The sequence below is a fragment of the Paenibacillus alkalitolerans genome (genome assembly GCF_016482785.1).
GTDB lineage: Bacteria > Bacillota > Bacilli > Paenibacillales > YIM-B00363 > Paenibacillus_AE > Paenibacillus_AE alkalitolerans.
The window spans coordinates 1-88,248 of sequence record NZ_JAEMXM010000022.1; the positions used below are offsets into that span (position 1 = coordinate 1).

General features: G+C 44.3%; 103 protein-coding genes and 4 pseudogenes. 92 read left to right on the forward strand and 15 right to left on the reverse strand.

Annotation, left to right across the window (positions count from 1 at the left end; genetic code table 11):
* The first annotated feature begins 126 nt into the window (after positions 1-126).
* The 8 genes from JET16_RS23770 (at position 127) to JET16_RS23805 (ending at position 5,494) form a co-directional block, all read left to right on the forward strand.
* The gene (locus JET16_RS23770) at positions 127-597 is read left to right on the forward strand and encodes an arsenate reductase/protein-tyrosine-phosphatase family protein (RefSeq protein ID WP_199621234.1); all 471 of its coding nucleotides are present in this window, start codon (positions 127-129) and stop codon (positions 595-597) included.
* 239 nt (positions 598-836) lie between these two features.
* Positions 837-1,304 carry a UPF0158 family protein gene (locus JET16_RS23775; RefSeq protein ID WP_199621236.1) on the forward strand — a complete coding sequence of 156 codons (468 nt, stop codon included), beginning with the start codon at positions 837-839 and terminating at the stop codon, positions 1,302-1,304.
* A gap of 248 nt (positions 1,305-1,552) precedes the next feature.
* On the forward strand, positions 1,553-2,017 hold the full coding sequence (locus JET16_RS23780) for an NUDIX domain-containing protein (protein ID WP_199621238.1): 465 nt from the start codon (positions 1,553-1,555) through the stop codon (positions 2,015-2,017).
* 211 nt (positions 2,018-2,228) lie between these two features.
* Positions 2,229-2,687, forward strand: a complete 459-nt coding sequence (locus JET16_RS23785) for an NUDIX domain-containing protein (RefSeq protein WP_199621239.1) — start codon at positions 2,229-2,231, stop codon at positions 2,685-2,687.
* A gap of 354 nt (positions 2,688-3,041) precedes the next feature.
* Positions 3,042-3,596 (forward strand): nucleotidyltransferase family protein, encoded by a 555-nt coding sequence (locus JET16_RS23790; RefSeq protein ID WP_233532167.1) that lies wholly within the window; start codon positions 3,042-3,044, stop codon positions 3,594-3,596.
* 573 nt (positions 3,597-4,169) lie between these two features.
* On the forward strand, positions 4,170-4,715 hold the full coding sequence (locus JET16_RS23795; RefSeq protein WP_199621240.1) for a hypothetical protein: 546 nt from the start codon (positions 4,170-4,172) through the stop codon (positions 4,713-4,715).
* A 116-nt stretch (positions 4,716-4,831) separates the two neighbouring features.
* Positions 4,832-5,071 carry a DUF3977 family protein gene (locus JET16_RS23800; RefSeq protein ID WP_233532168.1) on the forward strand — a complete coding sequence of 80 codons (240 nt, stop codon included), beginning with the start codon at positions 4,832-4,834 and terminating at the stop codon, positions 5,069-5,071.
* A gap of 87 nt (positions 5,072-5,158) precedes the next feature.
* Positions 5,159-5,494: a low molecular weight protein tyrosine phosphatase family protein gene (locus tag JET16_RS23805; RefSeq protein ID WP_199621427.1), complete on the forward strand. Its 336-nt coding sequence runs from the start codon at positions 5,159-5,161 to the stop codon at positions 5,492-5,494.
* A gap of 169 nt (positions 5,495-5,663) precedes the next feature.
* Here JET16_RS23805 and rfbD read toward each other — a convergent pair whose 3' ends face one another.
* The 7 genes from rfbD to JET16_RS23840 all read right to left on the reverse strand — a co-directional run bounded on the left by rfbD (position 5,664) and on the right by JET16_RS23840 (position 11,334).
* Positions 5,664-6,551, reverse strand: coding sequence for a dTDP-4-dehydrorhamnose reductase (gene rfbD, locus JET16_RS23810; RefSeq protein ID WP_199621241.1), 888 nt, complete (start codon positions 6,549-6,551; stop codon positions 5,664-5,666).
* Complete coding sequence (rfbB, locus tag JET16_RS23815) at positions 6,548-7,570, reverse strand: dTDP-glucose 4,6-dehydratase (protein WP_199621242.1); 1,023 nt, start codon at positions 7,568-7,570, stop codon at positions 6,548-6,550. The genes rfbD and rfbB overlap by 4 nt, the downstream gene beginning before the upstream one ends.
* Positions 7,571-7,577: 7 nt before the next feature.
* The gene (rfbC, locus tag JET16_RS23820) at positions 7,578-8,135 is read right to left on the reverse strand and encodes a dTDP-4-dehydrorhamnose 3,5-epimerase (protein ID WP_199621245.1); all 558 of its coding nucleotides are present in this window, start codon (positions 8,133-8,135) and stop codon (positions 7,578-7,580) included.
* 61 nt (positions 8,136-8,196) lie between these two features.
* Positions 8,197-8,925, reverse strand: a complete 729-nt coding sequence (locus tag JET16_RS23825; protein ID WP_199621247.1) for a sugar phosphate nucleotidyltransferase — start codon at positions 8,923-8,925, stop codon at positions 8,197-8,199.
* A gap of 37 nt (positions 8,926-8,962) precedes the next feature.
* Positions 8,963-10,111, reverse strand: coding sequence for a nucleotide disphospho-sugar-binding domain-containing protein (locus JET16_RS23830; RefSeq protein WP_199621249.1), 1,149 nt, complete (start codon positions 10,109-10,111; stop codon positions 8,963-8,965).
* A 245-nt stretch (positions 10,112-10,356) separates the two neighbouring features.
* Positions 10,357-10,674: a hypothetical protein gene (locus JET16_RS23835; protein WP_199621251.1), complete on the reverse strand. Its 318-nt coding sequence runs from the start codon at positions 10,672-10,674 to the stop codon at positions 10,357-10,359.
* A 39-nt stretch (positions 10,675-10,713) separates the two neighbouring features.
* Positions 10,714-11,334: a TetR/AcrR family transcriptional regulator gene (locus tag JET16_RS23840; RefSeq protein WP_199621253.1), complete on the reverse strand. Its 621-nt coding sequence runs from the start codon at positions 11,332-11,334 to the stop codon at positions 10,714-10,716.
* Between the two features lie 155 nt (positions 11,335-11,489).
* Here JET16_RS23840 and JET16_RS23845 point away from each other — a divergent pair, with 155 nt between their 5' ends.
* From JET16_RS23845 to JET16_RS24005, 33 genes and pseudogenes are all read left to right on the forward strand, one after another.
* Positions 11,490-11,687, forward strand: a complete 198-nt coding sequence (locus tag JET16_RS23845; RefSeq protein ID WP_199621445.1) for a hypothetical protein — start codon at positions 11,490-11,492, stop codon at positions 11,685-11,687.
* A gap of 70 nt (positions 11,688-11,757) precedes the next feature.
* Positions 11,758-12,276 carry a hypothetical protein gene (locus tag JET16_RS23850; RefSeq protein WP_199621255.1) on the forward strand — a complete coding sequence of 173 codons (519 nt, stop codon included), beginning with the start codon at positions 11,758-11,760 and terminating at the stop codon, positions 12,274-12,276.
* Between the two features lie 37 nt (positions 12,277-12,313).
* Positions 12,314-12,540 (forward strand): annotated as a pseudogene (locus JET16_RS23855) (NUDIX domain-containing protein); the annotation flags it as partial.
* A gap of 629 nt (positions 12,541-13,169) precedes the next feature.
* Positions 13,170-16,307 carry a rhamnogalacturonan lyase family protein gene (locus JET16_RS23860; protein WP_199621256.1) on the forward strand — a complete coding sequence of 1,046 codons (3,138 nt, stop codon included), beginning with the start codon at positions 13,170-13,172 and terminating at the stop codon, positions 16,305-16,307.
* Between the two features lie 224 nt (positions 16,308-16,531).
* Positions 16,532-16,792 carry a hypothetical protein gene (locus JET16_RS23865; RefSeq protein WP_199621257.1) on the forward strand — a complete coding sequence of 87 codons (261 nt, stop codon included), beginning with the start codon at positions 16,532-16,534 and terminating at the stop codon, positions 16,790-16,792.
* A 206-nt stretch (positions 16,793-16,998) separates the two neighbouring features.
* Positions 16,999-17,598: a transglutaminase-like domain-containing protein gene (locus tag JET16_RS23870; protein ID WP_199621259.1), complete on the forward strand. Its 600-nt coding sequence runs from the start codon at positions 16,999-17,001 to the stop codon at positions 17,596-17,598.
* 142 nt (positions 17,599-17,740) lie between these two features.
* Positions 17,741-17,881: a hypothetical protein gene (locus JET16_RS23875; RefSeq protein WP_199621261.1), complete on the forward strand. Its 141-nt coding sequence runs from the start codon at positions 17,741-17,743 to the stop codon at positions 17,879-17,881.
* 127 nt (positions 17,882-18,008) lie between these two features.
* Positions 18,009-18,719 (forward strand): isoprenyl transferase, encoded by a 711-nt coding sequence (locus JET16_RS23880; RefSeq protein ID WP_199621263.1) that lies wholly within the window; start codon positions 18,009-18,011, stop codon positions 18,717-18,719.
* A gap of 85 nt (positions 18,720-18,804) precedes the next feature.
* Positions 18,805-19,593, forward strand: a complete 789-nt coding sequence (locus tag JET16_RS23885; protein WP_199621264.1) for a phosphorylase family protein — start codon at positions 18,805-18,807, stop codon at positions 19,591-19,593.
* 389 nt (positions 19,594-19,982) lie between these two features.
* Positions 19,983-20,789: a Cof-type HAD-IIB family hydrolase gene (locus JET16_RS23890; RefSeq protein ID WP_199621265.1), complete on the forward strand. Its 807-nt coding sequence runs from the start codon at positions 19,983-19,985 to the stop codon at positions 20,787-20,789.
* 75 nt (positions 20,790-20,864) lie between these two features.
* On the forward strand, positions 20,865-21,431 hold the full coding sequence (locus tag JET16_RS23895) for an AAA family ATPase (RefSeq protein WP_199621267.1): 567 nt from the start codon (positions 20,865-20,867) through the stop codon (positions 21,429-21,431).
* A complete protein-coding gene (locus JET16_RS23900) occupies positions 21,428-22,093 on the forward strand; it encodes an HAD family hydrolase (RefSeq protein WP_199621269.1) in 666 nt (221 codons plus the stop codon). The genes JET16_RS23895 and JET16_RS23900 overlap by 4 nt, the downstream gene beginning before the upstream one ends.
* Positions 22,094-22,276: 183 nt before the next feature.
* On the forward strand, positions 22,277-23,269 hold the full coding sequence (locus JET16_RS23905) for a bile acid:sodium symporter family protein (protein ID WP_233532176.1): 993 nt from the start codon (positions 22,277-22,279) through the stop codon (positions 23,267-23,269).
* A gap of 220 nt (positions 23,270-23,489) precedes the next feature.
* Positions 23,490-23,855, forward strand: coding sequence for a VOC family protein (locus JET16_RS23910; RefSeq protein WP_199621272.1), 366 nt, complete (start codon positions 23,490-23,492; stop codon positions 23,853-23,855).
* A gap of 10 nt (positions 23,856-23,865) precedes the next feature.
* A complete protein-coding gene (locus JET16_RS23915) occupies positions 23,866-24,336 on the forward strand; it encodes an NUDIX hydrolase (protein WP_199621275.1) in 471 nt (156 codons plus the stop codon).
* A gap of 201 nt (positions 24,337-24,537) precedes the next feature.
* Complete coding sequence (locus JET16_RS23920; RefSeq protein ID WP_199621277.1) at positions 24,538-25,425, forward strand: SMP-30/gluconolactonase/LRE family protein; 888 nt, start codon at positions 24,538-24,540, stop codon at positions 25,423-25,425.
* 3 nt (positions 25,426-25,428) lie between these two features.
* Positions 25,429-25,866 (forward strand): GNAT family N-acetyltransferase, encoded by a 438-nt coding sequence (locus JET16_RS23925; protein ID WP_199621280.1) that lies wholly within the window; start codon positions 25,429-25,431, stop codon positions 25,864-25,866.
* Between the two features lie 384 nt (positions 25,867-26,250).
* On the forward strand, positions 26,251-26,766 hold the full coding sequence (locus tag JET16_RS23930; RefSeq protein WP_199621282.1) for a GNAT family N-acetyltransferase: 516 nt from the start codon (positions 26,251-26,253) through the stop codon (positions 26,764-26,766).
* Between the two features lie 27 nt (positions 26,767-26,793).
* Positions 26,794-27,426, forward strand: coding sequence for a hypothetical protein (locus JET16_RS23935; protein ID WP_199621284.1), 633 nt, complete (start codon positions 26,794-26,796; stop codon positions 27,424-27,426).
* Positions 27,427-27,461: 35 nt separating this feature from the next.
* Positions 27,462-28,097: a LysE family translocator gene (locus JET16_RS23940; RefSeq protein ID WP_199621286.1), complete on the forward strand. Its 636-nt coding sequence runs from the start codon at positions 27,462-27,464 to the stop codon at positions 28,095-28,097.
* Positions 28,098-28,163: 66 nt separating this feature from the next.
* Complete coding sequence (locus JET16_RS23945) at positions 28,164-28,676, forward strand: nucleoside deaminase (protein ID WP_199621289.1); 513 nt, start codon at positions 28,164-28,166, stop codon at positions 28,674-28,676.
* Positions 28,677-28,706: 30 nt separating this feature from the next.
* On the forward strand, positions 28,707-29,132 hold the full coding sequence (locus tag JET16_RS23950; RefSeq protein ID WP_199621292.1) for an NUDIX hydrolase: 426 nt from the start codon (positions 28,707-28,709) through the stop codon (positions 29,130-29,132).
* 14 nt (positions 29,133-29,146) lie between these two features.
* A complete protein-coding gene (locus JET16_RS23955) occupies positions 29,147-30,199 on the forward strand; it encodes a serine hydrolase domain-containing protein (RefSeq protein ID WP_199621295.1) in 1,053 nt (350 codons plus the stop codon).
* A 24-nt stretch (positions 30,200-30,223) separates the two neighbouring features.
* Positions 30,224-30,889, forward strand: coding sequence for an HD domain-containing protein (locus JET16_RS23960; RefSeq protein WP_199621298.1), 666 nt, complete (start codon positions 30,224-30,226; stop codon positions 30,887-30,889).
* 95 nt (positions 30,890-30,984) lie between these two features.
* Positions 30,985-31,692, forward strand: coding sequence for a hypothetical protein (locus JET16_RS23965; protein WP_199621301.1), 708 nt, complete (start codon positions 30,985-30,987; stop codon positions 31,690-31,692).
* A 97-nt stretch (positions 31,693-31,789) separates the two neighbouring features.
* On the forward strand, positions 31,790-32,179 hold the full coding sequence (locus JET16_RS23970; RefSeq protein WP_199621303.1) for an NUDIX hydrolase: 390 nt from the start codon (positions 31,790-31,792) through the stop codon (positions 32,177-32,179).
* A 169-nt stretch (positions 32,180-32,348) separates the two neighbouring features.
* A pseudogene (locus JET16_RS23975) lies at positions 32,349-33,237 on the forward strand (PhzF family phenazine biosynthesis isomerase).
* A 70-nt stretch (positions 33,238-33,307) separates the two neighbouring features.
* Positions 33,308-33,859 (forward strand): HAD-IA family hydrolase, encoded by a 552-nt coding sequence (locus JET16_RS23980; protein WP_199621306.1) that lies wholly within the window; start codon positions 33,308-33,310, stop codon positions 33,857-33,859.
* A 266-nt stretch (positions 33,860-34,125) separates the two neighbouring features.
* Positions 34,126-34,401 carry a Type 1 glutamine amidotransferase-like domain-containing protein gene (locus JET16_RS30650; protein WP_199621429.1) on the forward strand — a complete coding sequence of 92 codons (276 nt, stop codon included), beginning with the start codon at positions 34,126-34,128 and terminating at the stop codon, positions 34,399-34,401.
* 48 nt (positions 34,402-34,449) lie between these two features.
* Positions 34,450-34,797: a DUF4260 domain-containing protein gene (locus JET16_RS23990; protein WP_199621309.1), complete on the forward strand. Its 348-nt coding sequence runs from the start codon at positions 34,450-34,452 to the stop codon at positions 34,795-34,797.
* Between the two features lie 17 nt (positions 34,798-34,814).
* Positions 34,815-35,342: a GNAT family N-acetyltransferase gene (locus JET16_RS23995; RefSeq protein WP_199621312.1), complete on the forward strand. Its 528-nt coding sequence runs from the start codon at positions 34,815-34,817 to the stop codon at positions 35,340-35,342.
* An 83-nt stretch (positions 35,343-35,425) separates the two neighbouring features.
* Positions 35,426-36,238, forward strand: coding sequence for a sugar phosphate isomerase/epimerase family protein (locus tag JET16_RS24000; RefSeq protein WP_233532179.1), 813 nt, complete (start codon positions 35,426-35,428; stop codon positions 36,236-36,238).
* Positions 36,239-36,266: 28 nt separating this feature from the next.
* Positions 36,267-36,827 (forward strand): 5' nucleotidase, NT5C type, encoded by a 561-nt coding sequence (locus JET16_RS24005; protein WP_199621430.1) that lies wholly within the window; start codon positions 36,267-36,269, stop codon positions 36,825-36,827.
* Positions 36,828-36,879: 52 nt separating this feature from the next.
* Here JET16_RS24005 and JET16_RS30655 read toward each other — a convergent pair.
* Positions 36,880-37,029 (reverse strand): annotated as a pseudogene (locus JET16_RS30655) (alpha/beta hydrolase); the annotation flags it as partial.
* Positions 37,030-37,805: 776 nt separating this feature from the next.
* Here JET16_RS30655 and JET16_RS24015 point away from each other — a divergent pair.
* The 33 genes and pseudogenes from JET16_RS24015 (at position 37,806) to JET16_RS24175 (ending at position 58,407) form a co-directional block, all read left to right on the forward strand.
* The gene (locus tag JET16_RS24015) at positions 37,806-38,498 is read left to right on the forward strand and encodes a phosphotransferase family protein (RefSeq protein WP_199621323.1); all 693 of its coding nucleotides are present in this window, start codon (positions 37,806-37,808) and stop codon (positions 38,496-38,498) included.
* A 20-nt stretch (positions 38,499-38,518) separates the two neighbouring features.
* Positions 38,519-38,941: a cupin domain-containing protein gene (locus JET16_RS24020; RefSeq protein ID WP_233532181.1), complete on the forward strand. Its 423-nt coding sequence runs from the start codon at positions 38,519-38,521 to the stop codon at positions 38,939-38,941.
* Positions 38,942-38,947: 6 nt separating this feature from the next.
* A complete protein-coding gene (locus tag JET16_RS24025; RefSeq protein WP_199621325.1) occupies positions 38,948-39,493 on the forward strand; it encodes a histidine phosphatase family protein in 546 nt (181 codons plus the stop codon).
* A gap of 84 nt (positions 39,494-39,577) precedes the next feature.
* The gene (locus JET16_RS24030; RefSeq protein ID WP_199621327.1) at positions 39,578-40,033 is read left to right on the forward strand and encodes a hypothetical protein; all 456 of its coding nucleotides are present in this window, start codon (positions 39,578-39,580) and stop codon (positions 40,031-40,033) included.
* A gap of 19 nt (positions 40,034-40,052) precedes the next feature.
* Positions 40,053-40,400 carry a nuclear transport factor 2 family protein gene (locus JET16_RS24035; RefSeq protein ID WP_199621329.1) on the forward strand — a complete coding sequence of 116 codons (348 nt, stop codon included), beginning with the start codon at positions 40,053-40,055 and terminating at the stop codon, positions 40,398-40,400.
* 46 nt (positions 40,401-40,446) lie between these two features.
* Positions 40,447-41,925, forward strand: coding sequence for an HAD-IIIA family hydrolase (locus JET16_RS30955; protein WP_199621331.1), 1,479 nt, complete (start codon positions 40,447-40,449; stop codon positions 41,923-41,925).
* Between the two features lie 47 nt (positions 41,926-41,972).
* Complete coding sequence (locus JET16_RS24045; protein ID WP_199621334.1) at positions 41,973-42,206, forward strand: hypothetical protein; 234 nt, start codon at positions 41,973-41,975, stop codon at positions 42,204-42,206.
* Between the two features lie 12 nt (positions 42,207-42,218).
* On the forward strand, positions 42,219-42,845 hold the full coding sequence (locus JET16_RS24050; protein ID WP_199621337.1) for a hypothetical protein: 627 nt from the start codon (positions 42,219-42,221) through the stop codon (positions 42,843-42,845).
* 3 nt (positions 42,846-42,848) lie between these two features.
* Positions 42,849-43,337 (forward strand): SRPBCC family protein, encoded by a 489-nt coding sequence (locus JET16_RS24055; protein ID WP_199621341.1) that lies wholly within the window; start codon positions 42,849-42,851, stop codon positions 43,335-43,337.
* Between the two features lie 31 nt (positions 43,338-43,368).
* A complete protein-coding gene (locus JET16_RS24060; protein ID WP_267908743.1) occupies positions 43,369-43,854 on the forward strand; it encodes an NUDIX domain-containing protein in 486 nt (161 codons plus the stop codon).
* A gap of 38 nt (positions 43,855-43,892) precedes the next feature.
* Positions 43,893-44,417 carry a DinB family protein gene (locus JET16_RS24065; RefSeq protein WP_199621343.1) on the forward strand — a complete coding sequence of 175 codons (525 nt, stop codon included), beginning with the start codon at positions 43,893-43,895 and terminating at the stop codon, positions 44,415-44,417.
* Complete coding sequence (locus tag JET16_RS24070) at positions 44,401-45,252, forward strand: GNAT family N-acetyltransferase (protein ID WP_199621344.1); 852 nt, start codon at positions 44,401-44,403, stop codon at positions 45,250-45,252. The genes JET16_RS24065 and JET16_RS24070 overlap by 17 nt, the downstream gene beginning before the upstream one ends.
* 97 nt (positions 45,253-45,349) lie before the next feature.
* Entirely contained in the window at positions 45,350-45,871 is a 522-nt protein-coding gene (locus JET16_RS24075) for a GNAT family N-acetyltransferase (protein WP_199621345.1), read from the forward strand.
* A gap of 101 nt (positions 45,872-45,972) precedes the next feature.
* Complete coding sequence (locus tag JET16_RS24080; protein ID WP_199621346.1) at positions 45,973-46,566, forward strand: hypothetical protein; 594 nt, start codon at positions 45,973-45,975, stop codon at positions 46,564-46,566.
* Between the two features lie 31 nt (positions 46,567-46,597).
* Positions 46,598-46,936, forward strand: coding sequence for an MmcQ/YjbR family DNA-binding protein (locus JET16_RS24085; protein ID WP_199621433.1), 339 nt, complete (start codon positions 46,598-46,600; stop codon positions 46,934-46,936).
* Position 46,937: 1 nt separating this feature from the next.
* Entirely contained in the window at positions 46,938-47,483 is a 546-nt protein-coding gene (locus JET16_RS24090) for a GrpB family protein (RefSeq protein WP_199621347.1), read from the forward strand.
* Positions 47,484-47,508: 25 nt separating this feature from the next.
* Positions 47,509-47,994 carry a DinB family protein gene (locus JET16_RS24095; RefSeq protein WP_199621350.1) on the forward strand — a complete coding sequence of 162 codons (486 nt, stop codon included), beginning with the start codon at positions 47,509-47,511 and terminating at the stop codon, positions 47,992-47,994.
* Positions 47,991-48,548: a histidine phosphatase family protein gene (locus tag JET16_RS24100; protein ID WP_199621353.1), complete on the forward strand. Its 558-nt coding sequence runs from the start codon at positions 47,991-47,993 to the stop codon at positions 48,546-48,548. Before JET16_RS24095 ends, JET16_RS24100 begins: the two co-directional genes overlap by 4 nt.
* Positions 48,549-48,599: 51 nt before the next feature.
* A complete protein-coding gene (locus JET16_RS24105) occupies positions 48,600-48,986 on the forward strand; it encodes a VOC family protein (protein ID WP_199621356.1) in 387 nt (128 codons plus the stop codon).
* 20 nt (positions 48,987-49,006) lie between these two features.
* Complete coding sequence (locus JET16_RS24110; RefSeq protein ID WP_199621358.1) at positions 49,007-49,897, forward strand: TIGR01777 family oxidoreductase; 891 nt, start codon at positions 49,007-49,009, stop codon at positions 49,895-49,897.
* A gap of 36 nt (positions 49,898-49,933) precedes the next feature.
* Positions 49,934-50,860, forward strand: a complete 927-nt coding sequence (locus JET16_RS24115; RefSeq protein WP_199621359.1) for a glycoside hydrolase family protein — start codon at positions 49,934-49,936, stop codon at positions 50,858-50,860.
* Positions 50,861-51,033: 173 nt separating this feature from the next.
* On the forward strand, positions 51,034-51,315 hold the full coding sequence (groES, locus tag JET16_RS24120; protein ID WP_199621360.1) for a co-chaperone GroES: 282 nt from the start codon (positions 51,034-51,036) through the stop codon (positions 51,313-51,315).
* Positions 51,316-51,335: 20 nt separating this feature from the next.
* Positions 51,336-52,958 carry a chaperonin GroEL gene (groL, locus tag JET16_RS24125; protein ID WP_199621361.1) on the forward strand — a complete coding sequence of 541 codons (1,623 nt, stop codon included), beginning with the start codon at positions 51,336-51,338 and terminating at the stop codon, positions 52,956-52,958.
* 28 nt (positions 52,959-52,986) lie between these two features.
* Entirely contained in the window at positions 52,987-53,484 is a 498-nt protein-coding gene (locus tag JET16_RS24130; RefSeq protein ID WP_199621362.1) for a hypothetical protein, read from the forward strand.
* A 252-nt stretch (positions 53,485-53,736) separates the two neighbouring features.
* Positions 53,737-54,279, forward strand: coding sequence for an NUDIX domain-containing protein (locus tag JET16_RS24135; RefSeq protein ID WP_199621363.1), 543 nt, complete (start codon positions 53,737-53,739; stop codon positions 54,277-54,279).
* A 14-nt stretch (positions 54,280-54,293) separates the two neighbouring features.
* Positions 54,294-54,407: pseudogene (locus JET16_RS30960) on the forward strand (ACT domain-containing protein); the annotation flags it as partial.
* A complete protein-coding gene (locus JET16_RS24140; RefSeq protein WP_407673185.1) occupies positions 54,390-54,647 on the forward strand; it encodes an ACT domain-containing protein in 258 nt (85 codons plus the stop codon). The pseudogene JET16_RS30960 and the gene JET16_RS24140, both read left to right, overlap by 18 nt.
* 4 nt (positions 54,648-54,651) lie before the next feature.
* On the forward strand, positions 54,652-55,125 hold the full coding sequence (locus JET16_RS24145) for a hypothetical protein (RefSeq protein ID WP_199621365.1): 474 nt from the start codon (positions 54,652-54,654) through the stop codon (positions 55,123-55,125).
* Positions 55,094-56,242 (forward strand): GNAT family N-acetyltransferase, encoded by a 1,149-nt coding sequence (locus JET16_RS30310; RefSeq protein ID WP_233532183.1) that lies wholly within the window; start codon positions 55,094-55,096, stop codon positions 56,240-56,242. Before JET16_RS24145 ends, JET16_RS30310 begins: the two co-directional genes overlap by 32 nt.
* A gap of 51 nt (positions 56,243-56,293) precedes the next feature.
* Positions 56,294-56,803, forward strand: a complete 510-nt coding sequence (locus JET16_RS24160) for a DUF5063 domain-containing protein (protein WP_199621367.1) — start codon at positions 56,294-56,296, stop codon at positions 56,801-56,803.
* 20 nt (positions 56,804-56,823) lie between these two features.
* Positions 56,824-57,240: a DUF6157 family protein gene (locus JET16_RS24165; RefSeq protein WP_199621370.1), complete on the forward strand. Its 417-nt coding sequence runs from the start codon at positions 56,824-56,826 to the stop codon at positions 57,238-57,240.
* A gap of 26 nt (positions 57,241-57,266) precedes the next feature.
* A complete protein-coding gene (locus tag JET16_RS24170) occupies positions 57,267-57,842 on the forward strand; it encodes a histidine phosphatase family protein (RefSeq protein WP_199621373.1) in 576 nt (191 codons plus the stop codon).
* A 94-nt stretch (positions 57,843-57,936) separates the two neighbouring features.
* Complete coding sequence (locus JET16_RS24175; RefSeq protein ID WP_233532185.1) at positions 57,937-58,407, forward strand: LysM peptidoglycan-binding domain-containing protein; 471 nt, start codon at positions 57,937-57,939, stop codon at positions 58,405-58,407.
* A 37-nt stretch (positions 58,408-58,444) separates the two neighbouring features.
* On the opposite strand, the gene JET16_RS24180 is transcribed toward JET16_RS24175, so the two are convergent.
* On the reverse strand, positions 58,445-58,798 hold the full coding sequence (locus tag JET16_RS24180; protein WP_199621379.1) for a winged helix-turn-helix transcriptional regulator: 354 nt from the start codon (positions 58,796-58,798) through the stop codon (positions 58,445-58,447).
* Between the two features lie 258 nt (positions 58,799-59,056).
* Here JET16_RS24180 and JET16_RS24185 point away from each other — a divergent pair, with 258 nt between their 5' ends.
* The gene (locus tag JET16_RS24185) at positions 59,057-59,962 is read left to right on the forward strand and encodes an aldo/keto reductase (RefSeq protein ID WP_199621382.1); all 906 of its coding nucleotides are present in this window, start codon (positions 59,057-59,059) and stop codon (positions 59,960-59,962) included.
* A gap of 199 nt (positions 59,963-60,161) precedes the next feature.
* Here the strand turns inward: JET16_RS24185 and JET16_RS24190 are convergent, their stop codons facing one another.
* Positions 60,162-61,079: an AraC family transcriptional regulator gene (locus tag JET16_RS24190; RefSeq protein ID WP_199621385.1), complete on the reverse strand. Its 918-nt coding sequence runs from the start codon at positions 61,077-61,079 to the stop codon at positions 60,162-60,164.
* Positions 61,080-61,213: 134 nt separating this feature from the next.
* Here JET16_RS24190 and JET16_RS24195 point away from each other — a divergent pair, with 134 nt between their 5' ends.
* Entirely contained in the window at positions 61,214-62,239 is a 1,026-nt protein-coding gene (locus JET16_RS24195) for a glycoside hydrolase family 88/105 protein (protein ID WP_199621388.1), read from the forward strand.
* A gap of 13 nt (positions 62,240-62,252) precedes the next feature.
* A complete protein-coding gene (locus JET16_RS24200) occupies positions 62,253-63,470 on the forward strand; it encodes a glycoside hydrolase family 130 protein (RefSeq protein WP_199621391.1) in 1,218 nt (405 codons plus the stop codon).
* A 128-nt stretch (positions 63,471-63,598) separates the two neighbouring features.
* On the opposite strand, the gene JET16_RS24205 is transcribed toward JET16_RS24200, so the two are convergent.
* Positions 63,599-63,808, reverse strand: coding sequence for a hypothetical protein (locus JET16_RS24205; protein ID WP_199621394.1), 210 nt, complete (start codon positions 63,806-63,808; stop codon positions 63,599-63,601).
* A 384-nt stretch (positions 63,809-64,192) separates the two neighbouring features.
* Between JET16_RS24205 and JET16_RS24210 the strand changes: the two genes are divergently transcribed.
* The 9 genes from JET16_RS24210 (at position 64,193) to JET16_RS24250 (ending at position 80,348) form a co-directional block, all read left to right on the forward strand.
* Positions 64,193-65,155 carry an ABC transporter permease gene (locus JET16_RS24210; RefSeq protein WP_233532187.1) on the forward strand — a complete coding sequence of 321 codons (963 nt, stop codon included), beginning with the start codon at positions 64,193-64,195 and terminating at the stop codon, positions 65,153-65,155.
* A 3-nt stretch (positions 65,156-65,158) separates the two neighbouring features.
* Positions 65,159-66,007 carry a carbohydrate ABC transporter permease gene (locus JET16_RS24215; protein ID WP_325176769.1) on the forward strand — a complete coding sequence of 283 codons (849 nt, stop codon included), beginning with the start codon at positions 65,159-65,161 and terminating at the stop codon, positions 66,005-66,007.
* Between the two features lie 68 nt (positions 66,008-66,075).
* Positions 66,076-67,689, forward strand: coding sequence for an extracellular solute-binding protein (locus JET16_RS24220; RefSeq protein WP_199621397.1), 1,614 nt, complete (start codon positions 66,076-66,078; stop codon positions 67,687-67,689).
* A 28-nt stretch (positions 67,690-67,717) separates the two neighbouring features.
* The gene (locus JET16_RS24225; RefSeq protein WP_199621400.1) at positions 67,718-70,051 is read left to right on the forward strand and encodes a helix-turn-helix domain-containing protein; all 2,334 of its coding nucleotides are present in this window, start codon (positions 67,718-67,720) and stop codon (positions 70,049-70,051) included.
* Between the two features lie 62 nt (positions 70,052-70,113).
* Positions 70,114-71,784, forward strand: coding sequence for a hypothetical protein (locus tag JET16_RS24230; protein ID WP_199621402.1), 1,671 nt, complete (start codon positions 70,114-70,116; stop codon positions 71,782-71,784).
* 48 nt (positions 71,785-71,832) lie between these two features.
* Entirely contained in the window at positions 71,833-76,014 is a 4,182-nt protein-coding gene (locus tag JET16_RS24235; RefSeq protein ID WP_199621404.1) for a carbohydrate-binding protein, read from the forward strand.
* Positions 76,015-76,119: 105 nt separating this feature from the next.
* A complete protein-coding gene (locus JET16_RS24240; RefSeq protein WP_199621405.1) occupies positions 76,120-76,332 on the forward strand; it encodes a response regulator transcription factor in 213 nt (70 codons plus the stop codon).
* A gap of 2,207 nt (positions 76,333-78,539) precedes the next feature.
* Positions 78,540-79,376, forward strand: a complete 837-nt coding sequence (locus JET16_RS31250; protein WP_456093985.1) for a carbohydrate-binding protein — start codon at positions 78,540-78,542, stop codon at positions 79,374-79,376.
* Between the two features lie 189 nt (positions 79,377-79,565).
* Complete coding sequence (locus JET16_RS24250; RefSeq protein WP_199621407.1) at positions 79,566-80,348, forward strand: CPBP family intramembrane glutamic endopeptidase; 783 nt, start codon at positions 79,566-79,568, stop codon at positions 80,346-80,348.
* Here JET16_RS24250 and JET16_RS24255 read toward each other — a convergent pair.
* Both JET16_RS24255 and JET16_RS24260 read right to left on the reverse strand, forming a co-directional pair.
* Complete coding sequence (locus JET16_RS24255; protein WP_199621408.1) at positions 80,345-81,433, reverse strand: AI-2E family transporter; 1,089 nt, start codon at positions 81,431-81,433, stop codon at positions 80,345-80,347. The two genes, JET16_RS24250 and JET16_RS24255, sit on opposite strands and share 4 nt — an antisense overlap.
* Positions 81,430-81,999, reverse strand: coding sequence for a C40 family peptidase (locus JET16_RS24260; protein WP_199621410.1), 570 nt, complete (start codon positions 81,997-81,999; stop codon positions 81,430-81,432). Before JET16_RS24260 ends, JET16_RS24255 begins: the two co-directional genes overlap by 4 nt.
* Positions 82,000-82,221: 222 nt before the next feature.
* Between JET16_RS24260 and JET16_RS24265 the strand changes: the two genes are divergently transcribed.
* Entirely contained in the window at positions 82,222-83,292 is a 1,071-nt protein-coding gene (locus tag JET16_RS24265; protein ID WP_199621411.1) for a YkvI family membrane protein, read from the forward strand.
* A gap of 27 nt (positions 83,293-83,319) precedes the next feature.
* On the opposite strand, the gene JET16_RS24270 is transcribed toward JET16_RS24265, so the two are convergent.
* Together JET16_RS24270 and JET16_RS24275 are read right to left on the reverse strand one after the other, a co-directional pair.
* Positions 83,320-84,723 carry an MFS transporter gene (locus JET16_RS24270; RefSeq protein ID WP_199621412.1) on the reverse strand — a complete coding sequence of 468 codons (1,404 nt, stop codon included), beginning with the start codon at positions 84,721-84,723 and terminating at the stop codon, positions 83,320-83,322.
* Positions 84,724-84,727: 4 nt separating this feature from the next.
* Positions 84,728-85,141 (reverse strand): MerR family transcriptional regulator, encoded by a 414-nt coding sequence (locus JET16_RS24275; RefSeq protein ID WP_199621413.1) that lies wholly within the window; start codon positions 85,139-85,141, stop codon positions 84,728-84,730.
* 232 nt (positions 85,142-85,373) lie between these two features.
* Here JET16_RS24275 and JET16_RS24280 point away from each other — a divergent pair, with 232 nt between their 5' ends.
* The 5 genes from JET16_RS24280 to JET16_RS24295 all read left to right on the forward strand — a co-directional run bounded on the left by JET16_RS24280 (position 85,374) and on the right by JET16_RS24295 (position 87,905).
* Positions 85,374-85,796 (forward strand): aminoglycoside phosphotransferase/kinase family protein, encoded by a 423-nt coding sequence (locus JET16_RS24280; protein ID WP_233532189.1) that lies wholly within the window; start codon positions 85,374-85,376, stop codon positions 85,794-85,796.
* On the forward strand, positions 85,754-85,945 hold the full coding sequence (locus JET16_RS30315) for a hypothetical protein (RefSeq protein ID WP_233532190.1): 192 nt from the start codon (positions 85,754-85,756) through the stop codon (positions 85,943-85,945). Before JET16_RS24280 ends, JET16_RS30315 begins: the two co-directional genes overlap by 43 nt.
* A 103-nt stretch (positions 85,946-86,048) precedes the next feature.
* Positions 86,049-86,864, forward strand: a complete 816-nt coding sequence (locus JET16_RS24285) for an AraC family transcriptional regulator (RefSeq protein ID WP_233532200.1) — start codon at positions 86,049-86,051, stop codon at positions 86,862-86,864.
* 163 nt (positions 86,865-87,027) lie between these two features.
* Positions 87,028-87,405 (forward strand): VOC family protein, encoded by a 378-nt coding sequence (locus JET16_RS24290; RefSeq protein ID WP_199621417.1) that lies wholly within the window; start codon positions 87,028-87,030, stop codon positions 87,403-87,405.
* A gap of 101 nt (positions 87,406-87,506) precedes the next feature.
* A complete protein-coding gene (locus tag JET16_RS24295) occupies positions 87,507-87,905 on the forward strand; it encodes a hypothetical protein (RefSeq protein WP_199621420.1) in 399 nt (132 codons plus the stop codon).
* Positions 87,906-88,248: the final 343 nt, after the last annotated feature.

The following is an 88,248-nucleotide window of genomic DNA, read 5'->3' on the forward strand; positions in this document are numbered from 1 at the left end:
CCCCTTGGTCCGCAAGAGGCATTTCGAAGAAGTCGATTCAGGGACAACCCTGCACAGACTAACTGCGCAAGAGCAGTCGCTCACTATGTTCGCTTATAATCAGAGATTTCGAAGGAGTGAAGATATTTGAGAATCCTTTTTGTTTGTACGGATAATTTTACACGGAGTATTACAGCCGAATTTTGTCTCAAGGACTATTTAAAAAAGAATCAGTTAAATGATATCTCTGTTACATCGGCTGGGATTCGAGCTAATAGTGATATAAGTAAATACTCAAAACTTCATTTCAAAATTCTTGAAGAGAAGGGTATAGATACTACCGACTGGACAAGGACCCCGTTCACGAAGAAATGTTTTGAGCAGTACGATCTGATCATTGGAATGAGTGAGTTACATAAAAACTTTATCAAAAAAGAATATAATCGGGATATACCGTTGTTCAATGAGATTTATAAGGGAGAAAATTCTCCAGTAAATATTGGAACTCCGGATAATGAGAATTTTGAACAACAAATGAGATCTTTAGTGCAATATTTCGATGATGCAATGCCTGAACTGATAAGGAATATTAGTAAGAAGTACAAGATCAATATGTGAAAGTTATTCAAAGTTCCTTCGTCTAACGATGTGTTCATGCTTCGGGGACAAGCCCCCTCGGTCCCGGAAGAAAAGTCGAAGAAGTGATTGCCGGGACACACCTGCACTGTCTAACCGCGTCGCGGCCGGTCACTACGTGACCTTAAGGCAGTGAGGCGTCGTGAACACGGAAACGTTATAAACAGAAGAGAGAAAAAATTATTAGTATCAAATTACATTGAAAAATTCAGGTGAAGATCATGAAAATTAAATTACAAGAAATAATTGATGGCATGGAAATGCAATTTGAAGGAACAAATACATATTTATGCCGGAGGACAGGAGAGGTTGTTTCAGTATCGGAAGATGATCTAAGAACTGCAGAAGAAATAGAGGAGGATGAAATTAAGAAATTAAAGGATTGGCAACAAGTTAATATGAGACTTACGATTGATGTAATTGAAAATTTTGAGGATTATGAAGAGTTGCCAACACGATTTGAAATTAATGAATATGAGATGATGGAGGATTTCAGTTACACAATTAAAGATAACAGAAAAATGGAAATATTATTGGATGCTATCCGGGGGAAAGGTGCCTTTAGAAGGTTCAAGGACAAAGTTAATGAATTAGGGATAACACAAGAGTGGTATCAATATCGTGACGAGTGTTACAAGCAGAAAGCAATCGAGTGGTGTAATGACAATGGTTTGGAATATGAAGAATAATGGAGAAGAACAAAAATATGTAAGTAACTCAGGTTGACGTCGTATAACACCGCATTCAACATCGGGGCTGTCGCCCCTCGGTCCGCAAGAGGCATGTTCGAGGAAGTGGATTCAGCGGACAACCCGCACTGGCTAAGATAGGAGCTATCTAAGCCGGTGCGGGTTCGTGAATGCGAGAGACGTTATAAGAAATCCCTGCAAAACCAAAATAAAAGCCAGAAAAATAAACTAAAGGAAAGGAATAAAGGATGGAAATAACCAGTTTTGGCCTATCAGAAGTAAATTACGACATTATTAAATATGTTGTCATGATTGCTGAGTATAAAGAAAATCTAGTGATAATAAAAAACAAGAACAAAGACTTATGGGAATTGCCCGGAGGAAAAAGAGAAGAAGGAGAACAATTACTAAAGGCAGCAAGTAGAGAGTTATATGAAGAAACGGGAGCAGTTAGTTTTGAATTAATTCCATACGGAATATATTTAATGAATGGAAGTTATGGAATGAATTTTTATGTGAACATAGATGAAATTGGAACATTACCAGATTCAGAAATTGAAGAGATAAAGTTTTGTAACACACTACCAGATCAACTGGCATATGGAGAAATATATTACAAAATGTATGATGAGTGGAATAAAATAATAGATAAGGGAAAATTAAAGAAATATAGAACCGAATATAGTGATTCTAAGAATACATATGAATTTTGAGGGTTAAGCATGAAGGCAGGGACATCTTATAACACCGCACTCACGCATCTGCCAGCTGCGCTGTCCTCGGTCCGCAAGGGGCATTTTCAAAGTAGTGGAATCAGCGGATAACCCTGCACCGACTAAGCGCATTTGCCCGGCCCTACGGGCTTTAAGTCGGTCGAGGGTTCGTGAATGCAAGAGACGACTACTGAAAAACAAAGGAGAAAAAATGAAACCTATCCGTAATTCTGCTAAAGCAATAATAATTCATGATGAAAAGATTCTTTTAACTAAAAATCAAGACCAATTTGGATATTTTTATTTATTTCCTGGAGGCGGTCAAGAGTTTGGTGAGGAATTAACGAATACACTATTTCGCGAGTGTATTGAAGAAATAGGTGCTGAAATAATTGTCCATGAGCTAATGTATGTAAGGGAATATATCGGAAAGAATCATGAATTTGCAGAATGGGATTCCGACGCCCATCAGGTTGAGTTTTATTATAAGTGTCAGTTGAAGGATATTAATATAGAATTATGGAATGGAATTAACCCGGACTCTAACCAAGTAGGAATAGAATGGGTTGATCTTAAGAGTATAGAACAAATAAGACTCTACCCAAAGACACTTGGAAACATCATAAAGAGCAAAGTTAAATCACGTGTATACCTCGGGGATACAAATTAATAAAACACTGTGATTGAATCTCGAAGATGTCAGCATCGTCGTAAAACACCACATTCACGCATCGGGTCAGCAACGCTGTCCCTCGGTCCGCAAGAGGCATTTCGGGGAGGCGGATTCAGCGGACAACCCCGCACCACCTAACCGCATCGCGGCCAGAAAGCCGGGAGACTAAGATAAGTGCTATCTAGGTCTCCAGGCTTCCTTTAAGGTGGTGGGGGATTCGTGAATGCAATCCGATGATGATAGCAGATTTAGTGTAAAAAGGATACTGAGAAGATAAACATGTGAAGAGAGTATCATATAACACCGCATTCCGGGTCATTCGGCAACCAGATCGAAAAAGAGGATAAAAAAATGATGCTTATGGAAAAACTTACCCAAATCATGCATACCCATAATAATCTGATGAGAGATCTTTATCTCGTTCGAGAGCTCGGTTTACCTGATTGGTGTATTGCAGCAGGATATGTTCGAAATTATGTTTGGGATTACTTACACTGCTATTCGAACTGCACTCCATTGAACGATGTTGATGTTCTTTATTATGACCCTTACGATCTAAGTGAAGACTCAGAAAAGAAATACGAAACCATTTTAAAGAATAATTTACAAGAATATAACTGGTCTTGCAAAAATCAAGCTAGGATGCATTTAAGAAATGATGATAAACCATATAAATCAGTAGCGGACGCTATGAAAAGATGGCCGGAAACTGCTACAGCTGTCGGAATAAGACTTGATAAGAATATGAATATTGAAATAATTGCACCGCATGGATTGAAAGATTTATTTAATTTGGTGATTAGAAGAAGTCCGCATTATAAGGATAGAGAGTACTTCTGCATAAGAGTACGAAGCAAGAAATGGCTTGAGACTTGGCCTCGATTACGGTTTATTGAGGATCAGTGATGAAGTGTTAGTTGATGTGAAGAGATTGTGGAAAGAAAAATAAAGGAAAAAACAACCACCCCGTAGAACTCTGTTTCTATATATTTCTACAGGGAGATGAAAATAATGCCTCACAGGCTTATAAAAATCGACTGCTTACTTTTCTGGCTTTGACCTTTAGTTTGCCGGTACAAGCAGAAACCAAATCGAATTGGCAACGACTGGGTAACTATTGGGTACGTGAATGGTAAGAAAATTGAGTTAGGCTCACCTAAGTCGTTGAAATTAAAAACGACAGATACTATTAAGTTGAAAGCTTACGCAGAAGAGCAGGACAAGATCCCAGATAAAAACACAAAGGAAATATCCGTTAAAGTTTGATCGATAAAGAAGTCAATAGATAAATCGCTCTCGGTTACTGTGAAGGATAACAGGGGAAGATATTCCGGTAATACAGCCGAATGGAAATTTACATTTAAAATTGAAAAAGAATAGCTCTTTGCCGCCAACTCCGGAGATTATGGAGTTGGCTTTTTATACACTAATCGAAACGGCTAATGCGCAAGCATAGCCGCTCCTTCGGAGGTGGATTACATGAAGCTTATTGATAAGTATTTACCTTACTGGGACTTTGCTAAAGTGAACAAGATTCGGTTGAATCATAAGGACATTCCCGATCTTTCAATGATGACTCAAGTGGATTTTGGGAAGTCGAGAATTTTTAGGGCCTTGTTCTTCTTACGCGGATTGCCGACTAAGAACATAAATATTGGTAACGCTTTGCTCGCAGGGTTTATTTTGTTAGAGCAGAATAATAAAGAAATTGTACTCGGACTAATTGCTCAACCTTTGAAACTTAAGGGAAACATTAGGAATGCAAACCCGGATGGGTTTATTCGGTTTGATGAATCTGACTACATAAAAGCGGCTTGGAATTTTCTTTTTGAAAAGGAGCAGGAAGATTTATATTTAACTACGGAAACGCGGATACATTGTACAAGCAGCAATGCCAAAAAGAAATTTTCGATATATTGGTCAATTATTGGCTTTTTTAGTGGAGTTATACGGAATGAAATGTTGAAAATCATAAAAAATGAACTGGGTAAAAGAAATTATGTGAGTAGGTCAGGAGGGCAATAACTTCTGGCCTTAAGTCGGTGGGACGTCGTGAACACGGAAACGTTACTCAAAATTGTCCTAGATTTAAAAAGGTAACAGGTGATAATATGCAAATTTACTTAATTGGAGATATCATTTTGAAGAAATATATTGAGATAGGGTTTGGAAATACGTGGTTTATTAGATCTGAACTTGAAGATGAAGATGGGACTGAAACAGAAGTTAAAGGATTTATAAATCCATTTGAATTGAAATCAATATATTTAAGGATCTGGATAGGGAAGAAAGTATTAATAATTGATTCAAGAGATGTTATAAAGATTTCAACAAAGGATAAAAAGAAAATAAAGATAATAGTTGGATTTTTTGGTTTGTAAGTCGAGAAAGCTCAGTTATTAATGCAAGATACATTATCTGGTATTATGGAAAAGCTAGCAAGAGGCTAGAGAACGAAGGTGAAACCAATCAAATTATTGTTCATATGTAGTAGGAATAAATGGAGAAGTTTAACTGCGGAAAAGATCTTCAGTGTTTTATCTAGTTATGAAGTTAGATCAGCAGGGACTGAAGAGGGTGCAAGGGTAAAAGTTACACAAGGGCACATTGGTTGGGCCGATGTGATATTTGTGATGGAAAAGAAGCATATGCGGAGACTGAGGGGTAAATATAACCATGAACTTCATAAAAAAAAAGTAATTTGTCTTGATATTCCTGATGATTATGGGTATATGGATGAGGACTTAATCGAGATATTAAAATCAAGAGTGTCAGAACAGATAGAAATACCAGAAGATTTTTGAATGTACACGGACAACGCTGCACCGGCTAAGAGATCAGTCTCGCAGAAGCGTTTTATAGAATAATTACTTTGTAAGTGATAAGACGATAATGATGGGGAAGAGATTGGTCTAAAAATGGATTTAGTTGAGCGGATGAGCGGGCTCCTGCCGGGAGCGTTCGCTCTGGTCGTCATGACCGGCATTCTTTCTCCATCCTCACATATTGTCGCAACGCCTCTCTCCAATGTGGGAGATCCGTTAATCCATTCACCCGGATTGCCATGCGATCCATTACGGAATACGCCGGACGCGGTGCCGGTCGTGGTATCTGACCGGTCGTGCAGGGATCAACCTGCACCTTCAAGCCGCTTTCCTCGAATATCGCTTTGGCAAACTCGTACCACGAACAAGATCCGGCATTGGAGGCGTGATAAATCCCGTAATAGTCGGTCCGAACAAGTTCAAGCAGGAATCGGGCCAGATCGAGCGTAGAAGTGGGTGATCCGACCTGATCGTGCACCACCTTCAGCCGCTCCCGCTCCGAGCCGAGTTTCAGCATCGTTTTCACAAAATTGTTTCCATGACGTCCATATAGCCACGAGGTTCGAACGATAAAGTAACGTTCGTGCAGCGTTTGAACCAATTGTTCGCCTGCCAGCTTCGATTTGCCGTAAACCGTTTGCGGATTTGGTCGGTCATATTCGCTGTAAGGCCGGGTGCCGCTCCCATCAAACACATAATCGGTGCTGACGTACGTAAGCTTGGCGCCGATTTCGCGAGCGGCAACTGCTACGTTGCGCGTACCGGCGGCATTAATCCGATACGCTTCATCGGGTTCCGATTCCGCACGGTCGACGGCAGTGTAAGCGGCACAGTGAATGACAGCGTCGGGACGGTGTTGGGCAAACACCCGCCTGCAATCGCCAAAAATTGTGATGTCCAGCGTGTCGCGTCCGAATCCGACAATATTCAGCGCCGCGTCCGCTTCGGCAGCATCCCCGGCGTTCCACAGCGTCAGCTCCTGGCCAAGCTGCCCGTTCGCCCCGGTAACGAGCACGGTGAAACACTTCCCACTCATTTATTCGCCTCCAATCGCTCCCTGTATTGCTTGACGAATTCATTCATGTGCTCGCCGGATAGCACCCGCTTCATCCATTCGCCGTTGTTCAAATACCACCGGATGGTGGCTTTGATACCGGTCTCGAACTCGTATTTCGGTGCCCATCCGAGTTCATGACGGATTTTGTCACCGTTGATGGCATAACGGCGGTCGTGACCCGGGCGATCCTTTACGAAGGCGATAAGCGAATCGGGCTTGCCGAGTTCTGCAAGGATTGTTCGGACGACGTCGAGATTGGTCCGCTCGTTTCGTCCCCCGACATTGTACACTTGACCGTTGCGTCCTTTGTGAATCACCAAGTCTATTGCGCTGCAGTGATCTTCGACATAAAGCCAATCCCGGACATGAAGCCCGTCGCCGTATACGGGAAGCGGTTTGTCGTTCAGGGCGTTATGAATCATGAGCGGAATCAATTTCTCCGGGAATTGAAACGGTCCGTAATTGTTGGAGCAGCGCGTGATATTGACGGGCATGCCAAACGTCTCATGGTATGCGCGGACGAGCAGATCGGCGCCCGCTTTGCTGGCCGAATAAGGACTGTTCGGAGCAAGCGGCGATTGTTCCGTGAACATTCCAATGTCCCCAAGCGTACCGTAAACTTCATCCGTCGAAACCTGTACGAACTTGGTGACGCCATATTGCACGGCCAAGTCGAGCAGCGTTTGGGTGCCGAGCACATTGGTTCTTACAAAAAGATCGGGCTGTAGAATACTGCGGTCCACATGAGACTCTGCCGCAAAGTTGACGATCACGTCGACGCCTTCACGAATAAGCGGCTCCATCGCCGCACGGTCCGCAATATCGGCTTTGACGAAACGGTAGTTTGGAAGGTTTTCGACGGCTCGCAAATTTTCAACGCTCCCGGCATAGGTCAAAGCATCGGCATTGAGGATTTTATATTCGGGATGATTTGTCAACATGAAGTGAACAAAGTTGCTGCCGATAAAGCCGGCCCCTCCGGTTACAAAAATTCTCATATCTCATTCACCCTTCGTACTCAAAATTCGATTCGGCCCCGGCCAAGTTCGGGTATGTGCCGTCTTTCCCGGACAGGACCGGCTTCGACACCGGCCAGTCGATGCCAAGCGCCGGATCGTTCCATGCAATGCCGCGTTCATGTTCCGGCGAATAATATTCGTCAACCTTATACTGCACTTCACAGTTGGGGACCAGTGTGCAGAAGCCGTGTGCAAATCCTTTCGGCACCAGTAGTTGTCGATGGTTGTCCGCCGATAAAATGAACCCCTGCCACCGGCCGTAAGCGGGCGACCCCCGGCGAATGTCAACGACTACATCGAAAATGGCGCCTCTTGTGCAGCGGACTAGCTTGGTTTGCGCTTTAGGCGAAAGCTGGTAGTGGAGTCCCCTCAGAACTCCGGCTTCCAAGGAGAGGGAATGGTTGTCTTGGACAAACCGGATACAAATTCCGTTCTCGTGAAACTTTCGTTCGTTGTAGCTTTCCGAGAAAAAGCCCCGGGGGTCAACGAACACAGCTGGTTCGATCAATTTGACCCCGGGCAAAAGTATTTCCGTTACAATCATGGCGTCGCGTCTCCTATTTCTACATATTTCAATTCCACATTTTCGGATTCACTGAAAAAAATTAGCACGAAATCATATAATCGCTTTCCCTGGCCCATTCATTCGCTCTCGCCAGCGACTCATGAGTGCCGGCATCCGTCCACCACCCTTGAAGCACATCGTAGGTTAATTCGTTAGCCTTGATATATTCGTTATTGACGTCTGTAATCTCCAGTTCGCCGCGACCGGATGGCTTCACTGTCTTCACAATGTCAAAGACCCGGCTGTCATACATGTATATCCCGGTTACCGCATACGTGCTTTTCGGAAGAGAGGGTTTTTCCTCAATGGAAACGATCCGATCGTTTTTCAATTCCGGAACACCATAGCGTTGCGGGTCCGGAACTTGTTTGATCAGAACTTTGGCACCGTGCGATTGTTCCTTAAACTTATCGATATAGGATCCAATCCGGTCGCTGAAGACGTTGTCGCCAAGTATGACAGTAAACAAGTCCGTGCCCACAAAGGTTTCAGCCAATGCGAGAGCTTGAGCAATTCCGCCTGCCTCTTCTTGTACCTTGTAGGTGAATTCCGCGTCAAATTCACGCCCGTTCCCCAAAAGATTTACGATAGCTCCCGTATGTTCTTTGCCCGTCACGATCAGAATTTCGCGTATGCCGGCTTGCAGCAGCTTATAAATCGGGTAATAGATCATCGGGTACTTTCCTACAGGCAGCACATGTTTATTTGAGATTTTTGTCAGCGGGTACAATCGGGAACCGGTTCCCCCGGCAAGAATTACCCCTTTCATCACTATCCGCCTCCTGTTTCGATTGAATTTTTCGGATTCAACTCCGGCCTGTCAATTCCGAAAGACGAGGAACGATGCTGGCAGGAGGGACCTGCTTCAGATTTTCCTCCTTGACATCTTGGGCTGCCCGGGTAAAGCCGGAATCCTCAAGCAACTGCTTCAGGCTGAATTTCACCGTCTCCACATCGGCTTGCCCGGGCAAATACGCAAGCCCGATCCCGCGCTGCTTAACGGCGTTCGCGTTTATGTGCTGGTCCGCTCCATGAGGCAGTACTAGCTGCGGAACGCCCGCCACGACGGCATTCATCGTCGTCCCCGCTCCTCCGTGATGGATAATGGCGGAGCAGGAGGGAATTAATGCGCTTAGAGGGACCCAACCGATAGTGCGAACATTTGACGGCAATGGCCCCAGCGCAGACGGATCTGACCCGCCAAGTGCCAAAATAACCTCTGCATCCAGGTGACGCACCGCCTCAATGATCCCGCTTATCCCTCCGATCCCCGCCAGATGGGGGAGTACCGTGCCAAGTGTGATGCAGATGCGTGGTCTCGAAGTCGGTTCCAGCAGCCAATCGGGGAGCAAGCCGCCTCCGTTATAAGGAACATAGCGGACGAACCATGCGGGCGGCCGGTCGGACTCACGCATACTGGGCGGGCATGTGTCAATGATCGCCGACGGGCGGACTAAATCTCCCGTCAAGCCAATCCGTTCGGACACCGGACGCATGGCCTCGTAAATCAGGTTCATGAAACCGGACATTTTGCCTAATGATAGAATGCCAAACCCATGGACCAGCGTTGGGACGGATAGAAGAGTAGCGGCGAGAGAGCCGGCGGCTTCGAATGGCGTTTGAACGATCACATCCGGCTTCCATGACCGGGCGATCTGAACGGTGCGATCAGCCGTATAATGGCTGATTTCCGCCATCCATTTGGAAGTAATCGCCAGGTTGGCGCTCGAGAAAGGATCTTGAAAGCTCTGTACGGCACTTTTTTGGATCGCTGCCATGATATCAACCTCTGGCGAAGCTTCTACGGTCGGCAATCCCGCCCGGCCGCTCGCTTCTACCGCCGGACCGGTCGTGACGACGAGTACCTCGTGCCCGGCGGCACGTGCCGCCCACGCAAGAGGGACAACAGGTAAAAAATGCCCGAGACCGGGAAAACTGGTGAACAGAATCTTCATCGTGATATGCCTCCTAAAAATATTGATCGTGCGAATACCAACAAAGACGTTCAGCGTATTCTTTACACTGCATTTGCCGCTTCAACCACCTCCTTTCCTGAACATCAAGTTGCCCCAAACCGAAATAACACAACTCCTTCTGCAGATCTAAGTAGAAAGAAAGGCATTATTCGTTTTGGGGCTGCAAAGTCTCATTAGCTTGATCGTAGGCGAAATTCCAAAGGCGTATCCCAAGCCGGGGCCTTTCAATGATGGATCGGCTTGAGAAGATGCTCAGTCGCCCTGCTCACCATCACCTCGCCCGTGAAAATGTCCGTGCACTCGACCCGGAACTCAGACAGGCTGTCCCGCACTCCCTCCGCTGCGGCTTCTGCCTGTCTGCACTGCTCCTCACATTCGAAAAGTGCGATCGTCATGATCGTCCCGTTACCCGTGTCGATCGCCTGGTAGCAGAGGAGACCGAGTTTCTCCTGGAGACGGTCGGCGAATTCTGTATCGACCCGATGCATCAGGTCGTCGATTGAACCAGCCGCCATTCGGTAGTGGCGAATACTTGCATACATCGTACTCTCTCCTTCATAAATAATTAAGTTTGATGATTCCTACAAAGCTTTCATATAAAGACGGACAATCGCTTTAACGTCTTCAGGATCGGGCTGTTGAGGCGGGCGATCGGTAACCAGAAGGCCATCAAGAAGAATATAAGTAAGCAGCGGTCCGACAAACATGCGCACGGCAGTATGGACGTCAACCACATTGATCAATCCGTTCATTTTCGCCTGCTCCAGAATGGCGGAAACGCTGTTCATAACCTGATCCGGAACGGTCGAGCGGAAAAGACTTCCCAGCTGGGGAAACCGGCTGGACTCCGCAATGATTACCCGTACCAGTGCCAGATAGTTGGATTGCATCAAGGCGGAGATGAATTGAAGCGCCAGATTGTTCAATACTTGCTGCAACTCTTCCCGACTGTTCAACGGATTATTTCCGATTGAAAATAAATTTTCGGTCAAGCTTTGAATCAATTGCTTTAAAACGTCAACCATAAGATCTTCTTTGCTTGGGTAGTAGCTGTATACGGTTTGTTTGGAAACCCCTGCTTCGGCTGTAATGGCATCCATGCTCGTAGCTGCAAATCCGTTGTGAAGGAATAAGCGTTCAGCCGCCGATCGGATCTGAGCCTGCTTTGCGCGTGCTCTGGATGAAAGTTCTTTTGGTTCCAAATCGCAACCTCCTATTGAAATAATCAAACTGAACTGTACAGTTTGATAATAGTGTTCACTGGTCATTTTTGTCAAGCGAAAATGTCGGAAAAAAAGGAATAAACAATGCCCCGTTGAAATTTAAATCTATATATTTCTACAGGGAGACGAAAATAATGCCTCAAAGGCTTATAAAACTCTTGCTGCTTACTTTTCTGGCTTTGACCAAAAACACAAAGGAAATTTCCGTTAAAGTTTCATCGATAAAGAAATCAATGGGTAAGTCACTCTCGGTTACTGTAAAAGAGAACAGGGGGAGATATTCCGGCAATACCGCCGAATGGAAATTTACTTTCAAAATTGAAAAGGAATAGGTGTTGCCGCCAACTCCGGGGATGATGGGGTTGGCTTTTTATACAATAATTGAAAGCGGAGGTGGATTGCGTGAAGCTAATTGATAAGTATTTGCCTAACTGGGACTTTGCTAAAGTGAACAAAATTCGGTTGAATCACAAGAACATTCCTGATCTTTCAATGATGAGTGAAGTGGATTTCGGTAACTCGAGAATGATAAGGACCCTGTTCTTCTTACGCGGATTGCCGACTAAGAACATAAATGTTGGTAATGCATTGCGCGTCGGTTTTATTTTGTTAGATCGGAATAAAAGCGAAATTGTACTCGGATTAATCGCTCAACCTTGGAAGCTTAAAGGAAACATCAGAAGTGCAAACCCGGATGAGTTCATTAGGTTTGATGAATCTGACTATATAAAAGCGGCCTGGAATTTCCTTATTGAGAAGGAGCAAGAAGATTTATATCTAACTACTGAAACGCGGATACATTGTACAAGCGGCAGTGCGAAAAGAAAGTTTGCGATTTATTGGATGATTATTAGTTATTTTAGTGGAGTTATTCGAAATGAAATGTTGAAAATCATTAAAAATGAACTGGATAAAAAATAATGAGTGGAGGTCGATTAATAAAAGCGAATTGTCAGAAATGTACGCAGTTACATACAAGATCTTCACAATGTGTATGATTCAAGACGGTGAGAAAGTTTTATTGGTTAATAGACCGGATAATCGCGGATTTCCAGGCTACCTTGCTCCCGGAGGAAAGGTCGAATTTTTCCCGGAAAGCATAGTTGACGCAGCGATTAGAGAAGTTAGAGAAGAAACCGGCTGCTTGTTAAAGATATTGTCTATAAAGCGGGTAAAGACGAGTATGCCGGCTCATTCGTGCGCTGACCCTATAACATAATCCGGGAAGTGATGCAGGTTTGAACTTTCAGATATCCCGTTTAACATGAAATGTATTATCAATGATTCCTTACGTTCATGTAATAACTCATTTAATTTCCGATAACAACGTATCCTGCTGTTCGCCAATAGCCTAATTCCTTCTGTACAATACGGGGATTTTGGCTATTTTACTCTAGTAAAAAAATTCGTTGACAGAGTTATTTCCTAGGCAACCGCATATATTCTCATTAATCGCCTTATTTCGACAGCCGTTCGGGGATTCAGTGACTGTTTACGGAAAAATGTGACCACAAATCAAAAAAGTCCAAAGAAGCAAAAATGTATAACTCTGTACTGGAAACTAGTTCAAAAATGTACAATAGACATTCTATTTTGTAAGAAGCTAGTATAAGAGATGACCGATCATTCAAACGAACCAAAGAGGACGTCTGATGGAGCGCAAAGCAGCAGGGAGGGGGAGATAGGACACAGCGGAGCTTGACCTCTGAGTTGCTCGTTTGATTTATTTTTTAGCAGCTTAGATACAACTCATGGCATCTTTTTTTTCCAAGGGAGATATTGTCGGTATGACAAAAGAAGGAGGAAGATAATAAATGAGTATTCGTGAAAAGACAAGGAAGTGTTTTATTATCCTAATCGCATTGCTTCTCTTATTATCGAATATTCCGACTGCTTTTGGTGAAGAATCAAACAACGTGGACGTTGACGCCTATGAAACGGTGGATTATACCGACTTCGGCGATGAGGGTGAAGTAGTCCCGGAATTTTGGGGATTCGTTCCATTCGCTTCCACGCTTGCCATTCATAGAGAAGAGATTGCTGGAAATACGACGCCTAAGCTGCAATACAACATCGTTGATCAGTCCGGAGGACGCATTGCAACGAAAGAATTATCTTCACCGGTCAAAGGATCAAAAGTTCGATTCGAATTTGATTGGTATCCCGGAAATGTGAACGATAAAGGAAACCATCAATATGAAAACGGCGGCGAAGTGAAATTTTTTGACAGCGCAAACAATTCGATATTTACATTGAATCATACGAACAGTGCAAATCTATCCTTTTATGCCGGGAAACAGGATCGTGCCGCAACAAATATTTCCGATCCGGAAGCCTGGTATCATGTACTGGTTATTTTTGACCTTGTTAACAACGAAGTAAAGTTAAGCCTTACGGATCAAAACGGCGCAGCGGAACAATATACTTCTTCGCTAAATGGCGTAGATTTCAACGGTTCTTTCAGTGCAATTAAGCTGGTAGGCGTGCGCACATCCGGCAATAACTTGACATGGACGACATACCTTGATAATTTCGGAATCTATCATGTGCCGCTGCCCGATAATGCCATCGTGAAAGTGGATCAACTGCCGTATCACAGAGTTTATGTAGGCGAAACATCGGAAGACATAGATTCGATTGGTTTGCCGGCAACCGTACCGGTTACACTTGCGGACGGCACAAATATCGATGTACCGATCAGCGAGTGGGTGGAAACAGGAGTCCAATGGAACCCCGGTCAATCCGGTGTTTATGAATTTAGGGGGACGATTGTCGAAACAGAAGGCATAGAGAACGTCTTCAACCGGTCAGCAACACTCTATGTATATAATCGTTTAAGCCCCGTTGATTTGCCGCAACAGGCAGAATGGCTTGACAGAGGAGTAATCGCACTGAAGTCGGAGGACGGCATATTTATCAGCTGGCGTTTGCTTGCAGATGAATACGATAAAGATGTGAAGTTTAACGTTTATCGTAATGGCCGGAAGTTAAACACCGATCCATTAACAGTAACTAATTATTCCGATCCGGAAGGTGTGCCTGGAGACACCTATACGGTGGAGACGCTTATCCGTGGAGTTGCCGCAGAAAACAATGAAGTAACGGCGGCATCCAAGGATTATCTTTCCATCCCGTTACAAAAACCTGAGGGCGGAACGACTGCCACAGGAGATTACACTTATAGTTCGAACGATGCGAGTGTGGGAGATTTAGACGGTGACGGCGAGTACGAACTGATTGTTTTGTGGAGACCGTCGAACGCCATGATGGCCTTGGAAGATGTGATTACTGGTCCGACCATCTTTGATGCTTATAAATTGGACGGCACACTGCTATGGCGCATCAATATGGGACCTAATCTGACTTCCGGACCTCAGTATCATCAATTTGTCGTAGGAGATATGGATAATGACGGCAAGTCGGAATTCTCCATTAAAACGGCGGATGGCACAACCGTATATGGAGCTACTGACGGTGTCTACGACAGCAGCAAAGTCATCAGCGTGATAGGGGATCCGGCAGCGGATTGGATCAATGACGGCGGCCATGTCTTCAGCGGACCGGAATATATTTCCGTATTCGACGGAGAGACGGGAGAAGTGATTGATACCATTGATTTTGCATTTCCTGTGGAGAAGGTAGAAGGAGATGGCGGGATCTCTTGGGGGGATAACTTCTATAACCGTTCGGACCGATTTCTTTCTGCGCTCGCTTACTTGGATGGGATTACTCCGAGCGCCGTCTATGGCAGAGGATATTATGCAAGAACAACCTTTGCGGCATACAGTTTAGTGGATGGCGAGCTCCAAGAATTATGGACGTTCGATACGGACGAAGCAGGCAGAGGGGAAGGTTTAGGCAACCATAACCTGGCCGTCGGCGATGTCGACAATGACGGTTTTGATGAAATCATAGCCGGCTCGCTGACTCTTGATCATGACGGAACTATTTTATATGCAATGGATGGAGAAATGGGACGCGTACAAGGCTCTCACGGCGATGCCCTCCATGTAGGGGCCTTCGACCCCGACCGGGAAGGACTCCATGTCTTTGGCGTACATGAAGCTACCTCAGTGGCATCAGTAGAATACCACGATGGCGCAACAGGGGAAACGCTGCAAGCGTTTTATGCTTATAAGGATGCAGGCAGAGGTGTAGCGGCGAATATCACATCTTCGCCTGGTTATGAGTTCTGGGGGACAGGCGGCACAACGGTTGAAACAGGCGGTGGCGTCTATAACGTACAAGGACATGTAGTAGCGGACAGTTTTAGGGAAATAGGCCTTCCCGTTAACTTTGTCACTTACTGGGACGGAGATTTATTGCACGAATTGCTGGATGGCACTTCCATTACAAAATATAACGAAACAACAGGCGAAGCGAGCGTGATCAGAAGCTTCGAAGGCGTTGTGAGTAATAACGGCACCAAGGCCAATCCGACGTTACAAGCAGATATTCTTGGCGACTGGCGTGAAGAAGCGATCTACCGCACGCCGGACGATTCGGAGCTCAGAATATACAGTACAACGATCCCTACTCCGTACAGGCTATATACTTTAATGCATGATCCTGTCTATAGAACAGGTATTGCATGGCAAAATACAACCTACAATCAGCCTCCGCATATCGGCTTCTACCTGGGTGAAGATATCAGAGACACCGTTCTTGCCGGAGAATTAGACGCAAAAAATATCGATTATACGCCAAATGTTAATGCAATGAAACATACGGTAAGTCTTGAATTGAATGGGCCGTTGCAAGCTATGTTGGCGAATGATCTGAATCAGGTGCGGCATCAGTTAGATATTGGAAGACCTGACCAAGCGGTGAAGCACATGCAACATTTTATTAAACACCTGAATAATAATGGACTTAAAGATCAGGTGGAAGATCAAGTAAAGGCTAATTTAACCGCCGACGCTCAAAAGCTAATTGATATATGGAATCGATAATTTCGAAATAAAGTTATTATTGGTGGGGTTAGACAGATCATTCTGTTTAACCCTATTATTATAGGTATGTTTGTATCATTGGACCGGAGGTGTGTTAATTAACCTATGAATATTACAGTGCATTCGTTAAAAGATAAACCCGAACTGAAAACCGGTGAAATTATGAAACATGTGTGGCCTCAGTTCATGACACCGAATGATTCTACTATGAAACACTGGGGGCAATGAGAAAGCTTTTTCCGGAATATCAGATTTGCATTTCCGGTCTTATCGATGATTTACCTGAAAGTTGGACCGAAACGTTAGTTCGGGGCGTAGATAAAGCAGGCCAAGATTCTGCAAACACCTTGGCTGCAGTAAATATTTCGATCCGTCCGGAATATCAAAAAATGGGTTTAAGCCGGAAGCTGTTGGAAGTGCTTCCGTTTTGGCGAAGCGGCAACATATATAACAGCGTTTCATTCTGCGGGGCTTACGCACCGTGATTTTCAGATGTATAATCGTGGAAGCAGAACAGACGCATTTTTTAAGGAAGTAATTGAATAGATTTCAATGATGTCCGAAGAATAAGGGAGGGATATATGGAGATTTCTTTAATCAAAATATTACAAGAACAAGGAAACTGCTACCTTTATGAAAAGATAGGTTACAAGAGAAAAGATAAGGGTGATTGTAGAATGGGGTATGACTTATGAAACAAGAAAAATCATTAGATGCTTATCTACAGGCATCTACATATATCGATTACAATAATGATCAAATACAAGACGTCATATTATCCTTTAAACAAGATACTGAAATTATGCGAATAAGAGCAGCATTTGAATATGTTCGTGATGAGATTAGTCATTCCATGGATATTAAAAATCCGGAAGTAACAAGAAAAGCTTCAGAGGTACTGGGAAAAAAGCATGGAATTTGTTACTCCAAGTCGCACTTGTTAGCTGCTTTATTGAGAGGAATGGGTGTCCCCTCGGGCATTTGTTATCAGCGATTAACACTATACGACAAACCGGAAGACGGGTACTGTATACATGCCTTAAATACCGTTTATCTTAGAGAACTGAAAAGATGGATTCGTTTAGATGGAAGAGGGAACAAGGAAGGGATAGATGCACAATTTTCCATTGAGGAAGAGAAATTAGCATTTCCCATCAGGGTAGACTACGGGGAAAGAGATATTTTAATCAATTTTTATGAACCTCATCCGGATATTATCAAGACATTAGAAACATATACGAATTCTATGGAGATGTGTGAGAGAGGATTGCCAGAAGATTTAGGCATGTGAGTTCGAAGCAGAACTAGGATAGCCATGGGGGCGTTCAAAACAACGGAGGCTCATTCTGTTGGTCATAAATCAGCAATAGGATTATAAGCGGAAGAAGCATAAGACGTTTGCGAATTAACTAAATCCGCTTAAGGAGGTGTGTATGAAAACCTATATTTACTTTGTGAGACATGCGATTTCTCCATTATCTCTGGAAAACGAACGGACAAGAGGATTATCTGAACAAGGAAGAAAAGACTCTGAGAGAGTCGCAGAGATTTTGAAAGATGAGGATTATAAATAAGGAAATAATTGTGACGGATGGCGTTTAGTTAACACTGAGGAACAAATTGTGATTCACGAAAGAATCCGCCAAACACTTATGAAACAAGACATTACCATAAGCGATCAAAACACGGGGGTTTTCATTGATGCTTTCTCAGAAAGAATTAGAACCTAATAGTTATCCTGGACATATTGCGATTATGATGGACGGGAATGGTCGCTGGGCAACGAAACGGGGTTTGCCGAGGACAGCCGGTCACTTAGCCGGAATGGAGACAATGCGCCGTATTATTCAATATAGTAATGAGCTGGGTATAAAACATCTTACTTTGTATGCGTTCTCATCAGAAAATTGGAAACGACCTCAACAAGAGGTTGATTACATATTAAGTTTGCCGAACAAATTTCTTGATACAAAGACGCAAAATGAATTAGATCGTAACAATGTGAAGATCAGCTTTATTGGAGATTTATCGAAGTTTTCCACTGAATTACTCCAAACTATCTCCAATATTGAAGAACGAACTAAGAACAATAATGGAATGACGGTAAACTTCGCATTAAACTACGGTGGAAAAACGGAAATTATCAATGCAGCGAAAAAACTTTTAACAGATGGGATAAATCCAGACCAAATAGATCAAGAGATTTTTGAGAATTATTTATATACTAAAGGCCAACCGACACCGGACCTTATCATTAGAACGAGCGGTGAACGACGACTAAGCAATTTCTTATTGTGGCAGTCTGCAAATGCTGAATTGTGGTTTACAGATACATTGTGGCCGGATTTTAGCAAAGAATTGTTGATAAAAGCCATTAATGATTTTAAGGAGCGTAAAACAAAGAAAACTTGAATGGTTTTCAGGGAGGGCGTCAGCATCTAAAGGAAGAGACGTTGTAAGAAATCTCAGCAAGATAAACAGCCACCTGGAGGCATTCATGAACAATTTGAACGACAGATACCTTACTCCCGAAACAGTTATGATTAATCGATTCAAAAGTTTTCCGAAACCGAGGTGGAAAGCAGCCATTTTATGTTTTCGTGATTATATTGGATGCGAAATAATTTCTAATTTCTTAAAGGCTACACCTATAAAAGGGTATAAAGTATTTTACGGAATCGACTCTAATGAAACTGAAAGTCAGGTGTTCGAGACGGAAGTTTCAGGACAGAAGATTGGCATAATCACTAGATTAAGTTGGGGCGGTCCACAAGCTGCAATTTTGGTTGAGGAACTTGCACAGTTGGGAGTTGAATATATTATTGGTTACGGCGCTGCCGGATCGATCGATAGAGAGATAAGAAAAGGTGATTTAGTTGTAGGGATTAACTCACTTGTTACCGATGGGACGAGCCGTATTTATTTTCCAAATAACAACGAAATTAATTGTAATGGAATTTTACTGAATATTACAAGAGTTGCATCCAGATCATTAGAATTAAACGTTAAGGAAGTAACTGTAGCGAACGTCGATGCCCTTTATCGGGAAACAAGGGAACTGGTATCTCGCTTTCAATCTGAAGGTGCACAAATTGTTAATTTAGAAACTTCAGCTTTATACGCATCAGCGGAAATATGTAAGGTAAATAGCATATGGCTAGGTTTTATTAGCGATAGTTTGGTAAGTGACAAATGGGATAGTTGGGATACGGATTCAAGGGAATTATCGTTTAACTTATCCAAAATATGTTTAAAGATAATTGGAAACTTGTTTGAAAAACGGTGAGGGCGGAGATCATCATTACATGAACCGAATAATAATTATCGGATCCGCCGGGTCGGGAAATCAACGCTGGATTTAAGAATGAAGAATGCAGATGTCATTATCTTCTTATGCCGAGGCTCCTATGTATTTATCGTGTAATAAAAAGAAGAATACAATACTATGGAAACAGGTTGATGAACTGATTTACAAAGCCATGATGAGCGGAAAAGTTGAAATGTAATCATGGCTAGCAACATTGTCATTCAAACCCAAATGAAAAAAGGTCACTTGATGTCGTCACCCTCAATAATGATGTAGAGTGAAGGGACAGGTGTGGTACACTAAAATTATGGAAATTTTCGGGATCGTGATGGCTGAAACCTTAGAATTAATACGATAGGGTGAACTCAATGAAGTATACAGCAATAGTTTTAGATCTTGATGGAACACTGCTTAACTCAGAAAAAAGGATATCCGACAGGAATTTCAATAGTGTGATCGCTTGTCATAAGCGTGGAATGCAAATAATCTTTGCTACTGCTCGTCCTCCAAGGACCGTTAATAGTTTTCTTCCGAAGGAATTATTAGATATCGGTTCTTTTGTTTATTACAATGGGGCTTTAATATCCAGTTATAATATTGGCATTAATATTCATGAGCCAATCGATTCAGTTATTTCTGCAGAAGTATTTGATCATTGTTTAAATTGCAACCCAGACATTGAGATAGGGATTGAAGTTCAGGATGAATGGTTCAGCTTGAAAGAGATTGATCATTCTATAGTCACAAAAGTCAGCGAGAATCCAATTATTAAAACTCTTGAGGAGATCAAAGGACTCGATGCTACAAAAATCCTAATAACCGGTAAAATAAATGTGGAAGAGCTTCGGGAAAAATTTGAATCACACCTAAATATTGTTGTTACCGATAACGGACAGCTGATACAAATCATGTCGAAGAGGGCTTCAAAAGAAATTGGTGTAACTAAATTACTAGATGGTTTTGGACTTCATCCTGAAGGGGTTATTGTTTTTGGTGATGACCATAATGATATTGGTTTGTTTAATACTTGCGGTTGGTCAGTTGCAATGGGAAATGCGATAAAAGAATTGAAAGATATTTCAAGTATCATTACCGAAAATAACGATAATGATGGGGTTGCTATAGAATTGGAGAGAATTATGAAGATATACGCCGCTTATTCGAGAAGATGGTAACTAGGTAATGCAGTAAAGTAATCGGGACGGGCTTCCGGTCCGCGTCCATATCTCATGAAGAATGGAGTTGAGTTGATGAAAAGATTAGTGATTATTACAGTCGGAAAAACCCATAGCGGGAAGACGACATTTGCTAAAGCTTTAGAACAACATCTGCACAGCTCAATTGTGATAGACCAAGACAACCATGCTGAATTCATCAACACCTATTACAGAACCTTACTGCCCAAACAAGGACCTAATACTATCAAGTACGCCATCACTCAAACAATTGTAGATTATGCCGTTAATCAGACTGATTTTCATATCATTCTTTGCAACGCAAATCGCAATCGCAAAATTCGTCTGAATTTACTCGAACATTTTCATAATAAAGGCTTTATTAGTATACTTGTCAATTTTGATATTCCGGATCATGTTCTTGAAGAGAGAGTCGATAATAGTCAGCGTAGCACAAATGTATTTAGGAATGCTTCTTCATTTAAGGAAGTACTTATTCGGCAACAAGCTGAGTCTCATTATGTTGATGTGACAGCACCGGTAGAAGGTGAAGCTGATCATCTCTTTGTAATCAACAACAATGACGAAGTTCAGCCCGTTGTTCAAAGTATCGTCAATATTGTTCAAGGAATCAAACCATGAAGAACCAAGCCGTTATATTTGATTTGGATAATACTTTGCTGGATCGTAAGAGTTCCTTACAAACCTTTGCTAATAAATTATTTGATAAATATATCGATAAGGGTTTTTCAAAAGAGCAGCTATTTCAAGAGCTACTGGAAGCTGACGGTGACGGATACCGGGGAAAGGAAGAAGTGTATGCAGAACTACTATATAAGCTCCCCTGGGAAAATACACCATCCTACGAAGAGTTTATAGATTTTTGGAACATTGAATTTCCAAACAGTTCAGAATTAATGGGCGGAGCATTAGAAGTGCTTGGACAATTCAAAAGTCACGGGTATAAACTAGGCATAATAACGAACGGAAAATCAAAAGTTCAAAACAGGAAAATTGATTCGGTTCATATTCGGGATTACTTTGATAGTATTCTCATTTCGGAAGAAGTTGGCTGTAAGAAACCTAATAAAGAAATATTTGATTTGTCAATTAAAGAACTGAAAGTTGATCCAACTAAATCGTTCTTTATTGGTGACCATCCTTTAAACGATGTCTTCGGTGCCGCTAATGCCGGGATAAATGCTATCTGGTTAGAAGGTTGTTCAGACTGGGACGATTCAATACAAATCAAGAAGTACCAAGTAGTTAAAAAGCTTGAGGACATATTATGTATAATACCTTGAAAGTAGAATCTGCGAAGTCATGATGCTAACCTCTTCACCGGATACGTTGTACTGGCAAAAAGTTGAGGTTGTGTATATGATGGTGACAGTGATGCTGCCCTTCGAATGTTATTGTTTTCGGGACGGTCGCCGATCACGGGTAAGGGATCAGCACGAACAGCATAAAGGGATGAGAGCGACATTTTGACAAACGGACTGCAACGAATCAACCGAACACTGGAAACGATGATGCCTTTCCTGACGCCGCTAAGTGTTGTACTGGGCATCCTGCTTTCTTATCGCGCTGCCGGGTTAGCTTGGCTCGTACCTTGGATCTTCGCTTGGATGACTTTCGCCGGAAGTTTGAACTTGAATTTCGGCGATATGAAGAAAGCGCTGAAGCAGCCGCTGCCGATTCTGATGTTTCTGCTCATTTTGCATGTGGCGATGCCGTTGTATGCATGGGGTGCGGGGTATTTGTTCTTCCCCGGAGATCCGCTGACGCGTACGGGCATGGTGTTGCTGCTGGCTATTCCGACCGGCGTGATGAGCCTCATTTGGGTGGGGATTTATAAGGGGAACACGGCGTTGACGTTAACGATGATTCTCGTAGACACGCTGCTGTCGCCGTTCTTGGTTCCATTCGCTCTCTCCGCGCTTGTCGGCGCAGAAGTGCGGATGGATGTTTTTGGTATGATGAAAGGCTTGTTCTGGATGGTCGTGTTTCCGTCGATTGTCGGTATGGCCTGTAACCAGTGGAGCCGCGGAGCGTTGAAGCAAGTCTGGGGACCGAGGTTCGCACCGTTCTCGAAGGTGGGTCTGGTTGCCGTCGTGACCATAAATAGCGCGGTGGTTGCGCCGCATTTTACGGAGATGAGCGTGAAAGCGGTCGGTATAGCAGCGGTATGCTTCTTCGTCGTCATCGTAGGCTATCTCGCGGGGTATGCGGTGTCAAAGCTGTTCGGTTGGGACCGGGAAACGGCCGTCGCGATGACATTCAACTGCGGAATGCGAAACATTAGCGCAGGCGCAGTGCTCGCCATTCAATACTTTCCGCCGCCGGTGGCGGTACCGGTCATTATGGGCATGGTGTTCCAACAGATGACCGCGTCGCTGTTCGCATATTTGTTTTTCCGACGCAAAGAACCTGTACCGAGCGCCGCCGGGAATGCCACTAAGAGCCGAGTGAGCGGTTGACCTCGCGATGGGCTGCCGTAAGCATACCTAGAAACCGGGAGACTAAGATAATGTTATCTAAGTCTCCCGGTTTCTTTTTCGAGAACATTCCACAAACGCCTGTTCTAATTTACCTAAATAAGGTAAACTGAGTACAGCCACCAGGATGATATGTATGGATTTAACCCTGCTTCGAGCAAGAGCGAAATGGAGATCTATATACCTATTGGAGGAATTTCATATGAGTAAATTGATTGAGTGCGTGGATCATGTTCAATTGCCGGTAAGCGATCTCGAAAAAGCGACAGAGTGGTATTCGAAGGTACTTGGATTGGAGATCATGTCCACAGGGTGGTTGAAATTTGGAGAAGGACCGGTACTAATGCTTCATCAAAGTAGTAAAGATACAAGGGTTTCATGGCTTTCTCAAGAGGATTTTCCTATGCCGGCTTTTATGTTTTTGACAAAGAATATCAAGAAGTTGTACGACACATTAGTCGAAAACAATACATTCATAAGAATGTATCAAGATGAAGGATTCGGTTGGGTTATTAAGTTCGTTGATCCATATGGAAATGAGTTGGGTGCATATCAACCGAATGAATAAGAGGTAATATATGCTGAAATATACAATATGTTATATCAAACAAGCAGATAAGATCTTATTGTTGAACAGAGAATACCCTAGTTGGATGGGGGTATGGAACGGAGTCGGGGGTAAGCTTGAACCCAACGAGACCGCAAGAGAATCAATATTGCGGGAAGTAACAGAAGAAACAGGGATAGTTCTTGATTCTATTCAATTTAAAGGCATAGGTACTTGGTATATAAATGGGAAAGTGATAGGTGGAATGTATACTTATTTTGCTGAGCTGCCTCCCGATTTTCTATATGAGACGCCGATCAAGACGACAGAGGGGATTTTGGACTGGAAGGATATTCAATGGATATTACACCCGGAGAACAGAGGCGTTGTAAATAATATTCCCAGAAGCATTGAAAGGATAATTCATGAACCTGCTTGTTTTGAACACCGTTGTTTTTACGAAGATGGCCGGTTGGTGCATGATGAATTCTTTGAGACCTGACGCGGATATTGAGTACATAACGGATAAGGAAATAATTAAAGAGAGATATTTTGCAAGTAAATGAGAACAGTCCTTATTATTATTTCGCTGTTAATATATAACTCGGCATGCTTCTGGAATAGTAATGAAGAAGAGTACCTCAAGATCATAGATAGTGACAAAGAAGTAAGTCTGTTTAAAGACTGACAAGGGGAGCTTGAATTGAAGGTAATAAAGTACTCAAATAAGCTTGACAATGTATTGTGCAGTGATTCCGAGCTAGTTCAAATAGCAACAAACTTCCAATTTGTAGAAGGGCCTGTTTGGGATGCGGGAACAAATCAACTATTGTTTACGGATATCCCCAATAACACCATCTACTCATGGAATGAGAAAACCCGAGCAATATCAATAGTAAACAATGAGCTTGAGAAACCGAATGGACTGGCAATAGATGCCAATGGGGACATATGGGTTTGTGAGCATAAAGGTCAAAAGATAACTGTAATCGCAAAAGGGCAAATAAAAGGAACTATTACGCATTTTTATAACAAACGACTGAATAGTCCCAACGACATTGTTTGCAAATCTGATGGCTCTCTATATTTCACAGACCCGCCTTACGGTTTCAGAGATGAAGTATTAGAAAGAGAGTTATCTTTTCAAGGAATCTATAGAATTGATCCTGTGGCAATGGAAGCAACCTTACTGAATGATGAGATGGTATGGCCTAATGGAATTGCGTTCTCCCCTGATGAGCGAAAAATTTTTGTTGCGGATACTATGGAACAGAAGATATACGAGTTTGAAGTGCACCATGACGGGAACTTGGGGGAAAGGCGTGAGTTTGCTTCAATGGATGCTTCTATTGGACCCGGGATTGCGGACGGACTTAAAGTTGATTTGGAAGGAAACCTTTATGCTGCGGGTCCCGGCGGAATATGGATATTTTCATCGACAGGCGAGTCGTTAGGAGTAATTCAGACTCCGGAACAGGCAGCTAACGTAGGTTGGGGAGGAGCGGATCTGAGAACTCTCTTTGTTACAGCAACGAAATCGTTATATAAGATCAAATTAAATATTCCCGGTTACAGTTCTTTTATGAGGTGAAAGATGGACGGATTATGGATTGAAGTTTGTACAATTGAAGACTTAGATTTGCTGGCACAATTAAATAAGCAGTTAATTGAGGATGAGCAGCATGATAATAAGATGAATATCGAAGAATTGAAATTGCGAATGGAAGGATTTCTGCAATCAGATTATAGAGCGTACCTCTTCAAAGAACATGCCCATGTTCGCGGTTATGCATTAGTAAATCATAGCCGGCAACCGTTATATTTAAGGCAATTTTTTATATGCAGAGACTCAAGAAGGCTCGGGTATGGGAAGACGGCATTCAAGTTCTTAGTGAGGTTTCTTGAAACTGACGTACTGGATATAGAAGTAATGTTTTGGAACAAGAGAGGATATGAATTCTGGAAGTCGTTAGGTTTCGAAGAAAGAAGTATATATATGAGGCTTGAACATGAGAGACCGAGACTAGGATAAAGCTAAGAGAGGCTCTCTATTCGGAGAGAGGACACCATGCAATTATATTTACCTTTCTTTCGGAAATTATTGACGGAAAGATAGAAATAGACGATCCGGATGCTGATGTATTAGAAGTAAGATGGATAGATATTAATACGGCAAACGAATTGATGCCATATTTGACGGATACATTGAAAATAACGCCTGACCGAATAGATAAGATGTCACCGTACTATTTTCATGGGGAAGTCTAGAATACCCAAATATAGTATAATCTTTATATCAATTCGATCAACACGTGACCGGGAGACTAAGACGATCTAAGTCTCCCGGTCTCCTATAAAGACTGATTAGGGAGCATAATAAGCAATAAACTTTTACTCCAATTGCAGGGGTGCATGTATGAATATTCGGAAAGCTAACATTGACGACGTCGAGGGGGTCGCGCACGTTCATGTAAACAGTTGGAGGTCGACATATAAGGGGCTTATTTCCGATACTTTTCTGTCTAATCTTACTTTGGAAGGTCGCAAGAAAAACTGGCTTTGGACATTTAATAATTTGAATCAAGATGAAGAAATATTCGTTGCAATGGATCAACAGGGGATCATCGGATTCTCGAATTCAGGCAAAAATCGAAATCATGAGTACGATCATGATGGGGAGCTTTACGCAATATATTTGTTGAAAGAATACCAGGGGAAAGGTATCGGCCGCCGGTTAGTCCAAGCAGCTGTTGACTCACTGAAGGTCAAAGGCTACAAATCAATGATGTTGTGGGTATTGGAGAACAATCCGTCGTTAGGTTTTTACTTAAAAATTGGCGGTACTGTGATTGGCAAGAAGGACATAACGATCGGTGGGGATACATTAATTGAATTAGCCGTTGCTTGGGGAAATTTGGACGATATTGTTTGAAATTGACTCAACACAAAGGAGATCACCATGAAGCTGTTTCATTATCACCACTGGACGCCAATGGTGGAAGATATGGAAAAAACATATCGAGTGAACGGATACGCGGTTGCCGGCAGATACGGCAAGTATGAGAACCGGATGCAAACATTTCATCCTCCTCTTACTTGGGACGATTTCAGAAATAAGCAAATCATATTCCGAATAATCGAGATGAGAAGAGGATCTGTAAATGTAACGTTTGGTTACGGCAAAAGAAATATGTTTGATCACATTGGTTTTTTATTGAATTCGAATCAACAGCATAAGGATGACCTGATTGTTTCAAGGGCTAATGAATTAGGCTTTTCAATTGATCGTAATGAACGCAGAACATTTATTTCCGTGCCGGACGCATTTCGAATTGAACTGCAGACTAACACAGATGCAATAATTGATTACTCAGTAAATATCACAAGAATGGATATCGAAGTACGTAATACAGAAGTGATCGGAACTTTAGCATACTTGCTGGATCTAAAACGAGAAAAAAACAGTCTCTACGGAGACGGGTGGGAAATAAATCTGGCAAAAGGAGTTACTACGTCGCTTCAATCTATCTATTTAAACAATGGGGATAAAAAGGCGTTCACGGACCAAACGAATGTAACAACTTATATATAGAGAACGGGTCAAACTGTTCGGAGGGAGGAGTGTCGATGTTCGGAATCGAGAACTATGCTCTTTTTGTACTTACTGGAATTTTGCTTAATCTGACTCCAGGGAGTGACACCATTTATATTTTAAGCAGAACAATTGCTCAAGGGAAGATGGCCGGCATTGTTTCCGTATTGGGTATTATCTCGGGGGCTGTGGTACACACTCTTTTTGCGGCGCTCGGTCTTACAATAATATTGATGCAATCTTCTACGGCTTTTACGGTAGTTAAGTGGATTGGTGCAGCTTATCTTATCTATCTAGGAATTAAATCCATTATGACAAAAGCAAATATTATTGAATTTGAACAACAACATGCACATAACAACATGGGGAAAATATTTATCCAAGGATTTCTGACTAATGTACTGAATCCTAAAGTGGCATTATTCTTTTTAGCGTTTTTGCCGCAGTTTATTAGTAAGAGCAACGAATATGGTGCATTGCCGTTTATATTATTGGGTTTGACATTTATTGCAACAGGATCAAGTTGGTGTCTGATATTGGTCTTATTATCCGATTTCATGTCTAAAAGCATCAGGAAAAGCAAGTTGGCTATCCATTTAAACAAAGTTACAGGCGCGGTACTTGTTGTGCTCGGTTTGAATTTATTAAGGACAAACAGGGGAACAAGTTAACAAAGTATGGATTTATGATGAGGAATTAATGACTTATTTTATTGAAGGTAAAGCAGGTGAAAACCTATGATAGCCGATCAAGTTTATCTTCTTTCAGCATTTGAAGAAGCGGAAAAAGCAAAGAGTCAGGGAACATTCTCGATAGGCGCTGTGATCGTGAATTCCCAAGGGGAAATCGTCGGAAGAGGCAGAAATAAGGTGTTTTCTGAGTGCGATACCACTGCTCATGCTGAGGTAGATGCGATCAGAAATGCTTCATCCCTAATGCTGGATCTTGAGACAAAGCGATTTACACGAAATGATTTGACTTTGTATACAACTTGTGAGCCTTGTCCTATGTGCAGTTGCTCGATATTATTGTCTTTCTCAATAACAAGAGTGGTTTGGGCTTCAAACGATATTTCGATGGGTGCAATGAGAAAGTTTAAAGAAGAACCTCTGTTTATTGAAAGATTTGCACCTATAGCAATTGAGGCGGAGCCCGTTAAAGAGTTGAAAATAAGGCAAAGAAAGATGATGGCCGAATTCTATACGAGTCGTGGTTATACAAATACAGAGTGGCATCAAGAACTCGAATAAGCGTTCAAGAAACATGAAAGTAGGTACGAAATGAAAAGAATAAACGTTGTATACGTATTAATCACAAATAAAGAAAGAACCAAAATTCTTATGGTTAAAAATAAAGACAACGGTTCCTGGTCCCTTCCTGGAGGCGCAGTAGAGGATAATGAGTCATTGGAAGAAGCTGCAATACGGGAAGCTAAAGAGGAGACCGGCTTTGATATTAAAGTCTTCGGTGTCGTAGCCGTTAATGAAGCTATGCTCGAAAAAAATAAAGAACATGCATTGTTCATTACTTTTAGAGCCGAAGTAATCGGGGGAGAGCAGGAAATAATTAGACCCAATGAAATTACTGATATAGAATGGATAGATCTTGAGAAGTCTGACGAACTAATGCCGTATTATCCGGACGGATTAATTAACCTTGTGAGGAGAAGTGTTGAAGTTACATATTTCAATGAGGGAAGAGTTTAGAAAGGAAGAATACTATGAATATTTCACAATTGATAGAGGATATAAACAATGTTGAGGACAACCCTTTTTCTGGAGCGGTATTATTCAAGAACAACGGCAATACCTTTGAGCAGGGATATGGTTATGCAAACAGAAGTGAACGTATACAAAATACGGTTTATACAAGATTCGGAATAGCATCTGGCTGCAAGATATTTACCGCAGTAGCAATAAGTCAACTTGTTCAATCAGGCGCCATCACTTTCGATACTCTCTTAAAAGATTGCGTAAATATTCCCTTTCCGAATTTTGACCCCAATATCACCATACATCAATTGCTGACCCACAGTTCAGGAATTCCTGACTATTTCGATGAAGAAATCATGGATAAATTTGAGGAATTATGGAAATCGACTCCCATGTACTCCATTCAATCACCAAGAGATTTTTTTCCGATGTTTCAGAACAATCAAATGAAATATGTCCCAGGTGAAAAGTTTTCTTATAGTAATTCAGGATACATTCTTTTAGGTTTAATTATCGAAGAAGTAACAGGTATTGATTTCACTACGTATGTTGAGAGCAACATATTCCAACGGTGCGGGATGACTTATTCCGGATATTTCAGTATGGACCGGCTTCCGGAGCGGACTGCATTGGGTTACATAGATTCCGACTCTTCTTGGAGAACCAATGTGTACTCCGTTCCAATTAAAGGCGGTCCGGACGGAGGAGCATTCACGACTGTTCATGATTTAGCTAATTTTTGGGATGCGCTGTTTAGCAACGACCTGTTATCTCCGGAATATACGGCTCTGCTATTGACTCCGCATATTAAGAATACGGATCATATCTATTATGGATATGGTGTATGGATTCAGATATTGAACGACAAGGTCTTTAAATATTACGTGATGGGAAGTGACCCGGGCGTCTCCATGCAGTCATCGGTTTATGCAAATCAAAATAGTCAAGCACACATTATAGGGAACACCAACAAGGGTACCTGGAAGATCTCGGGAAAAATCGATGAATTGATCTTCGGTTCGCAAGAAGGTGCAAAGATCAATCTAAAGGATTTTCAATGATTGAAGAGATAAGAGAGGATAATTATGAAACCAATTCTTGAACCATTTGTGGAGGGAATGACCTTCACTGGAAACTTGTTAAACGATGTGACCTTATTTTTTACGATACATAATGATCCTAGGACATTAGAACATACATTAAAAGTTGCCGATGAAGCAAGGAAGATTGCACAGTTTTATGACTCTAGTCTAATGGAAAAATCGTTCCAGGCAGCCTTGCTCCACGACATAAGCAATGTAATTCCGGTATCGAAAATGTTGGATTTTGCCGAATCTCTTTCAATAGATATCCTTGAAGACGAGCGTAGGTATGCAAGAAGTGTTCATCAAAAATTGTCAATGGTAATGGCGCGGGACATTTTTGGTATTACAGATCCTGAAATATTAAGCGCTATTGAAAGCCACACGACACACAAACCAAGAGCGGAAATGGTTGATAAGATTTTATTCGTGTCTGACAAGATATCTTGGGAGTTGCCGGGTGAACATGGATACTTCAACGAGATGAGAAGACTAACATACGAATCAAACATAGATGAAGCGATATTAATTTATTTAGATTCGATTTGGGATCAGAGGGATAAACTAAAATTAGTTCATCCGTGGCTAATCGAAGCTAGAGAAGAACTGATGGTGATTACAGGTGACTCCACAAATGAGATTTCAATCCAGACATTCACTAAGAGATAAAGAATTGCCGAAAGAAAGACATAATTTGCTCAATAATATTATTTCTAATTTGAAATCTCGCCAAGCAGTAGAGGGAATATTCCTTGGAGGATCCATTGCCGGCAATAAAAGAGGATTATTTTTCGGATGTAGATTTGCTAATCGTCGTTTCGGAGCAGCAGTATGAAGGTATTGTTCGGAATAAGCAGCAGCTGGCCTCCGAGTTCGGAGATGTTTTTTTCTTCGAAGATATGAATCCTCATGCACCTTTTACAATTGCCCACTATGCTAATTTTATAAAACTGGATCTTTTTATTTATACGTTTTCAAGGCTGCGACCCTCCCTGTGGCTTCAGGGAATAAAGGTGGAATTTGATCCTTCCGGTTATTTAAGCGAGCTTAAGCGGCTTTCTGAAGAGCTGGCTTATCAATTGTCCGCTGAAGAAGTAGAAGTATGGCGAGGGAAAGTTTTTGCGTATGTTCATGAAGTATACAGGAGAGTCATGAGAGAAGAATATTATTACGCTTTGACAATGATCAATAATCTGCGGTTATTCATCGTTAGAGGGTGGAATATGGAAAAAGGCCGGCTTTCCAATGATGTATGGGATTGGTCAAAGGTTGAAGGAGAGAGAACTCCATTAGAACCTTGGCAGCTATCGATGCTAAGCGGATGGATGTGCGGCAGGAGTCAAGAAGAGATAATGAAGACTTTGTACAGTATGATACCGGAAATTAGAAGGCTGCATCATATATTGTGTGAGAACTCGGGATTGATTGTGGACCAAGAGAAATTCGATAAAATCATAAACCTGGTAATGTGAGCTAATTTGGGTTGTTGAACGAAGTAGCGGGGATCATGTTGAAAGTCGAAAACTCAGGGTACGGGCAAAACTGAGGTTCTTATACTGGAGGCAAAAGATGAGCTTTTATGTACCTGTGTCAGCGAAAGGAATAATAATAAACAAGGAAGGAAAAGTACTGCTTTTAAAGAATGAAAGGAACCAATGGGAACTTCCTGGAGGAAGGATCGAAAGAGGAGAACAACCTGAAATCGCCGTTGTTAGAGAGTTACAAGAGGAAGTGGGTTTTCATGTAAAGGTTAGCAAGCTAATAAATACATGGCTTTTCGAAGTGATACCCGGACGATTTGTGCTAATTATTACGTACCTTTGTATTTATGATGAAAAGCAAGAAATACAATTGAGTGATGAACATATAACTTATGGATGGTTTGAAAAGCAACAGTTAGACTCAATTCCAATATCAGAAGGATATAAAAAATCAATAAGGATGATCTATGAATCATAACTGCATATGTAAAATATGCTATCCGGTTTGTAGGAAAACAACCCAAGTAAGCTTTATCGCACTGCCTGAACGGTTAATATTAAAAGTGTCTGACGGAAGACCAAGTATCAAAGGATATAAAGATTTTATAGTTGATTTATAATTATTGCTTGCGAAAGAGGGAAACAGGATGCCTGTTAGAAAAGTTCTGCACTATGATGCATTTTCATCAAGGGTTAACATGGGTAATCCTGCAGGTATTGTCTTGAATGCTAATGATTTGGATGTACATGCAATGCAATCCATTGCAAAGTCAGTTGGGTTTAATGAGACTGTATTTGTTATGAATTCGGATAATGCTGATGTGAGGTTGCGATATTTTACACCTGGCCATGAGATCAATTTATGTGGTCATGCAACGGTAGGCTCAATGTATTGCTTGAAGTCATTAGGATTATTGGACAACAGAGATGCTATTACCATTGAAACGAATGTTGGAATTTTGCCGAATTCTTTTGAAACAATAAACAATGAATTATTTGTTACGATGAAACAGGATCATCCGCGATTTCTTCCGTTCCATGGGTCCATTGCGAATCTCGCAAAGTGTATGGGATTGTCGGAAGAGGATATTGATGAATCCAAACCAATTGTATATGGCAGCACAGGTACTTGGACCCTGCTGGTACCGATCAAAGGATTATATAGTTTTGACAAAATGATACCCAATAATCAAATATTTCCAGACGTGTTAAAAGAAAATCCAAGAGCGTCCGTTCATCCATTCTGTATGGAAGCTCTTGATAAAAGTGCCATGATGCATGCAAGACATTTCTCGTCTCCATATTCAGAGACCATTGAGGATGCGGTGACCGGAACAGCTTCAGGTGTCATGGGTGCATACTATTTAACTTTTCTCAATAAAGATACGGCAGCTGCGGAATTTATCGTCGAGCAAGGACAAGAAATAAACAGGGATGGAAGAGTAACTGTGAAGTAGTCGAAATGAAAGTAATATTGATGTATATATATCCGGAACCGGAGTTTTTGTTCAAGAGCTAGATGTATTGTATACATAATCGCAGAGGCGTGGGCCGACAGATCAGAACAAACTTATGGTTCAAAAATTATATGGAGAGAGAAAGTAAGATGAACATATTGTGGGATTTTGACGGTACCTTGTTTGATACTTACCCTGCATATACAGATATTTTATATGAAGTATTAGGCGGATTAATATCGAAGCAAGAAATATTGAAACATCTGAAGATTTCGTTTACTCACACAGTTAAACAATATGGATTATCTGAATCGCAAATAAAGAGAATATTTGCTAAAGAACGAAAATTACATCCGGAGAAGACACCCCCTTTCCCAAATGTTGAGAATATATTAAAAATTGCAGAAGTAAATGTGATCATGACGCATAAAGCCCGTCAAGAAGTAATGGATATTTTGGAGCATTATGGTTGGGTTGATTATTTCAAAGAGATTGTAGCAGGTGATGATGGATACCCAAGAAAGCCTGACCCAACAACATATATTTATCTACATAATAAATACAAGTTAGGTCTAGTTATCGGTGATCGTGAGATTGATATCATGCCCGCTAAGACGCTCGGAATTAAAACATGTCTGTTTCAGAACAGTACACCTGGAGCAGATTTATATTTAAATGCATATGAAGATTTTTTTAAGTAGTTAATAATTCGACAGAACAACGGGGAGGTACGAATGACTAAATTAGTTCTATTCAGCGATCTGATTCATGGAGAGAATAATGAAACTGACCTTAGATTGTTGGGATTGTTTGAACATGCAAACCCTTCAATCGGATCATCCCTTCGTGTTCCGATTTGAGTATAAAGTACTATCAGGCAGCAGTGGATTATTACAAAAGTCTAGGGATAATGAGAGTAGATTATTTTGATTTAGATTAAGAGTATGAGCAACTAACGTTTCTTAATATATTTGATTACGATGCGATTCATTTATCCGGTGGGAACACATTTTATTTTCTAAGCCTATTAAAGAAAAGAAATACAATGGAAATGTTACGTGCTTATGTGAATAAGGGTGGAATCCTAATTGGGGTAAGCGCTGGGAGTATTTTGATGACAAAGACAATTGGGTTTGCCGGATATGGAGTAGATGGAGATCGGAACGTTGTTTATGTTGATTTTGAATTTTTGCCTCACTGGGATGGATCAGAGGAAACAGTAAATATACGTGTAATAGAATGAAACCACTAGGTCGAGACACCAAATAAACAAAGGAATGAGGCGTTTCATTTGGTAAAATATGTACTTAAACTGGAAGGTCTATTGGTATTTTTTGCGTGTTTATATGCATTCTTTATTAATGATTTTGGGGTTGTTTGGTTTTTTGTGTTTCTCTTGCTTCCTGACTTATCTATGATTGGGTATGTTAAAGGAAATGCAATTGGAGCCAAGGTATATAATTTATTTCATACTTATTTATTAAGTGGTTTATTTATATTTTTCGGAATAATCTTAAACCAGTCATTATTGCTAAAAATAGGATTAATCTGGACGGCGCATATTGGAATCGACAGATTTGCAGGGTATGGCTTGAAGTATAGTACAGATTTTAAAGATACTCATATAAATCGGATTTAATTCAGCCGGGAGGTACTATGAATAACGACCAAATAGAAATTATTCTAGGGAGAGAAAACGACAAACCGATATTCAGAAACTTAATGCAGCTTTATAAATACGATACCAGTGACTATACACTTGAAGATCCGTCTTCGTTTGGATTGTATGAATACAGGTATTTGGACCATTATTGGACTCCTCATGGAATACATGAGGAAGGGAGAAAAGCTTATTTGATAAAGTTGCAAGGCCAATTAGCGGGATTTGTCCTAGTTAATAATCATAGTCTGAAAAATTCAATTAATCAGCCGGTTATGAGTATAGCCGAGTTTTTTGTTATGCGTAAATGGAGAAGATATGGCGTAGGCAGATTTGTTGCATATCATATATTTGATACTTTTGACGGCGAATGGGAAGTAAAGCAAGAGAAAGAAAATAGAACCGCTCAAATCTTTTGGGAATCAATAATAAACGAATATACAAATGGAAAATACATTAGGTTGGAGTCACATGAACCGGAATGGGATGGTCCTGTGATTAGATTCAGGAAAGAAATAGAATAGGTGAACAAAATGCACGACATCGAACACGCTTTTGATGATTCGAAAATAAAAAAAGGAAATATTAAGACGATAGGAGAAGCATGATGAAGCTGGGAATGCCGACATTGATCGAGTACGAATCCTTACAGCAGAATGTTAATCTTTGCTACGAGCTTGAGCTTGATTTTATTGAGTTGAATATGAACCTCCCAATATATACACCGGAAAGCTTGGATATTATTGATCTGGAGGATGTGAGGAATAGGTATGGAATTGATTTTTCGATTCATTTACCCGAGGAGATCGATTTAGGGTCATTCCATCCGTCTATTCGGCAAGGTCATTTAGAACGCTGCAAAGAAACCGTTCGTTGGGCAAGCAAGTCAAATATAAAAACATTGAACATGCACTTGAATCAAGGAGTTTCTTTTACTCTACCCGATCAGCGGGTATGGGTAAATGAACGATATGAGGCACAATTCACGAGTTTAGTTTATGAGTCATATTCGGAATTGCTTGAACTGGCAAATCAGTTGAATGTCGATATTTGTGTTGAGAATACAATGAATTTTCAGCTTCCGTTTGTTGAAAGAACCTTAAATAAATTAATGCAATTTGATAATTTTTATTTGACGTGGGACGTGGGTCATGACGGGAAGTGCGGATTTCAGGAAAAACCCTTCTTTGATAAAAATTTGTCTCGAATAAGACACATGCATCTTCACGATTATAACGGAAGATCGGATCACCAAGCTTTATATTCAGGGACGGTTCCTATTAACGACAGATTGCAATTGGCAAAAGAGCTAGATATATCGGTAGTTGTTGAAGTGAAAACCGGTAATTCGCTTATTGAATCGATAGAAAAACTCAGGAATGAGTATGGTAATGCAAAGAAGGTTAGAACCGATGATTGACCAAGATTTGAACATAGAGGAGAGGCAGATGAGAAAACCGATAATTGCGGTCGATATGGATGACACGATTTGCCATCTGGTGAAACGTGCCATCTTCCACAACAATAACGACTTTCCAACTCATCCGCTTCGTTACGAAGACATGCATGACTGGAATACTGATCACCTTCGTCATCCCGCTTGCACTCAAGAGGTATTCTTCGCACGCAAGGGATTGTATGAAGAGTTGGAATTTTTTGATGAGCATGTAGTAGACGAAATGCGTAAGATCCACGAAGGCTATGACCTCATCATTGTGACGGCAGCATGGCCTACGGCTGTGATCGAAAAATGGAATTGGCTTCAGAAGCACATGCCATTCATTCCTAATGAGAACTTCCTCCCTATCAAACGGAAGAATCTGTTAGATTTTGATCTGCTGATCGATGATGGAGCGCATAACCTGATTCCTGCCATTGAGAGAGGCAAACAAGTCCTCTGCATTCCGCATCCGTGGAACCTCAAGGCTAGAAAGCAGTATAATATCCCGCTGCTGACATCATGGAAAGGCGCAAAAGATCGAATCGATCAAATATTCCGAAGGCGTTAAACGCCTTCCGCCTACACCGTGTGATATCGAACGGGAGAGGCTGATCCCCTTTTCAAAGGAGCAGGAAAGAGTATGAACTCTGAAAATCAGGAGTCTTCCTGCCATGCTCCGGCGAAAGCCGATAATCGACGGATAAAACGGCGCAGCCACTAGTCGAAGCAAGCTTGCCGCACATCGGATCATACTGTTCCATTGTGTTGAAGACGAAGCCTCCCTTTCTTTTTTATGTTGACTTTTTATTAGGTTCGGCTTCGTGTCTCAAACCTTGATTTAAACAATAAACGTGAAGTCGGTTTCCCGAAAGAGGGCACTTTAAAGTGGCCTCCTCACTTGAAAGTGCCTCTGTTCCACAGAGCTATGCACCTTCGCCGTTTCAAATGCAAAAAACCGACCCTTAAAAGCATCGGTTTTTTGCATTTATGGATCACGGGTCTCTTAGATTTGTTATTTGGTGCCCCAAGTAACAGAATACAGCCCAAATGCGGCATGCCTTGACTAAGTTTACTTTACTATTTATAATCATGCGAAATACAAAAATAACCATCTACAACTGTTTACATTCGGTGAACCGCCGCGGTGGTCAACTTTTGTTCCCATGCTAAAATCGCTGTGTTCCCAGCCAATCACTTGCTTATAGAAGTGCGCACCTGTTCTGCTTGATTTACGGTGAGTTCGGCGGAAATGATTTTCCCTTCCTGTTCCATAACCACACATCCTAATCTCTGTTAATATTCTTTTTCAGTGTACCCGATGTCGCGGCCGTTCATTTCTCCTGGATTCGGTTTTCAATAAATTTGGGAAAAGGAGGAAGACAACCTGGAATATAAAAGAATTAATACAACAGAAATTTCCAGGCCATCGTATTTCTTCGGTAGCTGGAGGAGGTACAAATGCTGTATTCTTGCTTGAACATTCTGATGACCGAAGTATTGTAAAAGTGGCAATGCTTTCAAACACTAGAGCCAGAGTAGAAAAAACATGCTTGAATTTTTTAAGTCGGCTAAACTTGCCCCAAAACTTTTCCAGAGTCTGGAGTTTGAACAGCATACCGCATTGCAAATGGAGCATATTAGCGGGGTGCCCTTCCTTGATACTGTTCTGGAGCATTATCGGACTCCTAGTTTTGAAATGATTTATCCTTTATTTGCTTCTTTAGGAGAATCTCTTGCACAACTGCACAGTATTCAAATCGAAAATTTTCCCAGCCTGCCATTGATCGTCGTTTCGAATCCACCTAAGAAGGAATTTATTGATGCTGATATATATAGTCGGTCACATAAGCTTATCTCTCTTTTGAACGAAATTAATGATCGGCATCAAGTGTTACTTCACGGAGATTTCGGATATCACAACGTAATTAGAGATATAACAGGGGGCAATAAGATAATTGACTGGGAACTTGCAGGTATCGGAGACCCTAGAGTGGATATTGCCAATGTATTGTTTTGGTCGCATTTGCATTTTCCTGAAATAGCTTCCGACTGCGTCAAGGTGTTTATAGATTCATATAAAAATCATAAAGCAGTGGATTGCTCTTCAGAAATATTGCAATCTTTCATCATTTTTCAAGTTTGGAGAATTGTCGAAATGGTTACTGATAAGTTTCCCGATCATGTGAAGAGGGAATGGAACAGGCGGCTCTCATGGGCTCTTGACCATAAGTTCATATAGTTAAAGGAGGATAAATTACTATGACACAACCGGATTTCATTGCATCATTATCTAACGGGCAAATCCTTGAACCGAAAGGGGCGATGCTCGCTATAGCCGAGTGGACCGCTTCCGGAACGCCCTCTGGCGAGAAACCTGAATGGATTGCGCCATTGCATATTCATCATAAAGATGATGAAGCTTGGTATGTATTGGAAGGCACACTAGGTTTTAAAGTGGGGGAGTCGGTAATAGAAGCCGGTGCCAACCAATCGGTTGTGGTGCCGCGCGAAACCCCTCATACATATTGGAATCCAAAGCCGGGCGATGCCCGCTACCTCATTATTATGACTTCCAAAATTCGATCTTTGATCGATGCAATACATGCGGCAGAACAACGTGATTTTAATTCATTGAAGGAACTCTTCGCAAAGTATGACTCTGAACTGCTCGAAATGTGGTGAGCTTTCGTGAAACGAATATATCTTGTGAGGCATTGCAAAGCCAAAGGTCAGGAAGCAAGCGCACAATTAACCGAAGAAGGCTTCATTCAAGCGGAAGAGCTCGTGGATCTATTCTCGAACAAGCAAATTGATTTTATCGTCTCAAGCCCTTATGAACGAGCGGTTACTACAATTCGGCCGCTATCGAAGAAATTGAACTTAGAAATACATATTGATGACCGGTTAAGCGAGAGAGTATTATCATCTGAAAATGTTGCCGACTGGATAGACCGCCTGAAGGAATCATTTGCCGATTTAGATATCAAACTTCCCGGAGGAGAGTCGTCCAGGGAAGCAATGAATCGCGGAGCAGCAGCAATTAACGAGCTGTTGGAACGAAAAGAAGCCAGCATCGTTGCAGTAACTCACGGGAATTTAATGTCGCTAATTTTGAAGAGTTTTGATGATAGATTCGGATTTGACGACTGGAAAGCATTATCGAACCCTGATGTTTACGAGCTGACTTTTACGGATAAGTCTAGAGAGGTTATTATAAATCGATTGTGGAAGTAACAATTTCTCAAGGGTGATATGCCATGGACTTCAAGCTGCTTTACGGAGAAAAACACGTCAAACAAAGGAGACAATAAATGAATTATGCATTATTGTATTTCATTGCTTATAAATGAACAATTACAACTTCGTGAAGATCAGTTCATACTCGGCGGGCTTGCCCCGGACGTTCATAAATATATGGGCGAATCTAAAGCGCTCTCCCACTTTGCCAAACAGGGTCCTGACGGTAATATTTATTCGGATTACGCGTCATTTTTCAATAAATATTTGCAGAAATATTATAGAGATTTTTGGCGTTTGAATGGAAAACTCATTGATTATTTTTCCCTTCAATTAAAAGAACTAATAATAGAACCGGTTGAAATCGATGAGATAAACTATCGCTTTTTGCCGGAGCTTGTCAAGGAGTTATACCGTGATTTTGAGCTAATGAATGATGCAAAAGAGGAGTCGCTGGAGATCCTAGAGTTTGATGAAGTTTTGCAAGCGTTGGATAAATCCTTTAAAACATGTTTGGCGGAGCTGCACGGGGGATGAGGAGGCGGCGTTCAAAGATATGGAGTTTTCTTCGCTGGAAGAGCATATACTTTACCTTGAAAAATGTGTCATGCAATACGATGTTGAACGAATGAACGACCTGCTTGCCGATGACTTTTATGAAATCGGCAGCTCCGGAAATACATACACCAAGCAGGATCAGTTGGATGCCGCTGCGAGTACTCAAACTCCCATAAAATATACGGTAACCGATTTTAAAATCAAAGAACTGGCGCCGGATGTTGTGATGGCAACATACCGGACCCTAAGACATCATGATATGAAGTATGCGTTACGCTGCTCGATTTGGAAGAAGAATAGTAACAAGTGGCAAATGCTGTTCCATCAAGGTACACCAACCACGTAAGTGTTCCGATTGCAAGATTTCTGCAATTCGAAAGGAGGAATAAGCAATGGTGAATCTGCAGGCGGTATTTATCGACCGGGATGGAACCATTGGGGGAACGGGACATTTTATTCATCCAAATGACTTTGCATTATTCGAAGGTGCTCAAGAAGCAATTCTTAAACTAAAAGAAGCGGGAATAAAGATTTTTGCATTTACCAACCAACATCGAATTTCCCGAGGACAGGCAACAATGGAGGATTTCAGGGAGCAGTTCGAAAAATATGGTTTTGACGACACTTTTATATGTCCGCATGGTATTACGGAAAGCTGCACTTGTAGAAAACCAAGCCCTGGTATGCTGCTTGAAGCAGCAGATAAGCATGGTTTAGATTTAACAAGATGTGTTGTAATTGGTGATGTCGGGGATACGGATATGTTGGCGGCACATGTTGTAGGGGCATTAAAAGTACTAGTGCGAACAGGTTGGGGAGAGAGCTCCTTAACTGATTACAGACATAAATGGCAAGAAGTTGAGCCTGATTTTGTTGCAAAAAATATTAATGAAGCAGTGGGTTGGATTCTGGAAGCAGCTTGTGGCAGGTTTTCAAATTTTGATTTCTTGAAAGACACTTTCCCGACTCTATATGGACTTGCGCATACCTCGGAAGAGCTTATTTTAACGGATCCTTTTGCAGCTATGGTTAACATTAAGCAATTTACGACTCAGATTATCCAACAGATTGCAAGAGATACTGGAATTGTTTTAAGCAGTATCCATGTCGATGGAATTATCCATACATTATGGAAAAGCAATATTCTATCTGAAGACATGTATTTAATTCTAAGAGAAATTGAACTTTTTGACGACCGGGAGAGTGAGATATTTATTGATTCTTCAAGGGTCGAATATCTGCTTAATAGAGTACATGATTTTGCCGTGTGGTTTTATAAGAAATATGTGGATGACACATATGTGTCAAGCGGCTTTATAAATCAATCAAGAAAAGAAGTCAATTTATTAATTGCTCAACAGGAATCGGGAGAAAATTCGGTTGATTCATTTATTAATATAGACGGAACTGTTCGTAAAGCGGAATGGGGAAAAAGCCTTCAAACACTTAGTAACTATGAAAGTAAGAAATACGATAACGGTGAGAAATACGAGGGGCAACTGGTAAGGGGATTAAAGCATGGACAAGGAATATATACATGGAAAGACGGCACAGTGTACATAGGATTTTGGAGTAAGGATCTTGAGGATGGGTATGGAGAGAAGAAGTTTGCTAACGGCGATATTTATCGAGGGTACTGGAAGAACGGCGCATTTGACGGCGAAGGGACATACATTTGGAAAGATGGGGAAACTTACGAAGGCCAATGGGAAGACGGCTTGCAGCATGGTTTCGGGACTAAAATCTCTTCTAATGGCGTGAAAAACAAAGGTTTTTGGGTGTACGGCGAGTTCGTTCATTCTGCTGATCAATTAAACGACGGAACTGGCGACAACAAGGAGGCAACCAGTGGAACCGAATTGAAAAAATAAGGGATGAAAGCCACTTTAGAGCTTGGAAGAAAACGGAATGGATAACGATGCTTGAACGACGGGGATTCGCACTACAATTGATGATGGCTTTCAAAAAGAAGTTTGATTTCTCCGGTTGGAGCGCCAGGATGAATCTTTCTGAAGAGCGGCAAACGGAATTAGAGCGAATTATGATCCAGTCGCCAAATGAAATAAAGCGACATCTTAATATTATTGCTGACGGAGTTCATGTTGATAGTTTTGAGGAAGAAGGAATGTTAATAAAGGCTATAAAAAAATGAAGCGTGGTGCCGATGATGACAATAAACAATATAACGGTTCCCTCATACGGAGGAAGAGAACTTGTTCAAAAGCATTTGACGAATAATAATTCATCATTAGCTGTATTCTTTCCCGGTAAGAACTACTCTTGCGAAAAGCCTTTGTTATACTACGTGATGAAGTCAGCCACTGCATGTAATTATGATGCATTATTGCTTGAATACGGTTACCAGGCAGCTAGGTCGGAATTTAACCCGGATGATATGGAACTGATAATAAACGAATGCTGTCAATCAATAAACCAGGTTTGTGGTAATTACAACAAAATAGTGTTTGTGAGCAAAAGTCTGGGGACTTATATAGCTGCGAGGGCTTCAGAGCTTATAAATACTGGTGAAATAGCCCATATGTATTTGACGCCAATCAAGTCGACTATCCCTTTCATTAATAATTCTAAAGGAATTGCGCTGTGGGGGACGGCTGACAAGATCATCAATGAAGAAGATGTGAAACAGATTGAAGAATCCCCCAGAGTGACACTTCATAAGGTAGCAGAAGCAAACCATGCATTAGAAGTGGAAAACTTAGATCAATCGTTAAACATAATGAAAACAATCATAGAAATAAGCGACCAATTCTTTACAAAATTAGCGGTGTAAACGATGGTTCGCATCCAGTTAGAAATCCTTATTAAAGCCCCTATAGAAATCTGCTTCGAGTCAGCAAGGGACATCGAGCTGCACTCGAAAACAGTTTGGAAACACACCAAGGAGAGAGCAATTGCTGGAGTAACAACCGGAAAGATCGGTGAAGGGCAATCCGTGACATTTGAGGCGATACATTTTGGAATTAAACAGAAGCTAACGGCAAAAGTGGTCGAATATAGACGTCCGTATGTCTTCGTTGATGAAATGCAGCAGGGCGCATTCAAGTATATGAGGCATACGCATTTGTTCGAGGAATCGCGCGAGGGTACAGTAGTTAAAGATATTTTGGATTTTGCATCACCGCTCGGTATGTTGGGAAGGGCTTTTGATTTATTAGTTTTGGAACGTTATATGAGGGCATTTGTGGCGTATCGGCAGAAGAAATTGAAGGAATTTGTGGAAAGCAGCATGAACAATCCTAGGGACTTCACGGATCTAATGTGAGAAAAGGATGGTCTTTATCAAATTAAGGCAGATGACTGCAGCGTTTTTGTCGAATAACGGGAAGTTCTTAATGTTAAAGAAAGCCGGAAACAAGTTTTATCAGGAAGAGTTTTGGAGCGGGCTCGGCGGTCATATTGAAGCTCATGAGATTAAATCCCCTAGGGAAGCGTGCTTAAGGGAGATCTTTGAGGAATCCGGTATATCTGAAGTTGACGTACGAAATTTGAAGTTGAAATACGTTCTCTTGAGATTGAAGGAGGACGAAATAAGGCAGCAATTCGTTTATTTTGGAGAGACGGTTGCTGAAGAGGTAATTCCCTCGGAAGAGGGGGAGTTGCATTGGATAAGTATCAATGAAATACGTAAGCTTCATATGTCCTCAATAATTGGTTTTATGATTGATCATTATTTGCAGAATCCCGATATTGAGCATGTTATGGTCGGTACTTTAACCGTTGGTCATGATCATAAACCCCAGATACAATGGGCTGAACTTAAAGACCCTATTGTATTTTAGTTACGGACATACCGCAAGGTGAAGGGAGAATCAGCAGTTTGAAGCAGATAGTCGAAAATCTCATTACTACTAGAAGGCTGCTGCTGGACGAAATCGAACAACTTGATATTATTCAATTAAATCGTCGTTTGTCTACTGATAGTTGGAGTATCGGGCAAGTTTGTCATCATTTAATTCTAACAGAAGCGCTTTTTACTCAAGCAATTCAACTCGGATTATCTAAAGAAGATGATCACTCCGTATATGATAAACCAATTGAGCTTGTCTTAGATCGTACAAAGAAAATTGAATCACCCGGGATTGCCAGACCAAGCAATGAACAATTTACTCGAGAATTTCTTATTGATGGATTGACTTCAACAAGAGAAAAAATATTAAAAGTAATTAACGATCAAGACGATCCATCTATATTCAGCAGGAAAACTGCGAGGCACCTAGTTTTTAAGGAGCTAAAGCTTGACCAATGGATCACATTGCTGTATCTGCATGAACAGAGACACATAAAACAAATACAGGATATCAAGAAAAATAATGAAGAGAGATTACATGAACAATCAAGTTGAATTGAAATCGTTAAACCGTAGTAACATACAAGACATAATAAAACTATCTAGGAAAATCGGATGGGATTATACAGAGGCTGATTTAAATACAATATTCGCATGCGGGAATATTTATGGACATCAATATTGTAACCAAGTAATTTCTTGTGCAGCATTGTTTCCGTATGAAAATATGGAGTCGATCGGCATGGTAATAGTAGACCCTCAATTTCAAGGAAGAGGACTCGGGAAGGCTGTAACAAATGCATGTATAAGTAATTTTCTAGACAAACCGATAACTCTTGTTGCAACATCTGAAGGGCTGCCTGTTTATAATAAACTGGGTTTCCGACAAATCGGCACATTACATAAGTTGATAGCACTGCGGTATTTATATGACGAAGCCGTTGAAATAAGTGATGATTTATATGTTAGAGACTATATGGACACCGACTTTTATGATGTGGTTGCATTGGATGAGAGGGCTTTTGGCGCAAAGAGGGAAATATTTTTAAGAAATAGAATTTATCAAGCGCGTAGTAAGTTGGTTGTTACCGATGGTTCTGGGAAGATTTCAGGCTTCGGTCTAAGTATTTTGTTACCCGAGATGCTGCTTATCGGACCAATTATTGCTGTTAATGATTCTGTCGCACATTATCTTATACATCGATTGGCAATAAGCTATAAAGGACAGTTAAGAATTGATGTTATTAGTACTAAAAAGGAACTGATAAACATTCTGCTTTGTTCCGGATTTGAAGTAACAAATATTCCCCCAGTACTTATGTTAAATGCTGATATGCTGCCATCAAGGAATAGCAATCTTTATGCTGTTGCCGCTCAAGCATTCGGATAGGTTCCGTTAGTCGGCTTGTGGAATACATATTGAACATGAGATTGAGTTTGAGAAGTTGATTTAGTGAGTAGAAATCAGTTCAAGGAGCCGATGCGGCATGTCAGGAATAACTTTAGTCCAACCCAATATTGATCTGAAGAATGAGTACTTATCCTTTTATGACGAATGGAAAGAGTCCGGTGAGGATATGGTTCCATGGGTGATTAGTAAAGACCCCTCGAACTTTGAAGAGATGTTGCGATTTTTGTCCGATAATGAACAGGGTATCGGATTGCCCGAGAGTTGGGTATCGAGTTCTACATATTGGTTAATAAATGATTACCGCAAAATATTGGGAGCAGTAAACATTAGACATAGACTTACAGAAACATTGTTTAATACCGGCGGTCACATCGGATACGGTATTCGGCCGTCGGAAAGACGTAAGGGTCACGCAACGAAACTGCTGGAATTGTCGCTGCTTAAAGCTAAGGGGCTTGGGATTGATCGGGTATTGGTTGTATGCGACTCCACTAATATTGCATCGGAGAAAACAATCATAAAAAATGGCGGGGTCCGTGAAACAGACTATGTTGAAGCTGATGGGAACGTAATAAGAAGATATTGGGTACGGGTGTGAAAAGGATATCTGACAACAAGAGAATGTAGAACCCACCTTAATATTGCGAGGTGGGTTTTGCATTTTCTGAACCGGCTTCATATGAGGAAGGAAGGAATACGATGATAAGAGTATCATTATGTTTCGTGGCTTTTGCATTATTCTCCTTGTCTTTACTCGGCAGCGTAAATGCTACAAGTTGGGTCGATCTAAAACCTGAGGAAGTGATTGAGAGATCCACCGTCATTGTTCAAGGGAAATACGATTTTTCCCATAAGAGAAAGGGAAGTAATTTCATCTGGGTTGGATATGATTTCAAAGTTGAACGTGTTTATAGAGGTGGCGTCCCAAGCACAATCATTGCAGGTATTGACGGATTCGATGTCGGATGGGTAGATGAAATCCAACAAGCTGACGGCAGTTTCGTCTTATTTCTTGAACAAAGCGATAAGATGGATTACTTAACCCCTGTTGGCGGGCCTAACGGGATGATCCATATACAGAACAATGAGGTTCAACATCATGACGAATATGAAAAAAGTGTATTTACTAATTTTTTGAACAACACAAAGAGCTATGCACCTCATCCGGATGGAAAAGCAGAAAGCATTGGAAATTCAAATATTTTTTTGATTATAGTAATTTGCTTATTGTTATTGCTTTCTATAGTTTATTTTGTGTATAGAAATGTTAAACTTAGAAAAAATCGCCCATAAACATAACATGAGGAGGCTGATCACTTTGAGTATGACTATTGATGAAGTTCGGGAATTTGCTTTGTCCTTGCCAGAGTCAATGGAAGTTGAACATTGGGGCAAACCTTCTTTTCGACTTAACAATAAGATCTTCACAGTTATGCAAGACGATGGAATAACAATAACAGTGAAGATATCTGCGGAAGATCGCGAAATGTATACTTCTATGGATCCTGATACCTACAGTGTTCCCGACTCGTTCTCTAACTTAAACTATATGAATGTGAACCTGCGAACTGTCGATCCGCAAGAGTTAAAAGGGTTAATACAAAAAGCTTGGAGCAGCGTTGCTCCGAAAAGACTCGTAAAGGCATATAGTGAAGGTAAATAATATGAGTGATCCGATTATTGTCGTACCGTATGATCCTTCCTGGAAGAGTGAATTTATGAGAATCGCTTCCTCAATAAGAGATGCGTTAGGAGACACGGCCATTCGCATCAATCATATTGGATCCACTTCAATTGAAGGAATGGATGCAAAACCGATTATAGATATTCAAATCTCTGTAAGAGCATTGGAGCCGGTGGAAAGTTACAGTTCAAAACTTACGGGAATCGGGTTTATCCATCGATCGGATAACCCGGATCTGACAAAGCGATATTTCCGTGAGTCCCCTGGAAGCAAACGAACACATATTCATGTCAGAGAGTACGGCAGCTGGCCAGAACAATTTGCTTTGTTATTTCGGGATTATCTGCGGGCAAGTCCGGAAGATTGTAAGAAATACATCGATGTGAAATATAAGCTATTGAAGCTGTACCGGGATGATCGACAGCGTTATGTGGAAGGAAAAGATCCGATAATCTGGGAGATCATGTATAGAGCCAGTAAATGGAGCCAAGCCACCGGTTGGAGAGCCGGAAAAACAGACGTGTAAGCTGCCAAGGAGGGATAACAGTTGAATGAGACAGTCATTATCACAAACGGATTCCGAGCTTCTATACAGGTACAATCTCGCTCCCTCCAAACTGGAAGAAACGTTATCGAATCTAAGTGACTCAGACTTAGATCGGAGGCGGGCTGAAGGCAAATGGACGATTCGGGAGATCGCTCACCATATCATTGAGTGTGATTTGAATTATTTTCAAATCAATCGTTATGCATTGGCCAATACTGGGTTGACGTATTTCTTTAACGATTTTGACCCGTATATATGGAATAATAATTTGGAGCACAAAGTTAGGTCTCTTCAACTTGAGCTCCAGTTGTTCAAACTTACCAGGGAGTACATCACAGATCTTTGCAAAAGATTACCGAATGCAATGGATAGAGTGCTAGTACATCAGAATGGAAGAGCAACGGTACGGGATGCAATATATCACGATAACCAGCATGCCTATCACCACATTGAGCAAATATTGGAAACAAGAAGATTACATAATATTTGAAGCCTAATCAGGGAGAGATTTCTTTGACCCTCTTCTACTTGATACGACATGGTCAACCGGACTGGAGTTTGAAAGATGAGCGCAATCTCAAAGGTGCATTAAGGGATTTTGTACCTCTGACAGATGAAGGGATCGCTCAGGCGGAACGAGTAGTCAGTAATTTTGATTTATCCAAGTGCGATCTAATACTTTCCTCTCCATATACCAGATCGCTGCAAACAGCAGCGATAATTAACCGATCGTTGGGATTGCCGCTGAGGGTTGAGTTTGATCTTCATGAATGGACACCGGATAATTGGACGGCCGAAACAGTGGAAGAAATAACTTTGCTCTGGCAGGACTATACCAACAATTGCGGAATATATCCGCAAGGACAAGAACGAATATGGGAATCGAAGGAGAGTCTCTTGAATAGAACGCAAAACGTTTTGAACAAATATTTGAACCATTCCAATGTCATAGTAGTATGCCACGGCATGGTTATTGCAGCTTTATTGGATGAGGTCTCTGAGAAAATCGGTTATTGCGGTATATATGAATATAGTATGAATTAACATATTTTAACGAAGTAGGAACGAAATGCATATCGAAAGGGATTGAACAAAATGTTGCTACAATTTATCGAAGGCATTGAGTACACAGAAATTCCTGTTTCAGATCTTGAGACTGCAGTGGACTGGTATTGCAATAAGCTGGGAGCAAAACTTGGTTTAAAAAACGATGAACGGGCATTCGTTGATTTCTCCATGGGGCCAAGCCTATTTCTAGTGAAAACCGAAGATAAGACAACAAATATTTTCCTGGTAAACGGCGAGCATCACTATTCTATCGGTTTTCGGGTTAACAATATTGAAGGGTTTCATAATTTTCTAGTAGAATTAGGAGCTAAAGTAAATGAGATAATTGACGAAGGGAATATCGGCAAGTTCTTTACTTTTTACGATCCGTTCGGGAATATGTTTGACGTGCATCAACCCGCAAAATCGATGTAATTGAGAAATGAGTTGATTAAATGAAAAAGAAAGTTGTTTTAGCAGGCGGGACCGGGTTTATCGGGAAATATTTTGAGGGGAAATCTAAAGAACTAGGGTATGAAGTGAAAATCATTTCAAGACAGGAACATCATATTTCTTGGAGTGACAAAGCGGGAATCGTAGAAGCTTTGGAAAACTCCGAGATGGTAATCAATCTTGCAGGGAAATCGGTCAACTGTCGTTACAATGCTAAGAATATGGAAGAGATTCTGAGGTCAAGAATATACACAACGAGCGCGCTTGGTGAAGCCATATTAGAGTGCGAAAATCCGCCAAAATTATGGATCAATTCTAGTACCGCCACAATATATAGACATGCGGAAGACCGGCCGATGACCGAAGAGAGCGGAGAGATCGGCTCCGGTTTCTCCGTCAATGTCGCCAAAGAATGGGAGAGTGCATTCTTTTCCTTCCAATTGCCGAACACGAGACAAGTCGCGCTGAGAATAGCAATCGTGTTAGGAAGAGATGGCGGTGTCGTCACTCCGTATAAAAATTTAGTCAGATTAGGGCTTGGAGGAATTCAAGGGTCCGGGAACCAGATGTTCAGCTGGATTCATATTGAAGATTTATATGAAATCATTCTATTTCTCAAGGGAAGAGAACAGTTGAGCGGAGTGTTCAATTGTTCCTCCCCTCAACCGGTTACAAATCGTGAGTTTATGCAGCAGTTCCGCAAAGCCATGAAAGTAAAAATCGGTTTGCCATCTCCTCGCTGGGTGCTCGAAATCGGTGCGCTGATAATTAGAACGGACACCGAATTGGTGTTGAAGAGCCGTTGGGTAGTCCCTGAGAGATTATTGAAAGAAGGCTATAAGTTCAAATATGATAATATTTATAAGGCGCTTCAGCAAATAGTTAACGGATAAAAAAGCAGTTAGTGCATTCGTGGAGGAGGAGATCATATGAAAGCGCCTTTATTTCGAGACCCAATATTTGATGGAGCTGCCGATCCGGTAGTTATTTGGAATAGACATGCTCAGGAGTGGTGGATGATCTATACGAACCGGAGGGCGACCGCAGAAGGCCCGAACGTGGCTTGGGTTCACGGAACCGATCTCGGAGTCGCTTCATCGAAAGACGGAGGGAAAAACTGGGTATATCGAGGAACGCTGCCGGGCTTGGATATCGAGTGGGGGCGAAACACATTTTGGGCGCCGGAGATTATATGGCACGACGGGCTTTATCATATGTATGTCAGCTATATTCAAGGCGTTCCGGATGTTTGGGCAGGTCATAAGCGCACATTGCTGCATTATACGAGTCCCGATCTGCTGACATGGACGTACCGGTCGGCGCTCGAGCTAAGTTCAGACCGCGTCATTGATGCGTGTATATATCAAATGCCGGACGGCCGCTTCCGGATGTGGTACAAGGACGAGGCTAACGGATCGACAACGTATGCCGCGGATAGTACAAATCTATATGACTGGCAAGTAGTCGGTCCTATTATAACTGAACGCCCGCATGAAGGAGCGAATGTATTCCGCCTCAAAGGATACTATTGGATGATCGTCGATGAATGGCGAGGCCAAGGAGTATTCCGATCCAACGATTTGGAGCATTGGGAACGGAATGGGCTCATCCTCGACAAACCCGGAAGCCGTGAAGACGACGGTATGATCGGTTTGCATGCGGATGTCGTAGTGCAGGATGATGAAGCATATATTTTCTATTTCACGCATCCGGATCGCAAAGGCGAACGGGAACATGAGAATTCACATTCCACGCGGCGTTCATCGATTCAAGTCGCGCGGCTCGATGTGATCCACGGCGTCTTGACTTGCGATCGGGATGAAGATTTCAAATTGGCGCTTCGTCCCGAAGAGTAATGTCTTAAAAAAATGAAAAATTTCGCGTAAGAAATAAAAATTGTGCGCACATTATTAAAATTTTAGAAAAATTCAATAAAAATCGCCCTTGAAAATATTTAAGGGCGATTTTTATATTATAATTAGCACTCTATATAACAGAGTGCTAATTATTACGTTAGGAGGTAATGCCAATGCTAAAACCGTTGCAGGATCGAGTAATTGTCGAGAAGATGCCTCTGGAACAGCAAATGCCAAGCGGCATCGTTCTTCCTGACACGGCGAAAGAAAAGCCGACCAAAGGGAAAGTGGTCGCGGTAGGAGATGGAAGACTGGAGAATGGGGTGAAGGTGGCTCCCGAAGTTCAAGTCGGCGATACGATCATTTACAACAAGTATGCAGGCATGGAAGTGAAGCTGGAAGATAAGGAATATCTAATATTGAAAGAGTCCGATATACTAGCGATTGCCCAGTAATTTGCAGAATAGAGATCGTAATGGAGGGAACGTCCTATGGCAAAACAAGTTCGATTCAGCAAGCGAGAAGAGCGATGCTGCGTGGAGTGGATACGCTTGCGGATGCCGTCAAGGTTACGCTCGGGCCGAAAGGACGCAACGTCGTATTATCCAAAAAATTCGGATCACCGCTTATTACGAATGACGGTGTAACGATAGCGAAGGAGATTGAACTTGAAGATTATTACGAAAATATGGGCGCGCAATTAGTAAAGGAAGTCGCAACGAAGACTAACGATGTCGCCGGCGACGGTACGACAACAGCCACGGTGCTTGCTCAAGCCATGATTCGCGAAGGTCTGAAGAATGTAACGGCAGGCGCTAATCCTATGGCTGTGCGTATCGGCATACAGAAAGCGGTACGTGCGGCGGTTGAAGAAATTAGAAAAATATCGAAACCGGTTGAGGGCAAGGCGTCCATAGCGCAAGTCGCTTCAATCTCTTCCTCGGATGAGACGATCGGTGAACTGATTGCCGAAGCGATGGAGAAGGTTGGACAGAACGGTGTGATTACCGTTGAGGAATCTAAGGGGTTCCAGACGGAGCTTAAGCTTGTTGAAGGGATGCAGTTCGATCGCGGCTACATATCGCCGTACATGGTAACCGACAAAGAAAAGATGGAAGCCGTGTTGGAGCAGCCGTACATTCTCGTCACGGATAAAAAAATATCGAACGTCAAAGATATGGTGCCGATACTTGAGAGCGTCGTAAAAACCGGCAAGCCGTTGTTGATTATTGCCGAAGACGTCGAGGGTGACGCGCTCGCAACACTCGTCGTCAATAAGATGCGCGGAACGTTGAATGTAGTCGCAGTGAAGGCTCCCGGCTTCGGCGACCGCAGGAAAGCAATGCTCGAAGATATTGCGACATTAACGGCGGCAAAAGTAATTAGCGAAGAACTCGGACTTAAACTCGACCAGACGGAGTTGGGACAACTCGGTCAAGCGGAAAGGGTAATCGTCCGTAAGGAAGAGACGATTATTACCGGCGGCGGCGGCAAGAAGGAAGATATTGATGCACGAGTTATGGCAATCCGCAAACAGATCGAAGAGACTACATCGGATTACGATCGGGAGAAGCTGCAAGAGCGGTTGGCGAAGCTATCCGGCGGCGTGGCGGTTATCCAGGTCGGTGCCGCTACGGAAACGGAGTTAAAGGAGAAGAAGCTGCGAATCGAAGATGCGCTTAATTCGACCCGCGCAGCCGTTGAGGAAGGGATCGTTGCCGGCGGCGGAACCGCGTTGGTAAACGCCATCAAGGCAGTCGAAACGATCAGTCTGCAGGGAGATGAGCAGACAGGTGTTCGTATCGTGCTGCGGGCTCTTGAAGAACCGGTTCGTCAAATTGCTGCGAATGCCGGTTGGGAAGGCTCGGTCATCGTTGAGCGCTTAAAGCGGGAACCGGTGGGTTACGGCTTCAACGCTGCAACCGGAGAATGGGTTGATATGATGACGGCAGGTATTGTCGATCCTGCTAAAGTTACCCGTTCCGCGTTGCAGAACGCAGCTTCCGTTTCGGCGATGTTCTTGACGACGGAAGCTGCCGTCAGCGATAAGCCGGAAGCGTCAAAGACACCTGCACCGGCACATGACATGGAGGATTAATCTCCTGCATGTCTAAGAGGTGTCGGCTATGCGCGAGTTTCTGCTCTGCTGCCGATCCTGCAACGAATATACGTCACTAGGCGCTTATGACGAAGCAGAACGGCGTTTCGAAGGCGAGTACTCCCTTCTTTACAATGAAAGAACGCGGAATGACGCCATATTTACCCGGTTTTTGCACATTCATGCCGGGCATTCACTATTGGCGGCCGTTAATGGTACGGAAGAATACTCACAGACAATCGCTACAGCTCGCCATTTCATGGAAGAAGAGTTAGACAAGTATGTCGAGGAGTCGCTTTGGAGGCAAGGAGAGATCGAGCAGCGGATGACGATGGACCGGGGACTTGGACGTTTGCAGCTGTCGATTCTTCGGAAGCTGCTGGAGGAGGAAGCCGCGCAAACGGCCCGTCTAAAAACCGAGAGTGCTGCAGAGTCGCAATTTATTCTGGGTAAGGAAGAAGGGCTGAAACGGGCGGTCGAGTTGTTGCGGGATTTACAAGAAAAGACATCAGTATATTATAAATAAGGATGCCGGAGTGGAGGAACTTTTATGATCCGTCGGAGAGGGGTTAAGAATGGCCCCTCTCTTTTTTGTTAGTCTGCCGGACATAACGGTAACAAATTGCGTTACTCCCGGTCGATGCACTTCCGATACATATTCCCCTTGAGGCTGCAGATATCCCCGATAAAGTTCAATCAAGCTGTTAACACGTTATTATTTAGTGAGTTAATATAAGTGAAGAAGAAAATGAAATTACACTATACGAGGGAGTTAATTATGAGCGCATTAATTCAAAACGATTTCCCTATCTTGTCGCGATACATTGAATGGGGAGTAGTTAAGGCGAAGTTTAAGCTAAGTAATGAGATGCAGGACTACAGGCTAGTCAGTAACGTAAGCATTATTCCGTTTATCGGTGACAAATGTGTGATGATAAAGCTGGATGACGGAAGATGGGAGCTTATCGGCGGCACGTTGGAACCAAAGGAAGATTGGAAGAGTGCTGTAAAAAGAGAACTGATGGAGGAAGCAGGGGCGGAGTTACTTAACTTTACTGTATTCGGTCATTTTAAATGCGTGTCTAGTGCAAGCATGCCGTACAGATCCCACATTCCGCATCCTAACTTTATAAGATATGTCGGTTATGGAGATGTAAAAATCATAGGTGAACCGTTAAACCCTCATGATGGCGAAAAAGTTATTGACGTCGAGGTAGTCAGCATTGATGATGCGGTGAATCGATTTAATGAAATAAATAGGGATGATATAGCCGAGCTTTATAAATTGGCGAACTTGATCAGAAACAATAGTCTTTATTAAAGGAGAGGTACGCAGTATTAAAATTAAATCCAGACCAAGAAATACCGAGCTGGGTGCATCGAAATAATCAAGAATTATTGTCCATTACCTATACTCAAGACGAGTTATCAATTGTCAGCGCAGAAAAGTATATACCCGAAATGAACCGTACCGATATTGAAACTGCTTGGAAATGTCTGAAGATCGAGGGTCCGCTTGATTTTAGCTTGACTGGGATACTTGCGTCATTAACAATATCTTTGGCGGAAGCGGGTATTAGCATTTTTGCGATTTCAACATATGACACTGATTATATATTGATTAAAGATAATAAGATGGACCGGGCAATTCGGGTGCTTGCTGATGAAGGACATGAAATAGGTAGTTGACCCAATGAAGAAAACAAAGGGAAGAAGGGGAGATCCCATAAAGTGTAGAATATTCTTATCAATAATTCTTGTATTCATACTCGTTACGGGATGCAGTGAACGTCAACAAGTTGATACTCCTGCTTCACAAACCTATAAAGATGACATATATCAATTATCCAACATAATTAAAGATGTACGGGTGTATTTTCTTCGGCCTGATTTATTTATTCAAATCGACCTATCCGGTGAGCCTGGTAATGAATTAGCGGATGAGATTTTATTAAGAACCAAAGAGTTCGTAACGATCGAAAATATGACTGAGGTTGCCGAAAGCATCAATTGGGATTTAGAAATATCGAACGTACATTTAACTTTTAACACCGACTCCGATGAAAATATTGAGCATGAATATTATGCTAGGTATTTTAAAACATTCGATGCAAGCGACAAGTCGAAGGAAAATATTGAAGGTTATCGAAATTGGTATAAGGATTAATTTTTCGGAGGAAGAGGTGAAATATATGTTCAGTAAAAGAATTGACGAACAACTGGACCTTCGCATTCTCGACCATAAACATGTGTATGAGTTATACAAGGTTACGGACGAAAATCGCAATTATTTAAGCGCGTGGCTGCCCTGGGTTGGAGAGACAACCGGCGAGGACAGCACAAGAAATTTTATACGCAATTCACTGAAGCATTATGCTGATAACACCGGTTTAAACTGCGGCATTTTTTATAATAACTCTATTGTTGGCTGCATTGGATTTCACGGATTTGACTGGGCGAACCTGAAAACCTCATTAGGTTACTGGTTGGCAGAAGCTTATCAAGGCAAGGGCATAATGACGAAATCTTGTATAACCATGATCGATTATTCAATAAAGGAATTAGGCTTTAACCGCATTGAAATCCGTGCCGGAGTTGAAAATTACAAAAGCCGGGCAATACCGGAAAGGCTGAATTTTAAACAAGAAGGAATATTGAGAAAGGTCGAGAAGGTTGGCGACAAATATCTCGATCATGTTGTATATGCAATGATTGCAGACGATTGGCTGACTAGGGAGAGTAGTATTAGCACCAAAATCGAAGTAGTTCCCTATAATCCGAATTGGCCGCTTCAATTCGAACAAGAGAAAGCCCGCTTGCTTGAAATCCTGCACCCGAAGTTGGTTGCCATTGAACATACCGGAAGCACATCCGTACCTAGAGTGGATGCGAAGCCCATTATCGATATATTTGCGGCAGTTCGTCCATTCGAAGAGTCTTCCGTATATGCAGAACTTCTAAGAGAGAGCGGCTATCAATTAATTGAAACAGGCATGTATGGCCGCTACTTGTTTGTGAAACAATCCAACGGGACACGTACGCATCATCTGCACATTCTTCCGGAAGAAGGTTTTTACGAGAGGAATGAATTTCTGTTCCGCGATTATCTCCGTGCTCATCCCGAATTAGTTGAAGAGTATGGGGAACTTAAAAGAAATCTTTCGCAGCAATACAGTACCGATCCTGAAGGCTATACTCGAGCGAAGACTTCTTTTATCCAGCGGGTGGTAGACCGTGCTCGGGAAGAACGGGGTTTACCGCTGCAAAATGTATGGGAAGAATGAGTTGACAATAAGGAATAATGGGTCGCGATAACATATCGGGATGTGACAAAGATGTTAAACAAGAATGAGCTTAAACATCTTACGAACTTCCTCAAGGTAGCCGATGATTACTGCAGATATGTAGAAGATTTAGAGAACATAACGGAATATTCCTTTGTCGTCGATTTATTATCCATTTTGTCAAGCTTATATAATGAGGCGCTCCTTCTGCCTGAAGTCATGCCAAGCGACAAAGAAGGAGTCGTCGTAATGGATTCCGAAATAAAAACAAGGGTTTATTTGGATATTGCCAAGAAATTGGAAGGATACAGATTTTATTTTACTGTACTGGACATGTTTGAGAGTGAAGAAGCGGGCTATGCGGATTTGGCTGACGATCTGACGGATATATACAAGGATATTAAAGAAGCGATGATTATTTATGAGATGGGTAACGATGAGGACAGATTGCACGCAATATGGACTTTAAAATTCACATTCAAAGCGCATTGGGGATATCATCTTCTCGATGCGTTAAAAGCGCTTCATCATATACATGAAAACTTTGCTTTGGAAGATTAGCGTAAGATGGAGAGACAAGTATGAGTTATGTGAACACATTCATTAAGGTGGCGCCGGATTGTCCCGTTACGAGCAGCGTAGTTCCGGTCGCGAAGAGAGAAAGCAAGCCGGTTCATGTCATTCAATACGAGTTGCTTTCACAGAACCCATATCAATTTACGCACGAAGAGCTTCTCTTCGAGGTGCACATCAGACATAAGGCGATCTCTAACGAGGAGTTACTGCGTCGCAGAGATGGAATTTGGGCCGAACTGTTCGAGAAGAAGCATCCGTGTTTAAGGGCATCATTACTTCCCAAGAAATATGGTTGGGGCGTCCACTTCAATGATGAGGGCAAGATTGCTCTTTATGGAATGGAGACTCCGGAATACGAACGCTTCGATAATGGCGATCATGGAAGCCATACGCTGCTCACCGCGATGCGAAGCAGCCGTTGAAACTATGTTAAGGAGACACTACATTTATGAAAACATACCTTTACTTTGTCAGACATGCCATTTCGCCATTCGTTTTTGGGAATGAGAGAGACAGAGGATTGTCCGATCAAGGATTTTCGGATTCGCAGAGAGTGAAAGAATTATTAATCAATGAGGGCATCGACGCAGTTATATCAAGCCCTTACGCTCGCGCAATTCAAACCGTTAATTATTTATCGGAAGCGTTAGGTAAAGAAATCATTGTATATGAAGAATTAAGGGAACGTCCTATAAAGAGTCTTGATGAAAAATGCACCGAAGAGGAACTGTTAGCGGCGATCGAAAAGTCATTTTCGGATAAAGATTATTGCTTGCATGGCGGGGAATCGACCGGAGCGGCACAACAAAGAGCGATCCCGGTAATTAACCGAATATTGACGGAGCATCAGGGGAAGAAAGTCGTTATCGGGACACACGGAAATATAATGACGATTATTTTGAATTATTTCAACGATGGATTTGGTTATGAATTTTGGAAGAGCACATCGAAGCCGGATATTTATAAAGCGGAATTTGAAGGCAATGCTTTAATAAACGTAGTAAGATTGTGGGAAATGGAGTAATCAAGCCCATTTTTTATTTGGTCAATGTACCTATTTCAACGAAGCCCATACGATGAATACGTAGGTAAATGACCATATGATAAATGGAGGTTTAATGATGGATCCGCAACAAGCACGTTTTTTTAATCCCTTCTTCTCACCATTCTTTTTTCAGCGACGCTTTTTCCCGTTTTTCTTTCTGTCGCCTTTTTTCTCTCCTTTCTTCCCGTTTTATCGTGAGGGAGATGATCGCGACGGAATGTATTACGCACAGCATCGATGTCAAGCCGGGGATACGGTGAGCGGTCTGGCTCAGAGGTACAACGTTCCTGCTCCGATTCTGGAAGCCATGAATCCGCATATTCCTAATCCGCATGCATTGACGGCAGGAACTGTAGTCGGTATTCCGCGCATGGATAAAATGTTTTGCTCAAGAATGTATGCGGAACAAGGTCCGGCCGGAACAGCCCAATACCCGACAACTCAATTTCCTCAACAAACGATGTCTCATACAGGAGTGCCCTATATGCCGACGACAGCTTATACAGGAATGCCTGGAACGACTGGAATGCCTTCACAGATGTAGCATTCGGATGAAAACAAAAAGTGGTACTCTTTACTGACTAAAGCGTACCACTTTTTTCATTAGCCCACTCTTTTCCCCATTTTTTCATTTCATGTATGATTGTTTGCAGCGATTGCCCCTTCTCCGTAAGTTCATACTCGACAGTTGGAGGAACGGTTGCATAAGCCTTGCGGATTAAAATGTTTTTTTCCTGCAGATGACGCAAAGTGTCGGAAAGAGATTTGGAGCTGACGTCATGTATGGCGCTTTTCAGTTCTCCGAATCGTTTTTTGCCGTGAGTTAATTCGCGAATGACCAGGAAGGACCATTTTCCTCCGATCACGTTAAGCGCTTTCTCAATCGAACAGTCATGGGTATGACGTTGAACTGCGGCTTCGCCTAATTTTCCCATTCGTCAAATCTCCTTTCTATTAAAATCACTTTAAATAGTTAACTAAGTTTATTTTAGTTACTATTGGACCCATTATACTCATAAGCCATAAGGTTGATCAATTGCCGGATCAATCTAAAAGTAACTTTGAGGTAACCAAGTTAAATGAAAGTGCGTACTTCTCAGTAATTTCTTTTTATTTTATGATTTCATCATAGTTACATATGAAAGTGGTTTGCAGCTGATTCATTCATTATAATTTTGAAAGGGGTATGATGTATGCAAAAAGCGATCTTCGGCCGCACCGGTCTTGAGGTGACTCGTTTAGGGTTTGGAGCGATGGAGATTCGAGGACCGCGCGTTTGGAGCGGCCGCCCTCTGACGGATAAGGAAGCGGAAAACATATTAAACGCGGTACTCGATGCCGGTATCAACTTCATTGATACGTCATATGACTATGGATCAAGTGAAGAGTATATCGGACGGTTCATCAGCCGCCGGCGTGATGAATATTTTCTTGCAACGAAGTGCGGTTGTAGGGTTGTGAACGCAGGCGATCACGATGAAACGTCTCACGTTTGGACAAGAGAAAATTTGCTGCACAACATTGAAACGAGTTTGCGCAGGATGAAGACGGATTACGTCGACTTATTGCAGCTTCATAACGCAACTTTCGAACAGACCGAAGAGGGACAACTGATAGAAGTGTTGAAAGAAATACAAGCTTCGGGCAAAGTTCGCTGGATCGGCGCATCTTCCGCGCTCCCGCATATTACAAAGTACATCGGCTTGGGAGTATTCGATTCGTTCCAAATTCCGTACTCCGCTCTGGAAAGGGATCATGAGAGCATAATATCGAAGGCGGCTGAAGCGGGGGCCGGCACAATTATACGCGGCGGCGTAGGAAAGGGCGAGCCCGGTGTCGGACTCGGAAATACAGATCGCTGGGCTATTTGGAATAACGCCAAATTGGATGATTTGCTCGAAGAAGAGGAAAGCCGTACCGCATTTTTGCTCCGTTTCACGCTCAGCCATCCGGATATGCATACAACGATCGTCGGTACGAAAAATCCGGATCATTTGGCTGAAAACTTGAAAGCTGCGCACAGAGGGCCGCTGCCGAAGGACGTTTATGAGGAAGCGAAAGACCGACTGCTTCAATCCGGGCAAGTATCGAAAGTCTAAGCGGGCGAAAGCTTTATGCGGCGAAATGTTGGAAAGGTTAAGGGATTCGATCAAACCGTTCCTACAACTGGCACACGTTCCATTGAAGCCTGTTGCGGGATAATATGATGAGGGCGGAAACAACGTATTGTTGTTTCCGCCTTTTTTAAAATTCACGAAGCGTGAACGCCTATTGATCAAATGAATGCTGCGGCCGGGTTTACTTCGTCTTGAAAGAACGGGGCCGCGGTTCACTTTCGGAGCGGGACATTAAGCGGAATTCGCCGGGCGTTGCGCCGCATAATTTTTTGAACGTGCGACAAAAATGGGACAAGTCATGGCAGCCCACCGAGACTGCGATCTCGATGATGGGCAGGTCTGTTTGTTCCAGTTGTTCCTTAGCTTTATTCATTCGATAAGATATCAGGTATTGGTTCATGGAATAACCGGTAATTTGCTTGAACAACTTGTAGAGACTGGATCGCGACACTTTGAATCGTCTCGAAATCTCACTGACATTTATATCTTCCTGATAACGGGACGACAAGAATTTCAATATTTCTTCAACGATTTTCACCGTTTTATTCGGAAGCAAATTGTCCTGACCGGCGGCATGCCGCTCCCTGCCCAATTCAAGAATCAAACGTTGAAGCAAGTTTTTTGCGGCGACAGTGTAATAAGGTTTGCGCTCCGACAGCTCTTTTTCCACATGGTGCAAGATATCGCGAATCGTCAAGAAACCGTGAGGAGTCAGAAGCCATTGGAGTGATTTGGCTGTAAGGAATCTGGAAAAGTTCGCGCATTTCTCCAATTCCGGGTCTTCTTGCAGCATTTGCAGCAAATACGGTTCGTCGACGGACAAAATGATTCGTTGCAGCGGAGTATTAGGGTCGGGTTTTATGAGGTGCAGCGATTGCGGCGAAATTACGGTGATCGACCCCGGCAATAATGCGTATACCTTATCTTCTGCTAAAATAGTGCCTTTTCCCGAGAGACAGAGGTAAAATTCGAAACCGCGATGAAGGTGAAGATCGGGTTGCCTTAGTTCGCAATCTTTATAAACGCAGTGGACCGGATAATGATGAAGCAGGGTATTGGTGACTCGATCGGTTCGATCGAAAAGCGATCCGGTGGTCATCGTTATCCCCCTGGGGTAAAAAAATGGAAAAAAAGACAATTCGAACAGAAAATTCGCCAAACGTATTCATAGGTTTTATTATATAGTATTTTCATCCCAAAAATCATGTGTCCAACAGGGGGAGGCGGTCGGATATGGAAAAAACAAACGTAAACGAATTGGCCGATCGACTAGTGAGCTATATGCTTCAGGATCATACCGGGGATTGGGGGATGGATATCAACCAATGGGATTGGACGCCCGGAGTCGGGCTCATCTCCATGCAGCGTTATTTTGAGGTCCGACAGATGAATATCGACGATTTGATTGAATGGGTTAACCGAAATAAGATTAAGTCCCAATCGGTCAGAGTGATCAACTCCATGGCCCCTTACGCCATTTTCCCAGCTCTTTATGTAAAAACCGGGGACTGCTGGTATTTGGAAACCGGCCGGCAAATCTGCGAATGGATCATTCATGAGGCCCCGCGCACGAGAGAAGGCGCTTTTGAGCATACCGTTACGGAGGAAGCGAAATTCCCCGAGCAGGTGTGGGCCGATACGATTTATATGGCAGGGCTTTTGTTGGCAAGGATGGGACGGTTGACACAAAACAAGTCCTATGGACAGGAATCGTTGCGCCAGTTGCTGATTCATCTGCGGCTGCTGCAGGATGAACGAACGGGCGTTTTGTTTCACGGTTGGGACTGCGGTTCGGGCCATCATATGTCCGCTGCCCGCTGGACGCGGGCCAATGCGTGGATTGTATTGGCGACACCGCTCATCGTCGAGGAGCTGCGCGACTTGCTGCCGATCCCTTCAGAAATCATGGAGCGTTATATTCGCATGCTGGAAGGATTGTTATCGTTTCAAGCGGAAGACGGGCTGTGGCCGACGGTGATGGATCGCCCGGATTTTTATCATGAAGTGTCAGGCAGTGCGGGGATTGCCGCCGGATTCAAGCGGTCGGCGAAACTGGGTTGGGTAGGTAACGGTTTTTCCAATGCGGCGGATCGGACGCTGCAAGCGTTGTTCGGCCAAATCGGCAGCAAGGGCGAGGTTCTGAATGTTTCCTCGGGCACTCCGGTCATGCCGACGATTGAAGACTATAACCGGATTCCCATACGCCCGACGTTATATGGCCAAGGATTGGCGTTGATGCTCATCTGCGAATATTTATAGGAGGTCGATGACTATGAACCCGGAATTTAGATATTCTTCGAAGCCGGTCTTGGAACCGAACCCCCATTGTGATTGGGCTAACAAAATGGTATTGAATCCGGCCATTTTCAAGTACCGCGATTCCACGACGCTGCACATGCTGTTCAGAGCGACCGGACCGTGGCCTCAGAAACGCATCCCCGGTCGACACGACCCGTATCCTATCTTTCTTGGTTATGCGGTCAGCGAGGACCTGGGGGAAACATGGGAGGCCGACTTCAGCCGGCCGGCTTTGGCTCCCGCATTAAATATGGAAGAAAAGGAGATATACATTACAGATATACATGGGAACAAGGTGCGCGACTACTCCAATGGCTGCATTGAGGATCCCCGTATATTCCCGATAGAAGGACAATTATATTTATCAGTGGCCTGCAGAATGTTCCCTCCAGGGCCTTATTGGCTTGTTGACCAAGACCCGCCGGTTGAAACCCGTTACGAATACGTTCCGGATTGGGTAGGCACTGTGAAGGGCGATCCGTTCCATGATGCATGTATTCTGAACAATACCGTTTCCGTATTGTATAAGTTGGATCCGGATAAGCTCAAAGAGCGTAAATATGAAGAAGCCTTCACGTATGTTTGCGCTCTGACGGAAGGTCATGTGAGCGATAACAGGGATGTTTTTCTGTTTCCCGAAAAGATGAGGATTGACGGAAAAATGCAGTATGTTATGCTGCATCGGCCGATGGATACGCATAAATTTCCGGGAGGGGAAGGCCTCGCCCCATCCATTTATTTGGCAGCCGCCGAGCGTATCGAAGACTTCGCTTCTCCTAAAGCCTCGCATCGTTTATTGGCGACGAGAATGTTCGATTGGGAACACACTCGCATTGGAGCCAGCTGGCCGCCGCTTCGAATCTCCGACAAGGAATGGCTTGTTCCATACCACGGCAAAAAGGACGCGGTGTTTGGCTATACCCAATCGTTCATGATTGTGCGGGAACAAGATGATGATTTTCCGGTCGTCGTTCACAGATGTCCGGAAAGAATGATGTATGCGCAGCAGGGTTGGGAGATGCCTGCGGATTATCCCACCCCATGCCTGTTTACCACGGCGGGAATTGTTGTCGGCGAACAATTGATCATGGCATACGGCGCGGCCGATCAAAAAATAGGTATTTCGCGTGTGAATTATTATGACTTGATTGAGTATATCAGACGATTTGACGCCGAGGGGAAGACCGCATAAAAGCAATCGTTGACAAATTCGGGTTCCGTTTTGGAGTTCTCTTTATAATACGGCAATTGAATACAAATTGAAATGGAATTTGGCGCGATATTTCGCGCCTTTTACTTAGGAGAAATGACAACAAAATTTTAAAGAATTTGTCCATGTAAGATACGGGATAAAACACAAACAATTAACCCAAGTATCAGTAATTTTACATGTTTTGATTTACTTTTCTTTTGTTCACTCTTCTTATTTTTCGTGTCTATAATCCACATATTAATGACGCTAATAAACATAATTAAAATCCCTAAGAATGCCATTAAATATAATAAAAAATCTTTCATCAAATCCTTCATTTTTTCTTTCTACTCCTATTCTTATCTAAAAAATTACATTAGCTAACCTTCCCAGAGCGTTTTTGATTTAACCCTTATTGACCAATCCTGCCCGTCCCTCGGTCTGTCGTACAGTCCACTTCGTAATACCCTTGATCGATTCGCGGCAGCCGGTGAAAAAGCGGCTGCTTGGCCCATTCGATGTAACTTCATGCCACAAAAGAAAAAAAGAATACGATCACAAAAAATGAAGACGGCTAAAAAAGCGATATGGCATATGGAAACAAAAAAGGAAGGTTTATCTTATCCCGGCACCGTGTTAATTTAGTGAACGAAAAAGGATGGCCACAGTGCGGCAACCTGTCTAAAACCAACCAAAATATCCAGCAAGGAGGGGGATAAACTTTGTTTCGACCGTCAAGCTTGAAACCCCAAACAACAGAAATCATGCACGGTCTGCGCAAACAGAGCGTATGGAGATTCATTCAACGGGACAAACATTTATATCTGATGCTCGTTCCGGTGGTGCTGTTCTTTCTGATTTTTAAATATGCTCCGTTATACGGCGAGATTATCGCATTTAAAAACTATCGCTTGGCGGACGGGATCTGGGGAAGCCCTTGGGTGGGCTTGGAACAATTTCAAAAGTTGTTTTCCAGTCCCGAGTTTTATGTGATCTTGCGAAATACGCTGCTGCTGAACGTGTACAATCTGGTCTTCGCCTTTCCCGTTCCGATTATCCTGGCGCTTCTTTTAAACGAGGTTAAAGTCGAATGGTTCAAGAGGACGCTCCAAAACATTCTTTATATCCCGCATTTCATCTCCTGGGTAGTTCTCGGCAGTATCATCATCGCGCTGCTCTCTCCGTCCACCGGGTTCGTGAATTACGTTCTGGGGTGGTTCGGCATCGAACCGATTTACTTCATGGCTGACACATTCTGGTGGCCCGTCGCGTTTATCGGATCGGGCATCTGGAGGGAAGCGGGATTCGGCACGATTCTTTATTTGGCCGCAATGGCCACCATCGACCCGTCTTTGTACGAGGCGGCGAAAATCGACGGAGCGAGCAAGCTGAGGCAGATCTGGCATGTGACGCTCCCTGGCATTCGCAGCACCATCGCAATCCTGCTGATCTTGCAAATGGGCCGCATGATGGACGTCGGATTCGAACAAATATTCACCCTCCAGAACGCCGCCGTTACGAGTGTGGCGGAAGTGATAAGCACTTACGTGTATAAACGGGGTATTGTCAATTTGCAATACAGTTATACTACCGCGCTCGGCTTGTTTCAATCGATTGTGGCGCTGATTTTGATCGTCTCAGTGAACCGAATGATCAAAGCAATGGGCGAAAAGGGGCTGTGGTAAATCGTGGGGAAGTGGCTCCTCTATTTGTTTTTGGCATTGTGCGCTTATATCACGCTATTTCCTTTCATTAATATCATCGCCGTATCGTTTAGCAGCAGCAGGGCGATCAGTTCAGGGGAAGTATTCATGTGGCCCGTCGAGTTTAATGTGACCGCATACAAACAGTTGATCGAAGACGGGCAGCTGCTTGTGGCGATGAAAAACACGGTGATCATCACGGTCATTGGCACGTTGTTAAATATGGTCTTTACGATTCTGGCAGCGTATCCGCTTTCCAAAACCAGGCTGAAGGGAAGAAACTTCATGCTGATGGCGGTTTTGTTCACCATGCTGTTCAGCGGCGGTTTGATCCCGCAGTTCCTGCTTGTCAGCGGACTTGGGCTGGTCAATACGTACTGGTCGCTCTGGCTCCCCAGTCTCATCAGCGTTTACAACATGTTCGTCATGAAGACGTTTTTCGAGGGTCTGCCGGAAGAAGTGGAGGAATCCGCCGCCATGGACGGGGCCAAAGACTGGACGATCTTACTGAAAATCGTCATCCCCTTATCGATGCCGGTCATCGCCGCCCTGACGTTGTTTTACGCGGTCGGTTGGTGGAATTCCTTCTACAGTGCGCTGATCTATATCAAAAGCACAGACAAGATGCCGTTGACGGTCAAACTGTATCAGATGATCGACCTCGTCAGTCCCGATCTGCTGCGAAGCGGGGAAGGCGCCATGCAATTGCTCGTGACGCCGGAAGGGATACGCGCGGCTGCCATTGTGTTCGCCATTGTTCCGATTTTGTGCGTGTATCCTTTCTTGCAAAAATATTTTATCAAAGGCGTATTGCTCGGTTCGGTCAAAGGATGATATCAACGGCGCAAAGCCATACATGTGCAGCGCTTTGATATATATAATGGATTACAGGAGGTCAACAGATGAAGAAAACGAAGAAGAGATGGATTACGGCGTTACTCTCCGCATGTTTGGCGATGGTCGTGGTCTTGTCCGCTTGTTCGCAAGACAGCGCCGATCCGGGCGGCGGTGATGCTCCCGACGATAATGTGGCCGGCGGGACGAATGACAATCCGCCTGCAGCGGCTGAAGACAAGTACGACAATGTGCCGAAGAAAATCAGCGTCTCTATGTTTGACAGGGGGCAGGTATCCAGCGATGAAGGCACCTACGAAGAGAACCGTTGGGTCAAGTGGATCCGCGAGCAGTCGGGAATCGACGTCTCCTTCGTTCCGGTTCCGCGCAACCAGGCGCAGGAAAAATTCAACGTACTGGTCGCTTCCGGGCAAGCTCCCGACCTGCTGTGGGAATATGACCGGAATTATATCGGAACGCTCGTTACGCAAGGCGTTATCCAACCGATTGACGAATATATCGAGAAATACAGCACTTCATATAAGAAATATCTGGAAGAAAATCCCGAATTGAAGCCTTACCTCACATTCGACGGCAAAATGTATGCGGCAACATCGAAGCGAACCTTGTTCACGATCGCGAATCACGGGATGTGGATACGGCAGGACTGGCTCGACAAGCTGAACCTGAAGACGCCAACGACCATCGACGAACTGGTTCAGGTGGCCCAGGCGTTCAAGGAAAACATCCCCGGCAGCGTACCGATTGTCGGATACACAACGATCGATATTTATGCGGCTTTGTACGGAGCGATCTATACCGACTGGTATCTGGAAGACGGAAAGATGGTATACGGCCCGACGACGGATCGTTTCGGCGATGTCATCGAACTGGAGAGGAAAGTATATGAACTGGGACTCGTAGACAAGGAATACCTGACGGATAAGGACAACCAACGGGCGATCCAGTTATGGGTGACCGGCAAAGCGGGCATCTGCATGTGCCAATGGAGCGGCTCAAAAACCGATATCATGATGACGGATTTGATGAAGAACGATCCGGAAGCAAAACCGGTTCCGCTTGAGTCGGTGGCCACGCCTTACGGCACATTCGGAACGTATCAGGAAACTCCGGCATTTATGTATATCACGTTCAATAAGGATATGAAAAACCCGAAGGCGGCCGTCGAGTACCTGGATTGGATGATCGAAAAAGGTTGGAGAACGCTGGTGTACGGAACGGAAGGCGTTCATCATAAGCTTGTGGATGGTGTAGCTCAGAAGCTGGACGCCGACCAATTCAAAAAAGAGGTCTCGTACGCTAATGAATATGCCATTTTGAGAAATGAAACGGTAAAACCGGAAGATTTGATCATTGCAGCGGCGCCGGACGAAATATCTCAGAAGTATGCCAACCTGAGGGCCCAGGCGCTGGAAACGGTGATGAAACACGAGTTCAGGCGCGATTTTCCTTACCAGCCCAGCTTCGCGGAAATTAACGAGATCAAAGCGTCGTTGAAAACTACCATTGACGAGCTGCGCGCAAAGGTCGTTATGCAGGGAGGAACTTATAACGGCAAATGGGCGTTGGAAGAAATTCGCAAAGAATGGAAACGTCTTGGCGGCGAAGAGGCGGAAAAGCTCGCCCAAGAATGGTATGATCAAAACAAAGCGAATTTCTAACTAGGAAGGTTTGGCAGGAGGAACAGGCATGAAGACAGTCCAGAACCGCTTGATGAAAAAAGTGATATTGGCCCTGTTGATTCTCCTGTTCCTCTTTGTTTTTGCAACCGCTTTTGTTTCCTATGTCGTCATTGCCCAAAAGTTGAGCCATGAATTGATCAGCACGAACATGCAGCTGTTGAAGCAGATCGATCACAAATTCAATCTGACGTTGAAAAATATCGATAAAGCGGCATTTCAAATGCTCGGTTACCAGGAGATTCGCAAGTTTTTCGATGTTGAACAGACAGAACATGAATTACGGGAAAACGCTTATAAGATCGACAAGATAACGAACTCTCTTATCAACAGCGACGAGTACGTTTTTTCCGTGGATCTGTATTCGTATAAACATCAACGTCTCCTCTCCGGCAATGTGCCGATCGATGAAAACCCGATGAAAGATTACGAATGGGTTACGCAATTCGAACATTATGACGGCTTTGCCAACTGGTTGCCGATGCGGCGTTTGTTGATCAGAGGCGGCAATTATCCGATTTACAGCAACGTCGTCACCCTGGTGAGGACGTATCCGATCATCCATTCCGACGGATTTCGCCGCGGGGCGATCGCTGTCAATATCAAGGAGGATGCGCTTTACTCGCTGCTCGGAAACGAACGGGATCCGCGTTCGGACTATAACTTCATCATAGACGGCAGCGGACAAATCGTGCTCCATCACGACGAGAGCAAGCTGGGTAAAGATATCAGCGAATTTTCGTACATCTCCGCCGTTTTGCAAAACGGACGGGAAGAAGGGTATGTTCATGCCGATGTGGAAGGGAAGAATTCGACCGTTTTTTATGTGACTTCGGGGTATACGGGATGGAAGCTGATACGCGTTGTCCCGGTGATCGCACAGCAACAGGCGATGGTCGCGATGCGCAATACGCTGCTTGCCATCGCATCCGTTCTGTTCGCGGCAGCGGCGGCTGCGGGCATCGGCGTCGGATTATGGACGTTAAAACCGATTAACCGTTTTATGACCTCGATCTCGAAAAAGCTCACAACGCATCCGCTGCACGACTCCGGGCGGAAGTACGCCGACGAGTTCTTGTACTTCGAATCGATCGTTCAAAATATTTTGAACGACAGCGAACGTCTGCACCGGCAAATGGCCGAGAGCAGGCCGATCGTGAAATGGCGCCTGTTGATGGAGCTGCTGTCCAACTATCGCGTGAATTTCAAAAATGTGAAGAGATACATGGAGATGAACGGCATCCTTCTTTATCCGAACCGGTTTATCGTGATGAGCGTGGAATTCGACAACAAGGCGGAAATCGCGGAACCGCGCGACTTGCTTCTGTACGCGTACGCATTATGCAACGTCGCCGAAGAGCTGATGAACGCGGAAAGCAGGGGAGCCGCCATCGAGCTGGAAAACGGACAGTGTGCGATCATTATGAGCTTTGACGAAGATGACGATGCGGAAAAATATGTAATTCGTGCCGTCGCTGTCGCGGATTTGATCAAAAACTTCGTGCAGGAATATTTCAAGCGGACGGTGACGATCGGTATCGGTGGCAGAGTCCATTCGATGAAGGACATCCATCTGTCCTACAAGCAGTCGCAGGAAGCGCTCAAATACAAACTGATCATGGGGAACAACACGATCATTACGGCGGACGACATTGAAGGTTATCATTCTGCGGAGTTCCATCGGTTGTTCGCGATGACGGACAGTATTATCGATGCCCTGAAAATGGCGGACGCGGAAAAGATGCGGCATCATGCCAAGCGGTGGTTTGACGCCTTTATGCAGCACAATGTGCCTCCGGACATGATCAAACAATTGAACGTTCAATGCCTGATGAACGCGGCAACGTTAGCCGGCGAAATCGGGGTCGGCCCCGAGGATCTGGCGCCTTCGCAAAATATATACGAGGCGTTGAATCAATACGAAAGTCTGGACCAAATCAAGCAATTTCTGATTTCCACGCTGGAAGACTTCATAGGCAAAATCAAAGCGAAACGAAGCAGCCGCGAGAAAAACGATACGATCGAGAACGTTATGCAATTTATACGCGAGCATTATATGCGCAGCGACTTGTCGTTGAATTATTTGGCGGATAAGTTCGATGTCAGCGTGTCGCATTTGAGCAAAATGTTCAAGGAATTCACTTCGCGCAATTTTATCGATTACTTGATGGAAATCCGCATTCACAAATCGAAGGAGCTGCTGGCGGAAACGGAAGTCAAAATTCGCGAAGTCGCCGAATCGGTAGGTTATACGAACGTCAACAGCTTTGTCCGTATTTTCAAGAAAATGACCGGTCTGACGCCGGGAGAGTACAGGGAGAGAGAACGGTCAAAAAAGGAATAGCCGGAATACGGCTTTTCCGTGAAGGGGAAAAAGGAAAGCGCTTACAAACGGAGGCGTTACCTATGACAGATTTACAGGACAAACTGAAGCGATTGGAACCGGATTATAATCCGGATCTCAAACTGCTGCTTGTTCCCAATAAGAAAACTTACCATACCGCTCTTAAGATGGAAACGCACCCTTTTCTCCACGGTATCTATGAGTCTTCCGTTTATGCCCTGAACCTGCTGGATAGCGGGATCGACCGATATGCCGACCGCGCGGCCGAAATCCTGGATGTGGTCTCCGGTTTGCAGGACCGGGATCCCGCAAGCCCCACTTACGGCGTGTGGCCCTATTTTTACGAGGAATCTCTGCAGCAGATGGATATTCCGGATTGGAATTTTGCGGATTTCATCGGCAAGAAAATCGTACTGGCGATCAAGCGCCACAGGGACCGACTGCCTCCCGCTTTGCTTTCCGAGTTATTTTCGGCCGTCAGCAATGCTTGCGCGGCGATCATCAAGCGCGATGTAGGACCAGGCTATACGAACATTGCCGTTATGGGCGCTTTCGTTACGCTGGTCGGGGGCGAAGCGATTGAGGAGGCCTCTATTGCGGAGTACGGACTGAACCGGATCAAACGGCTTTACGACTACACCATGCGGCTCGGGACTTTTACGGAATATAACAGCCCCCACTACCTTCCTATAACCATTGAAGAACTGCATCACATTTACACGGAAACCGGAAGTCCGGAGGCCGTCAAGCTAACAGGAGAACTGATCCGCCTGGCATGGGAAACGATAGCGAAGCATTACCATCCCCGTACAGGTCAATGGTCCGGTCCCCACAGTCGTTCCTATGCGACGATGCTGGAACCGGAACGGAAGGAGTATCAATTTCTGAAGGAAGCTATTGGAGATCATAGCCGACCGGATGCGATCCGCTGTCCGGACGATTTGCTGCACTATTTCAACCAGGAGGAGGAGCGGCACATTCAAGCGGCAATACTGGATCAGGAAGAAGCGGGATATCAATGCTATGCGACGACTTTCATCTGTGAAGCTTTTTCGTTGGGGACTTTCACGAAAGAGATCATGTGGAACCAGCGCCGCAACTTGATCGCTTATATTGACAACCATGGAAAACCCGCATATGTGCATTTGCGCTTCATAAAGGACGGCCGTGACTGTTCATCGGCGATTTTTACCGGGGTTCAGGACAATGGTTACGTGCTTTACGGGATCAATATCGCAACGGATTACGGCGATTGGCACCCGGTTCTGGATCCGATCAACGGCTGCTTTGAGGCGGAAGACCTGCGGATCCGGCTGGAAATCGGCGGAGCGGTAGACGGCGTTGAATGGTCGGCGGAGGATGCTTGCGGCTTCGATGCGGCGATAACGATCGGCGGTCAAGTGCTGCGGATCAAGCAGGCGGCTGCCGCATCGGATCTGGGCGTGCCGGCGTTTACCGTTTCGCGGTCGGCCGAAAGCCAAGTGATCGGGGTGGACTACATTATTTATTCCGGCCTCAAGACCAACTTCAATTTTCACGATTGGGATCGTGCCGCTTGGGTTTATCTGCTGTCCTTGTCGGAGTCGTGCGAGGTTGTGCGGACGGATGTCCATACGCATAACGGGGTTCTTACGGCCAGCTGCGGAGAGTTGGACCGTCAGATAGGCATATCACTTCTGACGAAGCCCGCCGGCGTGAAAGCTTTGCTTCAGGGGAATCAAATCCGGTTTTAAAAAATGTAACCCTCTTCATTAAAGGCGAAAAGAGAGAGGAGATTCACAATGGGAAAATGGAGCAAGTTCTATCGAGGTCGCTTGCTGTTATTTCTGGCTCTTATCATGTTGGCGCCGTCCATCCCCGCCGAAGGGGTTTCCGCAGCCGACACCTTGTTGAAAACCGGAAATTATTACTATCTTCCGACAGCGGATGGAGGCAGCTTGCCCGACAAAGGAGCGGCCGATCTTGTATCGGCAAGCGAAGGCGTGCTTTTTGACGGATTGACTTCCACCTACGCCGGATGGATGGGGAGCGCCACTTCCAAAGGGACCGTGCAGGTGGTATTCGACCTGTTGAAGGACTACCCGCTTGACCGGATCCGTGTGGTTCTGAATTCGCCAAATAGATTTTGGGGATTCAAAGAATTTACCATGAAGTACCGTTCCGAGGCTGTTCCCGATTATTACTATATTGCAACCAAACATGTCCGGGAGGGCACGGACTTAAACTATTCGGTAACCGTGCCGATGTCGAACAAGTCGGCCCGATTTATCGTCATCGATATTAAACGCTCCCACGCTTATCAACATATTCCGCTCACCGAGCTTGAAATTTACAGAGGCATTGGCGACGAGGGGCAGAATCCGGGACCGGCGCTCACGGCGGCAGAGATGCGGGAAGAAATGAAGAAAGACGGCATGATGGTGGACAAATACGGACAGTGGATCTATGAGACCTGGCCGGGCAAAGTGACATCCGACGAACAACTGCGGCAGGAATACGCGGATGAGGCCCAAGCGCTGGCGGATGTTTCGTTGGATCTGACGAAATACGATTCGTACGGCGGGATCAAGAGCGGAGGCAAGTTCGCCGGCACAGGCTATTTCAGAGTTCAGCAAATCGACGGCAAGTGGTGGTTCATTACGCCGGCCGGGTACAAGTTCTTTCTGAAAGGTGTGGACGCGACCAGCCTCTGGGAGTGGGGATACGGAACGCCGTTGAAGAAAGAGGACGGCACCCCGAGGCGGGTGTTTGAGGAACTGCCCGATCCGGTCGAATTCGCTCCCGCCTATGCCAGCGATTCCGATGGCAACGTGATCGGATGTCCAGTGCCGGGAGATGGAATAGATCGCGGAAGTGTAAGCTTCGTTATCGCCAACGTCATGAAGAAATATGGAAGCGATTACGAGGCTAAATGGGAGGACATCACCAAGAAGCGTTTGATCGATTGGGGCTTCAACGCCTTCAGCAAGTGGACCAGACCAATTAATATCGAGTTTCCTTATATTCACCTTCTTCAAGACTCCAGATGCTTGAAGAAGATTCTATGGACCTACGATGTTTTCGACCCGCAGAATGAGTCCATCATCGAAGACTTCTTGAGCCCGCAGCTTAAAAAAGCGAAAAATGACCCGTGGCTGATCGGCTATACCTACGATAACGAGGCCGGGTGGACCAGTGATATTGTGAGAGAAGTGCTGACCTACAATTCCACTTCTCCGGCAAAAAGCGCGTTCGTTGATTTTCTTGCCCCAAGATACAACAACGACCTCGCCGCCGTTAACCAGCTGCTCGGTACGAACGCCGCATCGTTCGCCGAACTGAAGGATATTCCGATCAATATCGCCAAGGTTCCGGCCGTGGATGTATCGGAATACATCAGGTTGGCTTCCAGAACCTATTTCACTACGGTCACCAAAGTAATCAGAAAATACGACACGAACCACCTGTTCCTTGGCGTATCCGTCGTCCCCACGTGGCGGACCAGTCTGGATTGGGATCAGGCGGCCATGGAGTTTGTGGACGCCTTCTCCGTGGATAATTACACGAACGACCCCAGTTGGATTTCCAGATACGAGGCTTACGGAAAACCGCTGCTGAATCTGGAATATTCATTCGGCACGTCCGAACGCGGGCTGTCGCCCGTGAATGCGGCGACGAAAATGAAAAACGCGGCGGAGAGGGGCACGGCTTTTCAATCTTTCGTCGAAGGGCAAGCGGCGCATCCCTTGTTTGTCGGGTCGGGTTGGTTCACCTACTACGATCAAGCGGTCCCGGGGCGCAGAGACGGCGAGAATTTCAACATCGGCTTATTAAACCAGCAGGATCAGCCTTATACCGATATGGTTAATATTATGAAGACCGTCAATGAAGGTTTGGAGAATGTTCATCAAGACTCGTCGCCCGTCATGAGGCCGGATCCCGTCCCGATCCGGATAGAAGCCGAAAAATACAGCTCGCAGATCGGAATCATAACCGAGACGGCTTCCGATACCGGGGGAGGACAAAATATCGGTTCGTTAGACCCGGGAGACTGGGTTGCTTACAGCGGCATCAATCTGACGGGGATGGACAACATGAGCTTCAGATACGCCTCGATCCGTACAGGCACGATGCGGGTGCGTCTCGGAAGCCCTTCGGGCACGATCATCGGCACGCTTGATATAACACCCACGGGCGGATGGCAGAACTGGACTACGAAAAACATCGCGATTGCGCCTACCGTCGGCTTTCAGAATATTTACTTCACGTTTGAACGGGATGACGGTCAAACGGTTGCCAATCTCAATTATTTTGAAATTCCTGAAACTAATGAAGCCGAAAATGCCGTGTTAAGCGGAGCGGTTGCAGCGAACCATTATTCAGGGTATACCGGTACAGGATATGCAGACTATGTCAATGCAAACGGGGATTACGTCGAATGGACGGTGAACGCAAGCGCTGCCGGAACGTATGCGTTAACCTTCAGGTATGCCAATGGCGGCAGCGGGGATCGTCCGTTGAAAATAACCGTCAATGGAAGCGTCGTGAACAGCGGTTTGTCCTTTCCGCCGACAGGCGGCTGGAGCACATGGTCGACGGTAAGCATCAACGCTTCTCTGAATACCGGAACGAACACGGTGCGGGCAACTGCGATCGGATCAAGCGGCGGCAATGTGGACTCTCTGACTGTGAAGCGCTTCGACTTGACGCCTCCCCGGATTTCGATCGGCGGCGTGGAGGACGGACAAAGTTATACGGAAAGCGTCGTCCCGGTGGTGACGGCTGACGATGCCGAGAGCGGAGTCAAGAGCCTTACTATGAAGTTGAACGGGGAAGATTGGACGGCAGGCACGGCGATTACGGCCAAAGGAGAGCATACTTTGACCGTGACGGCGACCGATAACGCGGGCCACACGTCGACGAAGACCATCCGTTTCACACTTTATCACGGCACGCAGCTGCAGGTGGAGCCCGCGTCGGGCGTATACAGCGATACGACCGTCCTGAATGCAGAGTTGAAGGATTCGTCCGGACAGCCGGTATCCGGCGGGACGGTGACTTTCGCCGTGGCAGGGACAATTGTCGGAACCGCGGTCACGGATGAACAGGGAAAAGCATCGCTCGATTATACAGTGACCGTTGGCGCGGCGCCGAATGCGGATACGCTTTCACATGACGTACATGCCGTTTTCGCCCAGAACGATGCCTCCTATCTTCGCGGCAGCGAAGGAAGCTCCATTCTGACGGCGGGCAAAGAAGAAGCGGACATTGCGTACACGGGTTCAACGGTAGTATCCTCCTCTGCCGAATTAGCGCTTGCCGCCCGGGTGACGCAGCAGGATGACGGAGAACAGGGCAGTTTGGCGCAATTGCCGGTACGTTTTATTTTGAATCGTATTCATACGGACGGGACTGCAACCTCTGTAACGGAAGCGGTATACGGTACAGACGAAACGGGTAGTGTATCCGCATCCGTTCCCCTTCCTGCCGGTTTATATGAGATCAAGTCCGAACTCATGCCGAACGGCTATTACAAGACGGCGGAAAACACGGTAGTCGCGGCCGTTTACGATCCGGGGACGGGGATGCGGATAGACGGATGGCTGGAGATTCCGCCGGGAAGCGGCGAGTTCGGCGACAATGCGAAGAAGCTGATCATCGAAACCGAATGGCAGCACGGTAAGAACGGCTTGCTGCAGGGCAATCTGACGCTCCTCTCCGAACCTCAGGGGCTGCGTTTGGAAGCGCAATCCGCCGAGTGGATGGTTGTAACGGAAGATTCGTACGTATATTTGCAGGCGGTTGCTCAGGATGATAATGGAGAAATGTATACCGTCCGAATTATGGCGCCGGCTGCCTCCCCCGAAGGCGGCAATCCGCAGACTACCGTTTCGGTGACGATCTGGAAAGGAATGCAAACGAACGGGACAGCGTTGTTCCAGGTATTCGGCCAAACGTTCTACGGGTTCGTCCTGGAGACTTGATACGGCAAAAAACGTATCCCCGCACGACATGGATCGTGCGGGGATACGAATATTTCATATCATCACGCATCATTATCATGAAATGATACGGGGAGGATAAAGATAATGAGAGTGAACGATGACCCTTACGTCAATAATGTGGAAAGGAAGATCATTGAAAGCATCGCCAAGGGAAAAACAAACCGGGAGATCGCAACTGAGATCGGAAGATCGGAAGCTACGGTTAGGAACTATATCTACATTTTATTTCAAAGATTCGGATGCAAAAACAGGACAGAGCTGGCTATGTTATTTCTGGAGAAGTTCGGAAAAAAATAACAGTATTTTCTACTCTATAGGAAGCGCTTACACATATTTATAATTCAGGGCAGGAGGCTGATAAAAAATTCTCCGTGGGGGGAGGTTACATGAATATGGGAAAATTTCGTAAATTGTTTCAGGGGCGTATTTTCAAAATATTTTTGGCACTTATCATGCCAGCCTCGTTTATTCCTGCCGGAAGCGTTCATGGGTCGGGCACTTTGCTGAAAACCGGAAATTATTATTATAGCCCTGCCCCGGATGGAGGCAGCTTGCCCGATAAGGGATCGACGGGGTTGGTATCTTCTTCGGAGGGCGTCCTATTTGACGGATCGACCTCGACTTATGCCGGATGGATGGGAAGCGCCTCTTCCCAAGGAACGGTGCAGGTGGTCTTCGACCTGCTGAAGGACTACCCGTTGGAACAGATCCGGGTGGTGCTGAATTCGCCCAACAGCTATTGGGGATTCAGGGAGTTTACCATGAAGTACCGTTCGGAGGCTAATCCCGATTATTACTATATTGCAACCAAACATGTCCGGGAGGGCACGGACTTGAACTATTCGGTTACCGTGCCGATGTCAAACAAGCCGGCCAGGTTTATCGTCATGGACATCAAGCGTTCGCACTCCTATCNGAACTATTCGGTTACCGTGCCGATGTCAAACAAGCCGGCCAGGTTTATCGTCATGGACATCAAGCGTTCGCACTCCTATCAACATATACCTTTTACGGAAATTGAAATTTATCGTGGCACGGGCGACGAGGGACAAAATCCGGCTCCCGCGCTTACGGTAGAAGGGATGCAGGCCGAACTGAAGAAAGATGCCAGGATGGCGGATAAATACGGGCAGTGGATCTATGAAACGTGGCCTGGCAAGGTGACATCCGACGCGCAGATGCAGCAGGAATATACGGATGAGGCGAACGCGCTGGCGAATGTTTCACTGGACGTTTCCAAATACGATAAGTATGGCGGGATTAAAAGCGGAGGAAAGTATGCAAAAACCGGCTATTTCCGGCTGCAGCAAATCGACGGCAAATGGTGGTTCATCACACCGGACGGTTACAAATTCTTTCTGAAGGGCGTGGATGCGGCAAGCATATGGGAATGGGGATACGGGACGCCGCTGAAGAAAGCGGACGGCACCCCGCGGCAGGTGTTCGAGGAGCTTCCCGATCCGGTCGCGTATGCTCCTGCTTATGCAAATGATGCCAATGGCGAAAGGGTCAGCTTCGTCGTCGCCAATGTGATGAAAAAATACGGCAGCGATTATGAGGCGAAATGGGAGAATATCACCAAAAAGCGGTTGATCGATTGGGGCTTCAACGCCTTCAGCAAGTGGAGCAGACCGAATAATGTGAAGTTTCCATACATTCATGTGCTGCAGGATCCGGCAAGTTTACGAAGGATTAAATGGACATACGACGTTTTTGACCCGCAGAACGAATCCATTATCGAAAGCGAGTTGAGCGCACAGCTTCGTAATGCGGCGAACGACCCGTGGCTGATCGGCTATACTTACGATAATGAAGCCGGGTGGAACAGTGAAATTGTGCAGGAGGTGCTGAGGTACGATTCGTCTTCCCCGGCGAAAAGCGCCTTCGTGGATTTTCTGGCGCCAAGGTACAATAACGACATTGCTGTCGTCAACCAGCTTCTGGGTACGAACGCCGCATCTTTCTCGGCTCTCAAGGATACTAAGATCGATTTCGCCAAGGTTCCGGCTGTGGATGTATCGGAATATATCAGGCTGGCATCCAGAACGTATTTCTCGACGGTCAAGAATATAATCAAGAAATACGATTCGAACCATCTGTTCTTGGGTGTGTCTGTCGTTCCGACCTGGCGGACCGGTCTGGATTGGGATCAGACGGCCATGGAGTTTGTAGACGCTTTTTCTGTAGATAATTATACGAATGACGCGGGCTGGATTTCCCGATATGAAGCGTACGGAAAACCGCTGTTGAATCTGGAGTATTCCTTCGGTACCGCCGAACGCGGGTTGTCGCCCGTCAATACGGCCACAAAAGTTGCGAGCATCGCGGACAGAGGAGCGGCTTACAAGTCGTTCGTAGAAAGCCAGGCCGCCCATCCGCTGTTTGTGGGCTCCGGCTGGTTTGTGTATTACGACCAGGCTGTGACAGGTCGCAGAGACGGAGAGAATTTCAATACAGGCTTGGTTAACCAGCAGGATCAGCCTTATGCGGAAATGGTCAATACCATGAAGACAGTGAACACAGATCTGGAAAATGTGCATCAAAACGCGCCGCCCCCGGTCGTGCCGGACCCCGCCCCGGTCAGGATCGAAGCCGAAAAATATAGTTCGCAGATGGGAATCGTCACCGAGACGACTTCCGATACCGGGGGAGGGCAGAATATCGCTTCGTTACACCCTGGAGACTGGGTTGCTTATAGCGGCGTCAATTTGACGGGGATCGATAGCATCGGTTTCAGAATCGCCTCTATCCGGACCGGAACGCTGCGGGTGCGTGTTGGCAGCCCGACGGGTACGATCATAGGCACGCTTGATATTGCGTCCACCGGAGGCTGGCAGAACTGGATCACCAAGAATATCGCGATTACGCCTACCGTCGGCATCCAAAATCTTTATTTTACGTTTGAGCGCGATGACGGTGAGGCGGTTGGCAATATCAATTATTTTGAAATTCCTGCAACTTATGAAGCGGAAGATGCCGTGTTAAGCGGACCGGTTATAGCGAACCATTATTCGGGGTATACCGGTACAGGGTATGCAGACTATATCAATGCAAGCGGAGATTATGTCGAATGGACGGTGAATGCAAGCGCTGCCGGAACGTATACTTTGAGATTCAGGTATGCCAACGGAGGCAGCGGGGATCGCCCGCTTAACATTACGGTCAATGGAAGAGAAGTCAGCAGCAGCTTGTCCTTTCCGCCGACCGGCAGCTGGAGTACATGGTCGACGGTAAGCATCGCCGCTTCTCTGAATGCCGGGACGAATACGGTACGGGCAGCCGCGATCGGATCCGGAGGCGGCAATGTGGACTCTCTGACCGTCCGGAAGAGCCCTTCATAGTAAGCGCGTTGAAAGCGATGTTACAAAGGGAAAAATTGAACGCCTCCATCGTTGATATCGCACAAACGTATCCCCGCACGGCATGGATCGTGCGGGGATAATTTCATTATTGCTTTTGAAGTAATATGTTTACTATATTAAGTAAGGGACTGTGAAAAATATCCGACGTTGTTGGTGCGAGGGAATACATTGAATAAGACAAACACGCTTTTCATAGTTGCGATTGTTTTTGTTACATCGGTTATTCTCGTGCAAACGACGCCAATCTATATCGGTTTGGCGGCCGCTTTGCTTGTCGCCATGTTCTATCTATTCTCATCTAACGATAACAAGGGCGTACTTCTTACCATTACCTTATACATAGCCGGGTTTTGGATCTCATTCTATCTTGCTTCATTTTTCAGATATTCTATCAACGCCTCCGCAGAAACGGAAATCATCCTTTCACGCTTCAGTCTGCTGGGATACATTGCGCCTCTATCTGTATTGGCGATGATTTACAAAACAAAAACAAATTACGTCTCCGCCGGAAGCTTCTCGAGCACGGTTCGTCCGCTTATCTGGCGCGGTTTTCCGGAACCGGTATGGAGATTTCTAATCGTCTTCTCCCTTGTCGCAATCGCATCGTTTAGCTTCGCCATTGATTTTCATCGGGAAGACTTTTATTTATTGCTGTACTATGGACTCCTGTTTGCATTAGTGAACTCGGTTTTGGAAGAACTGTTGTGGCGCGGTTATATGTTAAGCCGGTTTGTCGATTATTTTGGCGAAAAGTTAGGACTCGTCGTCACGAGCTTGGGCTTCGGTTTATATCACTACTCGATAGGCTTTCCATGGCTCATATGCATCTCGTTTTCATTGTTCGGAATGTTGATGGGGGGTATGGCGATCAAGTCCAACGGTCTCCTGCCGGTCATCGTAATGCACTTTGTGATGAACGTCTTATTTGCACTAAGCGGAATGATCTTTTAGCCGTTTGGCAGCTGTTCGAGTTCAGTTGCAGCGGTCATGTGGCCGCGGATATGAATCACAAATATTTTACCCACCGCATAAAAAGGTACCGCCATAATCAACCCGAGAGGACCGAACAAACTGCCGGCGCACAACACCAGGAGAATAATCGTTAACGGATGAATCTCCAGGTGCTTGCCTAATATTTGCGGCGACACGATATTTCCTTCAAGCTGCTGCGCAATGACCATTACGACAATGACCTTGACGACCATGGCCGGAGAATGCGCAACAGCTACCAGAACGGCGGGGGCCGCCGCAATGAACGCGCCGATGTATGGAATGAAATTGGTGACCACCGCCGCCAATGCCAATAAGATCGCATAGTCAATGCCGATGATTAAGTATCCTGTCAGCAGCAGCACCCCGACGCAGGCCGCAACCGTGATTTGTCCCCGAACATAACTGCTTAATGTGTGATCGATCTTGTTAAGCAATCGTTTACTCGTTAATTGCCGGCTTTTTGGAAGCATCCGTACCAGTCCGCCGGCAATTTTCCTATCGTCCTTCAGCAAGTAATACAAGATAAACGGTACAATAACCGCAAAAATAAATGTATTGGTTACAAAGCTCAACGCGCTTTGTATTGAAATTCTGAAAGAATCGATCACAGGCGCCGCATATTGTTGAATGTCAACATTCAGATCCCCGACATATTGCTTAAACCATTCACTTTCCGTCATTTTAATGCCTCTGTCGGCGATCGATTGAATAAGAGAAGGGCATTGGACAATAAATGCGGTCAACTGATTTTTGATCATCGGAGCGAGAAAGTAAAACGTTATTGTTAATAGAGCGATGCTTGCCGTATAGATTAACAAGATAGCAAGAGCTTTCGGCATTTTTCTGTTTACAAGAAACCGAACGACCGGCCGCAATAAATAATATAGAACGACTGTGATAAGCAATGGGAAAAATAATAGCTTCAACACGGCTATGAAGGGATGAAAGATAAAAGCGAAATTTATGCTCGTTCCGATGATCAGGATCACGAGCAGAATGCCGAATCCGACCCGGAAAAAATTATTGTTTACAATCTCTTTCATCCCGCGGCTTTCCTGACCGTCAAGTATTCCGGATTCGCTCCATCCGAATGACTGAAAACTGTGCCTGTGTAAACCTCTTGGAGGAATGGGGATGCCGAGAAATCCCACGGTGTAACGAGTTCCGGCGGCTTATTTATTAATGGAATGCCTGCTTGCTGGAACAAAAAGGCGACAAACTGGGAGCAGAAAAATGCATTCTTTCGGTTAATCTTCTTGTTGAGCAATACCCCGATCATACCCAAGAAGTTGAATTTGTAACGATAACTGTGGTCCATCATCCAGGTGAGACGGTCGTAAATCATATTGTATTCAAGCCGGCTGACTCGGCAGCGGTAAACCGCCAATTCCATCCCGTCATAGAACGAGTCCTCAAAATTTTCTTTGATTAATCCTGCCTCAAACGGATTGTTCAATCTCTTTCTGCCGAAGGTATATACTTCGCGAAGTTCGCTGTCAAACGCAATAGATGCGTGATTGTACGGAGCATTAGTAAATATTCTAATCAATTTGCTAAACCATGTCCCCGTGCTTGTAAGAACTATATAAATGTCTTTGCCCTCCGTCATATGGAAAACTCCTCTCCAAGTTGCTTTCCTACATCGTATATGGAAATCGTTTCTTTCAAAACGTACCGAAGTTGTAACGATCCGCAAGTCCAGGGTCGCAACGATTCCCCGACCTTCGGCGGGCGGGTGCTAAGCTATGCTGCGGTTCCTTTAATTGGGAATATGCAGAGTACTTGGACATAGAATAGTTGTATCAATTAACTTGTACTCCCTGGGGGATATATGAATAAAAAATCGATTGCGATATTACAAATAGCCGCTACTTATATCGGTACGGTGGTGGGAGCCGGATTTGCGTCGGGGCAGTCGATCATGCAGTTTTTCACTGTGTACGGGGGAGCGGTTGGAGGAGCAGGAATAGCGATCACTACAGTGCTGTTTATGTGGATCGGGACAAAAATGATGCTGCTTTCCCACCGGATCAAAGCATTTTCTTATCAGGAACTCAACAATTACTTGTTTGGAGACATTTTTGGCAAAGCGGCGAATATGTTGACTTTTATCATCCTGTTCGGGGTAACAGCCGTAATGATGTCCGGTACCGGGTCCATCTTTGAGGAACAGCTCGGACTGCCCTATCAGTTTGGCATTGTGGTCAGCATAGTACTGAGCTATTTGGTGATGACCAAAGAATTGAACGGAATATTGGCGATTAATTCGCTGGTAGTCCCTATGATGCTATTTTTCACTATACTTATTGCTATTACGGTTGTCGGAACTGATGGAATATTTCAGACGACCGGATGGCAGCAACAACAATTGCATGATTATAAGTGGCTGATCACCCCGTTCACGTATGCCGCATTAAATTTTGCCTTTGTACAGTCGGTTATGGTTCCTTTGGGAAGCGAAGCGGAGGATGAGAGCACGATAAAATGGGGGGGATTTTGGGGCGGCGTCGGTCTCGGGTTTATGCTTCTGATCAGTCACCTTGCGATCAATTCCAGAATGCCTGAAATTATTACGTTCGAAATCCCGATGGCCGAGATTATCCGGAATTTCGGACCGTTATTTCATGTATTGTTCTTATTGGTGATATACGGTGAAATTTTTACGACATTGATCGGCAATGTGTTCGGTATGACCAGACAAATCCGAAGCTTGTACGATCTTCCGAGGAATGCGGTCGTATTGGCAACGCTGCTTGCTTGTTTCCTAATCAGTCAGGCGGGGTTCACTTCACTCCTTACATATCTTTATCCGTTATTCGGGTATATGGGCATCATTCTTCTTATCTTCTTGGCGGCTAAACAAATGCCTGGAAAAACATGGAAACGGCCTTGGCGCAGATGATGCGGTTCAAGGCCGTTTCGTAATGTGTCAGGCAGCTTCCTTGAGCAGTTGACCGGTTTTCCTGCCGAATGTGACGAAATACAAGAGCGCGCTCGCAACGACGATAAAGCATAATACCAAGATGAGATTTCCGTACAAAAACGATTGCGGGCTCGAGACGAACGGATGCAGCCGAAAGTCGAGCAGCGAATTTTCCATCACTTTGGAGACGATCGCCGTCCCGACCGCTCCGGAAATAAACGATGTCATATTATAAAATCCCATGCCTACTCCTATTTGTTGAGGAGGCAATATTTGCGTCACGCTTTCCGTCAATGCCGTCTGAATGAAAGAAAAACCGATGTACATGATGATTAATGCGGCACCGATATACCAAACCCAGTGCCCAATAGATGAAGATTGCAGCAGAAGGCTCATTGCAAGTAATGCAAGCCCCAGGTACACGACAAAATGGCTTCCCCGCTTAACCGTCATCTTTCCTGCAACCGTGCCGAATATGACCGCGCTGAAGGCGCCCGGGAACATGACGAGCCCGATGTACTCCGTACTTAAGCCGTACATCTTGCTCAACATGAGCGGAATCACAAACATCATGGCCAGCACCGTGCTGAAGATGAGAAAACCGATGATGAGCGCGCTCCGGTAAAGCGGATTGGAGAACAAAGACGGATCGACAAACGGTTCATCCGCACGGCGGATCCGCACGATAAACAAGACGAGCGAGACGGCCGAAATAAGCAGATAAATCCAGTCGGTCTCTGTCGTAAACAAAACAAGCGTCGAAACCGTAATGCCCATCATCACCGCTCCAAGCACATCCAATTTACCCGTTCCTCGGCCCTCCTTAGGCAACAGCTTTTGGAAGAAATATACCGCGACGAGTACGGGGAGCGGGACCAAGAACAAAAACGACCAATGAAACGATCCTGCGACATATCCGCCAAGAACCGGACCGATGCCGATCGCAAAGGAAACGGTCGATGTAATGATGCCGAACATCTTCCCCCGTTCCTCCTGCGTAAAATATCGGGCTACCATGACCATAACCAATGCCGGGATGGCGGATGCTCCAGCCCCTTGAATCGCTCGGGATACAATGACACCGGGGTACCACGATTGCAAGGCAAAGCCTAGAATGGAACCCAAGCTGTACAGAACGATTCCGGTCGTGATCAGTTTCTTGACACTGAATATATCGGAAAGTTTACCGAAAATGACAGCCCCCATGCCGAATACTATGATGAAGATCGTGATCACCCAGCTCACGCCGGATTCATCAAGTGCGAACTGTTCGGCGATGTTGGGCGTGGAAACGTTAAAAACCGATTCGTTGAGTACGGCAAAAAAGAGGATGTAATAAATCCATGGAACGCTCTTCTTCATATTATACGTTGCCGCGGCAGTATTTGAATTTCTCTCCGTGTGTATCATCTCTTTATGCTTCCTTTCTTTCTAAGGGTAAGTCCCGATTGAGCCGGTCCCGGATGTTTTCCCAGGACGACAATGTTTCAAGCAATTTGTTTTCCTGTTCCTTCAGCACTTCCATTTGTTGCCGAACTTCGATTAGCCTGCTCTCGTAGAGAGAAATCGCTTCACTCACGCATTGGAATTCGCTGACAGGCTCGCATTCCGAGCCGGCGTGGCCCAAGAAGTGTGCGATTTCATCCGTGCCAAGCCCCACACCCAAGTAAAATTTGATCAACTGAATGCGCTCAATATCGGCTTGACTGTAGCGGCGGTATCCGTTTTCCGTTCGCTTCGGGTTCAGCAGCTTCTTTTTCTCATAATATCGAAGGGAACGGACGCTGACTCCGGTTTGCAACGAAACTTCTTTTATGGTGATACGCATCTCCTCCTTTCCGGATATTGCGATTTTAAAGTATGACATTGTGTCAACGTCAAGCATTTTCCAAAAATTTGTTTTGAGAAGTAATGGTATGTGATACTCTTGTAGTGAATATATGAATGGGGGCGTTGCCGATGGATGAACAAGTATTGATTTTCGGGCGCATTGTTCAAGGGGATAACGCATAACCAGCCCTATAAACTGCGTGATGCCCGTCTTATACGAAAGGGGAATCATGTTGGACAACGAAATATTATTATCCGCAGATAAGACTGTCAGCCGGCAAGATAACGTCGTGCTTCGGCCATCAGGTCCATGGACACCGCATGTTCACGATTTCTTAAGGCAATTGGAGAGCGCCGGATTCCCGGCGCAGCGGGTCAATGGCTCCGGATTTGCTTCGGACGGCCGCGAGACGCTCAGCTTCATTGAAGGGGAGTTCGTGCATCCCGGTCCATGGAGCGACGAAGCGATGGTTGAGGTCGGCCGGATGCTGCGACGGCTTCACGATGCGGGTTCATCGTTCGAGCCCGCCGAAGATGCGGTGTGGAAGCCGTGGTTTTTGCGAGAGCTGGGCGGCCCGGGACGGGTAATCAGCCACGGAGACGTAGCGCCGTGGAACATGGTGACTCGCGACGGTATGCCTGTCGCATTGTAGAGGTCGCCGTATGCGAGACGGCCGAAGAAGCCATCGAGGCACGCGTTACCCCGGAAAGCGAGGGGCCGCTCTGGGGCATCGCCTGGAGAGCCCGTGCCGCTGCTTGGATGCTGAGAAACCGGTCCGTATTGGAGAACGCCTTGTTCTAGCAAAACTTAGTTATGGCAGTCAGGTGCTTCACTTGACTGCCGTTTCTTTTTGCCAGCGCTATTGGTTAAGAAAGGAAACAACGGAGGTGTCTCAGAGGAATTGATGAGCGATTATCATCCTATACAATCGCCTAAATTGCAGCAGGAGCTGCAGCACCCCGGTTACAGCTACCGGGAATATGCTCCGGGCGATAGCTTGGCATCGCATGTCGCTTGCTATTGGACTATGGACTTTCATGCAGACAATGGGAATCAATTGCATCGGATCATCCCGGATGGCTGCGTGGATATTATCGTTGACCGCCGATCGCTCTCCTGCTGGAAGGCAGCCTTTATCGAAGGGTTGATGACCCAATTTGAGGTCATGAGTCTTTCCCAAGCCCAGTCTTTGTTCGGCATCCGCTTATTTTCGGAATCAGCGCAGTCCATATTAAAATTTCCCGTCTCTACATTTATCGGTCAACATGTTCTTTTGGAGGATATATGGGGAGCTGAAGGGCTGTTCATGGTTGAAGAAATCTTATTTGCTGATTCAACCTCCAAAATTATTGAAATCGTTGAGCATAAACTGAAATATTTATTATCAATAAACAAGACTCCAACCAATTCTTTGCTACACACAAGTATGAAGTATATGTACACCTTTAAGGGTAGTATCTCAACAGTGGATCTGGCGGAAAAGCTTAGTTTCAGTGAACGGCATCTAAGAAGAACCTTTGAACATGAGCTGGGTTTGAGCCCAAAGGAAATGCTAGGGATCGTTCGATTTCAAAGCATGCTGCAGGAGCTTTATAGCGGCACCCATTCAAGTTTTACGGACATTGCGGTAAAATACGGCTACTATGATCAATCGCATTTCATTAAAAACTTCAAGCGTTATTACGGGATACTGCCCAAACAACTATCGAAAACGGATTGAAAAGTCCGTTTTTTACTATTTTCACAACAAAAATAAAGTTATGATATTCATTGAATCTAGTGCAAAGATATTGATCAATGGGTATGGTGGATAGCGGCGGCCTTGGTAGTCTTCTTATTTTCGCGGTGTACAAGTCAAACCTCAATTATAGGAGCTGAGAGTCATGGGAGTTAAATTTGATATGATCGGCATTGTTGTGAAAGACATGAAAAAGGCTTTAGACTTCTATCGTATACTGGGATTGGAAATACCGGAGAGTGCCAACGACGACATACACGTTGAAGTTGCTCAAAGCGGTTTCCGACTGGCGTTTGACACACAAGAAACCATTAAAGACATTTATGGCGGTTGGGACGAGCCTGCAGGTCATCGTATTGAGTTGGCATTTCTGTGCGACAGCCGCGAAGCAGTAGACGAGTTGTTCAGTAAAACAACGGAGCATGGATACAGCGGATACCGCGAGCCATGGGATGCTTTCTGGGGCCAGCGCTACGCGATCGTGCAGGACCCCGATGGCAATTTAATAAGTCTCTTTGCTTAGCAGCGGCTCATAGAAAAGTAGCTATTTGAAACAATTAGGTCATGAACTTCATTTTGTCATACTGTATGGATAGAATTCGAAATGAAAGGGGAACAAGGAGGATGGGCACATTAAATTCCAGGACCATAACCATTGCCATAGAACGCTCGCACAAAGAAATATATGAATTTGTACACAACCCTGAAAACTTTCCAAAGTGGGTGACTTCATTCTGTCTATCTGCAAGGAAATCCGGAGATGATTGGATCATGGAGACGACAGAAGGGCCGATGAGTATCCGATTCGAGGAAAGAAACAATTTTGGCGTTCTGGATCATTACGTACGTTTTGCGTCTGGGGAAGAAATTATGAATCCTGTGCGGGTGATTCCTAATGGTTCCGGAAGCGTAGTGATATTCACTCTCTATCAGATGCCGGATATTTCGGATGAACGATTTAATACGGATAGCGGAATGGTTGAAAACGACTTGAATACATTGAAAAGTATTTTGGAAAAGTAACAAACCACTGCGCTTAACGATTCAATGGAGGAATCCAAAGTGGGAAATCAGGGATTGAATCGATGCTTGATACCTTTATTATGGGGAACACAAGATGACCAGAAAGCCAATTGAGGAAGAGAAGAACTCCAGCCGGGTATATTGTCAGCAATTTTATAAATCTTGATTTTTTTCATGCAGTAGGTTGCTATTTCCGACATTTATGATCGTTATGGCCTTGGGAGAAATAGACTTCTGTTTCCGCCAAGTGCACTTTCATTACTTGCCGTTACAGACATCACGGAAACAATCGGCAAGGGAATATTACAGATTTTAGCCGAGAAAGCCCTCGCCTTTAGGCATG

Coding starts and splice junctions, on each gene's coding strand:
- JET16_RS24105 (WP_199621356.1), top strand. CDS start 48,600: ATGTTGCTACAATTTATCGAAGGCATTGAGTACACAGAAATTCCTGTT.
- JET16_RS23945 (WP_199621289.1), top strand. CDS start 28,164: ATGATAGCCGATCAAGTTTATCTTCTTTCAGCATTTGAAGAAGCGGAA.
- JET16_RS24045 (WP_199621334.1), top strand. CDS start 41,973: ATGCTTGAACGACGGGGATTCGCACTACAATTGATGATGGCTTTCAAA.
- groES (WP_199621360.1), top strand. CDS start 51,034: ATGCTAAAACCGTTGCAGGATCGAGTAATTGTCGAGAAGATGCCTCTG.
- JET16_RS23845 (WP_199621445.1), top strand. CDS start 11,490: ATGCCTCAAAGGCTTATAAAACTCTTGCTGCTTACTTTTCTGGCTTTG.
- JET16_RS24020 (WP_233532181.1), top strand. CDS start 38,519: ATGACACAACCGGATTTCATTGCATCATTATCTAACGGGCAAATCCTT.
- JET16_RS24280 (WP_233532189.1), top strand. CDS start 85,374: ATGTTGGACAACGAAATATTATTATCCGCAGATAAGACTGTCAGCCGG.
- JET16_RS23895 (WP_199621267.1), top strand. CDS start 20,865: ATGAAAAGATTAGTGATTATTACAGTCGGAAAAACCCATAGCGGGAAG.
- JET16_RS23785 (WP_199621239.1), top strand. CDS start 2,229: ATGAAACCTATCCGTAATTCTGCTAAAGCAATAATAATTCATGATGAA.
- JET16_RS23940 (WP_199621286.1), top strand. CDS start 27,462: ATGTTCGGAATCGAGAACTATGCTCTTTTTGTACTTACTGGAATTTTG.
- JET16_RS24000 (WP_233532179.1), top strand. CDS start 35,426: ATGAAGCTGGGAATGCCGACATTGATCGAGTACGAATCCTTACAGCAG.
- JET16_RS24260 (WP_199621410.1), bottom strand. CDS start 81,999: ATGACGGAGGGCAAAGACATTTATATAGTTCTTACAAGCACGGGGACA.
- JET16_RS24195 (WP_199621388.1), top strand. CDS start 61,214: ATGGAAAAAACAAACGTAAACGAATTGGCCGATCGACTAGTGAGCTAT.
- JET16_RS24135 (WP_199621363.1), top strand. CDS start 53,737: ATGAGCGCATTAATTCAAAACGATTTCCCTATCTTGTCGCGATACATT.
- JET16_RS24070 (WP_199621344.1), top strand. CDS start 44,401: ATGAACAATCAAGTTGAATTGAAATCGTTAAACCGTAGTAACATACAA.
- JET16_RS24255 (WP_199621408.1), bottom strand. CDS start 81,433: ATGAAAGAGATTGTAAACAATAATTTTTTCCGGGTCGGATTCGGCATT.
- JET16_RS31250 (WP_456093985.1), top strand. CDS start 78,540: ATGAAGACAGTGAACACAGATCTGGAAAATGTGCATCAAAACGCGCCG.
- JET16_RS24085 (WP_199621433.1), top strand. CDS start 46,598: ATGACTATTGATGAAGTTCGGGAATTTGCTTTGTCCTTGCCAGAGTCA.
- JET16_RS23880 (WP_199621263.1), top strand. CDS start 18,009: ATGCTTTCTCAGAAAGAATTAGAACCTAATAGTTATCCTGGACATATT.
- JET16_RS23935 (WP_199621284.1), top strand. CDS start 26,794: ATGAAGCTGTTTCATTATCACCACTGGACGCCAATGGTGGAAGATATG.
- JET16_RS24090 (WP_199621347.1), top strand. CDS start 46,938: ATGAGTGATCCGATTATTGTCGTACCGTATGATCCTTCCTGGAAGAGT.
- JET16_RS23995 (WP_199621312.1), top strand. CDS start 34,815: ATGAATAACGACCAAATAGAAATTATTCTAGGGAGAGAAAACGACAAA.
- JET16_RS23885 (WP_199621264.1), top strand. CDS start 18,805: ATGAACAATTTGAACGACAGATACCTTACTCCCGAAACAGTTATGATT.
- JET16_RS23790 (WP_233532167.1), top strand. CDS start 3,042: ATGATGCTTATGGAAAAACTTACCCAAATCATGCATACCCATAATAAT.
- JET16_RS23835 (WP_199621251.1), bottom strand. CDS start 10,674: ATGTATGCAAGTATTCGCCACTACCGAATGGCGGCTGGTTCAATCGAC.
- JET16_RS24220 (WP_199621397.1), top strand. CDS start 66,076: ATGAAGAAAACGAAGAAGAGATGGATTACGGCGTTACTCTCCGCATGT.
- JET16_RS24160 (WP_199621367.1), top strand. CDS start 56,294: ATGTTAAACAAGAATGAGCTTAAACATCTTACGAACTTCCTCAAGGTA.
- JET16_RS23865 (WP_199621257.1), top strand. CDS start 16,532: ATGAGAAAGCTTTTTCCGGAATATCAGATTTGCATTTCCGGTCTTATC.
- JET16_RS24060 (WP_267908743.1), top strand. CDS start 43,369: ATGACTGCAGCGTTTTTGTCGAATAACGGGAAGTTCTTAATGTTAAAG.
- JET16_RS24180 (WP_199621379.1), bottom strand. CDS start 58,798: ATGGGAAAATTAGGCGAAGCCGCAGTTCAACGTCATACCCATGACTGT.
- JET16_RS24055 (WP_199621341.1), top strand. CDS start 42,849: ATGGTTCGCATCCAGTTAGAAATCCTTATTAAAGCCCCTATAGAAATC.
- JET16_RS24145 (WP_199621365.1), top strand. CDS start 54,652: ATGAAGAAAACAAAGGGAAGAAGGGGAGATCCCATAAAGTGTAGAATA.
- JET16_RS23825 (WP_199621247.1), bottom strand. CDS start 8,925: ATGAAAGGGGTAATTCTTGCCGGGGGAACCGGTTCCCGATTGTACCCG.
- JET16_RS23970 (WP_199621303.1), top strand. CDS start 31,790: ATGAGCTTTTATGTACCTGTGTCAGCGAAAGGAATAATAATAAACAAG.
- rfbC (WP_199621245.1), bottom strand. CDS start 8,135: ATGATTGTAACGGAAATACTTTTGCCCGGGGTCAAATTGATCGAACCA.
- rfbD (WP_199621241.1), bottom strand. CDS start 6,551: ATGAGTGGGAAGTGTTTCACCGTGCTCGTTACCGGGGCGAACGGGCAG.
- JET16_RS24165 (WP_199621370.1), top strand. CDS start 56,824: ATGAGTTATGTGAACACATTCATTAAGGTGGCGCCGGATTGTCCCGTT.
- JET16_RS24265 (WP_199621411.1), top strand. CDS start 82,222: ATGAATAAAAAATCGATTGCGATATTACAAATAGCCGCTACTTATATC.
- JET16_RS23775 (WP_199621236.1), top strand. CDS start 837: ATGAAAATTAAATTACAAGAAATAATTGATGGCATGGAAATGCAATTT.
- JET16_RS24130 (WP_199621362.1), top strand. CDS start 52,987: ATGCGCGAGTTTCTGCTCTGCTGCCGATCCTGCAACGAATATACGTCA.
- JET16_RS23875 (WP_199621261.1), top strand. CDS start 17,741: ATGAAAACCTATATTTACTTTGTGAGACATGCGATTTCTCCATTATCT.
- rfbB (WP_199621242.1), bottom strand. CDS start 7,570: ATGAGAATTTTTGTAACCGGAGGGGCCGGCTTTATCGGCAGCAACTTT.
- JET16_RS24285 (WP_233532200.1), top strand. CDS start 86,049: ATGAGCGATTATCATCCTATACAATCGCCTAAATTGCAGCAGGAGCTG.
- groL (WP_199621361.1), top strand. CDS start 51,336: ATGGAGGGAACGTCCTATGGCAAAACAAGTTCGATTCAGCAAGCGAGA.
- JET16_RS24050 (WP_199621337.1), top strand. CDS start 42,219: ATGATGACAATAAACAATATAACGGTTCCCTCATACGGAGGAAGAGAA.
- JET16_RS30955 (WP_199621331.1), top strand. CDS start 40,447: ATGGTGAATCTGCAGGCGGTATTTATCGACCGGGATGGAACCATTGGG.
- JET16_RS23860 (WP_199621256.1), top strand. CDS start 13,170: ATGAGTATTCGTGAAAAGACAAGGAAGTGTTTTATTATCCTAATCGCA.
- JET16_RS24175 (WP_233532185.1), top strand. CDS start 57,937: ATGATGGATCCGCAACAAGCACGTTTTTTTAATCCCTTCTTCTCACCA.
- JET16_RS24075 (WP_199621345.1), top strand. CDS start 45,350: ATGTCAGGAATAACTTTAGTCCAACCCAATATTGATCTGAAGAATGAG.
- JET16_RS23960 (WP_199621298.1), top strand. CDS start 30,224: ATGAAACCAATTCTTGAACCATTTGTGGAGGGAATGACCTTCACTGGA.
- JET16_RS24005 (WP_199621430.1), top strand. CDS start 36,267: ATGAGAAAACCGATAATTGCGGTCGATATGGATGACACGATTTGCCAT.
- JET16_RS24185 (WP_199621382.1), top strand. CDS start 59,057: ATGCAAAAAGCGATCTTCGGCCGCACCGGTCTTGAGGTGACTCGTTTA.
- JET16_RS24080 (WP_199621346.1), top strand. CDS start 45,973: ATGATAAGAGTATCATTATGTTTCGTGGCTTTTGCATTATTCTCCTTG.
- JET16_RS24110 (WP_199621358.1), top strand. CDS start 49,007: ATGAAAAAGAAAGTTGTTTTAGCAGGCGGGACCGGGTTTATCGGGAAA.
- JET16_RS24170 (WP_199621373.1), top strand. CDS start 57,267: ATGAAAACATACCTTTACTTTGTCAGACATGCCATTTCGCCATTCGTT.
- JET16_RS24235 (WP_199621404.1), top strand. CDS start 71,833: ATGGGAAAATGGAGCAAGTTCTATCGAGGTCGCTTGCTGTTATTTCTG.
- JET16_RS24225 (WP_199621400.1), top strand. CDS start 67,718: ATGAAGACAGTCCAGAACCGCTTGATGAAAAAAGTGATATTGGCCCTG.
- JET16_RS24290 (WP_199621417.1), top strand. CDS start 87,028: ATGGGAGTTAAATTTGATATGATCGGCATTGTTGTGAAAGACATGAAA.
- JET16_RS23980 (WP_199621306.1), top strand. CDS start 33,308: ATGAACATATTGTGGGATTTTGACGGTACCTTGTTTGATACTTACCCT.
- JET16_RS24270 (WP_199621412.1), bottom strand. CDS start 84,723: ATGATACACACGGAGAGAAATTCAAATACTGCCGCGGCAACGTATAAT.
- JET16_RS24230 (WP_199621402.1), top strand. CDS start 70,114: ATGACAGATTTACAGGACAAACTGAAGCGATTGGAACCGGATTATAAT.
- JET16_RS24275 (WP_199621413.1), bottom strand. CDS start 85,141: ATGCGTATCACCATAAAAGAAGTTTCGTTGCAAACCGGAGTCAGCGTC.
- JET16_RS23950 (WP_199621292.1), top strand. CDS start 28,707: ATGAAAAGAATAAACGTTGTATACGTATTAATCACAAATAAAGAAAGA.
- JET16_RS23870 (WP_199621259.1), top strand. CDS start 16,999: ATGAAACAAGAAAAATCATTAGATGCTTATCTACAGGCATCTACATAT.
- JET16_RS23955 (WP_199621295.1), top strand. CDS start 29,147: ATGAATATTTCACAATTGATAGAGGATATAAACAATGTTGAGGACAAC.
- JET16_RS24030 (WP_199621327.1), top strand. CDS start 39,578: ATGCATTATTGTATTTCATTGCTTATAAATGAACAATTACAACTTCGT.
- JET16_RS24205 (WP_199621394.1), bottom strand. CDS start 63,808: ATGAAGGATTTGATGAAAGATTTTTTATTATATTTAATGGCATTCTTA.
- JET16_RS24190 (WP_199621385.1), bottom strand. CDS start 61,079: ATGACCACCGGATCGCTTTTCGATCGAACCGATCGAGTCACCAATACC.
- JET16_RS24200 (WP_199621391.1), top strand. CDS start 62,253: ATGAACCCGGAATTTAGATATTCTTCGAAGCCGGTCTTGGAACCGAAC.
- JET16_RS24095 (WP_199621350.1), top strand. CDS start 47,509: ATGAGACAGTCATTATCACAAACGGATTCCGAGCTTCTATACAGGTAC.
- JET16_RS24115 (WP_199621359.1), top strand. CDS start 49,934: ATGAAAGCGCCTTTATTTCGAGACCCAATATTTGATGGAGCTGCCGAT.
- JET16_RS23925 (WP_199621280.1), top strand. CDS start 25,429: ATGGACGGATTATGGATTGAAGTTTGTACAATTGAAGACTTAGATTTG.
- JET16_RS24015 (WP_199621323.1), top strand. CDS start 37,806: ATGCTTGAATTTTTTAAGTCGGCTAAACTTGCCCCAAAACTTTTCCAG.
- JET16_RS23915 (WP_199621275.1), top strand. CDS start 23,866: ATGCTGAAATATACAATATGTTATATCAAACAAGCAGATAAGATCTTA.
- JET16_RS24295 (WP_199621420.1), top strand. CDS start 87,507: ATGGGCACATTAAATTCCAGGACCATAACCATTGCCATAGAACGCTCG.
- JET16_RS23830 (WP_199621249.1), bottom strand. CDS start 10,111: ATGAAGATTCTGTTCACCAGTTTTCCCGGTCTCGGGCATTTTTTACCT.
- JET16_RS23795 (WP_199621240.1), top strand. CDS start 4,170: ATGAAGCTTATTGATAAGTATTTACCTTACTGGGACTTTGCTAAAGTG.
- JET16_RS24035 (WP_199621329.1), top strand. CDS start 40,053: ATGGAGTTTTCTTCGCTGGAAGAGCATATACTTTACCTTGAAAAATGT.
- JET16_RS23890 (WP_199621265.1), top strand. CDS start 19,983: ATGAAGTATACAGCAATAGTTTTAGATCTTGATGGAACACTGCTTAAC.
- JET16_RS24240 (WP_199621405.1), top strand. CDS start 76,120: ATGAGAGTGAACGATGACCCTTACGTCAATAATGTGGAAAGGAAGATC.
- JET16_RS23900 (WP_199621269.1), top strand. CDS start 21,428: ATGAAGAACCAAGCCGTTATATTTGATTTGGATAATACTTTGCTGGAT.
- JET16_RS23910 (WP_199621272.1), top strand. CDS start 23,490: ATGAGTAAATTGATTGAGTGCGTGGATCATGTTCAATTGCCGGTAAGC.
- JET16_RS23780 (WP_199621238.1), top strand. CDS start 1,553: ATGGAAATAACCAGTTTTGGCCTATCAGAAGTAAATTACGACATTATT.
- JET16_RS23930 (WP_199621282.1), top strand. CDS start 26,251: ATGAATATTCGGAAAGCTAACATTGACGACGTCGAGGGGGTCGCGCAC.